Annotated in this window: 105 protein-coding genes, 1 tRNA gene and 1 pseudogene (2 of these 107 only partly in view); 42 read left to right on the top strand and 65 right to left on the bottom strand. The window is 60.4% G+C overall.

The features are described from left to right. Positions 1-102, bottom strand: partial view of a hypothetical protein gene (locus KD146_RS16400; protein ID WP_212659909.1) — the start only. It extends 702 nt beyond the left edge of the window; the window shows 102 of its 804 coding nt (coding positions 1-102); its start codon is at positions 100-102; the stop codon falls past the left edge of the window. A 250-nt stretch (positions 103-352) separates the two neighbouring features. Between KD146_RS16400 and KD146_RS16395 the strand changes: the two genes are divergently transcribed. Further along, entirely contained in the window at positions 353-790 is a 438-nt protein-coding gene (locus tag KD146_RS16395; RefSeq protein WP_212659908.1) for a tellurite resistance TerB family protein, read from the top strand. Between the two features lie 72 nt (positions 791-862). On the opposite strand, the gene KD146_RS16390 is transcribed toward KD146_RS16395, so the two are convergent. Genes KD146_RS16390 through sdhC form a run of 6 tightly spaced genes read right to left on the bottom strand, consistent with a single transcriptional unit; the run spans position 863 to position 5003 of the window. Next, entirely contained in the window at positions 863-1645 is a 783-nt protein-coding gene (locus KD146_RS16390) for a succinate dehydrogenase iron-sulfur subunit (RefSeq protein ID WP_212659907.1), read from the bottom strand. A gap of 48 nt (positions 1646-1693) precedes the next feature. After that, a complete protein-coding gene (locus tag KD146_RS16385) occupies positions 1694-1981 on the bottom strand; it encodes a hypothetical protein (protein ID WP_212659906.1) in 288 nt (95 codons plus the stop codon). Further along, positions 1978-2409: a DUF3052 domain-containing protein gene (locus KD146_RS16380; RefSeq protein WP_212659905.1), complete on the bottom strand. Its 432-nt coding sequence runs from the start codon at positions 2407-2409 to the stop codon at positions 1978-1980. The genes KD146_RS16385 and KD146_RS16380 overlap by 4 nt, the downstream gene beginning before the upstream one ends. Next, positions 2409-4220, bottom strand: coding sequence for a succinate dehydrogenase flavoprotein subunit (sdhA, locus tag KD146_RS16375; RefSeq protein WP_212659904.1), 1812 nt, complete (start codon positions 4218-4220; stop codon positions 2409-2411). Before sdhA ends, KD146_RS16380 begins: the two co-directional genes overlap by 1 nt. 5 nt (positions 4221-4225) lie before the next feature. After that, positions 4226-4615 carry a succinate dehydrogenase, hydrophobic membrane anchor protein gene (sdhD, locus tag KD146_RS16370; protein WP_212659903.1) on the bottom strand — a complete coding sequence of 130 codons (390 nt, stop codon included), beginning with the start codon at positions 4613-4615 and terminating at the stop codon, positions 4226-4228. A 1-nt stretch (position 4616) separates the two neighbouring features. Further along, the gene (sdhC, locus tag KD146_RS16365) at positions 4617-5003 is read right to left on the bottom strand and encodes a succinate dehydrogenase, cytochrome b556 subunit (RefSeq protein ID WP_212659902.1); all 387 of its coding nucleotides are present in this window, start codon (positions 5001-5003) and stop codon (positions 4617-4619) included. A gap of 397 nt (positions 5004-5400) precedes the next feature. Here sdhC and KD146_RS16360 point away from each other — a divergent pair, with 397 nt between their 5' ends. Beyond that, the gene (locus tag KD146_RS16360; RefSeq protein ID WP_345790843.1) at positions 5401-7680 is read left to right on the top strand and encodes a methyl-accepting chemotaxis protein; all 2280 of its coding nucleotides are present in this window, start codon (positions 5401-5403) and stop codon (positions 7678-7680) included. A gap of 182 nt (positions 7681-7862) precedes the next feature. Then, the gene (locus KD146_RS16355; RefSeq protein ID WP_212659901.1) at positions 7863-8450 is read left to right on the top strand and encodes an NUDIX domain-containing protein; all 588 of its coding nucleotides are present in this window, start codon (positions 7863-7865) and stop codon (positions 8448-8450) included. A gap of 6 nt (positions 8451-8456) precedes the next feature. On the opposite strand, the gene KD146_RS16350 is transcribed toward KD146_RS16355, so the two are convergent. Next, positions 8457-8663 (bottom strand): DUF1737 domain-containing protein, encoded by a 207-nt coding sequence (locus tag KD146_RS16350; protein WP_212659900.1) that lies wholly within the window; start codon positions 8661-8663, stop codon positions 8457-8459. Between the two features lie 72 nt (positions 8664-8735). Here KD146_RS16350 and KD146_RS16345 point away from each other — a divergent pair, with 72 nt between their 5' ends. Then, positions 8736-9377, top strand: a complete 642-nt coding sequence (locus KD146_RS16345) for a carbonic anhydrase (RefSeq protein ID WP_212659899.1) — start codon at positions 8736-8738, stop codon at positions 9375-9377. A gap of 405 nt (positions 9378-9782) precedes the next feature. Continuing rightward, positions 9783-10028, top strand: a complete 246-nt coding sequence (locus KD146_RS16340) for an EF-hand domain-containing protein (protein WP_212659898.1) — start codon at positions 9783-9785, stop codon at positions 10026-10028. Between the two features lie 68 nt (positions 10029-10096). Here KD146_RS16340 and KD146_RS16335 read toward each other — a convergent pair whose 3' ends face one another. The 3 genes from KD146_RS16335 to KD146_RS16325 all read right to left on the bottom strand — a co-directional run bounded on the left by KD146_RS16335 (position 10097) and on the right by KD146_RS16325 (position 13012). Next, a complete protein-coding gene (locus KD146_RS16335; protein WP_212659897.1) occupies positions 10097-10966 on the bottom strand; it encodes an EamA family transporter in 870 nt (289 codons plus the stop codon). Continuing rightward, positions 10966-11841, bottom strand: a complete 876-nt coding sequence (locus tag KD146_RS16330) for an EamA family transporter (protein WP_212659896.1) — start codon at positions 11839-11841, stop codon at positions 10966-10968. Before KD146_RS16330 ends, KD146_RS16335 begins: the two co-directional genes overlap by 1 nt. A 130-nt stretch (positions 11842-11971) precedes the next feature. Then, positions 11972-13012, bottom strand: coding sequence for an aspartate-semialdehyde dehydrogenase (locus tag KD146_RS16325; protein ID WP_212659895.1), 1041 nt, complete (start codon positions 13010-13012; stop codon positions 11972-11974). A 343-nt stretch (positions 13013-13355) separates the two neighbouring features. Between KD146_RS16325 and alaE the strand changes: the two genes are divergently transcribed. Together alaE and KD146_RS16315 are read left to right on the top strand one after the other, a co-directional pair. Then, positions 13356-13772 (top strand): L-alanine exporter AlaE, encoded by a 417-nt coding sequence (alaE, locus tag KD146_RS16320; protein ID WP_212659894.1) that lies wholly within the window; start codon positions 13356-13358, stop codon positions 13770-13772. A 150-nt stretch (positions 13773-13922) separates the two neighbouring features. Further along, positions 13923-15113 carry a BaiN/RdsA family NAD(P)/FAD-dependent oxidoreductase gene (locus KD146_RS16315; protein WP_212659893.1) on the top strand — a complete coding sequence of 397 codons (1191 nt, stop codon included), beginning with the start codon at positions 13923-13925 and terminating at the stop codon, positions 15111-15113. Between the two features lie 101 nt (positions 15114-15214). Here the strand turns inward: KD146_RS16315 and KD146_RS16310 are convergent, their stop codons facing one another. Together KD146_RS16310 and KD146_RS16305 are read right to left on the bottom strand one after the other, a co-directional pair. Beyond that, complete coding sequence (locus KD146_RS16310) at positions 15215-15778, bottom strand: hypothetical protein (protein WP_212659892.1); 564 nt, start codon at positions 15776-15778, stop codon at positions 15215-15217. 104 nt (positions 15779-15882) lie between these two features. Continuing rightward, positions 15883-16479: an acyloxyacyl hydrolase gene (locus tag KD146_RS16305; RefSeq protein WP_212659891.1), complete on the bottom strand. Its 597-nt coding sequence runs from the start codon at positions 16477-16479 to the stop codon at positions 15883-15885. 167 nt (positions 16480-16646) lie between these two features. On the opposite strand from KD146_RS16305, the gene KD146_RS16300 reads away from it, so the two are divergent. Next, on the top strand, positions 16647-17657 hold the full coding sequence (locus KD146_RS16300) for an LLM class flavin-dependent oxidoreductase (RefSeq protein ID WP_212659890.1): 1011 nt from the start codon (positions 16647-16649) through the stop codon (positions 17655-17657). Between the two features lie 92 nt (positions 17658-17749). Next, positions 17750-18982 (top strand): GGDEF domain-containing protein, encoded by a 1233-nt coding sequence (locus tag KD146_RS16295; protein WP_212659889.1) that lies wholly within the window; start codon positions 17750-17752, stop codon positions 18980-18982. On the opposite strand, the gene KD146_RS16290 is transcribed toward KD146_RS16295, so the two are convergent. The 6 genes from KD146_RS16290 to deoD form a co-directional block, all read right to left on the bottom strand. After that, positions 18979-19281, bottom strand: a complete 303-nt coding sequence (locus KD146_RS16290; RefSeq protein WP_212659888.1) for a hypothetical protein — start codon at positions 19279-19281, stop codon at positions 18979-18981. The two genes, KD146_RS16295 and KD146_RS16290, sit on opposite strands and share 4 nt — an antisense overlap. A gap of 77 nt (positions 19282-19358) precedes the next feature. Beyond that, positions 19359-20174 carry a COG3904 family protein gene (locus tag KD146_RS16285; protein ID WP_212659887.1) on the bottom strand — a complete coding sequence of 272 codons (816 nt, stop codon included), beginning with the start codon at positions 20172-20174 and terminating at the stop codon, positions 19359-19361. After that, positions 20171-21520 carry a hypothetical protein gene (locus KD146_RS16280; RefSeq protein ID WP_212659886.1) on the bottom strand — a complete coding sequence of 450 codons (1350 nt, stop codon included), beginning with the start codon at positions 21518-21520 and terminating at the stop codon, positions 20171-20173. Before KD146_RS16280 ends, KD146_RS16285 begins: the two co-directional genes overlap by 4 nt. 545 nt (positions 21521-22065) lie before the next feature. Next, positions 22066-23331 carry a DUF262 domain-containing protein gene (locus tag KD146_RS16275; protein WP_212659885.1) on the bottom strand — a complete coding sequence of 422 codons (1266 nt, stop codon included), beginning with the start codon at positions 23329-23331 and terminating at the stop codon, positions 22066-22068. Between the two features lie 15 nt (positions 23332-23346). After that, entirely contained in the window at positions 23347-23889 is a 543-nt protein-coding gene (locus KD146_RS16270; protein WP_212659884.1) for a DUF262 domain-containing protein, read from the bottom strand. 143 nt (positions 23890-24032) lie between these two features. Beyond that, complete coding sequence (gene deoD / locus KD146_RS16265; protein WP_212659883.1) at positions 24033-24743, bottom strand: purine-nucleoside phosphorylase; 711 nt, start codon at positions 24741-24743, stop codon at positions 24033-24035. A gap of 353 nt (positions 24744-25096) precedes the next feature. Between deoD and argC the strand changes: the two genes are divergently transcribed. The 4 genes from argC (at position 25097) to KD146_RS16245 (ending at position 29342) form a co-directional block, all read left to right on the top strand. Continuing rightward, positions 25097-26044, top strand: coding sequence for an N-acetyl-gamma-glutamyl-phosphate reductase (gene argC, locus KD146_RS16260; RefSeq protein ID WP_212659882.1), 948 nt, complete (start codon positions 25097-25099; stop codon positions 26042-26044). A gap of 299 nt (positions 26045-26343) precedes the next feature. Beyond that, positions 26344-26634 carry a YggT family protein gene (locus KD146_RS16255; RefSeq protein ID WP_212659881.1) on the top strand — a complete coding sequence of 97 codons (291 nt, stop codon included), beginning with the start codon at positions 26344-26346 and terminating at the stop codon, positions 26632-26634. A gap of 12 nt (positions 26635-26646) precedes the next feature. Beyond that, positions 26647-26964, top strand: a complete 318-nt coding sequence (locus KD146_RS16250; RefSeq protein WP_212659880.1) for a DUF167 family protein — start codon at positions 26647-26649, stop codon at positions 26962-26964. A 233-nt stretch (positions 26965-27197) separates the two neighbouring features. Beyond that, positions 27198-29342 carry a sodium-translocating pyrophosphatase gene (locus tag KD146_RS16245; RefSeq protein ID WP_212659879.1) on the top strand — a complete coding sequence of 715 codons (2145 nt, stop codon included), beginning with the start codon at positions 27198-27200 and terminating at the stop codon, positions 29340-29342. Between the two features lie 139 nt (positions 29343-29481). Here the strand turns inward: KD146_RS16245 and KD146_RS16240 are convergent, their stop codons facing one another. Continuing rightward, positions 29482-29826: a DUF6968 family protein gene (locus KD146_RS16240; RefSeq protein ID WP_212659878.1), complete on the bottom strand. Its 345-nt coding sequence runs from the start codon at positions 29824-29826 to the stop codon at positions 29482-29484. Positions 29827-30349: 523 nt separating this feature from the next. Between KD146_RS16240 and KD146_RS16235 the strand changes: the two genes are divergently transcribed. Further along, positions 30350-31144: an ion transporter gene (locus KD146_RS16235; protein WP_212659877.1), complete on the top strand. Its 795-nt coding sequence runs from the start codon at positions 30350-30352 to the stop codon at positions 31142-31144. A gap of 56 nt (positions 31145-31200) precedes the next feature. Here KD146_RS16235 and ppa read toward each other — a convergent pair whose 3' ends face one another. After that, positions 31201-31734: an inorganic diphosphatase gene (gene ppa / locus KD146_RS16230; RefSeq protein ID WP_212659876.1), complete on the bottom strand. Its 534-nt coding sequence runs from the start codon at positions 31732-31734 to the stop codon at positions 31201-31203. Positions 31735-31871: 137 nt separating this feature from the next. On the opposite strand from ppa, the gene KD146_RS16225 reads away from it, so the two are divergent. Further along, the gene (locus KD146_RS16225; RefSeq protein ID WP_212659875.1) at positions 31872-32417 is read left to right on the top strand and encodes a hypothetical protein; all 546 of its coding nucleotides are present in this window, start codon (positions 31872-31874) and stop codon (positions 32415-32417) included. 60 nt (positions 32418-32477) lie between these two features. On the opposite strand, the gene KD146_RS16220 is transcribed toward KD146_RS16225, so the two are convergent. The 3 genes from KD146_RS16220 to KD146_RS16210 form a co-directional block, all read right to left on the bottom strand. Next, a complete protein-coding gene (locus tag KD146_RS16220; protein WP_212659874.1) occupies positions 32478-33836 on the bottom strand; it encodes a hypothetical protein in 1359 nt (452 codons plus the stop codon). A gap of 85 nt (positions 33837-33921) precedes the next feature. Further along, positions 33922-34860 (bottom strand): DMT family transporter, encoded by a 939-nt coding sequence (locus tag KD146_RS16215; RefSeq protein ID WP_212659873.1) that lies wholly within the window; start codon positions 34858-34860, stop codon positions 33922-33924. Positions 34861-35105: 245 nt separating this feature from the next. After that, entirely contained in the window at positions 35106-36035 is a 930-nt protein-coding gene (locus KD146_RS16210; protein WP_212659872.1) for a tyrosine recombinase XerC, read from the bottom strand. A gap of 79 nt (positions 36036-36114) precedes the next feature. On the opposite strand from KD146_RS16210, the gene KD146_RS16205 reads away from it, so the two are divergent. From KD146_RS16205 to KD146_RS16190, 4 genes are all read left to right on the top strand, one after another. Further along, positions 36115-37068 carry an omptin family outer membrane protease gene (locus tag KD146_RS16205; RefSeq protein WP_212659871.1) on the top strand — a complete coding sequence of 318 codons (954 nt, stop codon included), beginning with the start codon at positions 36115-36117 and terminating at the stop codon, positions 37066-37068. Positions 37069-37148: 80 nt separating this feature from the next. After that, complete coding sequence (locus tag KD146_RS16200; RefSeq protein ID WP_212659870.1) at positions 37149-37472, top strand: hypothetical protein; 324 nt, start codon at positions 37149-37151, stop codon at positions 37470-37472. Positions 37473-37537: 65 nt separating this feature from the next. Further along, on the top strand, positions 37538-38215 hold the full coding sequence (locus tag KD146_RS16195) for a L,D-transpeptidase (protein WP_212659869.1): 678 nt from the start codon (positions 37538-37540) through the stop codon (positions 38213-38215). 78 nt (positions 38216-38293) lie between these two features. Then, positions 38294-40462, top strand: coding sequence for a primosomal protein N' (locus KD146_RS16190; RefSeq protein WP_212659868.1), 2169 nt, complete (start codon positions 38294-38296; stop codon positions 40460-40462). Positions 40463-40515: 53 nt separating this feature from the next. Here the strand turns inward: KD146_RS16190 and KD146_RS16185 are convergent, their stop codons facing one another. Further along, positions 40516-44175, bottom strand: coding sequence for a calcium-binding protein (locus tag KD146_RS16185; protein ID WP_212659867.1), 3660 nt, complete (start codon positions 44173-44175; stop codon positions 40516-40518). A 316-nt stretch (positions 44176-44491) separates the two neighbouring features. Here KD146_RS16185 and KD146_RS16180 point away from each other — a divergent pair, with 316 nt between their 5' ends. The 8 genes and pseudogenes from KD146_RS16180 to KD146_RS16145 all read left to right on the top strand — a co-directional run bounded on the left by KD146_RS16180 (position 44492) and on the right by KD146_RS16145 (position 54590). Next, positions 44492-45052 (top strand): F0F1 ATP synthase subunit delta, encoded by a 561-nt coding sequence (locus KD146_RS16180; RefSeq protein ID WP_212659866.1) that lies wholly within the window; start codon positions 44492-44494, stop codon positions 45050-45052. Next, entirely contained in the window at positions 45052-46587 is a 1536-nt protein-coding gene (gene atpA / locus KD146_RS16175) for a F0F1 ATP synthase subunit alpha (protein WP_212659865.1), read from the top strand. Before KD146_RS16180 ends, atpA begins: the two co-directional genes overlap by 1 nt. A gap of 24 nt (positions 46588-46611) precedes the next feature. Continuing rightward, on the top strand, positions 46612-47496 hold the full coding sequence (locus KD146_RS16170) for a F0F1 ATP synthase subunit gamma (RefSeq protein ID WP_212659864.1): 885 nt from the start codon (positions 46612-46614) through the stop codon (positions 47494-47496). A gap of 37 nt (positions 47497-47533) precedes the next feature. Then, positions 47534-48961, top strand: a pseudogene (gene atpD / locus KD146_RS16165) (F0F1 ATP synthase subunit beta); the annotation flags it as partial. A 59-nt stretch (positions 48962-49020) separates the two neighbouring features. Then, positions 49021-49446 (top strand): F0F1 ATP synthase subunit epsilon, encoded by a 426-nt coding sequence (locus KD146_RS16160; RefSeq protein ID WP_212659862.1) that lies wholly within the window; start codon positions 49021-49023, stop codon positions 49444-49446. A 252-nt stretch (positions 49447-49698) separates the two neighbouring features. Next, positions 49699-51870 carry a methyl-accepting chemotaxis protein gene (locus tag KD146_RS16155; protein ID WP_212659861.1) on the top strand — a complete coding sequence of 724 codons (2172 nt, stop codon included), beginning with the start codon at positions 49699-49701 and terminating at the stop codon, positions 51868-51870. A gap of 102 nt (positions 51871-51972) precedes the next feature. Then, positions 51973-52569 carry a hypothetical protein gene (locus KD146_RS16150; protein WP_212659860.1) on the top strand — a complete coding sequence of 199 codons (597 nt, stop codon included), beginning with the start codon at positions 51973-51975 and terminating at the stop codon, positions 52567-52569. A gap of 47 nt (positions 52570-52616) precedes the next feature. Next, complete coding sequence (locus tag KD146_RS16145; RefSeq protein ID WP_249327931.1) at positions 52617-54590, top strand: methyl-accepting chemotaxis protein; 1974 nt, start codon at positions 52617-52619, stop codon at positions 54588-54590. A gap of 53 nt (positions 54591-54643) precedes the next feature. Here the strand turns inward: KD146_RS16145 and KD146_RS16140 are convergent, their stop codons facing one another. The 16 genes from KD146_RS16140 to KD146_RS16065 form a co-directional block, all read right to left on the bottom strand. After that, positions 54644-55330 (bottom strand): aspartate/glutamate racemase family protein, encoded by a 687-nt coding sequence (locus KD146_RS16140; RefSeq protein ID WP_212659859.1) that lies wholly within the window; start codon positions 55328-55330, stop codon positions 54644-54646. Between the two features lie 3 nt (positions 55331-55333). Further along, positions 55334-55873 (bottom strand): RNA pyrophosphohydrolase, encoded by a 540-nt coding sequence (locus tag KD146_RS16135; protein ID WP_212659858.1) that lies wholly within the window; start codon positions 55871-55873, stop codon positions 55334-55336. Between the two features lie 9 nt (positions 55874-55882). After that, on the bottom strand, positions 55883-57007 hold the full coding sequence (locus tag KD146_RS16130) for a divergent polysaccharide deacetylase family protein (RefSeq protein WP_212659857.1): 1125 nt from the start codon (positions 57005-57007) through the stop codon (positions 55883-55885). A gap of 80 nt (positions 57008-57087) precedes the next feature. Next, positions 57088-58464, bottom strand: a complete 1377-nt coding sequence (locus KD146_RS16125; RefSeq protein ID WP_212659856.1) for a S41 family peptidase — start codon at positions 58462-58464, stop codon at positions 57088-57090. A 7-nt stretch (positions 58465-58471) separates the two neighbouring features. Then, positions 58472-59848, bottom strand: coding sequence for a murein hydrolase activator EnvC family protein (locus KD146_RS16120; protein ID WP_212659855.1), 1377 nt, complete (start codon positions 59846-59848; stop codon positions 58472-58474). A gap of 113 nt (positions 59849-59961) precedes the next feature. Next, complete coding sequence (gene rlmH, locus KD146_RS16115; protein ID WP_212659854.1) at positions 59962-60444, bottom strand: 23S rRNA (pseudouridine(1915)-N(3))-methyltransferase RlmH; 483 nt, start codon at positions 60442-60444, stop codon at positions 59962-59964. Positions 60445-60453: 9 nt separating this feature from the next. Then, the gene (rsfS, locus tag KD146_RS16110; protein WP_427857117.1) at positions 60454-60846 is read right to left on the bottom strand and encodes a ribosome silencing factor; all 393 of its coding nucleotides are present in this window, start codon (positions 60844-60846) and stop codon (positions 60454-60456) included. A 178-nt stretch (positions 60847-61024) separates the two neighbouring features. After that, positions 61025-61666, bottom strand: coding sequence for a nicotinate-nucleotide adenylyltransferase (locus KD146_RS16105; RefSeq protein WP_212659853.1), 642 nt, complete (start codon positions 61664-61666; stop codon positions 61025-61027). Positions 61667-61672: 6 nt separating this feature from the next. Then, positions 61673-62953 (bottom strand): glutamate-5-semialdehyde dehydrogenase, encoded by a 1281-nt coding sequence (locus KD146_RS16100; protein ID WP_212659852.1) that lies wholly within the window; start codon positions 62951-62953, stop codon positions 61673-61675. Further along, positions 62940-64085: a glutamate 5-kinase gene (gene proB, locus KD146_RS16095; protein ID WP_427857116.1), complete on the bottom strand. Its 1146-nt coding sequence runs from the start codon at positions 64083-64085 to the stop codon at positions 62940-62942. Before proB ends, KD146_RS16100 begins: the two co-directional genes overlap by 14 nt. Further along, positions 64085-65128 (bottom strand): GTPase ObgE, encoded by a 1044-nt coding sequence (gene obgE / locus KD146_RS16090; RefSeq protein ID WP_212659851.1) that lies wholly within the window; start codon positions 65126-65128, stop codon positions 64085-64087. The genes proB and obgE overlap by 1 nt, the downstream gene beginning before the upstream one ends. Next, entirely contained in the window at positions 65125-65661 is a 537-nt protein-coding gene (locus tag KD146_RS16085; protein WP_212659850.1) for a GNAT family N-acetyltransferase, read from the bottom strand. Before KD146_RS16085 ends, obgE begins: the two co-directional genes overlap by 4 nt. Continuing rightward, positions 65658-66197, bottom strand: a complete 540-nt coding sequence (locus KD146_RS16080; RefSeq protein WP_212659849.1) for a GNAT family N-acetyltransferase — start codon at positions 66195-66197, stop codon at positions 65658-65660. Before KD146_RS16080 ends, KD146_RS16085 begins: the two co-directional genes overlap by 4 nt. Positions 66198-66321: 124 nt before the next feature. Next, complete coding sequence (gene rpmA / locus KD146_RS16075) at positions 66322-66588, bottom strand: 50S ribosomal protein L27 (protein ID WP_212659848.1); 267 nt, start codon at positions 66586-66588, stop codon at positions 66322-66324. A 15-nt stretch (positions 66589-66603) separates the two neighbouring features. Next, a complete protein-coding gene (locus tag KD146_RS16070) occupies positions 66604-67326 on the bottom strand; it encodes a 50S ribosomal protein L21 (protein ID WP_212659847.1) in 723 nt (240 codons plus the stop codon). 225 nt (positions 67327-67551) lie between these two features. Then, the gene (locus tag KD146_RS16065) at positions 67552-68325 is read right to left on the bottom strand and encodes an MBL fold metallo-hydrolase (protein ID WP_212659846.1); all 774 of its coding nucleotides are present in this window, start codon (positions 68323-68325) and stop codon (positions 67552-67554) included. Positions 68326-68545: 220 nt separating this feature from the next. Here KD146_RS16065 and KD146_RS16060 point away from each other — a divergent pair. The 4 genes from KD146_RS16060 (at position 68546) to KD146_RS16045 (ending at position 77775) form a co-directional block, all read left to right on the top strand. Then, positions 68546-68635: transfer RNA gene (locus KD146_RS16060), tRNA-Ser, on the top strand. Positions 68636-69134: 499 nt separating this feature from the next. Continuing rightward, on the top strand, positions 69135-76598 hold the full coding sequence (locus tag KD146_RS16055; RefSeq protein ID WP_212659845.1) for a CHC2 zinc finger domain-containing protein: 7464 nt from the start codon (positions 69135-69137) through the stop codon (positions 76596-76598). A gap of 13 nt (positions 76599-76611) precedes the next feature. Then, positions 76612-77511 carry a 3'-5' exonuclease gene (locus KD146_RS16050; protein WP_212659844.1) on the top strand — a complete coding sequence of 300 codons (900 nt, stop codon included), beginning with the start codon at positions 76612-76614 and terminating at the stop codon, positions 77509-77511. Between the two features lie 63 nt (positions 77512-77574). Further along, entirely contained in the window at positions 77575-77775 is a 201-nt protein-coding gene (locus KD146_RS16045; protein WP_212659843.1) for a hypothetical protein, read from the top strand. An 82-nt stretch (positions 77776-77857) separates the two neighbouring features. On the opposite strand, the gene hsdR is transcribed toward KD146_RS16045, so the two are convergent. From hsdR to KD146_RS15980, 14 genes are all read right to left on the bottom strand, one after another. Beyond that, positions 77858-80176, bottom strand: coding sequence for an EcoAI/FtnUII family type I restriction enzme subunit R (gene hsdR / locus KD146_RS16040; RefSeq protein ID WP_212659842.1), 2319 nt, complete (start codon positions 80174-80176; stop codon positions 77858-77860). Continuing rightward, positions 80173-80994 carry an 8-oxoguanine DNA glycosylase OGG fold protein gene (locus tag KD146_RS18535; RefSeq protein WP_345790842.1) on the bottom strand — a complete coding sequence of 274 codons (822 nt, stop codon included), beginning with the start codon at positions 80992-80994 and terminating at the stop codon, positions 80173-80175. The genes hsdR and KD146_RS18535 overlap by 4 nt, the downstream gene beginning before the upstream one ends. Next, positions 80940-81182 (bottom strand): hypothetical protein, encoded by a 243-nt coding sequence (locus KD146_RS16030; protein WP_212659840.1) that lies wholly within the window; start codon positions 81180-81182, stop codon positions 80940-80942. The genes KD146_RS18535 and KD146_RS16030 overlap by 55 nt, the downstream gene beginning before the upstream one ends. A 31-nt stretch (positions 81183-81213) precedes the next feature. Beyond that, on the bottom strand, positions 81214-82449 hold the full coding sequence (locus KD146_RS18530; protein WP_345790841.1) for a restriction endonuclease subunit S: 1236 nt from the start codon (positions 82447-82449) through the stop codon (positions 81214-81216). Continuing rightward, entirely contained in the window at positions 82446-83894 is a 1449-nt protein-coding gene (locus KD146_RS16020) for a class I SAM-dependent DNA methyltransferase (RefSeq protein ID WP_212659838.1), read from the bottom strand. The genes KD146_RS18530 and KD146_RS16020 overlap by 4 nt, the downstream gene beginning before the upstream one ends. 263 nt (positions 83895-84157) lie before the next feature. Then, positions 84158-84394, bottom strand: coding sequence for an HGGxSTG domain-containing protein (locus KD146_RS18560; RefSeq protein ID WP_427857120.1), 237 nt, complete (start codon positions 84392-84394; stop codon positions 84158-84160). A gap of 295 nt (positions 84395-84689) precedes the next feature. Beyond that, complete coding sequence (locus KD146_RS16015; protein WP_212659837.1) at positions 84690-85172, bottom strand: hypothetical protein; 483 nt, start codon at positions 85170-85172, stop codon at positions 84690-84692. Beyond that, positions 85169-85852: a helix-turn-helix domain-containing protein gene (locus tag KD146_RS16010; RefSeq protein WP_212659836.1), complete on the bottom strand. Its 684-nt coding sequence runs from the start codon at positions 85850-85852 to the stop codon at positions 85169-85171. The genes KD146_RS16015 and KD146_RS16010 overlap by 4 nt, the downstream gene beginning before the upstream one ends. 315 nt (positions 85853-86167) lie before the next feature. Beyond that, on the bottom strand, positions 86168-86371 hold the full coding sequence (locus KD146_RS16005; RefSeq protein ID WP_212659835.1) for a helix-turn-helix domain-containing protein: 204 nt from the start codon (positions 86369-86371) through the stop codon (positions 86168-86170). An 81-nt stretch (positions 86372-86452) separates the two neighbouring features. After that, a complete protein-coding gene (locus KD146_RS16000; protein WP_212659834.1) occupies positions 86453-87064 on the bottom strand; it encodes a hypothetical protein in 612 nt (203 codons plus the stop codon). After that, entirely contained in the window at positions 87061-88317 is a 1257-nt protein-coding gene (locus KD146_RS15995; RefSeq protein ID WP_345790840.1) for a tyrosine-type recombinase/integrase, read from the bottom strand. Before KD146_RS15995 ends, KD146_RS16000 begins: the two co-directional genes overlap by 4 nt. Before the next feature lie 166 nt (positions 88318-88483). Next, the gene (locus KD146_RS15990) at positions 88484-89503 is read right to left on the bottom strand and encodes a LacI family DNA-binding transcriptional regulator (RefSeq protein ID WP_212659833.1); all 1020 of its coding nucleotides are present in this window, start codon (positions 89501-89503) and stop codon (positions 88484-88486) included. Between the two features lie 65 nt (positions 89504-89568). Further along, positions 89569-90009 carry a VOC family protein gene (locus KD146_RS15985; RefSeq protein ID WP_212659832.1) on the bottom strand — a complete coding sequence of 147 codons (441 nt, stop codon included), beginning with the start codon at positions 90007-90009 and terminating at the stop codon, positions 89569-89571. A 121-nt stretch (positions 90010-90130) separates the two neighbouring features. Continuing rightward, complete coding sequence (locus KD146_RS15980) at positions 90131-90940, bottom strand: aldo/keto reductase (RefSeq protein WP_345790839.1); 810 nt, start codon at positions 90938-90940, stop codon at positions 90131-90133. 189 nt (positions 90941-91129) lie between these two features. Here KD146_RS15980 and KD146_RS15975 point away from each other — a divergent pair, with 189 nt between their 5' ends. The 9 genes from KD146_RS15975 (at position 91130) to hisD (ending at position 99527) form a co-directional block, all read left to right on the top strand. Next, the gene (locus KD146_RS15975; protein WP_249327930.1) at positions 91130-92020 is read left to right on the top strand and encodes a carbohydrate ABC transporter permease; all 891 of its coding nucleotides are present in this window, start codon (positions 91130-91132) and stop codon (positions 92018-92020) included. Further along, entirely contained in the window at positions 92017-92952 is a 936-nt protein-coding gene (locus KD146_RS15970; RefSeq protein ID WP_212659831.1) for a carbohydrate ABC transporter permease, read from the top strand. Before KD146_RS15975 ends, KD146_RS15970 begins: the two co-directional genes overlap by 4 nt. Positions 92953-92956: 4 nt before the next feature. Then, complete coding sequence (locus KD146_RS15965) at positions 92957-94057, top strand: ABC transporter ATP-binding protein (protein WP_212659830.1); 1101 nt, start codon at positions 92957-92959, stop codon at positions 94055-94057. Between the two features lie 28 nt (positions 94058-94085). Beyond that, a complete protein-coding gene (locus tag KD146_RS15960) occupies positions 94086-95324 on the top strand; it encodes an ABC transporter substrate-binding protein (RefSeq protein ID WP_212659829.1) in 1239 nt (412 codons plus the stop codon). Positions 95325-95411: 87 nt separating this feature from the next. After that, positions 95412-95891 carry a VOC family protein gene (locus KD146_RS15955; RefSeq protein WP_212659828.1) on the top strand — a complete coding sequence of 160 codons (480 nt, stop codon included), beginning with the start codon at positions 95412-95414 and terminating at the stop codon, positions 95889-95891. A gap of 48 nt (positions 95892-95939) precedes the next feature. Further along, the gene (locus tag KD146_RS15950; RefSeq protein ID WP_212659827.1) at positions 95940-96698 is read left to right on the top strand and encodes a sugar phosphate isomerase/epimerase family protein; all 759 of its coding nucleotides are present in this window, start codon (positions 95940-95942) and stop codon (positions 96696-96698) included. A gap of 29 nt (positions 96699-96727) precedes the next feature. Next, positions 96728-97576, top strand: coding sequence for an aldo/keto reductase (locus tag KD146_RS15945; protein ID WP_249327929.1), 849 nt, complete (start codon positions 96728-96730; stop codon positions 97574-97576). Positions 97577-97588: 12 nt separating this feature from the next. Next, entirely contained in the window at positions 97589-98152 is a 564-nt protein-coding gene (locus KD146_RS15940) for a cupin domain-containing protein (RefSeq protein WP_212659826.1), read from the top strand. A gap of 46 nt (positions 98153-98198) precedes the next feature. Then, positions 98199-99527, top strand: a complete 1329-nt coding sequence (gene hisD / locus KD146_RS15935) for a histidinol dehydrogenase (RefSeq protein WP_212659825.1) — start codon at positions 98199-98201, stop codon at positions 99525-99527. A 166-nt stretch (positions 99528-99693) separates the two neighbouring features. Here hisD and KD146_RS15930 read toward each other — a convergent pair whose 3' ends face one another. The 6 genes from KD146_RS15930 to KD146_RS15905 all read right to left on the bottom strand — a co-directional run bounded on the left by KD146_RS15930 (position 99694) and on the right by KD146_RS15905 (position 106143). Further along, positions 99694-100767 carry an ABC transporter ATP-binding protein gene (locus tag KD146_RS15930; RefSeq protein WP_212659824.1) on the bottom strand — a complete coding sequence of 358 codons (1074 nt, stop codon included), beginning with the start codon at positions 100765-100767 and terminating at the stop codon, positions 99694-99696. 4 nt (positions 100768-100771) lie between these two features. Beyond that, entirely contained in the window at positions 100772-101764 is a 993-nt protein-coding gene (locus tag KD146_RS15925) for a glycoside hydrolase family protein (RefSeq protein WP_212659823.1), read from the bottom strand. Between the two features lie 12 nt (positions 101765-101776). Beyond that, positions 101777-102655, bottom strand: coding sequence for a carbohydrate ABC transporter permease (locus KD146_RS15920; protein ID WP_212659822.1), 879 nt, complete (start codon positions 102653-102655; stop codon positions 101777-101779). Continuing rightward, positions 102655-103728, bottom strand: coding sequence for a carbohydrate ABC transporter permease (locus tag KD146_RS15915; RefSeq protein ID WP_212659821.1), 1074 nt, complete (start codon positions 103726-103728; stop codon positions 102655-102657). The genes KD146_RS15920 and KD146_RS15915 overlap by 1 nt, the downstream gene beginning before the upstream one ends. Positions 103729-103801: 73 nt before the next feature. Next, complete coding sequence (locus tag KD146_RS15910) at positions 103802-105058, bottom strand: sugar ABC transporter substrate-binding protein (protein WP_212659820.1); 1257 nt, start codon at positions 105056-105058, stop codon at positions 103802-103804. A 2-nt stretch (positions 105059-105060) separates the two neighbouring features. Then, positions 105061-106143, bottom strand: coding sequence for a LacI family DNA-binding transcriptional regulator (locus KD146_RS15905; RefSeq protein ID WP_212659819.1), 1083 nt, complete (start codon positions 106141-106143; stop codon positions 105061-105063). A 209-nt stretch (positions 106144-106352) separates the two neighbouring features. Between KD146_RS15905 and KD146_RS15900 the strand changes: the two genes are divergently transcribed. Together KD146_RS15900 and rnk are read left to right on the top strand one after the other, a co-directional pair. Next, the gene (locus tag KD146_RS15900) at positions 106353-107627 is read left to right on the top strand and encodes an O-acetylhomoserine aminocarboxypropyltransferase/cysteine synthase family protein (protein ID WP_212659818.1); all 1275 of its coding nucleotides are present in this window, start codon (positions 106353-106355) and stop codon (positions 107625-107627) included. A 319-nt stretch (positions 107628-107946) separates the two neighbouring features. After that, entirely contained in the window at positions 107947-108348 is a 402-nt protein-coding gene (rnk, locus tag KD146_RS15895; protein ID WP_212659817.1) for a nucleoside diphosphate kinase regulator, read from the top strand. A gap of 60 nt (positions 108349-108408) precedes the next feature. Here the strand turns inward: rnk and KD146_RS15890 are convergent, their stop codons facing one another. The 4 genes from KD146_RS15890 to KD146_RS15875 all read right to left on the bottom strand — a co-directional run. Continuing rightward, a complete protein-coding gene (locus KD146_RS15890) occupies positions 108409-110208 on the bottom strand; it encodes a methyl-accepting chemotaxis protein (protein WP_249327928.1) in 1800 nt (599 codons plus the stop codon). After that, complete coding sequence (locus tag KD146_RS15885) at positions 110205-110522, bottom strand: hypothetical protein (RefSeq protein ID WP_212659816.1); 318 nt, start codon at positions 110520-110522, stop codon at positions 110205-110207. Before KD146_RS15885 ends, KD146_RS15890 begins: the two co-directional genes overlap by 4 nt. Positions 110523-110665: 143 nt before the next feature. After that, entirely contained in the window at positions 110666-112795 is a 2130-nt protein-coding gene (gene pbpC, locus KD146_RS15880) for a penicillin-binding protein 1C (protein ID WP_212659815.1), read from the bottom strand. Then, positions 112792-115343, bottom strand: partial view of an alpha-2-macroglobulin family protein gene (locus tag KD146_RS15875; RefSeq protein ID WP_212659814.1) — the end only. It continues 2938 nt past the right edge of the window; only the last 2552 of its 5490 coding nucleotides appear in the window; the start codon falls outside the window, past its right edge; the stop codon is at positions 112792-112794. Before KD146_RS15875 ends, pbpC begins: the two co-directional genes overlap by 4 nt.

Below are 115343 nucleotides of genomic sequence, written 5' to 3'. Positions count from 1 at the left end.
GCGCAGCAGCGGACGGGCCTCGGCCAGTGCCGGCTTGCGCTCGATATCGGCAATGGTATCCCGCAGCGCGGCAAGGCGCTGTTGGCGATCCGGCAGGGCCATGGATCGTGACCTCGTATGTGAACAAACAGGGAACAATTAGACTCCGAATCTGATCAGAGTCGAGTCCTTTTTCCGCCAGACAGGTCAGGTGCGGGTGTGGCCATTGCGCATCAAACCCGGTCAAGAGCGCGTGAGGCAGGCAACTGACCATTGAGGAAATGACTTTGATCGCTAAGTCTGGGCGTGCGCGCTTCTCCCGGCGCGCCAAACCCATCGCTGATCCGTCGTTCCCCGAAAGAGGCCTGCCGCCATGTTCGAGGCCATTACCCGCCTGTTCAACAAACCCGAAGCACGCGACAGCCATGATCCCAAGCTGTCGGTGGCGGCGCTTTTGGTACATCTGGCGGCTGTTGATGGGCAGATGAGTGACGCCGAGCGTGTCATCATCAAAGGCGCCCTGATGGACCACTATGATCTCGACGAGGGCAATGTCGAACAATTGGTCAAGGAAGCGGCGCTGCGCGATGCCGAGGCGGTGGATTTCTACAAGTTCACCTCGACGCTATCGTCGCTGGAGCTGGAAGATCGCCTCGAAATCATCCGCATGATGTGGACCGTGGTGTTTGCCGACAGCAAGAACCACGAGTTGGAAGACAATATGGTCTGGCGCGTGGCCGAGCTGATCGGCGTCTCCAGCCGCGACCGCACCATTCTGCGCCAGCAGATCGGCAAGGCCGAACAGGCCTGATCGTCTGCCCCCAAAACAAAACAGCCCCCGGATCGCTCCGGAGGCTGCATAAACTCAGCGCTGAACTGCCAATCAGGCGGCTTTGCGCTCGACCATCATCTTTTTGATTTCGGCGATGGCCTTGGCCGGGTTGAGCCCCTTGGGGCAGACCTTGGCGCAGTTCATGATGGTGTGGCAGCGATAGAGCTTGAAGGGGTCTTCAAGATCATCGAGACGCTCCTGGGTGGTCTCGTCGCGGCTGTCGATCAGCCAGCGATAGGCCTGCAGCAGGGCGGCGGGGCCGAGATATTTGTCGCCATTCCACCAGTAGGACGGGCACGAGGTCGAGCAGCAGGCGCACAGAATGCACTCGTAAAGCCCGTCCAGCTTGGCGCGTTCGGGCACGGACTGGGTCCATTCCTTGTCCGGGGTGGGCGAGGTGGTCTTGAGCCAGGGTTCGATGGCGCGGTGCTGGGCGTAGAATGTGCTCAGGTCGGGCACCAGATCCTTGACCACCGGCATGTGCGGCAGCGGATAGATCTTGATGGGGCCCGAGCTGTCATCCATGCCCTTGGTGCAGGCCAGGGTGTTGAGCCCGTTAATGTTCATCGAGCACGAGCCGCAAATGCCCTCGCGGCAGGAGCGGCGCAGGGTCAGCGTGGCGTCGACCTTGTTCTTGATCCAGAGCAGGCCATCGAGAATCATCGGGCCGCAATCGTCGAGATCGACGAAATAGGTGTCGATGCGCGGATTGGCGCCGCTGTCGGGGTCATAGCGATAGATATGGTACTCGCGCAGCCGCTTGGCATTGGCTGGCTTGGGCCAAGTCTTGCCTTTGGTGGGCCGGTCGGCCTTGGGGAGCATCAGTTCGACCATGGTGCGGTCTTCCTTCTTAACGCACGCTGTTCAACACAGCGGGAAACTCTAGTAGTCCGGCTTGCAGACCTGATTGGATTTGGCGACGTAGGTATTGTAGGCCACGAAGTCGCTCGAGGCCGGGGTGCCGCCCTTCATCGAGGCGATCACCACCCCCATGAAGCGTTCGTCGATCAGCGTCATGGCCGCCTCGGCCTTGCAGCTGCACAATGCTTGATTCTGCGCGATGCCCATGCAGACCGAATAGAACTCGTCCTGCTGGGCCTTGGTTGGTGATGCGGCCAAAGCGGGTGCGCTCAGCAGGCCCAGCAGGGCCAGAACGGCTATCGGTTTCATCGCAATTCCTTCCGGATCATCATCTTGAGGCCCGACCAGGTCTGGTCGACAGCGCAAACCTTGACGTCCACCAGCCCGAGCGGCAGCAGCACGTCGCGGATCACGTCTTCGGTGATGTCAGTGGCGACCTTGGCGGCCTTTTTGGGCCAGCTCACCCAGAGCATGCCATTGCGGGCCATCAGGTCCATCAGACGCTGGGCCAGATCCTCGAGCACGGCGCGGGCGGTGGTGAACAGGTGAATGACATCATAGCCGGGGGTGGCCCCGTCCAGATCGCTGGCAGCACGCTGGCTGACCTCGCCGAAGTCACGCACCGTCAGCAGGTTGGTGGCGGCATCAGGCAGGTCGATGAACAGCACGCGCTGCCCATCTTTCAGCCCCAGCTTCTGCGCCAGGGGTGTGCCCGAATATCCGGCCGCGTGGGTCATCAGTAAACGCGTGCCTTTGGTGCGATCTTCTTGAGGTCGATGCCGCCTTCGCTTTCGGGGGTCAGCGGATCGAGATGGACCGGCCGGTAGTCGAGCTTGACGGCGCCGGTCTCGATATCGATGCGGGCCAGCGTGTGCTTGCGCCAGTTGACGTCATCGCGGCTGGGGAAGTCCTCATGGGCGTGGGCGCCACGGCTTTCCTGGCGGGCTTCAGCCGAGACAACGGTGGTCATGGCGTTGGCCATCAGGTTCTCAAGTTCGAGAGTCTCGACCAGGTCCGAATTCCAGACCAGCGAGCGGTCGGTGACGGCGATGTCCTTGAGTTGACCGTAGATTTCGCTCATCGCCTTGACGCCGGAGGCCAGGGTATCGGCGGTGCGGAACACGGCAGCGTCGCGCTGCATGGTGTTCTGCATGGCGTCGCGAATGGCGGCGGTCGGCTTGGATCCCGAAGCGTTGCGCAGGCGATCAAAGCGGGCCAGGATCTTGTCGTCCTGGGCCTTGTTGATGGCCGGGATCGGTGAGGCGCGATCAATCACCTTGCCGGCGCGGATGGCGGCGGCACGGCCGAACACTACAAGGTCGGTCAGCGAGTTCGAGCCGAGGCGATTGGCGCCATGTACCGAGGCGCAGGCGGCTTCGCCCACGGCCATCAGGCCGGGCACGACGGCATCGGGATTGTCCGCAGTGGGGTTGAGCACTTCGCCATGATAATTGGCGGGGATGCCGCCCATATTGTAGTGCACCGTGGGAATGACCGGGATCGGCTCGCGGGTCAGATCGACACCGGCAAAGATCTTGGCGCTTTCGGTAATGCCGGGCAGGCGCACGGCCAGCACCTTGGGATCGAGGTGATCAAGGTGCAGATAGATATGGTCCTTCTTGGGACCAACGCCGCGGCCTTCGCGGATTTCGAGCGTCATGCAGCGCGATACCACGTCGCGCGATGCCAGATCCTTGGCATTGGGCGCATAGCGCTCCATGAACCGTTCGCCTTCGGAATTGGTCAAATAACCGCCTTCGCCGCGGGCGCCTTCGGTGATCAGCACACCCGCGCCATAAATGCCGGTGGGGTGGAACTGCACGAATTCCATGTCCTGCAGCGGCAGGCCGGCGCGCGCGACCATGCCATTGCCGTCGCCGGTGCAGGTATGGGCCGAGGTGGCCGAGAAATAGGAGCGACCATAACCGCCCGTGGCCAGCACGGTGGTCTTGGCGCGGAAGCGATGCAGGGTGCCGTCATCGAGCTTCCAGGCAATCACGCCTTCGCAGGCGCCATTGTCACCCATGATCAGGTCGAGCGCGAAATATTCGATATAGAATTCGGCATTGTGGCGCAGGCTCTGGCCATAAAGCGTGTGCAGAATGGCGTGGCCGGTGCGGTCGGCAGCGGCGCAGGTGCGCTGCACTGGTGGACCATCACCGAATTCGGTCATGTGACCGCCAAAGGGGCGCTGATAGATCTTGCCGTCATCGGTGCGCGAAAACGGCACGCCGTAATGCTCAAGCTCATAAATGGCCGCAGGAGCCTCGCGCGCCAGATATTCCATGGCGTCATTGTCGCCCAGCCAGTCCGACCCCTTGACGGTGTCGTACATGTGCCATTTCCAGCTGTCGGGGCCCATGTTCTGCAGCGAGGCGGCAATGCCGCCCTGGGCTGCCACGGTGTGGCTGCGGGTGGGGAAGACCTTGGTGATGCAGGCGGTGCGCAGGCCCTGTTCGGCCATGCCCAGCGTTGCGCGGAGGCCCGCGCCGCCGGCGCCCACCACCACCACGTCGAATTCGTGGTCGATGAGTTCGTATTGCGCCATGGTCACTAACCCCAGAAGACGAGCTTGAGAATGGCGGCCAGTCCGGCCACCGCGATAAGAAGAGAAAAGGCCGTGTTCAGGCTCATCAGCAGACGGTAGGTGGCGCCGTGGAAATAGTCTTCCAGCGTGTCACGCATGCCGTTGCGCATGTGGATGGCCACAATCACCAGCAGGGCCGCCAGCGGCAAGCCGATCCAGGCATTGCCGATGGTGGCGACCATGTCGGGGCGATCCTGCCCGGCCAGCCGCAGCACGATAAAGGCCAGAAAGCCGACGAACACGATATTGATCGCGCCGCTTACCCGCTGGGTGATGAAGTGGCGGGTCGAGGCTTTGGCATTGCCGTATTTGGTCTTGGGATCGGCGATGACGGCGTCAGAAATACGGTCGGTCATATCAGGCCACCCACACAAAAACGGTCCAGACCAGCAGGGTCAGGACAATCGAGCCAACCAGATTGGCCCAGGCCAGGGTTTCGCGCTGGCCCGGTTCCATGCCGATGATGAAATCCCAGATGAAGTGGCGGATGCCGCCCAGCATGTGGTGCAGAATGGCCCAGGTGTAGCCGAAAAGCACAAGCTGGCCGAACCAGCTGCCAAACAGCTCATTGACCGGGTTGAGCGCTTCCTGGCTGATCGCGGCAGCGCCGAGCCAGAGCACCAGCAGCGCGGTGCCGGCATAAAGGGCAATGCCGGTGGCGCGGTGGGCGATCGACATCGCCATGGTGATGGTCCAGCGATAGATCTGGAGATGGGGAGAAAGTGGGCGGGATCGAACCGTCATGGGGCCTCGCTGGCGGTTAGGAAACACCGCTGCAGTTTGGAATGGTTCGAGACTTCTAGCGCCCAAAGGTTACAAAATCAAAGCGGTTAACCCAAAACGGCCTGCAACTTTTGGCGGTAAGCGCACTTTGTTCGTATAGCGCACGTGATGTGCGCGGTGTGGACAGGCAATGGGTTCAATTGGTGGGGTGCCAAATAGCCTTGGTTGTCCATCGACTACTATCGCCATCATCAATCCAGACGAGAACGAGGCCCCGCCAAGAGTAAGCTCTGCGTTGGAACTTAACATAGATTTTTTACCAGTTTGTGGGAGATTTTCATCTAGGAGCGCGAGCTCAATTCAATCGGAATCACACAAAATGGCCCTCCCTTTCTCCACGCAGGCAATACGATCAAGCGTGGCCACCAAGATCCTGTTGTCGACGGCTGCGGTGGTCGTTGTCTGCTTTGCCGTCCTGTCGGTTTATAATGATACCCGCAATAGCGCGGCTACCGAGGCCAATGTCCTGGCTGATATGACCGGCACCGGTGCATTGACGGCTCAGGCCGTGGGCAACTGGTTTGAGGGCCGGACGCTGCTGGTGGAATCTGCCAATGAATCGGTGGCCAGTGTGCCAAGCGGGGGCGCGGTGGCCCAGGCGTTCAATCGACAGGCGCTGGTCAGCAACTTCATCAACACCTATTTCGGCGCCGAGGCGGATGGATCGTTCAGCGCCTATCCGCCGATTGAACTGCCCGCGGGCTACGATCCACGCTCCCGCCCCTGGTACCAGAATGCGGTTGCCGCCAAGGGCACTATTCTGACCGATCCCTATGCCGATGCTTCCTCGGGCGAGTTGACTGTGTCGCTGGCCACCCCACTAATCAATGGTGGCACAGTGGTGGGCGTCACCGGCGCAGATTTCGGCATTACTGCACTGGTCGAAATGCTGGCCAAGGCTCAACTGGCTGGCAATGGCCATGCCTTCCTGGTCAATGAGGCGGGCACTATTCTTGTGCATCGTGACGGCACGCTGGTCGGTCAATCCCTCACCGACGCTTTCGGTACCGCCCCTGCCATGACCAGTGCGGTGACCGAAGCGACTGAGGCCGACAGTACCCGTCTGGTCAATTTTACCGCGATTCCGGGTCTGCCCAACGTCAAATGGTATGTCGGCCTGTCGCTGGACAAGGCGGTTGTCTATGCCGATCTGTGGTCGGCACGCTGGGTGGCCGTTATCGCCACTGTCCTGGTGGCAGTCTTTGCCGTGGTGCTGATTGGCCTGGTACTCAGCCGCGTGGTGTCCACGCCGCTGACCCGCATGACCGGCAGCATGAAGCGCATTGCCGAAGGCGATTATGATGTCGAGGTCGACTATGCCGAACGCGCCGACGAAATCGGTGCGATGGCCCGCGCCGTGGAGGTATTCCGCGAGAATGGTCGTCGCATCGCCCATATGACCGAGGCCGAGGCCGCGCGCATTCTGGCCGATCAGGAAAACCGTACTGCGATGATGCAGGATCTGCAGAAATCCTTTGGCACCGTGGTGGACGCTGCGATCGATGGCGATTTCAGCCGTCGCGTCGATACCCAGTTCCCCGATGCCGAGCTGAACGGGCTGGCCAGCAGCGTCAACGCGCTGGTCAATTCGGTCGATTATGGCCTCAAGGAAATCGGCGTGGTTCTGGCCGCCATGGCCCAGGCCGATCTTACCAAGCGCATGACCGGCGAGCATCGCGGGGCGTTTGCCAAGCTGATGACCGACACCAATGCCGTGGGCGACAAGCTGGCCGGTGTGATCGGGCAGTTGCGCGGTACTTCGGGCGCACTCAAGACCGCCACCGCCGAAATCCTCAGCGGTGCCAACGATCTGAGCGAGCGGACCACCAAGCAGGCGGCCACGATTGAGGAAACCTCGGCGACCATGGAGCAGCTCGCGTCCACGGTGCTCGACAATGCCAAGAAGGCCGAAACCGCCAGTACCAAGGCGCTGGAAGTCTCGCGTGCCGCCGAGGACGGTGGCGCGGTGATGACCCAGGCCAATGGCGCCATGGAGAAGATCACCAGCTCCTCGGCCAAGATCTCCAATATTATCGGCATGATCGACGACATCGCCTTTCAGACCAATCTGCTGGCGCTGAACGCGTCGGTGGAAGCGGCCCGGGCGGGCGAAGCCGGCAAGGGCTTTGCCGTGGTGGCGGTGGAAGTTCGCCGTCTGGCGCAGTCCGCCGCTCAGGCGTCCGCAGACGTCAAATTGCTGATCGAACAGAGCGCTGGCGAGGTCTCGGGGGGCTCCAAGCTGGTGGCAGAGGCAGCCAACAAGCTGACCGCAATGCTGGCAGCAGTGCGCGAAAACAACGCGTTGCTGGGGGGAATTGCCCAGTCCAGCCGCGAGCAGGCTTCCGCCATCGAGGAGGTCAATATCGCCGTGCGCACCATGGACGAGATGACCCAACACAATGCAGCACTGGTCGAAGAGATCAACGCAGCCATCGAGCAGACTGAATCGCGCGCCAGCGAACTCGACCAGGTGGTGGAGGTCTTCACACTGGCCGATCGTCCGGCCGCTCGCGCTGCCCGTACAGCGCCGGCTGCCCCAGCACCGTCGCGCTCTGGCAATCCGGCGACAGCCAGGGCCTCGCGTGCCTATCTCAGCCAGGGCAATGCTGCGATCGCCACCGAGTGGTCGGAGTTCTAGGCGTCCTTCTGGTTGGCAGAATACGAAAGCCCGCTTCAGCCGAAGCGGGCTTTTTGCTGCCTTGGAAAGCCGGTCACGTCTCGCGGGTATCCCCAAGCTGACGAAGCGGTGTTTCAGCCTGCTCAAGGCTAGCCCTATGCCGTGGAGTGCGGCATAGCTGGGCCAACACAGTCGGAGCCCGCATGTCCAATCACGTCAAGATCAACTCCGTCACCAAGCTGAGCCACAATTGGGGGAAATTCGATAATTACGAGGTGACCCATGGGCGGCGTGATGGTGGCAGCCAGACGGTGATCCGCGAGGTCTATGATCATGGCAGCGCGGCAGCCGTGCTGGCCTATGCGCCGGTCCAAAAGACTGTGCTGCTGACGCGCCAGTTCCGCCTGCCGCCCCATCTCAATGGCGATCCGGCCTGGCTGATCGAGGCGCCGGCCGGTCTGCTGGATGGCGAAGAACCCGAGATCGCCGCGCAGCGCGAGGCACTGGAGGAAACCGGGTATGCGATCGACAGGCTGGAATTCCTGTTTAACGCCTATATGAGCCCCGGTTCACTGACCGAAAAATGCGCCTGCTTTATCGGCCACTACACGCCCGGTCAGCAAAGCCATGCCGGCGGCGGTCTGGACGATGAGGGCGAGGACATCGAAGTGCTCGAACTGGACTTTGAAAAAGCCATCGCCATGATCGGCAGCGGCGAGATTGCCGATGCCAAGACCATCCTGATGCTGCAGGGCCTGGCCCTGCGCCTGGCCAGGGGCGACAGCGCCTAGACGCACCTAGTACTCGCTGAGTTTCTTGTCGGGGTCATAGGGCTGATCCTTGGCGGGGCGGGTGACCGCCTGACCGGCGCGCATCTTTTTGTTGTGCGCATCAAAGGCATAGGTGGGGCCGCCATGCAGCTGCCAGCCTTCGGAAAGCGCCTTGGTGACCTTGTGGCAGAAGCTGGCATCGTCCTCGCCAGTCAGAAACCGATAGATAAGCATGCATGCCCCCAATGCACGGGCGTTGCACGCGCCCGATTGATCTTGTCGCCTCTTAGCGCTAATCGAGATTTCATGCACCGTTTTCCTGACTACCTGCTCAAAGGCCACGCCAACTTCATAGCGGGCCGTTATACGCGCGAAAAAGAGCGCTATCGGGATCTGGCAACCATCGGCCAAAGTCCCACCACCATGATCATCGCGTGCTGCGACAGTCGCGCGGCACCTGAAATGATCTTTGACAGTGCGCCGGGCGAATTGTTCGTGCTGCGCAATGTGGCCAATCTCGTGCCGACATATCAGCCCGATGGCGGCCAGCACGGTACCTCGGCTGGCATCGAATTTGCCGTCAAGGGGCTGGGTATCTCCAATATCGTGATCATGGGGCATGGTCGCTGCGGCGGTATTTCGGCAGCGCTCAATCCCGCGCCCAGCCCGCTGCATAGCGGCGACTTCATCGGCAAGTGGATGAGCATGCTGGGCGGGCTGCCTGATCAGGTCGGTCAGAACGATCTGATGACGGCCAGTGAGCGGCAGACGGCGCTTGAGCGCATCTCGATCCGCAATTCGATCAATAATCTGCGCACCTTCCCCTATGTGGCCGAACTTGAAGCCGAGGGCAAAATGGCGGTGCATGGCGCCTGGTTCGATATCTCGTCCGGCGAATTGTGGATCATGGATAGCGAGAGTGGCGACTTCGTGCGTCCCGAGCTGTGATCCCGACCAGTCGATAGACAACACAAACGTGCACAAGGCAGTGCTGTGGCGCGCGCAAAGTTGCGTGCCCAGTGGCTTCACGCGCGCGTGATAGGCGGTGACTTGCCCAATAGTACGTGTTTCCCGGGTGTGTTGCTGCGCGTTGCACTTTGACTTCAAAATACGATTGCGTGATCTTAAGACCAGTCGAGATGTACGGGCAAAATTCACAAGAATAAAGCCGCGCCTTATTATTGCTCGAACTGCCCGAAACTTGCCCGATATTTTTCCTGCGGCTGTCTCAATTCCAACTTTTGCCAGCCACAATGGGTGAGCATTGTCTGTGGCACGGGCTGCTTGAGGGCAGCGCGTCGGGGGCCGGATAACCGGTCACCGTTTTTGCCTCAATATTCGGAGCCACCTGCAATGAAAAAGATCGTTCTCTCCACCCTCGTCGTCCTTGGCCTGACCGGCGCTGCCTTTGCCCAGGAAGCCACCGACTTCGTCGCCGTTGATACCGATGCGAGCAACGCAGTGTCGTTCGAAGAAGCACAGGTCGCCTGGCCCGACCTGACCGTGGAAGCCTTTGCTGCTGCCGATACCGACGGCAATGGCGAGCTTTCGGCCGAAGAATACGGCTTGCTGGCCTCGGCTGCCCCCGCCGCCATGTAAGCCGAGCGCCCTTTTTGGGCGTTGCGAAGCCACTCCGAGCGATCGGGGTGGCTTTGTCGTTTCCGGGGTCAGAGCAACGGCGTCGCGCGGGCTCTTAGGAGCGTCACCAGCAAGCCGGCGATCACCAGTACCGCCCCGGCGATTTCGATCGGGGTGATGGTTTCGCCCAGCACCAGATAGCCCGAGGCCAGCCCGGTAATGGGCACCAGCAGGGTAAAGGGGGCGACGACAGAGGCGGGGTGCTGGCCCAGCAGCCAACTCCAGATCGCCATGCCCAGCAGGGTTGCCGGATAGGCCAAAAAGGCGATCAGTCCGGCATCGCCCCAGCTGAAACCGAGCAGGGCGGCTGAAACGGCGCCGGGGCCTTCATTGAGCAGCGATAGCGCCAGCAGCGGCAATGGGGCGACCAGCGCGCCCCAGACCGTCAGCGAGACCGGATCAACCTTGCCGGCCTTCTTGATCAGGATATTGGCACAGCCCCAGCAAAGCGCCGCCATAAGAGTCATGCCCAGCGGCAGCAGGGCGGTGGCACCGAGCCGTTCGGTGCCGATTACCGCGATGCCGGCAAAGGCGATGGCGGCGCCGATGATCTGCACGCGACGCGGCCGTTCCCCGAGCAGGAAAAAGGCTAGCGCCATGGTGAAAAAGGCCTGGGTCTGCAGCACCAGCGAGCTGAGCCCGGCCGACATGCCCCAGGCCATGGACAGGTTCAAAAAGCCATAGAGCCCGACGCCAAAGGCAAAGCCATAGGCGATCACCAGATACCAGGCCACCTTGGGCGGCTTGATGAAGAATACCAGCGGCACGGCAGCAAAGGCAAAGCGCAGCGCGGCGGCCAGCAGCGGTGGCAACGCGGCAACGCTGAGCTTGATGACCACGAAATTGAAGCCCCAGATGGCGACCACCAGCAGGGCCAGGGCGATATGGCGAATGGGCATCAGGCCACCCGCAGCCGCGCCCACAGGCGCGGTCCGAAGACGTTGAGCATCAGGCCGGCAAAGATCAGCAGGCTGCCCAGCATTTCCAGCGGGGTCACCGCTTCACCCAGAAACACAAAGGCCGCCGCAAAGCCGACCACGGGCACCAGCAGGGCAAAGGGCGCCACCATGCCTGCGGGATACTTGCCCAGCAGGATGGCCCAGCCACCATAGCCGAGCAGGGTCGAGCCATAGGCGATGAACAGCACCGAGAAAATTGCCTGCGGGCTGATGAAGGGCAGCGCCAGCAGCGGGCCGGGGCCCTCCAGAATCAGCGAGATGGCCAGCATGGGCAGCGGCGGAATGAGGCTGCCCCAGATCACGAAGGCAAACATGTCGACCTTGCCGGCGCGCTTGGTGACGATATTGGACATGGACCAGAACAGCGAGGCAACCAGCGTCATCAGGAACGGGATCAGCACGGCGCTGCCGATATGCTCGCTGCCAATGGTGGCCAGCCCAATCAGCGCCAGACCGGCGCCGGCAATGCGCAGCGGGGTAGGGCGTTCACCCAGCAGCAGGGCAGCCAGCGCCATGGTGAAGAACACCTGCATCTGCATGACCAGGCTGGCCAGCCCGGCGGGCATGCCCAGACCCACCGCAGAAAACAGGAAGCTGAACTGCAGCACGCCCACGGTCATGCCATAGGCCAGCAGCAGACCCCAGCTGACATTGGGACGGCGGATGAAAAACACGGCGGGCAGGGCGCAGCCGATATAGCGCAAGGCGGTCAGCAGATAGGGGGAAACTTCGTCGACGCCCCATTTGATGGTGACGAAGTTCAGGCCCCACAGCGTGACGACGCCCAGGGCGAGCAGCAGATCGCGAAGCGGCATGAAAACCTGCGCACAAGGAGAATTGGCGTGGCCTTAACATGCTGGTGTTCCCGACGAAACCAGAAAGCGGCGAGACCGGTGCCTGTTGGTGTGGTCACCCCGGCCGGACCGGGGTGACCAAGCGTATGGCCTAGGCGGCGTCGCGGGGCTTGAGGCCCAGCTCGATCAGCGTTTCAGCAATCTGGATGGTATTGAGCGCGGCGCCCTTGCGCAGATTGTCCGAAACAACCCAGATATTGAGGCCGTTTTCGATAGTGGCATCTTCGCGGATGCGGCTGACGAAGGTCTCGTATTCACCCACGCATTCAACCGGGGTGGTGTAGCCACCGGCTTCGCGCTTGTCGACCACGGCAACGCCGGGTGCTTCGCGCAGAATGTCACGCGCTTCATCGGCGCTGATGGGGTTTTCGAATTCGAGATTGATGGCTTCGGAATGGCCGACAAACACGGGCACGCGCACGGCGGTGCAGGTCACCTTGATCTTGGGATCAAGGATCTTCTTGGTCTCGGCCATCACCTTCCACTCTTCCTTGGTCGAGCCGTCTTCCATGAAGACATCGATGTGGGGAATGACGTTGAAAGCGATCTGCTTGGGGAACTTGCCGGGGGTCGCCGTATCGTTGACGAAAATGCCCTTGGTCTGGTTCCAGAGCTCGTCGACGCCTTCCTTGCCCGAGCCGGAAACCGACTGGTAGGTCGAGACGACGACGCGCTTGATCTTGGCAAAGTCGTGCAGGGGCTTGAGCGCCACCACCAGCTGAGCGGTCGAGCAATTGGGGTTGGCAATGATGTTCTTGCGATTGGCATTGGCCAGCCAGGCCTCAAGCGAGGGGCCGTTCACCTCGGGCACGATCAGCGGCACATTGGAATCGTAACGCCAGAAGCTGGAATTATCGATCACGATGCAGCCACTGGCGGCGATGCGCGGGCCCCAGTTCTTGGAAATGTCCGAACCGGCCGACATGATGGCGAAATCGACGCCCTTGAAGTCAAAGTCATCAAGGTTCTTGGCCTTGAGGATCTTGTCACCATAGGAGATTTCGCGACCAGTCGAACGCGAGGAGGCGAGTGCGATCACCTCGGATGCGGGGAACTTGCGCTCCGCCAGAATATTGAGAACTTCACGGCCCACATTGCCTGTGGCACCGACGACAGCGACGCGATAGCCCATTTTTGGAACTCCAGTCCCTTACCATTTTCGCCCCCGCGCAACCCGGTGGGTTGCGGCCATTCGGATCAGCCTCTCCCCGTCGGGAGACGACCCGGGGAAAAGCGTCAGGCGGTTTTGGTGGTTTTGGTCATGAGCGCAGCGACACCCAAGGCGGTGAGCCGGGTGGTTGCCAGATCAGCAATTTGAAAAACGCTGCGCATCAAGTGACTGCTTGTTTGGAAAAAGCAGGCGAAGTCATACTCCACTGTAGGAATTAGTCAATGGCTGGGCCCCGACAGCGACAGGGGGTCACTGAAGTCACTGGCCATTGCGCGTACCCGCCATCAGGGCGTACTGGGGCGCCATGCGCCTGTTTATTGTCGACACCCTCGCAACCATCATCTTTTTCACCATCATAGCGACCTTCACAGAGCTGGTCATTGCGGGCATGGCGCCGGGTCAGGTGCTGATCACCCGCGCCATCATGGTGGTGATGATGGCGTTGACAGGGCGGCTGTACGCCGCCTGGCGCGACTGGGTGTTTGCCAGGATGCTGCCACGCCGGCGGATCGGCCGGGCCGTTGTCGATGTCGTGGCCTTCATGGCTTTTCAGGTGCCGCTCTACGCGGCAACGCTGGCGCTGGCCGGGGCGGATCCGGGCAAGATCATAACCGCGCTGGGCTCGGCCACGCTGTTCATGCTGACCCTGAGCCGGCCCTTTGGGCTGTTTCTGGAGTGGGTGCGTCGCCTGACCCATGTGGTGATGCCCGCCCAGCGCTGATCATGCCCCCCTCGGCGCAGCACCAGCCTGGTTTGGCCGCTCACGGTTTGCCCCGGCGCAGCCGCAACAGCGCTGTGATCACGCTTGGTGTTGGCAGGGGCGCTGGCTTGCACTAGACCGGGCGCCACCACAGCGCACAGGACTGCCCCCATGCCCCATTATGATGTCGTCATTCTTGGCGCCGGCGCTGCCGGCATGATGGCCGCCATCGAAGCGGGACGACGCGGTCGTTCGGTTCTGGTGGTGGATCACGCCAAATATGCCGGTGAGAAAATCCGCATATCGGGCGGTGGGCGCTGCAATTTCACCAATATCAACGCCACTATCGACAAGGGACGTGACCGTTTTGTCAGCGCCAATCCGCGCTTTGCGCTGTCGGCGCTGAGCCGCTACACACCCGAGATGTTCATTGCGATGGTCAAGGATCACGGCATCAGCTTCCATGAAAAGACGCTGGGGCAATTGTTCTGCGATGGCCCAGCCACCCAGATCAACACCATGCTGCTGCACGAAATGCGCAAGGCCGGCGTCACTCTGGTGCTTGAGACCAGCGTGGAGGCGGTGGATCGGGGCACTGACGGGTTCTCCCTGCAGTTGAGTACCTCCTCGATCACTGCCGAAAGCCTGATTGTGGCCACGGGTGGCAAGTCCATTCCCAAGATGGGGGCCAGCGGTCTGGGCTATCAGCTGGCCAGCCAGTTCGGCTTGCGGCTGACTGAAACCCGACCGGGTCTGGTGCCGCTGACCTTCGAGACCGGGGCGCTGGAAAAGCTCAAGGAACTCTCGGGCATCGCCACCGATGCCATTGTCAGCCATGGCAAGACGGCGTTCGAAGAGGCTTTGCTGTTCACCCATCGCGGCTTGTCGGGGCCGGCGATCCTGCAGATTTCGTCCTATTGGCGCGAAGGCGATACCATCACGGTTGATCTGCTGCCGCATGAGGATGCAGGCGAAAAGCTGCGCGCGGCACGCAAGGCCACACCCAAGCTGCAGGTGCAGACCGTGCTGGGCAGTTTCATGCCTAAAAAGCTGGCGCAATTGCTGGGTGAGGCGCTCGATATGCCCGGCATGATCGGAGATTTTTCCGACAAGAAGCTGGCCGTGGTCGAAGCGATTCTCAAGGCATGGACGCTCAAGCCCGTCGGCTCGGAAGGCTACCGCACCGCAGAAGTCACGCTGGGCGGTATCGATACGCGCGATCTCGATGCCAAGACCATGGGCGCCCGCGATGTGCCGGGATTGTATTTCGTGGGTGAAGTGGTCGATGTCACCGGCTGGCTGGGTGGTTATAACTTCCAGTGGGCCTGGGCCTCGGGCTGGGCCGCCGGGCAGGTCGCCTAGAAGCGTTTCCAGCAAAACTGGCCACGGTTTTGCGGTTGGGAAACGCGGCAAAACAAGAACGAGGGCATTTTCATCGTTTCGATGAAACGGTGAAAATGCCGCTAGAAGCGGAAGCCCAGACGTACGCCGATATTGGTATTGGCGCGGTCCGGGGTGCCACAAGCGCCGAAATCGGGCAGGTGTTCCACTGTGCCGATCAGCGATGTGCCCGCGGGCAGGTTGACGCCCACACTGGCGGCGACACGCCCGCCCACACTGCAGCCGAAATTGCGCGCGGGGTCGCCTTGGGGCGCGCTGAGCAGGCTGGTATTGGCAACGCCACCCAGGCTGGCTTCAACAAAGACGGGAGTGACCGGGGCCTGCAGGGTCCAGCTCAAACCGGCATAGCCATAGGATGGCTGGCCGCGAAAACTCAGCGTGGCACCCAGATGCGGGCGCAACTCGCCCAGCGGCATCCAGGCGTTCAGGTCGGGCGCGGTAAACAGCAATTCGACATTGGCATCGCTGATGGAACTGGGGTCGAGCAGATCGGCGCTGTCGCCGATACCGCGGGCGGTCAGACCACCGCGGATTTCGGGCAGGATATTGACCTGGGCCATGGCCGGCAGGGTCACCGCGCCCAGGGTCAGCGCGACCAGCAGGAACTGGGTGGCAGTGCGGATCATGGCGAATTCCCCCGGTTAAAGGGTAATAGGGCCGGTCATGGCCGAGATAGGCAAGATTTGAGTAAAATTGTCGCTAAGGGTTCGTTAACGCCGCGAACCGGTTGCTAGAACTTCCAGCCGACGCGAACACCAACATTGGACAGGCCCTGATTCATGTCGCACCAGCCATTATTGGACGTGTGCTCATAGGTCAGTGTGGCCGTCACGCTGTCGCTGAGATGGGCGCCCACGCCGTAGCGTTCGTAGAAATTGAGGCGACAGCCAAAATTGGCATAGCGCGTGGGGTCGGGCGAATTGGTCAGATAGCCATTGTGCACGGCACCACCAAAAGCACCCTCGAGATAGAACGGGGTATCGAAGATGGGCAACTGCCAGGTCAGGCTGAGATGGAGCAGGCTGTCCTGACCATCCAGGTTGAGCGTGACGCCCAGATCGGGTCGTGGGGAGCCGATCCAGCGGAACGCTTCGATATCGGGCGATTTGAACAGGACGTCAAAGCTGATGTCTTCGATCTGGTCGAGCTTGTATTCCCACGGCTTGGCAAACAGGATATAGCTGACATCATGGGCGTGGATGCCGAAGCGCAATTCGTCGACAATATCGGCAAAGGGTTGCGGCGTGGTCAGGCTCTGGGCCTGCGCAACTGCACTGCACAGGGTCGAGGCGGCAATGGCAAAAGCGGCGATATGCAGTTTCGTCACGGCGTCTTCCTCGTTGATGGACACAGTAAAAGACGCAGTCTGGCTATCGAGTCAACGCAAGGGGATGAAATCGCCCCATAAAGTGACCATGTGTCGGACAGGTGACTCGCTTTCATCGTAATTTGACGATAGAAGACGCGCACATCCTCCAAACCCATGTGATTGCCATGACTGCACCCTTTGCCCTGTCGCTGCAGGATCTCGCTCCCATTGCCGAAGGCACCTCCACTTCTCAGGCGATGGCTGAAACCATCGCCCTGGCGCAGACGGCCGATGAACTGGGCTATGAGCGGCTCTGGTATGCCGAGCATCACGGCATGCCCTCGATCGCTTCTTCGGTCCCCGAAATCCTGATTGGCAGCGCCGCGGCCCACACCAAATCCATTCGCGTGGGGTCCGGGGGCGTCATGCTGCTCAACCATGCGCCGCTGCGCATCGCCGAGGCTTATCGCACGCTTGAGGGATTGCATCCGGGGCGTATCGATCTGGGGCTAGGCCGTGCGCCCGGCGGCGATGGTTATGCGATGCGGGCGCTGCGCAGTGGTGGGGGCGAGGAATTCTCCAACTATCTGGCCGAGCTGATGGCCTTTGATGAGGACAGCTTTCCGGCCGATCATCCCTATTCCCGGGTGCCGGTATCGCCCGGCGGAATCAGCCTGCCGCCGAAGTGGCTGCTGGGCTCGTCGGGCAATAGTGCGCAGGCGGCCGGCCAATTGGGTTTTGGCTATGCCTTTGCCGCCCATTTCAGCCATACCCCGCCCGCCCCGGCGTTCGAGACCTATTGCAACGCCTTCAAGCCCAGTGCCGCTTTTCCCAAGCCCCGGACCATTATGTGCGTTTCGGTGATCTGCGCGCCGACAGATGAGGAAGCGCAATATCTCTCGCGCTCGCAGGCGGTGAGCTGGGCGCTGTTCACCTCGGGCGAGCAGCGCAAGCTGATGAGCCCCGAAGAGGCCCATGCCCGCGTTTTGACGCCCCAGCAGCAGGCGGTGATCGATCACCAGTCGAGCCTGTGGATCATCGGCTCGCCCCAGACGGTGGCTGACACCATCGCCGAAAAGGCCAGGGGCAGTGCTGCCGATGAGGTGATGATGACAACCACCATCCACGATTACGGGCTGCGCCGGCGCTCCTATGAGCTGGTGGCCAAGGCCTTCGATGTGGCGCCACGGGTCTAACTATCCAGCACCGGACAGGCGCGGCGGTCGTTAACGTCTCGTTGCCCGGTGCGGATTAGCATGGCGCCCAACATGTCTGCCCAGGTTGGTCAATGAGCGCTGCAGTTTTCGTTCTGGCAATTAATCTCTGTGTTGCCGGAATTTTCGTCACCGCTTTCCTGCTGGTGGCCGTCTATACGCGCGCGGTCAGCGCCCGCTGGCTGGCGCTCGCCTATGGCGCCGGGGTGGTCAATGTCGGGCTTGAGCTGATCCTGCCGTTTCAGGCCGAGCCGAGGCTGTTCAGCATCGGTATCTTTGCCGCCTTCCTGCTGGCGCAGGCGTTTGCCGTGGTGGGGCTGGCACGCAATTATCGGCTTGAGCCGCCATGGCGATTGCTGGCCGGGCTGGTGCTGGTGTCGATGATTGCCATTGTGCTGATCATCGACATGGACCGGCGCTCGCTACTGCGCGGGCTTGGCTATCAGGGGCCCTATGCGCTGATGCAGCTGCTGGGCATGCTGGTGGTGCTGCGCTCGGGTCGGCGGCATGTGCTCGATCTGGTGCTGCTGGCGATCTATGCGCTGGGGGCGCTGAATTTTCTGGGTAAGCCGTTTCTGGCCGTGGCGCTGGGGCCCGGGATCAATGCGCAGGCCTATATCGGCACCACCTATGCGGCCATTTCCCAGGCGGTGGGGGCTGTGCTGCTGATTGCCAATGGCATTTTGATGCTGGTGATCCTGTTGCGCGATGCAATGGTTACCATGACCACCCAGACCGAGACCGATCCGCTGTCGGGGCTGCTGAACCGGCGCGGTTTTGAGGATCACGCCGAAAAACTGCTGGCCAGCGCGCGCCGCACGGGCGTGCCGGTGAGCATTGTGGTGGCGGATCTGGATCATTTCAAATCGATCAATGACCAATATGGCCATCCGGTGGGCGATGTGGTGATCAGCCGCTTCTCCAAAACCCTGATGGCGGCGGCGGACATGGGAGCGATGACGGTTTCGGGCGCCATTCTGGGGCGGCTGGGGGGCGAGGAATTCGCCGCGCTGGCGCCGGGCAGCGGGCTCAATACCGCGCAGCTGTTCGCCGAGCGCGTGCGCATGCAATTCGCCGCCGAGCCGGTGATTGCCCAGGCGCCGGACAAGCGTCCGACGGCCAGCTATGGGGTGGCCCAGCTGCGGCCCGATGAAGGGCTGTTTGATCTGTTGCGTCGCGCCGATGCGGCCCTGTACGAAGCCAAGAAGACCGGGCGGGACCGTATTTGCGTGGCCGAGGCCGAACACCCATTGCCGCCGCCCGTCCCAGCGGGAGCCGACCGGCGGCAGGGGTCGCGCCGACCCTAATTGTCGCCGCGCCGCTCGACGAACTCGAAGCCATCGGCATCAGGGTCGACCTTGAGCGCCAGCTGCTGGCGATCCAGTTCGGCCAGCCAGGCGGTCCAGGAGCATGGGCTCATGCCATTATCCTGATCGACCGGGCGGGATTTGTCGGCCCGGGCAAACCGCAGCTTGAGCTGGGCGCGTTCTTCGCCGAAGCGATTGCGCACCCGGGCAATGGCGGGGATGCCATTGCGGTCGGCCACCCAGTTGCGAATATCGCGGTGGCCGGTGAGCATATGATTGGTGGTCTGATCCTTGCGCATTCGGGCTTCCCTCCTCAAAGAGCCGTCATCGTCCAGCGCAACGGCGCGAGCCCTCCACCCGTTCCGTCACGAACGCATCAATCCTGCACAAATTCGGTGACAAGATTGAGTCGCTGCATCTCGTCCGCCGAAAAATAGTAGAGCCGTTCGGGCGGTGTTTCCAGTGCGTGCAGCCACAACGCGGAATCGACGCCACTGCGGGTCAGTCCGGCGATGATCCTGGCGGTGGTGGTCTGGGCGCTGCTCATGGCCACCCCGGCGGCGCGCATGGCGTTTTGCGGATCGCCGCTCATGGCGGTGGCATAGATCTGGTGCACGCCGATGGCCGCTTCGGGACTGGCCAGCCGCGCGGCGCCGGCGGCAAAGATGATGGGGCAGGAGGAAGCGCACAGCGCCCCTGCTTCCACCCGGGTGGTCAGGCCCTGCTCGTGGATCAGCTCGGCCATGGCCAAGGCGTCCTCGACCGAACCGCCGGGTGAATCGAGCACGATGGACTGCACATATTCGCCACGCGCCTCGATCTCGCTGGCAAAGCGGGTGGCGCTGCCGGGGTCGATGGTGCCGGTCAGGGTCAGCCGACCGGCGCTGCCCAGGGCGATTTCGAGGGGCTGCTGCAGGATATCGGGCGCAGTGGTGATGTCGGGCATCGGGCCGGTATCGGGGCCGTCACTGGCTGGCGGCGGGATGGGCTGGAAGGTGGCCGGTTCGGTGGTGGTCTGATTGTCGGTGAGTTCGCGGAAATCGACAAACAGCACCGCGGCAGTGCCCGCCAGCATGATGAAAAAAGCCACGCGCAGAATAGCGCCGTCCTCGATGGCGGCGAGGCGGTCGATCAGGCGGCGGTAGAACGGCCCCTGGGCGTGGTCGGCGCGGGCATTGGCATCGGATTTCATGCCGGGCGCGGCCCATCAGTGCGCTTGCGCTGGGCCGCGTCGATGGGGGTCACCGTGCCCTCGTCCGCTGGCGCTTCGGCGACCTCGGGGGCCGGTTCTTCCGGCGTGGGGACAGGCTCGGCAATCGGCTTGGGCTGGCCGGTGGCCACATCAATACCGGCGGTTTCCATCTGACGGAACAAGGCCATGGCGCGCAGCATTTCGGCGGCGGTGATGGTTTCGGCCTCGGCCAGGGATTCGGAATCCTTACGCATGGCGTCATTGACGATCATCAGCACCAGAACCAGCACCACGGGCAGCAGGTCAATCGAGATGGCGCCCGCCCAGCTGGGGATGAAATCGCTCCAATAGGCCAGCACGGCCTCGGCGCTCGATAGCGGCACAAAGCGGCGCTGCTCGACGCTGGGGGTGGCCAGGATTTCGTCGGCGGCAGCGCTCAGCGCGGCCGATTGGGCGGCCACCGAAACGCGCACGGTTTCCATCACCTGATCCTGCCGATTGGCCAGATCGGCGCTCTGGCCATTGGCGACCGGGGCAATGAAGCCGGCCGACAGATCGGCGGCGGCGCGTTTGACCGAGGCGGCAATGTCGGTCTGCTGCAGCGCGGCAATCACCGCCGAGAGCTGCACGGCTTCGGACTGGAAACTGTCCGAACGCGGCTCGATGGCGCCGGGGGTGGAGACCAGTTCGCGCATATTGGCCAGACGGGTCGAGCCTTCCTCGAACAGGCCGGCGACCTCGTCGCGACTGGCGGAAATCGACGCGCCCAGCTGGCTCATCTGCGCGCTCATCTGGGTGAGCAATTGCACCACGCTGCCCGAGCCCTGGGTACCGGTCAGGGCCCCGTTTTCGCGCTCATCAGCGGCCAGACCGGCAAAGCGTTCGGCAGCGCGCTGCACATCGGGCAGCAGGCTCTGGCTGGCCAGCGCGTTGGCATGGGCATTGTCGAGGTCCTCGGCATAACCCTGCAGGGTCACGGCCATATGCTGTTCGAGCGCGGCCGAACCGGCCAGCGCAGCGGCATTGAGCCAGCTACTCATGGCGATGATCATCACGCAGCCAATCGCCATGGTCAGAAACAGCGCGATGCGCTGCACGCCCAGGGTCACCAGCGGCACAAAGCGCAGCATGAAACTCCAGAAGGCGTAGATGGCCACCGAGACGGCGGCCGAATAGATGATGGCGGCAAAGAACACGAAATTGGCCGATCCATCGAGCAGGCCACGCACGCCCAGATAGGTATAGACCCCCGATGCCAGCGCCAGCACGGCCAGAGCAAACCGCGTCATGGTCTCAATGCCCTTGACGGTTTCGTTGAGACGATAGGCGTTTGGCTTGAGTTGCATGTGGCGCGGCCCCGATTGATTAAGCAGAGCTTAACACAGCGATGGCGGCGAGAAGGGGGCAGAGGGGGGCAGGGTTAATGACAGTGGCGTGAGGGGGGGCGGGATCTCTGCCACCCACCAAACGGCACCTCCCCCTTGCCGGGAGGGGGGGCGGCACCGGCTTCCAACTCGTGGCACCACCGACTACGTCCCCGGACCCACCTGCGTCATCCTCGGCCCCACCAGCCGTCATCCTCGGGCTTGACCCGAGGAGACTTCACTTCACCTTGTTATAGCTGAGTGTAGAGCCCTCGGCTCAAGGCCGAGGGTGACGATCTGGTGTTTGATGACAATGGGTAGCGGCCAGGACGGACCGGCGGCTTGCGACCCCAATTCGGTCATTCGGGAGCGTACGTTGCGTCCCGAAAGCTGCCGCTTGTTCAAACGTCGCCAGACGGCAAAGTCCGGGCCGGCTTGGTAGTTTCCAAGGGTCGGATATCGAAAGCGTTCCGAATCCTGAGAAAACCGTCGTTTCAGGCCCAAACCAGGCCTTGGCACCGACCTTCTTATGCCGCCTTTCTCAGCAAGCGGTCTGGTGACCAGATCAGAGCCGCGATAGCGCAGTAGAGTTGGGAACGCTGCTCGATTTCCTCCCACCCGAATTCCTTATAGGGTTTAAACGCCAAATTGTGGGTTTTGAGCGCTTTCAGCACACCCGGGTTGTTCGCATAGAAACTCGGATGCAGCGATTGGGTGAGCGCGTTCGCCTTTAGGTAGTGCGGCAGCTTCTTCTTGTAAGGGGCATCCCCTAGGCTGGCATTCACCTTCTTGGGCAACAATAGCAGCCCGCCAATGTAGTTGCGCCATTCCTCAAAGGCGCCGGCATCCTCGAATTCTTTGACAAACATGTCGAACTTGTCGGCAAGGATGTGTTCGACCTCATAGGCGTTCTTGCCTGAGCGCACGATGTAATCCTCGTATCGCCCCGGCTCTCCCGCTTGTTGCTCCAGCCAGTCGGTGAAGCGGGCCAACTGACGGTGGATCGCCTTAGAGGTGAACTGATTTAACCCTACCCACTTCTGGAAGTCGTTTTCGTCGAATTCTTCCTTCAGCCGCTTATGCAGTATCGCCCGCACCTCGGTCAGTGTTTTGCTCCTGACACTGCGAATCACGGTGAAAGCGGCATATTGCATCTGAGAATAGCTGTTGGATTTATAGTTCCAGAAGCGAACGTTCAGCCAACTGTCGATGAAGTCGGCGACGACGCCCATTTTGGCCTTTGCCGTGTCTTTGTCATCATCCGCATTCACCGAGGAGAGGATGATATGGTGTTGGAGCGTAAAGCCCGCATCGGCGTTGTATTTGACACTCTCTAGCCCCGTCTTACGAGTGGCGGACGCCTTGAGGAGCAGCAGGTACCGGTCCGCGAAGATGCGCATGTTCTTGACGACGAACAGGTAGAAATCCTCGCTGGCGTTCAGCCCCACCTCTTTTGCGTTGTTGCGTATCCAGCGGTGATACTCCGTGCCGATCAGTTCGAAGTCTTCGTTCTTGGCTTCTTTCTTCCGCTCCCTAATCCGCTTGGCATATTGCGACCGCAGCCAAGCTTTGAAGAAGTCAGGCTCGGTGTTGTCGCCGAACTCGGCGAATTTGGTCAGGAAGGATTTGATCAGCTTGTCCGCTTCAAGCCGTTTGTTCGGGTCTTCGATATTGGCCAGCAGATAACCCTTGAGCATGTCTGTAGGGGTGAGGGAGAGGCCCCTATCGTTCATCGTCTCGAAGATCGTATAAGCGTCGCCATCATCGTTCGCGGTGATTTCGATCAGCTTCACGTTTCGAATGACCCATCAGATGAACATGTTGAGTTCGTCAGACGACATGGTTTTCGGGAAGACTTCATCGAGATCGTCGTAACGGTCCACCAGATTGCGCACAGAGTCTGATTTACCCTCGGGGTTGTAGCGTTCGCCATTAAGTAAGGCCGACATGCAGTCGTTGCGTTCCGGGATATCGAGCTTGAACTTGGGGCCGCCTGGGTCCTCGTCAAAGACCAACTGCTCGATCTTGTTGACCTTCTTCGCGTGGTCCCGTTGCAGATGATTCAGATAGATTAGAAGCAGCGTTAAAGTCGTTATGCGCTGCTGCCCATCAACGATGTTGCGCACATCGCCAGCCTTGCTGATGACAATGGAGCCGAGGAAATATTTAGACTGCTTTTCCAGTGGCGTGCCAGGGCTCCAGGTTTGAGAAAACTGAGTGTAGAGATCATCAACGAGTTCCTGAAGCTGCTTTCGCTTCCATCGGTATTCACGCTGGTAGTAGTCGATGCCGAATGCTGATCCAGAAAGTAGCACTTCGAGAGTTTTGTCGTCACCTTGGATATCTTGCAATACAGCGCCTCTGCTTTGGCTGAAATTTCTAACTGGACGCTAGGTAATGGTGGCAGCATCCGCAAGCCTGTTTCCCAAAACCCGACATTCCGCAATCCACCCCATTTCGGCCATCTCAAGCCACTGGCGGCATCGTACCAACGCTACCCCTCGATCGCGACCTCAAGCGCGATGGTCACCATGTCGCTCAAGGAGGTCTGGCGCTGTTCGGCGTCGATTTCTTCCTTGGTGATCAGGCAGTCGGTCATGGTGCAGATGGTCAGCGCCTTGACGCCAAAGCGGGCGGCCAAAGTATAGAGCGCGGCGGCTTCCATCTCGACGCCGATGACGCCGTGCTCGGGCAGCTTGTCGTAACCGGCCATGCCGTCGGCATGGTAGAAAATGTCGGAGCTGAGCATATTGCCGGCATGGTAGCGCATGTTTTTCGCTTCGGCCTTTTCGGCGGCGGACCGCAGCAGACCGAAATCGGCGATTGGGGCGAAGTTATAGGCGCCAAAACGGTCGCGCACGATGGCGCTATCGGTTGAGGCGGCCTGGGCCAGGATCAGGTCGCGCACCTTGACCTTGGCATTGAGCCCGCCACACGTGCCGACGCGGATCAGGGTTTTCAGCCCATAGGTGTTGACCAGTTCATTGACATAGATGGCCAGCGAGGGCTGGCCCATGCCGGTGGCCTGCACGGAAACGCGCTTGCCCTTATAGCTGCCGGTATAGCCCAGACAGTTGCGGACCGAATTGACCAGTTTTGGCTCATCGAGAAAGGTCTCGGCAATCCATTTGGCGCGCAGCGGGTCGCCGGGCAGCAGGACGGCATCAGCATAGTCACCGGGCTTGGCGTGGTTATGAGGGGTCATGACGGTCTCCGGTTTTGGTTCTTGCTCCAGCAATGCCATTGGGGACCGGGATGGGCAAGTCCGGGCGATCTGCCTCCCTCCCCCTTGTGGGGAGGGATTAAGGGTGGGGGGCTTCAGGGACTATCGCCAGAAGTCCCCCACCAGACCCCTTGCGGGGCCTCCCTCCCCACGGCGCGCGCCTTCACCTCTACCCTGGGGGAGGCGTCGACCCGTTCGGGTCGGGTGAGGGGGCCTTGCCGACCCCATGCGCAGAACAGGTCTGCCGCATCCATCGCGACCGTCCCCAAGGAGCTGGCAGTCTTGACCTTGCCACTGTGGGGGTCCATCTACGCAAACGCATCTGGAGAACGCCAATGACTGCCAAGATTTTCATCGACGGGGAAGCGGGAACCACGGGTCTGCAGATCCGCGAGCGCCTGGCCGGCCGCACCGATCTTGAGGTCATCTCCATCGCCAATGACAAGCGCAAGGATCTCGATGAACGCGCGCGGCTGCTCAACGCGGCCGATATCGCCATTTTGTGCCTGCCCGATGATGCGGCCAAGGAAAGCGTTTCGCTGATCACCAATGGCACGACGCGGGTGATCGACGCCTCCTCGGCCTTCCGGGTGCATCCGGACTGGGCCTATGGCTTTGCCGAGATGGACAAGGTGCAGGGCGCCACCATCGCCAAGGCGCGGTTTGTTACCAATCCGGGCTGTTATCCGCAGGGGGTGATCGCCAGTGTGCGGCCGCTGATTGAGGCGGGCCTGCTGCCCTCGGGTTATCCCATTACCGTCAATGCCATTTCGGGCTATTCCGGCGGCGGCAAGCAGATGATTGCCGAATATGAAGCCGCCGGCGAAGCCGCGCCGCATTACATGCCCTATGCGCTGACCTTCGCGCACAAGCACATGCCCGAAATGACCGCCTATACCAAGCTGGCCAATGCGCCGCTGTTTGTGCCTTCGGTGGGTGATTATGCCCAGGGCATGGTGACCTGCGTGCCGCTGCAACTGGGTCATCTGGGCGTGGTGCCACGGGGCGCAGAGCTCCATGCCGCCATTGCCGATCACTTTGCGGGGATCCCCGACAGTTTTGTCGAGGTGGCCCCTTTTGCCGAGATGGCCAAATCGGCCGAGCTCAACCCCGAGATCTACAACAATACCAACACCATGAAGCTGCATGTGTTCGCCAATGACGAACGGGCGCAGGCGGTGCTGGTGGCGGTCTATGACAATCTGGGCAAGGGCGCTTCGGGTGCGGCGGTGCAGAATCTGAACCTGATGCTGGGCGTTGATCCGCGCACCGGGCTGGTCTAGTCCGCCTCGCATTATGCGAGGCCGTTGCCGTTTGCCTCGCATTTTGCATCGGGTTATGGTGACTGAAAAGTTAATGTTTACAGCGATTTAACCTATCAGGCCTGTTTTGTGGGCGCGCGCTGTTTGGCACGGTTCGTGCAAGAGAGAGCCTGTCCGGGTTTTATTTGTTTTGCGTACCGGATGTCAGTCATTGAGACCCCGTTCTGTGCGACCAGAGCGGGGTCTTCATGCTTTTGGGCCTGCCCTTGTCGCGCGGCGTCGTTGCGACTAAATAAGGCAATGAAAACAGGGAGACTGCAATGAAGGCCGTACTCGATGTGATCATGGTGATCCTCCAGCTTTATTGGTGGGTGCTGCTGATCATGATCATCATGAGCTGGCTGATCTCGTTCAACGTGATCAACACGCGCAATCAGTTCGTCGCCAGCGTCTGGCGCGTGGTCAATCAGCTGACCGAGCCTCTGCTCAATCCCATCCGGCGCGTCATGCCCAATTTTTCGGGCCTGGATATTTCGCCGATCATTCTGTTCCTGGGCATCTTCTTCCTGCAGCAGTTGATCCTGCGCTATGGCTATCCCTACGTCCCGTAAGGGGCACACCTGATGGCAGATTGCTACCGGCTCAGCCCCCAGGGGCTGAGCCTTTTTGTTCGGGTAACCCCCAATGCCGGGCGCGACGCCATTGAGGGCGTCGAGCGGCGCGATGACGGCAGCGCCGTGTTGCGGGTTCGGGTCAAGGCCGTACCCGACAAGGGAAAGGCCAATGCAGCGGTGATCGCGCTGCTGGCCAAGCCGCTGGGTGTGGCCAAATCGGCCATCAGCGTCAGCCATGGCGAGACCGCCCGGCTCAAGACGCTGGCGGTGGCAGGAGATGGGCCAGCGCTCGTGGCGGCACTGGCGGCGCTCGATGGTCCCCGATGAATTGAGACAAACCTCCCCCTCGAGGAGGGGGTGAGGCTGCACGCGCGAAGTCGCACCCCCGTCGCCCGTCCACACCCCGCGACAAAACATCGCAATTACCATTGCTTAACCGAACAATCCCGCTAATCTCGACGATTGGAGGGGGCCCATTTGGAGGGCTGTCTGGCGCGGGTTGGAGGACCCCTGTCAGGCCAGCGTCGGGTCCCTGGAGGAAAATCGAGAGGGACTTTTCTATGACTTTGGCACTCTGGCTGATCGTCGTGTGCGGCGCTCTGTCCATCGTTTATGGCGTGATTACCACCCAGCAATTGCTGGCCGCCGATTCCGGGACGGCCCGCATGCAGGAAATTTCGGCGGCCGTTCGCGAAGGCGCGTCGGCTTATCTCAAGCGGCAATACACCACCATCGCCATTGTGGGCGTGGTGATCCTGATTGCGGCGTATCTGCTGCTGGGCATTTATGCGGCCATCGGCTTTCTGCTGGGCGCGGTGCTGAGCGGCGCGGCCGGCTTTATCGGCATGAATGTGTCGGTGCGCGCCAATGTGCGCGTGGCGCAGGCCGCCGTCAGTTCGCTGGGCCGCGGCCTCGACCTGGCGTTCAAATCGGGCGCGGTCACCGGCATGCTGGTGGCAGGGCTGGGCCTGCTGGGCGTCACGCTCTACTTCATGATGCTCACCCAGATGCTGGGGTTTGATCCCACCAGCCGTACGGTGATCGATGCGCTGGTTGCCCTCTCGTTCGGCGCGTCGCTGATTTCCATCTTTGCCCGTCTGGGCGGCGGCATCTTCACCAAGGGGGCCGATGTGGGGGGCGACATGGTGGGCAAGGTCGAGGCGGGCATCCCCGAGGATGATCCGCGCAACCCGGCCACCATTGCCGACAATGTGGGTGACAATGTTGGCGACTGCGCCGGCATGGCAGCCGATCTGTTCGAAACCTATGTGGTGACCATTGTTGCCACCATGGTGCTGGCCGCCATCATCCTGCCCGACGCGTTCAAGCTGATCGGCATGGTGCTGCCCCTGGCCATTGGCGGGGCCTGCGTGGTCACCTCGATCATCGGCACCTATTTCGTCAAGCTGGGCGCGGACAACAACATCATGGGCGCGCTCTACAAGGGCATCATCGCCACCGGTGTGCTGTCGCTGATCGCGCTGCTGCCCGTGCTGTGGCTGATGTTTGGCGATATGAACATCGCCATCGAGGCCAGCGACAAGACCTTCACCCCATGGGCGCTGTTCTGGTGTGGCGTGGCCGGGCTGGTGATTACCGGGCTGATCATCGTGATCACCGAATACTACACCGGCACGGGTCGCCGTCCTGTCAATTCGATTGCCGAAGCCTCGGTCACCGGTCACGGCACCAATGTGATCCAGGGTCTGGCCGTGTCGCTGGAATCAACGGCGCTGCCGGCGTTGGTGATCATTGGCGGCATCATCATCACCTATAATCTGGCGGGCCTGTTCGGCATCGCTTTTGCGGTGGCAACCATGCTGGCGCTGGCCGGTATCGTGGTGGCGCTCGATGCGTTTGGTCCGGTCACCGACAATGCCGGCGGTATTGCCGAAATGGCCGGGCTCGACGACTCCGTGCGGCACAATACCGATGCGCTCGATGCGGTGGGTAACACCACCAAGGCCGTCACCAAGGGCTATGCCATTGGTTCGGCCGGTCTGGGCGCGCTGGTGCTGTTTGCGGCCTATACGCAGGATCTGATCTACTTCTCGAACCTGCCTGATGCCCCGGCGATCTTCCAGGGCGTGGGTCAGCTGACCTTCTCGCTGGCCGATCCCTACGTTGTGGTGGGCCTGCTGTTTGGCGGTCTGCTGCCCTTCCTGTTCTCCGGCATGAGCATGACGGCAGTGGGGCGCGCGGCCCAGTCCGTGGTGGTCGAGGTGCGCCGCCAGTTCAAGGAAAAGCCGGGCATCATGGCCGGCACCGAAAAGCCCGACTATGGCCGGGCCGTGGACATGCTGACCAAGGCGGCGATCAAGGAAATGATCGTGCCCAGCCTGCTCCCCGTGCTCAGCCCGATTCTTGTGTTCTTCCTGATCAACTGGATCGCCGGACCCGCTGCGGGCTTCTCGGCGCTGGGTGCCATGCTGATGGGCGTGATCGTCACGGGTCTGTTCGTGGCCATTTCCATGACCGCCGGTGGCGGCGCCTGGGACAATGCCAAAAAGAGCTTTGAAGACGGCTTCACCGACAGCCATGGCGTCAAACACCTCAAGGGCAGTGAGGCGCACAAGGCCTCGGTCACCGGCGACACCGTCGGCGACCCCTACAAGGACACGGCCGGTCCGGCTGTGAACCCGATGATCAAGATCACCAATATCGTGGCGCTCTTGTTGCTCGCGGTGCTGGCCCATCTTGGCTGACCACCAGACGTTGTCTGGACTGGAATGAAGACGGCCCGGGGTGAACGCTCCGGGCTATTTTTTGTCCACTGGTGGTGCAGCAATCTTAAGCCAAACGTTGGACCCGCCTGGCTGTTAAGGCGAAAGGACCGGATTGCACTTAACTGTCCACGCCATAGTATTTCTGATCGTCGCCAATCAGCAGGTCACGGGCGCCTTTGGGCATGGGAAAGCCGTAGCCGACCCAGGGTTTGATCCACCACATGGTCCGTTCATGGTGATAGCGGCTCATCTGCAGATCAGTGCCGATCTTTTGCTGAGCCATGTCGATGGCATGCAGGGCATCATTGCCCATCGCGCGGCTCTTGACGCGTCCTTCAGGCCAGTCGATCTCATAATGGCAGTCCCAGCTCGGTCCATTCTGCACGGGTTGAAACACCCGAATGACAACGGGTTGTTCGCCGCTCGGCGTCAGTACGGTCAGGGTTCGCGTGCCGATGATCATCACGCACCTCAATAGTTGAACGGCGGAAGGGGATCATCCTTCATACAGGCGGTGCGCCGCAACATTGCCTGATTGCTGCAGGCGGGGGACCACACCGTCATTCTGCACTGGAAGATGTCGCTCTCATATTGAGCCTCGCACTTTGCATAATTGCCATCATTCCAGCGTCCGGCAACTCTAGTCCGCGTCCACTGACCGCCAGTGGGACGTCCCGCTGGCACACGGGGTTGAGCTGGGTTATATTTGCGCAGCAGCCGCTCGAGGCCAAGCCCGATGATTGTTAGTCGACGCGACGCTATCACGTACTCGGCTCTTGCAAGCAGTCTATTGGCCCTCAATATGGTTGCTCCGATCACGTGTTGACTGGCGCAAATTATCGGTGCGTTGCTCTGACCGGGGATAAGTTCAGGACCCCAAAGACACAAAGTCCAGGATTGATCACCGCCCACTGCGACCCAACACACCCTTGACGAATCCTGCGCTCTGGCCTTTGCCTCATGGGGTTCTTGTGGAGCCCTTGATCATGCGCCAGCGCCTTGTGCAATTGTTGACCTCCCGCCGCTGGGAGCAGGCCATTGTGGCCGTGATCCTGCTCAATTCGCTGGTGTTGGGGCTCGAAACCGATGCCGGTCTGGTCGCCCGTTTCGGGCCGGTGCTCCATGCGCTCGACATGATCATCCTGGCCATCTTCGTGGTCGAGATCGCCTTGCGCATCTATGCCTTCGGGCCGGGCTTTTTCCGCGATCCCTGGAGCCTGTTTGATTTCTTTGTGGTGGCCATTGCCCTGGTGCCGGCCAGCGGCCCGTTCCAGGTGCTGCGCGCCCTGCGCATCCTGCGGGCCTTGCGGCTGGTCTCGACCCTGCCGGCGCTGCGCCGTGTGGTTGGCGGGCTGGTCGCGGCCCTGCCGGGGATGAGTTCGATCGTGGCGCTAATGGCCATGCTGTTTTATGTGGCCGCGGTGATGGCGACAAATCTGTTCGGCGCGGCCTTTCCGGACTGGTTCGGCAGTCTGGGCGCCTCGCTCTATACGCTGTTTCAGGTGATGACGCTGGAGAGCTGGTCGATGGGCATTGTGCGCCCGGTGATGACGGCCTTCCCGCTGGCCTGGCTGTTCTTCGTGCCCTTCATTCTGCTCTCCACCTATGCGGTGCTGAACCTGTTCATCGGTGTCATCGTCTCGGCCATGCAGGAAGAAACCGAGGCGGCGGCCAGCACTGACCGGCAGGCGCTGCATGATGATACAGCCAGCATTTTGGCCGAGGTGCGGGCCCTGCGCGCAGAGGTGGCTGCGCTGCGGCAGGCGGACGGGCCGAAATAGCAAAGGGGCGCCAAGCGCCCCTTCAAAGTCTCGAAAAGATCAGGCTGACCAGAGGGTCAGGCCGATTTGTTATGCAGGTCGATGGAATCCAGGATCACCTTCTTGGCGTCTTCATAGCCACCGACATGGGAAATCTTGGCCCATTTGCCAGGCTCGAGATCCTTGTAGTGGGTGAAGAAGTGCTTGACGCGCTCGACCTGGATTTCCTGCATGTCGGTGACATCCTTGATGGCGTCATACATGCGGGTCAGCTTCTGCACGGGGACCGCGAGGATCTTTTCGTCCTGGCCACCATCATCTTCCATGAACAGCACGCCGATCGGGCGGCAGCGCACCACGGCGCCGGGCACCAGCGGGCGCGAGTTCATCACGATGACGTCGAGCGGGTCGCCGTCGCCACACAGGGTATGAGGCACAAAGCCGTAATTGCCGGGGTAGCGCATGGGCGTATAGAGGAAACGGTCAACAAACAGCGCGCCGCTGGCCTTGTCGATCTCGTACTTGATCGGCTCGCCGCCCATGGGGACTTCGATGATGACATTGAGGTCGTCGGGTGGGTTCTTCCCGGTGGGGATTGCGTCGATGTTCATTTGGCTTGGTGTCTCGTTGATCAAGGGGGCCACAAAGTGGTTGCGTTGTGCCCATAATGGCGGTGCAAAGGCAAGCCAGTTTGGTGCAAGGCTGCTGCCGCATATTGTCCCTGTTTCCTACGCGCCCCGGAGCCAAGATGAAACCCATTGTCTATGCCGCCCTGGCCGTATTGGCGCTGGCAAGCCCGGCCCAGGCCGGTTTCAACAGTGCCTATACCGATATCAATCTCGATGACTGCCTGGTTCTGGATGCCGATGATTTCGGCGTCAGCTGGGCCTGTCCGGGCTATAAGGGCTACCCGCTGATGATCCGCGAGGGCGATCTGCGCTTTTCGCTCAATTACGGTTTCGGCATTGATCAGCGCGCCCCGTTCTACACCATGCCCCCGTTCAATACGCTGGGCGCCAAGCTGGAATGGCGGCTGAGCAATGATCTGGGCCGCTGGATGCCGATTGCCACCATTGTGCGCTATTACACCGCCGATCCCGAAACCGGCGAGGATAACGGGCAGGTGCTGATGGTGACCCAGCTGGTCGAGGGCAATAGCTGCCCCATCGCCTATGTCGATGCGCGCGCCAACAAGAATGCTAATGAGCTGGCGCGGCAGGCCGCCGACAAGGCGGGCAGTTTTGATTGCGCCAGCGATGAAGTGGCCATTATCGGCAGCTTCAAGGCCTGGTAGCGGACACAAGAATGGCGGGGACCGGCCCCGCCATTGCTGATTTTCGGGCTGGCCTGAAGGCTAGCTCTGCCCCGCGCGCAGCATGATGGTGCCCGCCTCGTAGCCGGTGCGGCAATCGCTGGCATCGCGCTTGAGATCGTCTTCAAGCACATAGCTGGCCGCGCCCGGTCCCTCAAAGCGCGGGTCATCGCACTGGCCATCATTGGCATAGCTGGAGCTGTCATCGCCAAACTCGATGGCCTGGCTGTCATAGGGGGCAGCGGCGGCATATTGCGGGGTGTAGACGGTGCGGATCGAGACCTGTCCCTGGGCTTCAAGGGCCTTGCAGTCGCTGGCATCGCCCTGCAGGTCGTCGGTCAGCAGCTTCTTGTCGGTGCCGGGGCCTTCAAAGCGCAGATCATCGCATTCGCCATCATTGGCCCATTTGCTCCAGTCGCCGCCATAGTCAAAGGCGCCAACGGGGCTGGTGGTGTCGCCGCCCAGAAAGCTGGCATTGCCCGCTTCAACGGCGGCCTGGCAATCGGTGGCGTCGTGGCCGCGATCGGCTTCAAGCAGTTCGTCGGCGACGCCCGATCCGGCAAAGCGGGGGTCATCGCATTCGCCGTCATTGGCCCATTCGCTGGTATCGTCGCCATAATCGATGAATGACTGGCTGGGGTCATCCAGAGCCGGGCTGTCGCCGATAAAGGTTGCCATGCCTGCGTCATAGGCGGTGCGGCAATCGGTGGCATCGTGGCCCAGATCGGCCTGCAGCAATTCGCTGGCCACGCCTGTACCGGCAAAGCGGGGGTCGTCACACTCGCCATCATTGGCCCAGTGGCTGGTATCGTCGCCAAAATCGATCGCCTCGATCGTTGATGGGGTGGCGGTGTCACTGGCGCTGTCGGCGGCGCTGTCCGCGCGCAGGGTCACTGTACCGGCTTCAAAAGCGGCCTGACAGTCGGTGGCGTCGCGGGCAATATCGGCATCGAGCAGTTCGGCAGCACTGGCCGGGCCCTCAAAGCGGGGGTCGTCGCATTCGCCATCCCTGGCCCAGTCGCTGCTGTCATCGCCGAAATCAATGGCGGGGGCAGGGGCCTCGATGATGGCGGTGGTGTCGACCAGGGTCAGCGCGCCCGCCTCATAGGCCGTGCGGCAATCGGTGGCGTCGTGCCCTTTGTCGGCCTCAAGCAGTTCGTCGGCGGCGGCGGGGCCGGCAAAACGCGGATCATCGCACTCGCCGTCATTGGCCCATTCGCTGGTGTCGTCACCATAATCGATCATGCCGGCGCTGATGGCGGGCGCGCTGGTCTTGGGCGTGTGGGTGATCTTGTCGGCGTGGGCGGGCATGGTCAGGCCCAGCGCCAGAGCTGCCGCCAGCGTGGCGGCAGAGACAAGGCCCAGCCCGGCGCTGTTCAGAAGCGTCTTCAATCGGATCATCTGGTGTCCCTTTCGAGATGGCTGGGCGTCAACTGGCGCCATCCTAGTGCGAAGTTGCCGGGCTCAAAAGCCTTGCGTGGCAGAATCATGGTGTCGCCTTGCGGGCGGCCCGCTCGGCGCGGGTAAACAGCACTGAGCCGGCCAGCACAAGGGCGGTGCCAATGGCATGGAACAGGGTGAAGGGTTCGCCCAGCACCAGCACGGCAATGATGATGGTCACGACCGGGCCGAAAGCGCCGGTCGATGCGGTGGCGCGGGCGCCGATCCGGGCCATGCCCATATTCATCAGAAACGAGGGCAACACCGTGCCCAGCAGACCCAGTGCCAGACCATAGGCCCAGATTTGCGGGGTCAGGCCGAGATAGCTGGCCGGGCCCGCCAGCACCAGATTCTGCCCGATGGCGACCAGTGCGGCGGTGGACATGCCGATACAGGTGAACAGCCCCGCGCCAATGGTCAGCATCTGACGCTTGGCCAGGTGCTGATAGAGCGCAAAAGTGATGGCGGCGGCCAGGACCAGCAGCGTGCCGGTGACCAGCCCGTCCGGATTGATTGCCAGGTTCCAGCCAAAGATCACCAGCAGACCGGCATAGGACACAAGCATGGCGGGCACGACGCGCCAGAGCATGCGATCACCGAAGAACCACACGCCAAACAGCAGCACGAAAAACGGATAGGTGAACAGCACCAGCCGCTCATATTGGGCGGTGACGAAGTTCAGCCCCAGGAAATCGAGATAGCTCGAGAGATAATAGCCCAGAATGCCCACGGCCATGCTGGCCAGCACCACGGGTACGCTCAGGGCACGGCGCAGACTATCCTCGCGGCGCAAAATGGTGACTAGAATGAGCAGATAGACCGGCAGCGCGACCAGCATGCGCAGGCTGAGCAGCATTTCGGTCGACACGCCCTGGCCATAGGCAAGCTTGATGAAAATGCCCTTGGTTGAAAACAGCACGGCGCCGGCCACGGCAAAGGCATAGCCGATCGGGTCGCTGACGGTGAGGGGAGGCTGGCGGGTCATCTGGCAGGTCCTGATAAGGTCCACCTTGCCAGTCACCGGAGCGCCAGAAGGCGGACCGGGGTAACGAATGGCTGGACGTCAGCGCTCGTTCCGGTCCCGCGGGGAGCCAGAAAGGAGCAGTGTAAGGCAAGAGGTTGCGACGATGATGTCCATGGTATGGTTTTACCGGGCCAGAAGCGGTGCACGCAAGTCCATCTCAACGCGAACCGTTCGGTCGTCCGGACAGGCTCGATGCTAACAGTGTGTTAACCTCTGGGGTGCGCCTTGCGGTAGCTGTCGAGCAGGCGGTCGGTGTCCACCGCGGTGTAGATCTGCGTCGAGGACAGGCTGGCATGGCCCAGCAATTCCTGGATGGCGCGCAGATCGCCGCCCTTGCCCAGCAGATGGGTAGCAAAGGAATGGCGCAGCGCATGCGGTGTTGCCGAGGGCGGCAGGCCCAGCGCGCCGCGCAATTGCGCCACGCGCAGTTGGATCAGACGCGGGGACAACACCCCGCCCTTGACCCCGCGAAACAGCGGCTCGCCGGGCTGGGGGGCGAAGGGGCAGAGCTTGAGATAGAGGTCAATACTGCGGCGAACAGCAGCGATCAGCGGCACCATGCGGGTCTTGCCACCCTTGCCAGTCACCCGCAAAACCTCGGTTTCGAGGTCCGCACGGGTCAGCGCCAGCGCTTCGGCAATACGCAGGCCAGCGCCATAGCACAGCGAGAGCACGGCCATGTCGCGGGCCGCGACCCAGGGCCGTTCTTCCATGTCCTGGGTGGTGGAAATCGTATCGCGCGCCTCGAGCACGGTCAGCGCCTTGGGCAGGGATTTGGGTAGTTTGGGGGTGCGGATGACATTGAGCGCTTCGGTGCTCATCACCCCTTCGCGTTCCAGGAAACGGAAAAAGCTCTTGAGCGCTGACAGGACCCGGGCCAGCGAGCGTGACCCCAGACTTTCATTGCGCCGCTGCGCCATGAAGGCGCGCACATCGGCACCGCGTAAATCCTTGAGCGTATTTAGAGAAACCGGGCCGCCGGTGTGGCCGGCGAGAAACTGCAGGAACTGGTCGAGGTCCCGCCCATAGGCTTCGAGCGTATTGTCGGCGAGCCGACGCACTGATCCCAGCTCACGCTGCCAATCGCTGATGCGGGCGCGGACAAGCTCGTCGGTGGCAAAGGCAGAGTCGACCATAGGTGCAATCTGGTCCTTCATGGTAAACCGATGTTTAACCAGCGCCTGCCATTGTGCGAATCCTCAAAGAGGCCGATCGATGTCCAGACGTATCAATACTTTAGCGGGTGTGTTGGCCATGGGCTTGCTGGCTGTATCAGTCGGCCAGGCAGCGGCGCAAAGCTATGCCTATACCAGCTCTGACGACACCGTCCGGGTTACTGGTGGCATTGGCGCAATGTATCTTGAGGGCAATGAATATGTCTTCAATGGCGAGCGCACGCTGAGCCAGCTGATCTGGCAGACCCGCGTCCCGATGCTGCGCGGCAGCATTGCAGTTGATGTGGGCAATGGCTTCTCCATTCGTGCCGAAGGCAGCGTTGCTGGCTTTGGCTCAAGCTATATGGAGGACTATGACTGGCTGGTCTCGACCGATAGCTTTGACAACTGGACGCACCGCTCGCAGCACCCTGACACCAATCTTGATCACTATCTGACGGGCGCGGCGATGATTGGCTATGAGCTGGTCAATGATCCCGAGGCCGTCATCCGTTTCCACACGGGCCTGAAATACACTGATGTGAAATGGTCGGCCTATGGCGGTTCCTACATCTATAGCGATGGCGGCTTCCGCAACAAAACCGGCAATTTTGCCGATGGCGAGCCTGCAATTACCTATCAGCAGAAACTGCCCGAATTGTTTGTCGGTTTTGATGGCGATCAGTATTACGACAATGTGCGGATTGGTGGTTTGCTGCGCGGTGGCCTGACCGTGATGGCGCAGACGCGCGACAACCACTGGATGCGCAATCTTCTGGTGGTCGATAATTTCAATCCAGCACCCACCATTGCACTGGGCGCCGATGTCGGCTTCGCGCTGGGTCCGCTGGCCGAGTTCTACGTGGCCGCCCGCTACGACCAGATGTTCTTGATGCGCGGGAAGTCCGAGTATTTCAACACCACTACCGGCGCGCGCACCATTGTGGGCAACGATCTGGGGGGCGCGGATCTGCGTAGCGCCGAAATCACGGCAGGCCTGCGCGGTGCGTTTTAGGCAATCAGTCAGGCCGAGAACATAAACACGCTGCCGTGAGCGGTCTTCCGCCGCAAAGGCAGGCGCGCTAAGGCGATTGCATGAAACGTCTATTGGGCATTGCTGTACTGATTTTGGCACTGGTCGGCCTGAGCGCCCCCAGCCTGTCGGTGGCTGCCGGTGTTTCGGGACCGGTGTGGTCGATTGAACAAACCAGCGTTTCGGCTCCCACACCAACCAAGCTGGTGCACTGCAAATCACTGGGTGGCAAGCGCGTGCTGCCCTGCCATCCCGATCAGGGTGTGATTACCAGCACGCTGCCCGCCATAGGCCCCACCATCCGTCCTGCCCTGCAGCAGACGGTGTTGCTGCCCCCTGCCACGATTGGGCCTGAGGCCGAATTGCCGCCGCCCAGACGGGCCTGACGCCGGATATCGTTTCATCCTCAGGTTTCAGCGGCCAAATGGCCTCCCGTTTTCGAGTTTTCGACATGACCCGTCTTTCCATCGGTCGCCGCCAGTTCATGGTCGGCGCCACCAGTCTTTCTGCCCTGGCTCTGGCCGGCTGCACCACAACCACACCTCGCCGTGTCGTTGCTGCGGCCGCGCCCGTCCGCCAGCCCGTTCCTGCCGATGTGCAGGCCATGTATGGCGCGATCTATGACGAGCCCTTTGTTGTGCGCGCCGCCGACATGTCGCTGATAGACCCGATCTATTGGCGTCAGGAAGTGACCGACCCCACCGGTGAGGCGCCCGGTACTGTGGTGGTCGATACTGCGCAGCGCCATCTCTACCATGTCGGCGAAAATGGCATGGCGACCCGCTATGGCGTGGGCATTGGCCGGGCCGGTTTTGCCTGGGCCGGGCGGGCGCATATTGCCTACAAGAAAGCCTGGCCAACCTGGACGCCGCCCGCCGAAATGATCGAGCGGCAACCCGAGCTCGAGGAATATCGCCACGGTATGCCTGCCGGGGTGGATAATCCGCTGGGTGCGCGTGCTCTCTATATCCATCAGGGCAATGTGGACACGCTTTACCGCCTGCATGGCAATTCGGATGAGCGCAGTATCGGCAAGGCCGTTTCGAGCGGTTGTGTGCGATTGCTGCAGCAGGATGTGATCCATCTCGCCAGCGCGGTGAAGGCCGGTGCACCATTGGTGGTGCTCTAGTCTGGTGCGGTTGATGGTCTGAGCGGTCGCAGAATCACTGGACGCTGCCTATGTTCGTGGCGAACAGAACAGGCACAGATGCAGTCACGTCCAGATATTGTTGCGGTTATGGTGGGGGTCGCCGTGGAGGGACCCTATACCTATCACGTGCCCGACGGCATGACGGTGGCGCGCGGCTCCATCGTCTCTGTGCCGTTGGGACCACGCCTGGTGCTGGGCGTGGTGTGGGGGCCGCCCAAGGATATGGTGGCGCATAATCGGCTGCGCGATATCGCCATGGCCTATGATGTGCCGCCGCTCAGCGAGGAACTGCTCAAGCTGGTCGAATGGGTGGCACGCTACACGCTGGCAGCGCCCGGGCAGGTGTTGCGGGCCGTCTTGCGTTCAAGCGAAGCACTGGACGCGCCCAAGCCGGTGGTGGCGTTTCGCCGGACCGGCAAGGATCCCGACAGGATGACTCCGGCCCGATTGCGGGTGCTGGACGTGTTGATGGACGATATGGCGTGGCCCAAGGCCGCGTTGATCGGCTCGGCTGGCGTCTCGGCTTCGGTCGTTGAGGGACTGGAACGCGCTGGCGCCGTTGAACGGCTGGAAACGCCCGCGCCGCCGATAGTCGAGCAACCCGATCCGGAGGCTGCCATCGCCACGTTGTCTGAGGGGCAGCAAAAGGCGCTCGATGACATTCTCGCACTGGATCCGCATCAATTCGGCGTTGCCCTGCTCGATGGGGTGACGGGGGGCGGCAAGACCGAAGTGTTCTTTGAGGCAGTCGCCGACACGCTGCGGGCCGGACGTCAGGCCCTGATCCTGCTGCCCGAAATTGCACTGACCAATACCTTTATCAATCGCTTCACCAAGCGCTTTGGCACCCGGCCTGCCGAATGGCATTCCGACATGACGCCGCTGCAGCGTGCCAAGGTGTGGCGTGGGGTGCTGGATGGCACGGTGCGGGCAGTTGTCGGGGCGCGCTCGGCGCTGTTTCTGCCGTTTCGCGAGCTGGGCATTCTGGTGCTCGATGAAGAGCATGATGGCGCCTACAAGCAGGCCGATGGCATCACCTATCATGCGCGTGACATGGCGGTGGTGCGCGCCCATCTGAGCCATGCGCGCGTAATCCTGTCCTCGGCGACGCCGTCGGTGGAAACGCGCAACAACGCCAATACCGGCCGCTATGCCCATGTGCTGCTGACCTCGCGCTATGCCGAGGCGGCCATGCCCAATATCACTACTATCGACATGCGGATAGACGGGCCGGAAAAAGGTGCCTGGATCGCGCCAACGCTGGCGCGGGAGGTCTTCGCCGCGCTTGATCGGGGCGAGCAGGCTCTGCTGTTTCTCAATCGCCGCGGCTATGCGCCACTGACCCTGTGCCGCTCGTGCGGGCACCAATATCAATGTCCGGACTGCTCCGCCTGGATGGTGGAACATCGCTTTCGCGGGGTGTTGATGTGTCACCATTGCGGGCATGAGGTACGGACGCCCACCGCATGCAGTGAATGCGGGGAAGCGGATGCACTGATCGCGGTGGGGCCCGGGATCGAACGGGTGGCCGAAGAGGCCGCGGCGCGGTTCCCCGATGCACGTCGGGTGATCCTGTCCTCTGACATGGGCAGCAATGCGCAATTGCGCGAACGGCTCGGCGAGATTGAGCGTGGCGAGTTCGATCTGATCATCGGCACGCAACTGGTGTCCAAGGGGCATCACTTCGAGAAGCTGACGGTGGTGGGTGTACTGGATGCCGATCTTGGACTGGCGCATGGCGATCCGCGTGCCGCGGAAAAAACCTTCCAGATTCTGACACAGGTCGCGGGGCGGGCCGGGCGGGCCTCCAAAACCGGCAAGGCATTTCTGCAGACTTACCACCCCGACCATGCGGTTATGAAAGCCATGGTGACCGGTGATCGCGAGGCATTTTATGCCCATGAACTGGCGGCACGCGAATCGGGTGGCTTGCCCCCGTTCGGGCGGCTGGCGGCGCTGATCATTTCGGCCAATGAGCACGATGTTGCGATGGCCTATGCCAAGCGCCTGCTTTCAGCGGCACCAATGGCCGAAGGCGTGCGTCTGTTCGGACCGGCCGATGCCCCCATCTCCATGGTCCGCGGCCGCTACCGCGTCCGGCTTCTGGCGCAGTCGGGCAAGGATTTCGATCTGTCGGGCTATGTGCGGTTCTGGCTCGGATCAGCCGAAAAACCCACAGGCAATCTGCGGGTGCAGGTGGATATAGACCCGATGAGTTTCATGTGACAAACCGGCCCCGTGCACGCACAGGGGGCCGGTCAGGAGTGCGTCCGGCTCCACTAGAGCAGGAAATCATCGGTGGTCAGCGTAATGAGCCCCGTCAGCTCAATGTGGAAGTCGGCTGAGCCGTCGCCATCTACGTCACCCATGATCAGCGTGCGGTTCTGCGCAACTTGCTGTGTCCAGGTCAACGAGCCTGCGCCGGAGAAGCCCGCACCCTTGATGGCGTTGAAACTGAACGCATCGTTGCCCGCTACCAAGGTACTGGCATCGATGCCCTCCAGATCAAAGAGGTCGCGATTGCCCAGAACCTGTGAGAAGTCCGTAATAACGTCACGCTGACCGTAAACGCCTGCATCCTCGATCAGAGCGAATGCAAAGGTGTCGTCACCGCCTTCGCCGCTCAGGACATCACGGCGGAGGCCGCCGCTGATCCAATCATCCCCTCCACCCCCGAGTATCGTATCGGCGCCGTCCAGGCCGAATAGCGTGTCATTGCCATCAGCACCCCAAATGGTGTTGGCCTTGTCGTTGCCGGTTATGACGTTGTCGAGATAGTTGCCAGTTGCGTCCGCGACGCCCGTGCCAAGAAGTGTCAGGTTTTCGATTTGCTGCAGGTTGGCGATGCTGCGGCTAATCGTGGATGTGACCAGATCGATGCCACCTTCATCCCAGATCGTGTCCATCCCTTCGGCTTCGGACCCCAGAACGAAAATGTCATTGCCCAGACCGCCACCTAGAAAGTCCTGGCCGGCACCGCCTTCCAAAATATCATCACCATTACCTCCGTATAGGTCGTCATTACCAGCGCCGCCAAACAAGGTGTCGTTGCCTTCACCGCCTTGAACAGCGTCGTCGCTCATTCCCCCGTCTATCCGGTCGTCACCGCTCCCACCGAAAAGCTGGTCCTCCCCGTTCTCGCCGTAGATAGTGTCGTGGTCGTATCCCCCATTGATCTCGTCGTGGCCGAAGCCGCCATAGACTATGTCATCGCCGTCATCGCCCTCAATTCGATCGTGACCAAAACCGCCGTAAATGAGGTCATTTCCGTGCCCGCCAAAGAGGGTATCGTTGCCGCCGGCTGTGTCTTGCGATGCATCGTCGTCACCGTGGATGTTGTCATCGCCATCGTCGCCGTCAATGCGGTCATGGCCGCGGTCACCGATCAGTGTGTCATTGTCGCCTTGCCCGCGCACGCGATCATTACCGAGCCCGCCGAAAATGGTATCTTTGCCATTGCCCCCATTAAGGTCGTCGTCGCCAACTCCACCATCAATCAGGTCATCACCGTCGTCACCATATAGATAGTCGTTGCCTGAATCGCCGTAGAGCTGATCGTTGCCGCTTCCGCCATTCACGTCGTCGTGGCCGTTGCCGCCATGTAGCCTGTCGTCGCCATCATCACCGTTTAGATTGTCATTGCCGTCGTCGCCACTGAGCACGTCATTGCCGCTTTGCCCGCTGAGGTGATCGCGCCCGGCTCCGCCGCTGAGGACGTCATTACCGTCGTCCCCATTAAGATCGTCATTTCCGCTGCCGCCGGTTGCGATGTCATCGCCATCCCCGCCGCTGAACTGGTCGGCCCCGTCGCCCCCCGTGAAGGAATCATTTCCACCACGTCCGCGAACTGCAACGCCATCTTGGCCGGCGAGCAGCAAGTCATCAGCCTCGGTTAGCTGGAAGGCAGTAATGCCGTTAATGACGTCGTAGTCACCCCAAGTGTCCAGTGCACGTCCGGCACCCACAAACCCGAAACCTGCGATGTTGCGGTTGTCGGCGCTCAAGTTGACGACGACGCCCATCTCTCCATGGTCACCCCAATCACCGTTGTTCTCATCAAATTCAGGATGGGCCCATTTCTCTTCATCGTAGTTGATCATTGCCAAGCCGGTGAGATTGGCATCAGCAAATGTGTCGATGCCTTTGCCGCCAACGAACTCGAAGACACCGGCCCCAGAGCGTATGGGGTCGTCGAAGCTATCATTGGTATCTGCGGTGTTAGAAAATCCGGTGCCCACAATGAATGTATCTCGACCCTCTGTGCCGCGGATACGTTCAAGATTTGAGAAGGTCTGGTTTAGCGCCAGCTTGCGCGGGGCAGCAAAGGCGGGATTAACGCCGAAATAGCCTGTGATTGAACCGGAGCCGACACCGTTCTCCAGCGTCACTGTAATTTTGTCGCCTCCATGTTCAATCGAATTGCCATCCCCATTGGCGTCTCGATTGCGGTCATAATTGTCAAAAGCATACATGTCATAGCCGGCATCGCCATCAATCGTGTCGTTGCCAGCCGAGCCTGCGATGAAGTCGAAATTGCCGCTGCCAGCATTGATGAAATCGTGGCCTTCGCCTGCCGCAATGAAATCATCGCCAGCCTCGCCGTAAATGGTGTCATTGCGCAGCCCACCGAACAGATCGTCGTCGCCATCGCCGCCATAAAGGAAGTCATTGCCGTCGCCGCCGTACAGGCGGTCATGGCCTTCGTGGCCGTAGAGGCGGTCATTGCCGTCTTCACCCCAAAACCGGTTGTCGGTGCTATCGCCGATGATGCGGTCGTTGAGATCGGTGCCGACGATGCGTTCAATGCTGATCAGGCTGTCGGTATTGCCGTAGCTGTCCAGTGCGGCATGCGCCGCAACGGTCACGCCGCCGCTGCCGGTCACGGCGCCGTTGGCTGAACTGTCTGAGAGATTGACGAAGACCCCGCGGGAACCCAGTTCGGCCGAGTAATTGACGCGATCATAGCCGCCACTGCCGTTAATGGTGTCGGCGCCGTCCATGCCCTCAAATTCGTTGTTGAAGACACTGCCATAGAAAACATCATCATAATTGGTACCCTGAAGAGTATCGATACCAAAGAGGCGATCGGTCCCACCAGCGCCGGGCTTGATCACGATACCCGTGCCCAGATTGGCATCAATGCCGCCAGCAATGCCCGTCTGCTCAAAGAAGAATCGATAGCTCACCCGCACATAGCTATCGCCATGCATATAGTAGTTATCATTGCCCAGTGACGCTTCGATGAAATAGCCATCGCCCTCGATATCGGCGCCGTAAAACTCGTCATCGAACTGGCTGCCTCGACCCGATTCAAAGCTGGTGAAATTGGCCAGCAGGTTCAGGGTAGCGCGCTCAATGACTTCACCAGTGCCAAAGTCGATCACGACGCCATTGGTGCGCTGAAAGCCCATTTGCAGGAAATCATTGCCGCTACCGCCATCAAGCGTAACGGCGGCGGCAGGGGTATCCAGGATATAGGCATCATTGCCCTCATTGAGCGCGACGGTGTCCCCGCCGACAATGGAGCTACCAAAGACGTCTCGGTCGGCCGAACCGGCAACATCGATCGGCTCCATCAAAAGCAGGTTGGCCAGCGCGAAGCCGATGACGCCTTCATTGGGAGCAGGGTTGTCAAACTCGGTCAGAATGGTCTGCAAGTCGGTATAGCTACCGGCCGTGACAAAGTTTTCGATGCGGGCTACTTCCTGCCCGTCGCTGAAAACAACAAGACCGGTAATGTCACCAGAAGTCATGTTGCGCGCGGCATCAGCACGCAGATCAATACCGCTAATAACCAGAACGGTTGTGCCAGTTGTCAGGCTAATCGATGTCTGAGGTGAGTTGTCTGTGACGTTGAACACGCCAGATTGCAGTGCAGAACGATACAGCGCATTCCAGTCGTATGTTGGCATACCAACTGTAAACATTACGTTTGACATCTTGTCGTTCTCCCCTCGGATCCGATGTTGGGGAGCTTAATACTTAAATTAACAATTGGTAAACATTTCTATTTTGGTGGATGCAGCGGGGCAGGTGCGCCCCCGGCTGCCTGAGGTGCCCTGCGACACTTTCGCCGCCAGTGAATCACACCTGCAAGCCTTGCAAGGCCCGCGAGCCTTGTGCTAGAGCGAGCGCGACTTTGAAGGGGGCTCCGGACGTCCTCTTTTCCAGACAAGAACAAGCGTCAGCGACCGCCCGGGTTTCCAAACCAAATCAGGCGGCAAGCAGGCAAGCAACCAAGAGGGTGATGCGGCATTGGCAGCGCAGAATTCAGTGCTTACCCAGATCGCTCGGCCATATGCGTCGGCGCTGTTTGATCTCGCTAGCAGCGAGAACCAGTTGGCATCGGTCGAGACGTCTCTATCTGACGTCTCCCGTTTGATCGGAGAAAGCGCGGACTTTTCGCGCTTCCTGCGGTCGCCTGTCATTTCCGCGGACAACAAGGCCAGCGCGCTCGATGCATTGCTGGGCAAGGCCAAGACCAATCCACTGGTCGGCAACTTCCTGCGCCTGGTGGCCCAGAATGGTCGCCTGTTCGCGCTTGATGCCATTATTGCCGGCTTTCGCGAACTGGCCGCGCAGGCGCGTGGCGAGGTGACGGCTGACGTCACCTCCTCGGCGCCGCTGAACGCAGATCAGGTTGCCGCGCTCGGCGAGACGCTCAAGGCCAAGATTGGCAAGACCGTCACGCTCAATCAATTTGTCGATCCATCCTTGATTGGCGGCCTTCAGGTGAAGGTCGGCAGCCAGATGATCGATAGCTCGCTCAAGACAAAACTCGCTGCGATGAAGATCGCCATGAAAGAGGTCGGATAATGGACATCAAAGCCGCGGAAATTTCTGCGATCCTCAAGGACCAGATCAAGAATTTCGGCCAGGAAGCCCAGGTTTCCGAAGTCGGTCAGGTGCTTTCCGTCGGTGACGGTATCGCCCGCGTCTACGGTCTGGACAAGGTGCAGGCTGGTGAACTCGTCGAGTTCCCGGGTGGCATTAAGGGCATGGCCCTGAACCTTGAAACCGACAATGTCGGTGTCGTGATCTTCGGCAATGACCGTTCCATCAAGGAAGGCGATGTCGTCAAGCGCACCGGTTCGATCGTGGATACCCCGGTCGGCATGGGTCTGCTGGGTCGCGTTGTTGACGGTCTGGGTAACCCGATCGACGGCAAGGGTCCGATCGAGCACACTGAACGCAGTCGCGTTGACGTCAAGGCGCCCGGCATTCTGCCCCGCAAGTCGGTGCATGAGCCAATGTCGACAGGCCTGAAGGCCATCGATGCGCTGATCCCCATTGGCCGTGGCCAGCGCGAGCTGATCATTGGCGATCGCCAGACCGGCAAGTCGGCCATCATTCTTGATACTTTCCTGAACCAGAAGCCGGCGCATGACGCCAATGCTTCGGACACTGACAAGCTGTATTGCATCTATGTTGCAGTCGGGCAGAAGCGTTCGACCGTTGCGCAGTTCGTGCGTCAGCTCGAAGAATCGGGCGCGCTGCCTTATTCGGTGGTGATCGCGGCAACCGCTTCGGATCCCGCTCCACTGCAGTACATCGCGCCATTCACTGGCTGCGCCATTGGCGAGTTCTTCCGCGACAACGGCAAGCATGCCGTGATCGCCTATGACGATCTGACCAAGCAGGCCGTTGCCTACCGTCAGATGTCGCTGCTGCTGCGTCGTCCACCAGGCCGTGAAGCCTATCCCGGCGACGTGTTCTATCTGCATTCGCGTCTGCTCGAGCGCGCGGCCAAGCTCAATGAAAAGCATGGCCTGGGTTCGCTGACCGCTCTGCCCGTGATTGAAACGCAGGCCAACGACGTGTCGGCCTATATCCCGACCAACGTGATTTCGATCACCGATGGTCAGATCTTCCTGGAAACCAATTTGTTCTTCCAGGGTATCCGTCCTGCTGTGAACGTTGGTCTGTCGGTGTCCCGCGTGGGTTCGTCGGCTCAGGTCAAGGCGATGAAGCAGGTTGCCGGTTCGCTCAAGGGTGAGCTGAGCCAGTATCGCGAAATGGCGGCCTTCGCCCAGTTCGGTTCCGATCTGGATGCGGCCACCCAGCGTCTGCTCAATCGTGGTGCGCGTCTGACCGAGCTGCTCAAGCAGCCGCAGTTCAGCCCGCTCAAGATGGAAGAGCAGGTTGCGGTGATCTTTGCTGGCGCCAATGGCTATCTCGATAGCGTGCCCGTCAACAAGGTTGGCGATTTTGAACAGACCGTGCTTTCCGCCCTGCGTGGCAAGTATGCTGATCTGCTCAAGACCATCGCCACCGACAAGGCCCTGAGCGACGACACCCGTGCCGCGCTCAAGTCCGCACTCGATGAGATCAAGAAGACCTACGCGGCCTAAGGCCAGCAGGGAGATCGAAGGCCAATGGCTTCGCTAAAGGACCTCAAGAACCGGATCGACTCGGTCAGATCGACCCAGAAGATCACCAAGGCCATGCAGATGGTTGCGGCGGCAAAGCTCCGCCGTGCCCAGGAAGCTGCCGAGGCTGCGCGCCCCTATGCCGAACGCATGGGCAAGGTGCTGGCTTCGCTTGGTGCCGTCTATGACGGTCAGGAAAACGCGCCTGTGCTGCTCGGTGGTACAGGCAAGGATCAGGTGCATTTGCTGGTGGTTGCCACCGGCGAGCGTGGCCTGGCTGGCGGTTTCAACTCCTCGATCGCGCGTCTGGCCCGCGAGCATGCCGCAAAGCTGCTCAGCGAAGGCAAGACCGTCAAGATGCTGACCGTGGGCCGGAAGGGCCACGATATCCTGCGTCGTCAGTATGCCGACAACATCGTGGACACCTTCAATTTCCGTGAGATCAAGCAGGTCGGGTTCACCCAGGCCCAGCAGGTCACGGACAAGGTTCTCGAGATGTTCAACGCCGGCGAGTTCGACGTTGCGACGCTGTATTTTGCCAAGTTCGGCAGCGTGATCAGTCAGGTGCCGACGGCGCATCAGCTGATCCCCGCCAAGCTGCCGGCTCAGGCAGAAGGCGAGGTCGAGAATTCGGCCGTGCCTTACGAATATGAGCCAAGCGAAGAGGCGATCGTGGAAGATCTGCTGCCGCGCAATATTGCGGTTCAGGTGTTGCGCGCTCTGCTGGAAAACAGTGCCTCGTTCTATGGTGCGCAGATGTCCGCAATGGACAATGCGACCCGGAATGCCGGCGAAATGATCGGGCAGTTGCAGCTGAGCTACAACCGTCAGCGTCAGGCCCAGATCACCAAAGAACTCATCGAAATCATTTCGGGCGCGGAAGCGCTCTAAGCAATCGAAGCGAAGGACGAAACAAATGGCAGAGAAAAAGGCCGGTCGCGTATCGCAGGTCATCGGTGCCGTCGTGGACGTCGTGTTCGACGGCCACCTGCCCGCGATCCTGAACGCACTTGAGACAACCAATAACGGCCAGCGTCTGGTCCTGGAAGTGGCACAGCACCTGGGCGAAAACGCCGTGCGTACCATCGCCATGGACACCACTGAAGGTCTCGTGCGCGGCGCTGAAGTGATCGATCTGGGGACCGCCATCACGGTTCCCGTCGGCGAAGAAACGCTGGGTCGCATCATGAACGTGATCGGCGAGCCAATCGACGAAGCCGGCCCCGTGGGCTCCAGCGTCAAGCGCGAAATCCATCAGGAAGCACCGGCCTTTGCCGAGCAGAACCCTGAGAGCACCGTGCTGGTTACCGGCATCAAGGTGGTTGATCTGATCGCGCCATATGCGCGCGGTGGCAAGATCGGTCTGATGGGCGGCGCCGGTGTGGGCAAGACCGTGCTGATCCAGGAACTGATCAACAACGTCGCCAAGGCGCATGGTGGTTATTCGGTTTTCGCTGGTGTGGGTGAACGCACCCGCGAAGGCAACGATCTGTACTACGAAATGATCGAATCGGGCGTGAACAAGAACCCGGCCGAAAACGGCGGTTCTGCCGCCGGTTCCAAGTGCGCTCTGGTGTTCGGTCAGATGAACGAGCCTCCTGGTGCCCGTGCCCGTGTGGCACTGACCGGTCTGACCATTGCGGAAGACTTCCGCGACAAGGGTCAGGACGTGCTTTTCTTCGTGGACAACATCTTCCGCTTTACTCAGGCTGGCGCTGAAATGTCGGCACTGCTGGGTCGTATTCCTTCGGCTGTGGGCTATCAGCCTACACTGGCCACCGACATGGGTCAGATGCAGGAGCGCATCACGACCACCAACAAGGGTTCGATCACCTCGGTTCAGGCCGTGTACGTGCCCGCCGACGATTTGACCGATCCGGCGCCAGCAACCTCGTTTGCCCATTTTGACGCTGTGACCGTGCTGAACCGTGCGATCTCGGAAAAGGGTATCTACCCTGCCGTGGATCCACTGGCATCGAACTCGCGTATTCTCGATCCTCTGGTGGTTGGTGACGAGCACTATCAGGTTGCCCGTCGCGTTCAGGAAGTGCTGCAGAAGTACAAGGCGCTGCAGGACATCATCGCGATTCTGGGCATGGACGAGCTGTCGGAAGAAGACAAGCTGGTCGTGGCCCGCGCCCGCAAGGTTGAGCGCTTCATGAGCCAGCCCTTCGACGTGGCTGAAGTGTTCACCGGTACGCCAGGCGTGTTCGTGTCGCTTGAAGACACCATCAAGGGCTTCAAGGGCTTGGTAGCTGGCGAGTACGATCACTTGCCAGAAGGCGCTTTCTACATGGTCGGCACCATCGAAGATGCCGTCAAGAAGGCCCAGAAGCTGGCTGCCCAGGCAGCCTAGTGAATTCTTCGGGCTTGCCGCACGCGGCGAGCCTGACCTTCCGTTAAGGGACCAAAACAATGGCTGAAGGCCTCAAGATCGAGATCGTGTCGCCCGAGCGTCTGGTGCTGTCGGAAGTGGTGACTTCGGTCACCGTGCCGGGCAGCGAAGGCTACCTCACCGTGATGAACGACCATGCGCCGTTCATGACGACGCTGCGTCGTGGTTTCATCACCGTGAATGGCCTGAACGGTCGCGACGAGATCTTTTTCGTCAAGGGCGGCTTTGCCGACGTGTCGGCAGATGGCCTGACCATCCTGGCAGAGCAGTCGTCCCCTATTGTCGAGTTTGATCACGCCGAACTGGCTGAGCAGATCAAGGCTGCCGAGGCGGAACTGGCAACAGCCAAGACGCCTGAAGAGCAGTCGTATGCCCAGGAAGTGGTGAGCGCGCTGGCCAATCTGGCCATCGAGGCAGGCCAGATCAATGGTGGCCACGTCCACTAGGATCGCCTCGGCTCCAAGATTTCAAAGACGCCCACGGATCCGTTCTGTGGGCGTTTTTCTTTGCGCATTTATTGGGCGATACCAGGCATTACCCGAGAATTCTGCCTAATTGTGCGGCATCCGGCCAAATTGCCCATGATGTTCGCATGACATCAACGGTCCATTAAGTTTCCCGCGCCAGTGTCGCGATCATTGCGGTCGACACATTGTTAGAGGCTGGCGCTGCTGCGCCCCGTTCTCGGAGAAATCATAATGGCTATCCTGCTGGGCAATATCCGCCTGACCTTCGCGATTGCGGCCATGGCAATCGGCTCAATCACCATAGCCATCGCGGCTGTGGTGGCGGGGCTGTTTGTCAGCCTGTCGGGCACGGCCAGTACTGATGTGGCCAATGCGCTGTCCAGCGCCACGCGGATCACCTCGGAAATCCTGCGGGTCAACCTGCCCAGTCTGGAAGTGGTCCCCGATGAGCAGGGCAATGTGGCCGGGCTGACCATGCGATCGATGCCGCGTTTCCGCAATCATGGGGTGATCGACACCATCTCGGACGTTACCGCGCAGCAGGCTGCGATCTATGTCTTTGATGCCGAGGTCGGCCCCGATTTTCTGGTCGGTACAACCAGCCTGATGGCAGGTACCGAAGAACGGCTGCTGGAACGCCCCATCATGGCGGGCACCGAGCTGTTCAAATCGATGATGGCCAACCAGACCGTGCGGGTCAACGAGACCATTAACGGGGTTCAGTACGCTACACGCTACCAGCCCATCGCGATGGCGGACGGGACGGTGATCGGCGCGTTGTTTGTTGCTGTCGAGCGCGCACCGATCGAAGCGGTCGTTGGACAGAGCATGACGATGCTGGCCATTGTGGGTGGCCTGGCACTGCTGGTCATCGGTATTGTGGCGCTGCTGCTGTCACGGGCACTGACACGGCCTATTCCGCAATTGTCGATGGCCATGACCGCCATTGCAGACGGTGCGCTTGAAACCGAGGTGCCCTATACCCGCAATGGCAATGAGATCGGCACCATGGCGCGGGCCGTGGAAGTGTTTCGCACCAATTCCCAGCGCATCGCGCAGCTGGGCGCCGAGACCAATCGTCATCTCGAAGAGGCGGCGGATCACACCGGCCAGCTCAACGCCATTTCCATGTCGCAACTGGTTGCAGAGTTTACCCTGGGGGGCGAACTGATCACGGCCAATGACCGGTTTCTCCAGCTATTGGGGTATTCCGCCGAGCAGATCGTGGGCAAGCCCAATGCGCAATTGCTGTTTGATGCCAGCGCATCTGATCCCGGCTATCGCCAGTTCTGGGCCGACCTTGCCGGGGGTACATTCAAATCAGGCGAATATCGCCGCCGCACGCGCGATGGACGCGAAGTGTGGATACAAAGCACATTCACACCCATTTTGGGGCTGGATGGAGCGCCATACAAGGTGGTTCAGTTCGCTACCGACGTGACAGCACGCAAACAGGCTGTTGCTGCTGTGGGGGCCGCGCTGCTGGCTCTGGCGGATGGTGACCTGACGCAGCGCATTGATACCGCCTTCGAGGCCGAGTTCGAGGAATTGCGCCACGCGCTCAACAGCACCGTGACCCGGTTTGCCGACATTGTCGGACAGCTGCGCGAAACCTCGCGTTCCATTCGCGTTGCCACCGGCGAAATTCTGGGTGGGGCCAATGATCTGAGCGAGCGCACGACCAAGCAGGCTGCCACCATCGAGGAAACCTCGGCGGCCATGGAGCAGCTTGCCAGCACCGTCTTGCGCAATGCCCAGAATGCTGAGGCGGCCAGTATGAAATCGCGGGGTGTGTCGCGCACCGCCCAGGAAGGCGGCGATGTGATGAGCCAGGCAACCGGCGCGATGGAAAAGATCACCAGTTCGTCGGGCAAGATTTCCAACATTATCGGCATGATCGACGACATTGCCTTCCAGACCAACCTGCTGGCGCTCAACGCCTCGGTTGAAGCGGCGCGGGCTGGTGATGCGGGCAAGGGCTTTGCCGTGGTGGCCGTGGAAGTGCGCCGTCTGGCGCAGTCTGCGGCCTCGGCGTCGGCTGATGTGAAGTTGCTGGTCGAACAGAGCGCCAGCGAGGTCTCTGGGGGAACCAAGCTGGTGGCCGATGCCGCTGGCAAGCTCGAGGCGATCCTTGAAGGCATTCGTGAGAACAGTCTGGTGATGGAAGGTATTGCCCGAGACAGCAAGGAGCAGGCGTCTTCGATTGAAGAGGTCAGTGTTGCCGTGCGGCAGATGGATGAGATGACCCAGCACAATGCGGCGCTGGTCGAACAGACCAATGCGGCCATTGAACAGACCGAAGGGCAGGCCAGCGAGTTGGACCGCATCGTCGACATTTTCGTGCTCGATGCGGACGAATTTGGGCGCTCTCAACTGGTTACGTCAACGTCAAGAGCGGCCTGACCAAATTTAAATTCCTCAGGAATTTGAATTCATGGAATTTTTACCAGGCTAGCGGATGCTTGTCTCAGGCCGCCCCTTTGCGCGGCAGAGGAGAACAAGCTGATGTCCACACCTGTAATGATGCGACCAACCCTGGCCGCTCTCGCTTTTGCAACCCTGCTGTCGGTGAGCGCTGCTCCCCAGGCGCAGGATGAATTCACTGCGCCGCTCACGGCGCTCGCGGCCAGCGATATTGCCGCTTTTGCAACTGACCCCGTATTGATCGATGCGATCAACGCGCAGAATGCCATGTCGAGCAGCTATGATCAGGCCAAGATCGATGAACTCGATGCCCAATGGCGCGCTGAAGTGGGCGCCGCGAGCAAGCCCCTGATCGATGCGACGCTGGCCAATGCTGCTTCGCAGTATCTGGTTGGGGTCCAGGAAGAATCGCTGGGCAAGTATACCGAAATCTTCGCCATGGATGCCAAGGGCCTCAACGTGGCTCAGAGCACGCTGACCTCCGATTACTGGCAGGGCGATGAAGACAAGTTCACCGCCAGCTATGGTGCGGGCGCAGGTTCTGTCCATATCGGCGAAATCGAGCAGGACGAAAGCACTCAGGCATTCCAGAGCCAGGTATCGATCCCGATTTCGGATCCAGCGACCGGTGAACTGATCGGTGCCATCACCGTCGGTGTCGACGTCTCGATGCTCTAGCGGCATCTGCCCCTTTCAATCCTACCTAAACAGCGTCGAGGCCAAGGATGATCAAACTTTCACTTACTCAGAAAATCGTTGGCCTCGTCGTGCTGGCCCTGGTGATAGGGTCCGCGACAATCAGCTATGTCGGTGCCACGCAGAATGCTGCGTTGCTGCGTGCCGAGTTGGAGCATGCCAACTCCACGCTTTCGGCCGCCAGCACCGAACAACTGGCAGGCGGCATTCGCTTCGGCAAGGCAGACGCCCTGCTCACAGTCTATGCAAAGCTGGACGCCACATTGGGCAAACAGTTCTCGAATGGCGCCAGCTTCAATATGGACGGCGCGGCGATCGTATCGACCTCTGAAGATGCCGCGACCAATGCCGCTCTGGGTGACGTGGCCAAGCTGGCACTGGCCAGCGAAGACATTGAAATGGCTTCCTCGGGGAATATTGCCTATGTGGCGGTACCGGCCCATTTCGGACCTGAAGGCGCCACGGTTGGCATTTCGGCCTTCGCATGGGACATGAGCGAAGCGCTGGAAATGCAGAGCCAGACCGTGATCACCTCGGCAATAGTTGGCGCTGTTGTAACGATCGTCCTGGTGCTGGCGGTCTACTTCTTCATTCGCATCAGTGTGACCGGTCCGCTGGTCAACCTGGTGCGCATCGCGACCGAGATCGCCGACGACCCGTCATCGGTGGATGAAGTGCCCGCAACCGATCGCAGCGATGAGCTGGGCGCCATGGCCCGGGCCGTCGAGGTGTTCCGCGAAAACGGGCAGAAGGTGGCGCAGATGACCGAGGCGGAGGCCGCCCAGGTGCTCCGGAACCAGGCTGAACGCGCGACCATGATGCAGGAATTGCAGCGTGCCTTTGGCAATGTGGTTGATGCCGCCATTGCTGGTGACTTCTCCAAGCGGGTGGAAGCAGAATTTCCCGACGCCGAACTCAACACGCTGGCCGGCTCGGTCAACACGCTGGTCGAAACGGTTAATCGGGGTCTTGATGAGACCGGTCAGGTGCTGGCCTCGCTGGCCGACACCAATCTGACCAAGCGGGTCAATGGCGAGTACAAGGGTGCCTTTGCCAAGCTCAAGGACGACACCAATGCGGTTGCCGACAAGCTGACCGATATTGTTGGCCAGCTGCGCAGCACATCGCGCGGTGTCCGCTCGGCGACCGGAGAAATTCTGGCCGGTGCCAATGATCTGAGCGAGCGCACCACCAAGCAGGCGGCCACCATCGAGGAAACCTCGGCGACCATGGAACAGCTGGCTTCAACCGTGCTCGAAAGCGCCAAGAAGGCCGAAGAGGCCAGCGTCAAGTCCAAGACGGTGTCGCAGACTGCCGCCGAAGGTGGCGAGGTGATGAACCAGGCCACAGGCGCGATGGAAAAGATCACCAGCTCATCGGCCAAGATCTCCAACATTATCGGCATGATCGACGATATCGCCTTCCAGACCAATCTGCTGGCGCTGAACGCCTCGGTGGAAGCGGCGCGGGCCGGTGATGCGGGCAAGGGCTTTGCCGTGGTGGCCGTGGAAGTGCGCCGCCTGGCGCAGTCGGCAGCATCGGCTTCGGCTGATGTGAAGGTGCTGATCGAGCAGAGTGCCGAGGAGGTGGCTGGTGGCTCCAAGCTGGTGGCCGATGCCGCCGGCAAGCTCGAAGCCATCCTTGAAGGCATTCGCGAGAACAGTCTGGTGATGGAAGGGATTGCCCGCGACAGCAAGGAACAGGCGTCTTCGATCGAAGAGGTCAATGTCGCGGTGCGGCTGATGGACGAGATGACCCAGCACAATGCGGCACTGGTTGAAGAAACCAATGCGGCCATTGAACAGACTGAAGGTCAGGCGTCCGAACTGGACCGGATCGTGGATATCTTCGTGCTCGAGGATGGCCCGGTTGCTGCCAAGGCGCCGCTGGTCGAAGAACCCCGCGGCGGCATCAAGGGGCTGCAGGACAAGGTCAAGCAGGCTGCCAAGGCCTATATCAGCCACGGCAATGCCGCTGTGGCGCAGGACTGGAACGAGTTCTAGATAAACCGTCGACGACCGTCCGATACGTCAAGAATGCCTGATCGCGGTGTGCCCTATGACAGGGCCGCCGCGATCAGTGCTTTGGCGTGCAGGTCGGTGGTGTCATAGACCGGGATAGGGCTGACATCGTCATCAATGAGCATGGTGATTTCGGTGCACCCCAGGATCACCGCTTCGGCGCCCCGCGCGGCCAGACGTTCAATCGCGCTGACATAGGTACGCCGCGATTGTTCGCGCACAATGCCGCGGCACAATTCTTCATAGATGATGGCGTTGAGATTGGTGCGATCAACCTCGGGGATCAGTGCCTGCAGACCACGGCTCGCCAGACGGTCCCTGTAGAACCCCATCTCCATGGTGAAGCGGGTGCCCAGCAGGCCAATCGTTGTGAAGCCGTCCGCCAGCAGGGCGTCGCTGGTCGGGTCGGCGATATGGACGAAGGGCACCTGCAAATCGCGGGTAATGGTGTCGGCCACGATGTGCATGGTGTTGGTGGCCAGCCCAATGACTTCGGCGCCGGCCGTTTGCAGACCCTTGGCAATTGTCGCCAGCTGTTCGCCGGCAGCGTCCCAGTTGCCGTCCGCCTGCAACTGCGCAATGGGTGCAAAATCTACCGAATGCACGATCAGCGGCGCTGAATGCAGTCCGCCACGTTGTCGCGCGGTTTCCTGATTGAGCACACGATAATAGTGCGCCGTGGATTCCCAGCTCATACCGCCGATCAGGCCGATGGTTTTCATGGCTCAGATATGGGTGAAACGTTGCGGAATATCGGCAAAGGCTGCCACGACCTGATCATAGGCATCCTTTTTGAAAGGCACGATCAGGGCCGGTGTGCGGCTGAGCCGTTCCCAGCGCCAGGCATCGAATTCGGCGGTGAACTTGCCGGCACCGGGGTTGTGCACGTCGATCTCGGTTTCCTTGCCGGTAAAGGCGAAGGCGAACCAGCGCTGGCGCTGACCGCGATATTTGCCCTTGAGGGCGATGCCGAGGGCTTCATCGGGCAGATCGTAATGGATCCACTCGGGCGCCTCGGCGAGCAGGCTGACGGAGGTGATATTGGTTTCCTCGTGCAGCTCACGCAGCGCGGCACGCAAGGGGTCCTCGCCCTTGTCGATACCGCCCTGGGGCATTTGCCAGGGTGCCTCGACTTCCGTCTTGTCTTCGGAGTCGTGGTCGGCAATCCGGCGGCCAATGAAAACATTGCCCTGCTGATTGAAAATGGTCACCCCCACGCAGTCGCGATAGGGCAGGGATTGGCGGTCGGGACGGGGCGCAGTCATGGCAAAGCTCTATTTCATCAATGCGCTGGCGGGCACCAGCAATATGCCCCTTGCCTCAAGGTCTCGTGACCATTCGGCTATCGTGGAGATCGATATGGGCAGCGCGCTGACAATACCAATTGCCTGACCATTCTCCACCGCTTTGGCTTCAAGGCTGGCAAGCGCTGCGAGAATGGATGTGCGCGATGGATTGGCATCGATCATCGTATCGGCGCGGGCAAAGGGTACGCCATTGCCCTGGGCCAGCTGCGGCGCCAGTGATCGGTTGGACGAGCCATCATCAAGATAGCCCAGGCCGCGCGCACCCAGCTCTTCCATCATGGGCGAGAAGTCTGCCGCCGATGCGGTAAAGCGGGCGCCCATATTGTTGATCAGGCCGGTATAGCCGCCAAAGCGCGACATCAGCCAGAACAGCTTGTCGAGATTGGCGCGGGGCGGCTCGCCGGTCAGCAGGGTTTCGGGGCCAGGGTCATTCTGGGGATAATCAAAGGGCTCCAGGGGCACTTCAAGCAGCACTTCATGGCCAGCACTGCGCGCGGCGGCCACTGTGGTGGAGAGCGCCTTGCCATAGGGGGCAAAGCCCAGCGTCATAAAGCTGGGCAGCTTGTCGATGGCGTTGAGTGATCCCTGTTCGTTGATGCCCAGTCCGGTCACCACAATGGCGACCAGCGGCATGCCGCTGTCCAGCGCATTGCCGGGTGGATGCGCATAGGCCTGGAACGGGGTCAGCCCGGTCGCCGAAATGCGGGGAATGGGACCGTCGGCGGTCTCTTCGCTCAGATCGGGCAAGGCGCCGAAAATATCGGGCAGGCCCACAACCGAGCTGGGGCCACCGGCGCCTGTGGTCACACCGGTAATCGAGCCGCCAGCGGGATATTGCTGGGGATCGGCCTCGATCACCACTGGGCCATCAGCAACCGAATTGGCCACCTCGTTGGCGTTGCGGGTGGAGGTGATGGCCACTTCCTGGCTGGGTCGCCCCCCATTGGGGTCATCAACCATGAGCACGCGCGCCACAAAGCCAATGGCCAGCAGTGCCAGCAGGCCGAACAGGACACGGGCGATAGGCAGACCGCGGCGGGAGCCGGGCTTGCGCTTGCGACCGGTGAGTGGCGTGGTCAGGTCATCGGTCATTCAGCAGGGTCCCGAAAACAGCTGGGGCGAGGCGGCGAATCAGCAGCCTCGCCCCAGCAATTTCATAGCACAATGAAGGCCTATTCCGCCTTGGGCGGGAACGCCTCATTGGTCTCAAGGCCTTCAATCAGGCGGATGGCGTATTGCAGCTGGTTGTCGTCGGCCTTTTCAGCCGGGACATAGACGGACGAGCCAACAGTGGTTTCCTCCTGGCCCTCAATGGTGATGTGACCGGCAAGGCCCGCTTCACCAATGATCTCGTCACGGCCCTGGAACTCCTCAGGCACGTCCTGGAGAATTTCGATGTCAGGGGTGATCCCAAGCGCCTGAATGGAACGGTTGTTGGGCGTGTAGTAGCGGGCGGTCGTCAGGCGCATGGCCCCGTCGGGGCCCAGCGAGATGATCGACTGCACCGATCCCTTGCCGAAAGAGCGGGTGCCCACCAGGGTGGCCCGCTTGTGATCCTGCAGGGCGCCGGCGACGATTTCGGAGGCAGAGGCCGAGCCGCCATTGATCAGCACGATCAGCGGCACGTCGGCGATCTGGGCGTCGAGGGCGTCAGGCTGGGCGTCATAGCGGGCGCTTTCCTCTGGCACGCGACCGCGTGTCAGCACGACAGCACCCTGCTTGAGGAAGGCGTCGGCGACATAGACCGACTGATCGACCAGACCACCGGGATTGTTGCGCAGATCGAGAATGATGCCCTTGGGCGCCACGCCGTCACGATCGGCAAAGATGTCCTTGATGGCGCCTTCAATGCCGACAAAGGCCTGCTCGGAGAAGCGCGACAGGCGTACAACGGCGACGTCGCCTTCCAGCGAATAGCGCACGGCGCGCATGGCAATGGTGGCGCGGGTAAGTTCAAAATCGAGCGGCTTGTCGAGGCCTTCGCGAATGACGGTGACCTTGATGTCGGTGCCGATCGGGCCGCGCATCTTGCCCACTGCTTCATCCAGGGTCAGCCCCTGAACCTGCACGCCATCGAGTTCGACAATCAGGTCATTGGCCATGATGCCCGCATTGGCAGCAGGTGTGTCATCGATGGGGGAGACCACCTTGATGACGCCTTCTTCCATGGTGACTTCGATGCCCAGGCCGCCAAATTCGCCAGAAGTGTCCTGGCGCATGTCGTTATAGTCTGCCGGGGGCAGGTAGCCCGAATGGGGATCAAGCGAGGTCAGCATGCCCTGAATGGCGGCGCGGACCAGTTCCTGCTCATCAGGTGGATCGACATATTCAGCGCGGATGCGATCGAAGATTTCGCCGAACAGATTGAGATCGGCATAGATCTCGAGCGGGTCGCGCGGGGTCGGCGCGTCCATTTCCATATTGGGGTCGAGCTGCTCAGCACCCGGTACGGGATCGACCGGCGCAGGCGCCTGCTGGGCAAAAGAATGACCAACCGGCAGCAGCAGCGCCAGGGCGAGAGCTGAGGCGCGAAGGGGAGAAAGGCGCATGAGGGTTCTATCCACTCTGTGTCGGGGTCGCCCACCAGCCGGTGGGATCGACGGGCTCATTGTTCTGTCGAAGTTCAATATAGAGGGTCGGCTGGGCAGCGCCAGCATTGGTGGTCACCGTGCGCCCAATTGTGCGTGAACCCATCGTGCCCAGGGGCATGCCCATATGCACGAATTGACCGATTTCGACGGTCACGGTGTCCAGCCCGGCCAGGAGCGCGGTGTAGCTTTGACCCGTATTGAGAATGATGATTTGGCCGTAATTGAGGTAAGGACCCTTATAGAGCACCCAGCCATCGGCCGGGGCAATCACCTGGGCCTCGGCCCGGGTGACCAGCGAGATGCCGTGGCTGATGCCACCAAAGCCGTCGCTGGCCCCAAAATCGAGGACATTGACCCCATTGGCGGGCATGGCCAGAAAGCCCTTGGCCAGGCCAAAAGGGATGGCGGGCTCGGTACGGGCGGTGTTGGCCAGCGCCAGTTCGATGTCCGCCTGGCTCATGACCGGCAGGCTTGGATCGATCGATGCGTCAGCGGCAGCGGCGGCAGTGGAAACCGAGGTAACCTGAGCGGAAAGGCTGTTGACCAGTTCCTTGAGCGAGGTGGCCCGGGCGGCCAGTGCTTCGGCGTCGCGCTGCTCTTCCTCGAGCTGGGCGGTGCGCATGCCAATGCCCTGCTTGCGGGCGGCAATCAGGGTGGCGATGCGCAATTGCTCTTCCTCGAGCACGGCATGGTTGGCGCGCAGCGTGGCTTCTTCGGCCAGTGCTGCAAGCTTGATGTCGGTCAGCGCCTTGAGATCGGCGGTGACAGAATCGGCCTTGGCACGCAATTGCGGCACGATGGCCGCGATCAGAATGGCGCTGCGGGCCGAACCCAGCGCGTCATCGGGATCGACAATCAGTGCGGGGGGCGGATTTAGTGAGATGCGTTCAAGTGCTGCGAGCACATTGGCAATTTCTGCATTGGAGCCATCAAGACGGCCACGCACTTCGAGTTCGGCAATGATGAGGTCCGAAAGGCGGGATTCGACATCGGCGACTTCGATCTCGGCCAGCTTGACGCGCTGGGCCGCGGCAATCAGTGCTGCGTTCTGCTTGGTACGATCGCCTTCCATTGCCGCGATCTCGGCCTTGAGCTCGTCAATTCGCTGCTGGCTGAGCGAGATCGAGTCCTCGACAGCTTCAAGATCGGACTGGGTGGCCTGGGGTTCGGGTTGTGTGTCTGCGGCAGGCTCGGCCGTTGCTGGCGTATCGGCTGACGGGGCAGCCTCTGTCGGCGCCGGCGTGGCGGTATCGCTCTGAGCCAGCAATGGCAGGGGCGATAGCCCCACCAGCACGATGCTGGCGAGCAGCAATCCCAGTCTGTTGCCCGGCCACAGCGCCATGACGTCTCCAGCGAGGGCGGCACGCGCCCGAATCAATGCTCGCACCATAGCAAGCACGCAGAAAACTGCAGGTTAATGCGGCTTAACCTTGATGGAATTGGAATTGGAATTGGCTAGTCGCCCCGGTGATAGGGATGGCCGGCCAGGATGGTGGTGGTGCGATAAAGCTGCTCGGCGAGCATGATGCGGACCAGCTGGTGCGGCCAGGTCAGGGGCGAAAAGCTCAGCACCAAATCGGCCTTGGTCACGAAATCGGGATCAAGCCCGTCGGCACCGCCGATTACGAAGCTGACCGCGGGGCGGCCATCATCGCGCCAGCGGCCAATCTGGTTGGCAAAGGGTTCCGAAGCGATGGATTTGCCGCGCTCGTCGAGCGCCACAACAATGCCGTCGGGCAGGGCGGCCCGCAGCGCCTTGGCTTCGTCAGCCTTGCGGCTGGCCGAAGAGGAGGCGCGCGATTCGGTCAGCTCGATCACGTCGAAACCGGTCAGGGCGAGCGGCTTGCCGCCGCCGACTGCGCGATCGAGATAGCGCGCCACCATTTCGCGTTCCGGCCCGGCCTTCATTCGGCCGACAGCCGCAATCGTTAGGCGCACTGGATCGCTCTAGTGCGCGTCAGCAGCGAAATCGGCCTGCCACATCTTTTCGATGTTGTAGAATTCGCGCACTTCGGGACGGAAGATGTGGACGATCACATCGCCAGCATCGACCAGAACCCAATCGCAATGGGGCAGGCCTTCAATGCGGGGCTTGCCGTAACCGGCTTCGCGCAGGGCGTTGACCATCTGATCGGCCACGGCGCCGACATGGCGCTGCGAGCGACCCGAGGCAACGACCATGTGGTCGGCCAGCGAGGACTTGCCGACGATATCGACAGCAACGATTTCCTCGGCCTTGGCGTCGTCAAGGCAGTCAAGGATCACATCGATCATAGGGCGTTCCGGTGCCACAGCGGGCGTTTCGGCGGATGGGGTGGTGTTTTCGGGCAGAGCGGCCATCAGCAATGGCCTTCCGCCCATGCGAGTGCATGGGTCATGCGGGGGATCAGCATCCTTGGTTGTTGATCGGAATGTGCAGGCGTCTTTGCAAACGGCAAGCAGTCAGTTCCTGTTCCGGTGACTAGTATCACACGTCCAGAATATGCGCTCTTGATGACGGTTTCGCAAGATTGGCGATTCATTTTGGCTTAACGTGTTGCCGCCGTGCCCTTATGGCCGACGAAGACAGGGGTGACTGGCGACCATGCAGATACACCCAGGCGGGTGCTTCAAGCGTTGCCAGACGGGTGGCGTCGTCCTCATCAATGCGCCATTGGGCCAGCGCACTGGCGGCCATGGAGACCGGGGCGCGTCGACCCGAACCGGGGCGGACATAGACCGCCATGGGGACCATGGCGGCGATATCGCGCCAGCGTTCCCAGCGGCTGAAATGGACCAGATTGTCGGCGCCCATGATCCAGACAAAATTGCGGTCGGGCATGGCCTGGGTGAGATAGGCGATGGTCTGCCACGAATAGGTGAAGCCATGGGCGGCCTCAAAGCCGGTCACCCGCACCTTGGGGTGATTGAGCAAGTCGCGTGCTGCCGTTACCCGGTCGGCCAGTGGTGCCAGATCATCGTGGTTTTTCAACGGATTGCCGGGCGTCACCAGAACCCATAAAGCGTCGAGATAAAGCCGGCGCAGGGTCTCTTCGACCACCAGTCGATGGCCCTGATGGATCGGATTGAAGCTGCCGCCGAACAGACCGATCCGCATGCCGGCGCCGGAGGTTGGCAGCTCGGTGATGCCGGGGATACGAAGGGGTTGGCGATAGGTCAAAAGGGATCAGGGTCTCGTCTGGCCAGTGCCGCGAACGCGGTACTTGAAGCTGGTAAGCTGTTCGACCCCGACGGGGCCGCGCGCATGCATCTTGCCGGTGGCAATGCCGATCTCGCCGCCAAAACCGAACTCGCCGCCATCGGCAAACTGGGTGGAGGCATTGTGGACCAGAATTGCGCTGTCGATCTGGTTGAAGAATTTTTCGACCGCCTCGGCATCCTCGGCGATGATCGCCTCGGTGTGGTGGCTGGAATATTTTTCGATATGGGCGATCGCATCGTCCAGACTGTCGACGACTTTGACAGCGATGATGGCGTCTTCGTATTCGGTGCGCCAATCCTGCTCGGTCGCTGGCTTGGCGTTGGGAATGGCATCCATGACGGTCTGGTCACCACGGATTTCGCAGCCCTTGGCGATCAGCGCATCAATAATGGGGCCAAGATGGGTGGCAAGCACATCGCGGTGCACCAGCAGGGTCTCGGCCGCCCCGCAAATACCGGTGCGGCGCATCTTGGCGTTCAGGGTGATGGCCACGGCTTTGTCGAGATCGGCTGACTTGTCGATGTACACATGCACCAGGCCTTCAAGATGGGCAAAGACCGGCACCCGGGCCTCGTCCTGCACGCGCGCGACAAGCGTCTTGCCACCACGCGGCACGATGACATCGATATTGCCATCAAGCCCCTTGAGCATTTCGCCCACGGCAGCGCGATCGGTGGTGGGCACCAGTTGCACGCATTCGACGGGCAGACCGGCCAGATGCAAGCCATCAAGCATGCATTCGACAATGGCGTGGCTGGAATGGAAACTGTCGCTGCCGCCGCGCAAAATCACTGCATTGCCCGATTTGATGCATAGAGCACCGGCGTCGGCTGTCACATTGGGGCGCGATTCAAAGATCACGCCGATCACCCCGAGCGGGGTGCGGACGCGTTCGATGTGCAGTCCGTTGGGGCGGTCCCATTCGGCGATGACGCTGCCGACGGGGTCGGGCAGTTCGGCAATGGTCTTGACCGCTTCGATGATGCCGTCAATGCGGGCGTCGGTCAGCTCGAGACGATCAAGAAATGCGGCGGATATCCCCTTGGCCTGCGCTGTTGCCATATCCTTGGCATTGGCAGCCAGGATCTTCTTGCGATGGGCATTGATGGCGCCGGCAGCGGTCATCAGGGCCGTGCGTTTCTGCTCGGGGGTGGCGATAGCCAGTGCCCTGGCGCCGAGGCGGGCATTGCGGCCGAGCTCGGCCATGGTGTCGGTTAGCGCTGTTGCGGTTTCAGCGTGGCTCATGGCTGTCCTCCTGCGTGCCCACCAGCACCATATTGTCACGATGTATCAAGGCGGCGCGATTGCTGGCGCCCAGCAGTTCAAGCACCGTGTCGCTGTGCTTGCCCATCACCAGCAGGGCTTCCTGGCTATCCAGTCCCGCCAGTCCGCGCGCAATTTCAACGCCATCGGGATTGAGCACGCCAATGGCGTCGCCACGTTCAAACTGGCCCGATACTTTGGTGACGCCGACGGGCAGTAGCGACTTGCCGGTCTGCAGCGCACGGGCGGCGCCGGCATCGACCTGCAGGGTGCCCGAAACGGCGAGGGTCCCCATGATCCAGCGCTTGCGCGCCTGTGCCCGCGAACTGGCGGGGTGGAACAGGGTGTGCCGCGCGCCTTCGGCCAAGGCGGCCAGTGGATGGTTCTGGGTGCCCTTGGCAATGATCATGGCGGTGCCGGCCTGGGTGGCAATCTTGCCGGCTTCCACCTTGGTGGTCATGCCGCCGCGCGACAGGTGGCTGGCGGCGCCGCCGGCCATCGCCTCGATCGCGGGGGTGATGGCATGCACGTCCGGCAAATGGGTGGCATCGGGGTTGGCGGCAGGCGGGGCGGTATAGAGCCCATCAATATCGCTGAGCAGGACGAGGCAATCGGCCTCGATCATGGTGGCGACACGGGCGGAGAGACGGTCATTGTCGCCATAGCGGATTTCGGCGGTGGCAACGCTGTCATTCTCATTGATGATGGGCACCGCACCCAGCCCCAGCAGCGTGGCGATGGTGGTGCGGGCATTGAGATAGTAGCGGCGCTCTTCGGTAATATTGGGCGTGATCAGGATCTGCCCGGTCACGATGTCATGGGCGCCCAATGCCTGCGCCCAGGCCTGGCTCAAGGCGATCTGGCCAGCGCTGGCGGCCGCCTGGCTCTGTTCGAGCGTCAGCGCGGTGGCCGACAGACCCAGCAGGCCACGCCCCAGTGCGATGGCGCCCGAGGAAACGATGACCACCTCGATAGCCTGCGCCTTGAGGGCGGCAATATCGGCTGCCAGATCGGCCAGCCAGGCAGCCCGCAGCGCCCCCTGCTTGTCGACAAGCAGGGCCGAACCGATCTTGATGGTCAGGCGCCGATAAGACGCGAGGGCATTGGCGCGCATCAGGGAGCCCAGTTCGGCTCGATCTTGCGGCGTTCCAGTTCGGCCTTGGCGGCCTTTTCGGCATCAAGGGTCTCGATAACCCCATAGAGCACCATGTCGGTACCCTTGCCGGTAACGGCCGAAACCTGCAGCACGTTCTGCTTGCTGACCTGCTTGAGGATTTTGACCTTTTCCTTGAGCTCGTCGGCAGGGATGGAATCGACCTTGTTGAGCACCACGATCTCGGGCTTTTCGCCCAGACGCTCGTCATAGGCGGCCAGTTCGAAACGGATCGATTCATAGGCGCGCTTGACGTCGGCCTGGGTGCCATCGATCAGGTGGATCAGAACGCCGCAACGCTCGATATGGCCCAGGAAGCGGTCGCCAATACCCACGCCTTCGCTGGCGCCTTCAATCAGGCCGGGAATATCGGCCAGCACGAAATCGCGCTCGCCGATCGAGACCACGCCCAGATTGGGGTGCAGGGTGGTGAAGGGATAGTCGGCGATCTTGGGCTTGGCCGCCGAGACGGCGGCCAGAAAGGTCGACTTGCCTGCATTGGGCTGACCGACCAGACCGGCGTCGGCGATCAGTTTGAGGCGCAACCATACCCACTTTTCGATGCCTTCCTGGCCCGGATTGGCGCGGCGCGGCGCCTGATTGGCGCTGGTCTTGAAGTGGGCATTGCCGAAGCCGCCATTGCCGCCCGAGAGCAGGACCACGCGCTGACCCACTTCGGTCATGTCGGCGATCAGGGTCTCGTTGTCGTCTTCAAAGACCTGGGTGCCCACTGGCACACGCAGTACGGTATCCTGCCCATCGGCACCGGTGCGGTTCTTGCCCATACCATGGGTGCCGGTATTGGCCTTGAAGTGCTGCTGGTAGCGATAGTCGATCAGGGTGTTGAGCCCGTCGACGCATTCGAGCACGACGTCACCGCCGCGGCCGCCATTGCCACCATTGGGACCGCCGAATTCGACGAATTTTTCACGCAGGAAGGACACGGCCCCACCCCCGCCATCGCCGGAACGGATAAAGACCTTGGCTTGATCGAGAAATTTCATTTCGGTCTGGCCTTCCAGACGCTACGCGTCATTTGTGTGTCGATATGCTCTACCTCGGCGTCGCGCGCAAGGCAGAGGAGGGTGGAGCGTCCAGTTTCGGTAAATCCGAGCTTGGTCTGAATGGCCAAGGATGCGGTATTGAAGTGGAACACCCCGGAAACAATTGTGTCGACCGCGACAGTGTCAAAGAACCAGTCAAGGCTGGCGACCACCGCCTCGGTCATGATGCCACGGTTCCAGAATGGCCGCCCCAGCCAATAGCCCAGAATGGGCCCTTTCGGGCTGGCGTGAAACCCGATATGGCCAACAAAGCCGTGGTCAGGAATTTCAATCGAGAACGTGGTTTCCTGCGCTGGCAGGTGCGCGCGCCGGGTGGCCAGCCAGGCTCGTGCATCAGAGACATGGTAGGGAAAGGGCACGCGCGCAAGATTGCCGGCCACCTCAAAGTCATTGAGATAGCGCGCGATGGGTTCGGCATCGCCGATCTGGGGTTGGCGCAGAATGAGCCGGGCTGTGTGCAGGGTGACGTTCATGTTGTCTCCCCATTGGCAAAGTCGAGCCGCATAAATGTGGTCGGCGCGCCGGCATTGGTGCCTTGTGGGCCCGGACCCTGGTGGGTTTGTGAGAAACCAATCCTGCGCAGCAGGTTTAGTGAGGCGGTGTTTGTAGTCAGTGCGCAGGCGCTCAGCGTGACAAATCCGGCATTGCGCGCAGCGGCGACAACAGCACTGGCTGCTTCTGAACCATAGCCCATGCCCCAATGGGGTTCTCCCAGCCAATAGCCGAGTTCGGCGGGTTTGTCGGCGAACAGATGCAGGCCGACGACGCCGATGAATTTGTCCTGCAACAGGATCGACCAGGCGAATTCGCTATCGCCGCGCGCGATGGACTCGACAAAGAACTTCCCGTCGCTCTGGGCATAGGGATGAGGCAGGCGCGAAAGCACGCTGTAAATCGCCTCGCTATTGGCCAGCACGGCCATCTCGGGCACGTGCGCCAGCGTAGGCGTGGTCAGCACCAGTCGATCCGTTTCAATCGAAGCGGGCAGGTTTTTGGTGATGCTGTCCATGGTGCGCTCTAGCTGTAGAATGCGAAAAGGGGAACCGGCAGACCGGTTCCCCTTGTCAATTTCGCGTGGTTGCGAACACGAGCCGGGGAACGGGTCACCGGCCAGGTTCACAGGACCTGCCGGGTTACTCGGCGGCCTCTGCCGGGTCGACAGACACGAAGACTTTGGACTTCGCACGGGTGCGGAACGAGACGTTGCCGTCGACCAGTGCGTAGATGGTGTGATCCTTGCCCAGACCAACGCCGGTACCGGGGTGCCACTTGGTGCCGCGCTGACGGATGATGATGTTGCCGGCTACGACAACTTCGCCACCGAACTTCTTGACGCCGAGACGACGGCCAGCGGTATCACGACCGTTGCGGGATGAACCGCCTGCTTTTTTATGTGCCATGGTGCTTGTCGATCCTTACTTCGTCTTGTCTTCGGCCTTGTCGGCCGCAGCGTCCTGGTCAACCTTGGAGCGAGGGGGCTTGCCGGCCACCAGATCCTGGGCCTGGGTAATCCACTCGTCGCGCTCGATGCGGCCCTTGAAGCTGAGCAGGTCGTCAAACTTGACGACGTCGTCAGCCGTCCAGGCAGCGATCTGGGTCAGGCTGGTCACGCCAGCGGCGTTCAGCTTCTTTTCCAGGGCGGGGCCAACGCCACCAATGAGCTTGATGTCGTCGTTGAAATCGGCGTCCGCCTTGGCGGCAGCCTTCTTTGGTGCAGCAGCCTTGGCGTCAGCGGCCGGTGCCTTGGCAGCGGTCTTGGCCTTGGCAGGCTTGGCTTCGCTGACTGCGTCAGTCTTGGCCGCAACGCCGGCAGCCTTGATCGTTGGCTTGGCGCCGCCGGTCAGGATTTCGGTGATGCGCACGGTCGAGAGCAACTGGCGGTGGCCGTTGCGACGACGATAATTGTGGCGACGGTTCTTCTTGAAAATGATGACCGTCTTCTGCTTGCGAGTCTCGAGCAGCTCAGCAGCGACAGTGGCGCCTTCGATGAGCGGCGCGCCGACTTCGTCGCCAACCATCAGCACCTGGTCGAAGGTGACGATCGTGCCGGCTTCGGCATCGAGCTTTTCAATCTTGAGAACGTCGTTGGCGGCAACCTTGTACTGCTTGCCACCGGTTTTGATCACGGCAAAAGTCATAGCATAACCGGGAGCGTTAAACGCCCGGTCCCATTGTGTCGCGTCCTGTGGCGCCGCAGGGCAAGCCCTGATCCTGCGGTCTTCGTGAATGCTGCTGGCGATCAAACCAGCGGGGCAACCTCGAACAGCGTTTTCAAACAAAGGAAGCGCGCAAGACCAGCCTGCGCGCAATTCCGAGGGCGCTTATCAGGGCAAATGCCCCAAGAGTCAAGCGTGCGAGCCTGTCTAGCCGCCGTTGGGATACCAGTTGCGCAGACGCAGTTCGGTATCGGCCCCAATGGCGGTTTCGAGCACGCTCAGATCACTCTCGCCATAGTGATAGGGATAAACAATGGCGGGCTTGAAGGTGTTGATGGCTTCTGCTGCCTGCTCAGGTGTCATTGTATAGGGCAGGTTCATGGGCAGGAAAGCCACGGCGATCCCGGTCATGGCGAGCATTTCGGGAGTCGGTTCGGTATCGCCGGCCACATAGACCACCTTGTCGCCCAGGGTCAGCAGATAACCATTGCCGACACCGACGGGATGATAGCGCATGCGGCCTTCGGTAGTGTTGTGCGCCGGCACGGCGCTCAGCGCGATGCCATTGATGTCACCATCATCGCCATTGGCCATGGCGGTAGCCTGGGCTCTGAGGGCCTCGGGCAGCTTGTCGAACACGTCCTGATTGGTGATGATCGGTGCGTCCCCGGCAATCGCCTCAAGGGTGGGCACATCAAAATGGTCGCCATGGCCGTGGGTGATCAGGATGGCGGTGGCGGCTGGCAGGCCGGCATAGCGCTCGGCGCCGCCAACAGGGTCGATGTAGATGGTCTGATCGCCATAGCCGAGCAGCAGGCTGGCATGGTCAACAGGGTGGACGGTGATGTCGCCCTGTGCGGTCGGAATCGTGTCGCCGTCCAATGTGGCCTCCTGTGCCAGGGCTGTAGTTGCAAATCCGCCGCCCAGAGACAGCAGGGACAGTGTCGCCATTCCGGCAACCATTTCACGACGTCTAACCATTGGTTTCTCCCATTATCAGCAAATCTTGCGTTCCTTGAACGCAAGGACAGACGGCATGGTTTGCTCAAGCACGGAAACGTGAGGTCGAGGTGATCGTCGGCCAATGGCGGCCAAAGCGCAATGAAAGCTTACAAGAAGTGTTGCGGCCCGATGGCTGCTATGCCATAAGCCCGCCCGTGTTGACCACACGCGCCCCCACAAGGGGTAGCATCGATCTTGCGGAGAGATGGCAGAGTGGTCGAATGCACCGCACTCGAAATGCGGCATGGGGGCAACTCCATCGGGGGTTCGAATCCCTCTCTCTCCGCCATCGAACTGTCGTAACTGTTTGATATTGCAGAATCGGTTCGGTGAAATGAGCGTTCGTGTGCACCTTTGTGTGCACTTGCGCCGGACCCGCTCATGGCATGCCCAATAATAGATCTCGTGGCTGCGGATCCCCTGTTACCTTGCAAAACCGAACTAGCGCGATGCGGTCACCAGCAAAAAGTGGCCGCGCGGGCTAGGATTCAGCGCGTCGCCCCTATCGCGCTCAAAGCCCGATAGGGAGCAATCTAAGGCAGTCTGCGAGCATGCCTAAGTTCTAAGTCTGCATGCTCGAGATGCGCCGCTGACTAATCAAGAGCAATGTACCGACTTCGTGCCCCGCGCACTCCGCCTGAGAAGCTGCCTCCATGAAGCTGCATTTCCCGACTCAAGAGCGACCAACCAAAGTCCTGCATTGCTTCAGGATTTACGATTCAACGGAGCGCATGATAGCAAAGTGACTGGGGTTCGAGTTGATAAATGGATCTCAAAAGGGGGATCATTTGGCTCGCAGACCTAGCAACGGATCTACAGACGTCGCAAAGCTTGTTGAACAGGCCAATATAGTCACGGTCGCCGAGCGGCTTGGACTGCATGTAGACAAGCGGATACGCCAGCCGCGGCGCGCCCTTTGCCCATTTCATGATGACAAGGATCCATCACTTAACCTGTATCGTGGTGGTGGGGGGCGAACTGAACGCGATCATTATCATTGCTTCGTGTGCGGCGCCCACGGCGATGCGGTCGCCCTCATTCAGAATTATGAGAAAGTTACGTTTTGGGAGGCGATCCAACGGCTCGCTGCGATTGAGGGGGTCGAGCTCGATTCAAGGCGGCGCCCTGTGGTCGACCGTTCTACTGGAGCTAGCGTTCTCACGCATCGTCTTAGCGAGTTGTCTAAGACCGACGAAAAATTCGTCGCCTTTTCGAAAGAGCGAGGATTTGATCCGACCTTTCTTCGTGGTGCAGGCGCGGGTAATACAAGCCTTGCGGGTTTGATCGAGCGGGCGAGAGCTGATCGGACAATTGAAGAGCAGCTTGTTGAAGCTGGTGTGCTTCGCCGAGACGACGCCGCCGAGCCGGTCGCTGACCTCTACGGCCCCAAATTGCGTGGTTTTTTTGGCGGCAATCGCATCGTTTTTCCCATCGACGGTCCGCACGACGAGACCGTCGGCTTCGCCGCACGCGCACTTGACCAGCAAAAGCCGAAGTATCTCTACTCCTACAATTTTCCTCGTAGCACCTCCCTCTATGGTCAAAGTCGACTGATCAAGGCTGTCGAGGAGTTGGGCAGGAACGGCCGTGGCGGTGCCATCGACATCTACCTTGTCGAGGGCATCTTTGATGTTCTCCGTCTTGAGCAGTTGGGATTTCATGCGCTAGGCGTGCTCGGCGCTCAGATCACACCCGGCCAGATCGAACGAATTGCTCGAATTCAAGAATTGGTCGGAGAGTTCGACGGCGAGCTCAGAATCCACATTTTTTTCGACTGGGACGATGCAGGCAAACGCGGGGCATACGATGCCACGTTGCAGCTTTTAGGACTGCTTCAGCACGGTCATCCATTCGAACTGACTATCATTGCCTCGTCAGCGACCGACACGACAAAAGTTGATCCGGACACTTTCTTGCGCGGCCTTTCTTTCGAGGATGCTCAGGATCGGATCAGGTCTGCGAGCGCCGGCCCCCTAGAGTTTCTAGCAGCTTATAGACTGGGAACGGATCCTTCACGCCTGGATTGGTCATCGATCAATCGCCTTCGGCTAGCGTCTATCGCCAGAAGCGTCGCGATCTCTCTTCACCATGCAGATTGGTCGCGCATTATCGCGCCCTTGCCAATAGATGACCAGAATCTCGGCTTGGCTCAGTTCGCGGCCTTGGTGCGTAGTTATGGTGGCGCGCCAGCAAGTCCTGCTGAGGTGCAGCGTGTTCTTCAGCCTTTGCGCGACCCGGCAGATGATAGGTCAGACCTCCTGACCGCACTGACGCTCGGACGCTCGTCAACATCGCGACGAGAATACCCTCTCGATGACGATGCATGGGAACGGCTTGCGATCGCTGCGTCTCCACTTTTTCATATTCATAGTGAAAGATTGGCAGCCATCGATGGTCCTTCGAGCCCGCTACTTGCACGGCATGTGCCTAAGGGAGGCGGAAAATACCGGCTTAAGTCGGGACCCGTGGCACACGATGCCATTCTGCTGCAATATGCACTTGTTGAGCTACTGAGAGATCGCGACGATTGTCCTAGTTTTGCGGACAGTATCCCGGCAATTCGGTACTCGCGCGACGGTGGACTTGATGGGGGCATCTACAAGACCGGCCGTGGATTCAAACAACCCGCTTTGAGCTTTGCTTATCAGATCGACATGGCAATAGTGAACGGGCTTTCTCCGCCGCGGCGTGAAGGGATATTCCGTCCATATTTCGAATGCTGGCGAGCTTTCGTTGATTGTCTTGATGATCGGATCAAGCATTTTCGCCATGACGAGATGCAGATCGTGCGTCTCGATATCACCGGATTTTACGACCACATCCGATCAGATGTCTTTACCGACGCGCTTACACAGCCTCTCGAACGTGCGTTACACAGCCTAAATTTCGTCGACGGCGATATCGGATCTTTTGCGCCTTTGCTTGCTCCTTCGGAGACAGATGATGCAGCGGGAAGGTCAGAGATTTTCACCCGTTTTCTGCTACAGCATAGTTTCGGACTTCGTTACTTTGATCCGCTTTCTGGCAAGGTAGTTTCAGGTGACGCGAAGAGTGGGATTCCGCAAGGACCCGATCTTTCAGCGTACCTAGCAAATATCTCGCTGTTCGATCTTGACGACATGATGGGCGCCGAAGTTTCTAAGCTAAATGAACAAGATACTTTGCCCGAGGAAGTCGGCACTAGTGACAGATGCTCGGCTGCCTACGCCCGATATGTAGACGACGTAGTCATCATCTGCAGAGATTTTGAAACAGCTGCTCAACTCCGCCGCAAAATCGAGACATTCATTTCCCATAAGGGTTTGTCGCTCAATCGCAAGAACGTGACTCCACCGCCAATGTCACGCGCTGAAGCCCGCGGCTGGATTACTGATAATCGCGCTGGCTTCGGCTTTTCTGGTCCTCTTGCAGACTTGCCGACCACAGAGGCCATGGACCCACTTGCTGACGCTGGCGAAATCGATCGCCGCACCGCGCTTGGGCTGCTTTTTGACCGCGAACTCGATAACCCAGCAAATGCCGAAGGTGGATTGGCCAAGATTGGGATAGCGCTAGGCGCTGCTGATATCCGGTTCAACGACCGGGCTAATGCATATCGTCGACTATGGTGTTTTGCTGCCGACAAGCTAGCTGAACCGTCAGGCGATGATCTAGCAGCGAGCTTCATAAGGTTCTTGACCGACGCCGAACCTCGAGCGTTACACCTAATTTCTGACAGTGATCTCCTTGATATCGCGATGGCGGCAATGGAGGGGCTCGATAGGGCGTTGCGATTTGCGGTTCTGCCCGGAACATTCGGTCAAGAGTTGTGCGACCGGATCGACCGAAACCTTAAGGCTCTTTCAGCGTCTGTCCTAGATGACCCGTTTACTTCACTCCAAACACTGCTCCTTGGGAGTGACAAAGGTGAGCTGCTTTCGCGCTTCGACACGCGCTGCCAGATTGGGATCATCGCATGCCTTGCCTCGGAGAATTTGGGAGTCAGGAACAATGATTTCCAATTCAGCTTCCTACACAAATTCCTTCTCCCAGGCACGAGCAGCGGCGAGGCTCTTCCGGAGGGTTTGCTACACGCTTTACTAAAGCATGATGCCGCATTTGCGCGCCCATTGCCTAGCCTTATCGTTGCGAGCGGACAGTCTTCGAAGGCCGTTTTCTCACGGCTCAACCAGACGCTAGTCGAACTCCAACGCGCGCAAGCATATGGTGCCGAAGAGGGCCCTAGCGTTTTCTCCTTTTCCGACTTGGAGGAACCAAACAAGGTCGTTAGCGTATCCCAGACAATCATGAGCATCTGGGCACCGAGTATTGATACTGAGGGTGGAACCACACTTCCAACTGATGTCGAATTCGATGCTGCAGCAACGCTCGTAAATCTCACGTACTCAGTGTTCGCAGAGATCGCATTGCGCAGGCCACGCTTGACGCGGTTGATTGCTGGCGTACCTGACGCCATCCCCTTGCCCTCGCCCCCGGGCCTTAGGGCCTCCGGCATTCTCTTGTGGTGCCCAGATGGTAGATTGCTGCTCGCTTCAGCCGGTACCGCGGAGGGATCGCCGCTGGGAGTGAAATGGAGAGATTCGAGCGAGCAGTTGGTGCCTGGGATTGCTATGCAGGAGGCCACGCTTCCAGCAGGAAGCAGGTTGCTGGTCGAAAAGACCCGGAAGTGGTCGCCCTCAGAAATTGCAGGTCTTTATCGAGCAGGTTTTAACCGCTTCGATGAACAGATTAATCTAGACGCTGAGCGGGTGCCCGTGCCCACGGCATTTTCGTTCTTTGGCAAAATCGAAGACGGTGTCATTGATTTCTCAAGTGTCCTGCTCATTTCTTGGCCGGCATTGAGGTCGAGCGTGGATGGCCATGCTTTCGTACGTGTGGGGCCCTCGCTGGAAGCGCGGAGCGTCTACGCTGAGGGTGCTGATCTCTGGCGCTATGGGTGGGCGGTGCGTGACGCGTGCAATCGCGCTGAGCCATCCCAAGATGATGACGCCGGGATGGATGCCCAAGCCGCAACCGCACTTGATGAGGAATTTCATCGGCGAGAGGCAATTGTTGCGCGCGTACTTCCGCGGCTTTCTGGAGCCGACCAGTGGGGACCGGGCGAGGGTACGCCTGGCAATCCAATTCCGACACGAATCCGCCGTGCGCTCTCGCTGCTCGAGAACTTTGAGCTAGCAAGCACTGCGGCACAGGCTGCATCTTATCTGGTCGCGGCTGTTTCCGAGGGAATGTTCATGAGCGAGCGCGTGAATGCGCTCCACGACCTTAAGTCGAACGGCAACCCTGCAGAGCTTCTAGCTCGGGCGACCAAAAGAGTGGGCCGCGCGCTTCCCGAGGCTTCTAAGCACTGGGACATAACTGTCCCCCCTTCGCTTCCTTACCGACGCAGTGCTTCAGCCTGGCAGACGCTGTCAGTGGCGATCGGGCAGGCGAATGGAAATCTTCCTGGCGAGTCTGCGGCCCCGCTCAACGCGCTTGAGGCTGGTGCTGAAACATTGGCGGCCATTGCTGATCTTCGAGCGCTGGCCTTTGAAATCGCAGCGAGTTTACCGGAGGCTTCGCTGGAACGTCTGATTGGCGCCGACTTTGATCTGGCCTGGGTGTCGGACGCCGTTGGCCTCGATTTGATTATGATCAATGACAGGTTTGCGACCCTCGATCCTAGCCTGATAGTGCAGACTTCGAAGGTCGTTCACGCGTTCTGCCAAGTAGTACTTGGAAAGCGAGGAGGCCTCAATTTTGTCCGCGATCAGATTACGCCAGCAGGTTGGGTCGTACTAATCGCAATTCTGATTCAAGTCGTTCCTGTGCGCCAGCGAAGCGACTTTGGCCGGCCGTCTCTATGGCAAACACATGCTGGAATGATTGAGGCAGAAGCCGCCCTCCAAGGCCTCCTAAGATATTTCGCGAGCAGTTCGACGACGACAGAAAATGCTCCAAATTGGCCATGGGACGTATTCGATCAACTGCTTGAACGACGTCCCGCCGATTTACCACTGCTTCTTCGGCAGCTCACCGACGCAACTGCAATAGAGGTGAGCAACGAAGTATCGTGGTCTGCCCCTCGAACCGCTGACAGCCAGGGTGGCCGTCCAATCATGCGGCTGGCTGACGGAAGTTCCATAAGCCTTGCCGATTGGCAAATTGATGTGTCGTATGTGGTCGGCGAGCGCGGCGCGGCCATGGAGACTTATCCATCAGGGAACCGTCTGCGTTTCCCTTATTCCATATCGCGTCGCGGCGATCAGGTGCTCGGCTTTCATCTCGTTTCGCGCAAACTGGGCGAAGCTGCATTCGGGCGGTCGTTCCAGATTGTCTCGATACCGACTAAGAACCACGATGATCAGGTCGTGAAATCCGATCCGCCCGCTGAAGTTTCCATAGAACAAGCCAAGCCCGATAGCGTCGTTGAGACCTTGTCAGAAGAAGCAACAGTTTCGTCAGCGGCTTCGAATTCGACGGTGCTGGATGAAGCGCTGGCGCTGATCGACAAGAAGCGATTGAGCTCTTGGGAAGCACGTTCTTCTGCAAAGAACCCCGGTACGCATCGGGTTGCTCTAGTGCAATGGGATGTCGTGGACAGCTACTATAGCCCGGGACATAAGGGCGGACAGTATGAAGGTCTGGTATCTCCAGAAGGTGACAAGCCTGCAGGTCAGACGAAGGTCAAAGACGGTGGTGTGTTCCTTTCAACCTCTGAATACCGCCGGCGGACCCTAATTCGGGAAGTTCTTAAAGCCTGCGCGGATTTAAAGGTCGATGGTCTTGTTTTTCCGGAATACAGTTTGCGACCGGAGACCATCAACTGGCTTGCACGCCAGCTTAAAACCCAGCCGCAGAAAATCACTGTGTGGTGCGGCACGTTTAGGGTCCCCAGTGGCACGCAGCTTGACCAGGATTTCAGCGCCAAGGCTGCAGTCCCCTTCGTCAGTAGTTCGGGACCGCTGCCAACACTGATGAACCGGTGGGACGCGCATACGGCGGTTCTGACCTGCCTGCGCGCCATAGTAGAGAAGCAACTCATAAAGGTTGAGCATTTCGCACGACCGAAACGCTACCCATCAGCCGCAGCTGGAGAATTGATCAGGCCACCATTTAAAGAACCATGGATTCCATTATTGGTTGATGAAAACGATGCGTTCACACTTGGGACGTTCTCGTTGGAGCTCGTCTGCTCGGAAATGTTCCCGCACGCCAGCAGTGCAAATTTTGTCGGTATCATTGAGGAAGCCAAGGAACTCGCTGATCGATACGGTATGGGTAAGGGTGGCGAGACCATCTTCTCTCATATCAGCAGAGACATCTATGAGTTTGCCCGTTGGACTGCGTTTCGCAACGCTGCGAAGGTCGACGGGGACACGGACGGCGCGCTAGTGAGAGGAGAAAAACACCAGCGGACTCTTATTGTCCTGCCCGCAATGACGACACGCTCAGCCGACTATCATATCTTCGGGCAGAACCAGTATCTGGCTGCTGGCCTTGTAACTGCATTCTGCAATGCCGTCCTTCCTCACGCGAGTTGTGGCCAAAGCGGTTTCATTGGTCTTGACGGGTGGAAGCGAACGGAAGGGATCAAAACCCCGTATGGATCAAAAGCGCCGGGTATATTCCAGCTCGGGGATTCGCACAGTGGTCCGCTAGGAGAAACTGAGTCAGCAATGGTTATTGCTGATCTGGACCTGCTAAGAACCACCGATCAGCGTCCCCGACCGCATTATCAGCATCGCTCTCTGCGGCTTGTTGCACACCTTCCTATTCTGTTCGCCACGGAGAAAGGGGGCCACGCTGGTCCTGGCTCGTATCCAAACAAACAGCGTCAACCACGGACTCGAACAGTCGAAGGAAAGGCACTTACTTTTGGGGAAGCCCGCATCAAGGTCGCCAAGGCGTTGGAGCTAGAATCCGTCTGGCGGTCAAAAGTTAACGTCGGATCCCCCGATGAGGATCTGCCGCCCGACTATCAGGCCGCGATTGCGGAAACACTTGCGGCGCTCCGTGTACTGGAAGACTTCGCGGACGACCCAAGTTGGCTTCGCAAGCGGACCGACTCTTTCAAGACTGAACTCTATGATATGCCACCGATGAACCCGCTACCGGCCTTGGTCGACTGGCTCTACGTGGACGACCGATGGCTACCCGAAAAATATGCCGCGGAAGTGGTCCTGGACGGAGATGATCCGCTAAACAGCGATAAGTCATTGCTTAACGTTCCGCGCTCAATGCAGGATGAGCCGCCGCGGACAATCGATTGACGCGGAGCGAGATATGAAAAACGCCGACGACGATCTTGAGGAGCTTGCCCGCCGACTTGATGCATCGGGCGATTTTAGGGTGCTGCGACGACTAAGGCTTGGTGATCGAATCGAGCCGAGTGACGGCTCCCGAGTTCGGACTGGCATGTTTTTGGATGTTGAGACCACAGGTTTGGATTTTCAAACTAGTGAAATTCTCGAACTTGCCATAGTGCCGTTCGAATATGCTGTAGATGGCCGAATTGTTTCGGTTGGACAATCTCTTCATCAGTTCAATGAGCCGGCGAAGCCGATACCTTCAGAAATAACAGCTATCACGGGGCTTACGGACGAGCTCGTGGAAGGTCACCAGCTCGATATTACCGAGATCGAAAAACTTGTGTCATCTGCGGACATTCTTATTGCCCACAATGCTGGATTCGACCGGCCTTTCGTTGAGCGTATCTCACCTATATTCGAGGCTAAGCCTTGGGCCTGCACGATGTTCGACGTACCTTGGAAGCAGGAAGGTGTCGAAGGGCGGCGGCTTTCCGACCTGTTGTCCGGATTTCAATGCTTCTTCGATGCACACCGAGCGGTCGATGATTGCGAGGCGGGCATCGCACTGTTGACGATGAAGCTTCCAAAAAGCAGCGAACGGGTGCTTAGCAAGGTCTTGAAATCAGCTCGCCAGCCGATGTGGCGGATCTTCGCCGAAGCGGCGCCGTTCGAGAGCAAGGATATTTTGAAACATCGCGGCTACAAATGGAACTCAGATGATAAGCTTGGCCCTCGGGCTTGGTGGACGGATCTGACTGCAGACAGGGTAGACGCCGAGGTCGAATTCCTTCGTTCGGAGATCTTTCGATCGCCCGTGCAGCTTCCTATGTTCGAGATTACAGCTTTTCAGCGTTATTCTATGCGCCTTCGATAAGCGTTAGATTTTTACACGCTCTACTTTCGCTGCGCCAAAATTCGTTCAAATAGAGGATTATAAATGTCGTTCATTGAATTTATTGAAGTCGACTCTGAAAACGCGGTGTACATCAATTCCGAGCAGGTCGTCTGTGTGCGTCTCGGCAATGTCTTAGGCACCGCAGATATTGTCACGACGGCGAATGCGAACGGACTTCACGTTATTACCGTTGAAGAGGAGCTGTCTCTCGTCGTTTCCCGTCTTGAAGGCATCGACAACTAGGCGGCCTGCGCTAGGAGGATGATGCCTAACCAGCTTTCCCGGCAATTGTGCTAATTGCATCCATCTGGGAATGTTGGGACCCCTACTGGCGATACAGCTCGCGCTGAACGCCCACGAAGGCAGCCTTGATCGCCGCGGTGTCTCCTAGCTTAGCCTTGGCGTCGGCGAGGGTGCCGTAGCGGGCTGTCAGGAAGGACGAGAGCTTGGAGAGGGAGAGTTCACTCTCGCCATGGGCGGCATAGGCCTGCAGGACGCCGATGAGAAATTCGTGCATCTCGCCGTCGCTGGCGGCAAAATTGCCGTTGGCGGTGGTCTCAGCGCGCTCCGCACGGGTCTTGGCGGGGATGGTGAAGCGGATATAGGCCAGCACGTCGAACAGGTCGCTATTGGGCGCGTCAATAAGCTGGCGCATATCGTTCAGCTTGTCGCCGTCATAGCCACGGTCGGCCAGCACGGCGATCAGTTTTTCGCGACGGTCCGGATCGCTCCATTCAGCGCGCAGGGCGTCTTCGTCGAGGATCAGACCGCTGAGGTCGCCGAACAGCCTTTCCAGAAACTGCTGCGCTGACATTGGCCTCCCGTCTGGCCCCCAATAGGTGGTGGTGGCGATGAATTGGATGGACCGTGCCTTGCCGTCGGCCAGCTTGATGACCAGCTTTTGCGCCGGCTGTTCGGGGTCGTATTCATCCCCCTCTTCGTCAATTTCGGGGCCGTCACCATCTTCGACAACGGCGGGGCGGTTTACCGGCGGCTCTGGATCCAGTGGTTCGCCGTCCCATTCAGGATCTTCAAAGTTTTCGTGGGCCCGCACGAAATCCCAGATCGTGAAATGATCCTTGCCGTCATAGGTGCGGGTGCCGCGGCCGATGATCTGCTTGAACTCGATCATCGAGCGGACCGGGCGCATCAGCACGATATGGCGGACGTTGCGGGCGTCAACGCCCGTGGAAAGCTTTTGCGAGGTGGTGAGGATGGTCGGGATGGTCTTGTCGTTGTCCTGAAACGCCCGAAGGTGCGCATTGCCGATTTCGCCGTCTTCAGCGGTCACGCGGTGGCAATAATCGGGATTGGAGCTGGTCTTGACCTGGTTAATCAGGTCGCGCACCAGCGCGGCGTGCTCCTGGGTGGCGCAGAACACCAGGGTCTTCTGGCGCTGGTCGATCTGGCTCATGAATTCGCGGACGCGAGCCAGTTCGCGGTCTTCAATGATGATGCGATTGTTGAAATCGCCCTCGTCAAAGCTGTCGCCGATTTCCACGTCGCCGGATATCACCTCGTCTTCGGGGTGATAGACATATTCGTCGATGGTGCTGGCCATCTGGCGCACCTTGAAGGGCGTCAGGAAGCCGTCTTCAATGCCTTCGCGCAGCGAGTAGGTGTAAACCGGCTCGCCAAAATAGGCATAGGTATCGGCATTGTTCTTGCGCTTGGGAGTAGCTGTCATTCCTAGCTGGACTGATGGCTCAAAATATTCGAGCAGCTTGCGCCATTCGCTTTCGTCCTTGGCGCCGCCGCGATGGCATTCGTCGATGACGATGAAATCGAAGAAGTCAGGCGGGTATTGCAGATAGATCGGCTTGGTTTCGCCGGTCATGAAGGTCTGGAAGATGGTGAAGAACAGGCTAGCGTTTTTCGGTGGCTTCCCGTGGTTCTTGCGGATCGTATCGGGGTCGATGCGGGTGATGGCATCGTTGGGGAAGGCCGAGAAGGCGTTGTAGGCCTGATCGTCCAGAATATTGCGATCGGCGAGAAACAGGACGCGCGGGCGGCGGGTCGGCTCGTTGGTCAGGTTCCACTTGGCCTGGAACAGCTTCCAGGCGATCTGGAAGGCGATAGAGGTCTTGCCGGTGCCTGTCGCCAAGGTCAGCAGGATGCGCCTGTCACGCCTGGAAATTGCGTCCAGCACAGCCGTGATCGCATTGTGCTGGTAATAGCGCGGCTCCCACTTGCCGCCATCGGTTTCGAATTCAACCGCGCCGAAGGCCTCGCGCCAGGCATTGTGGTCGGCAAAGGTGCGGTCCCACAATTCGCTCGGCGTCGGGAACGGCAAAGCGATGTCGCCTTCCTTGCTGGTCGCCATGTCGATGCCGTACCAATTGAGCCCGTTGGACGCATAGGCAAAGCGGGCCTTGAGGCGCTGCGCATAGTCCTTAGCCTGGCCGACCCCACTGCGGTGGCTGACGCCGGCTTTCTTGGCTTCCAGTACGGCCAGCTTGTGGCCCTTGTGGATCAACACATAGTCGCAGGACAGGGGCTTGCCGCGATTGCCACCGGTCTGAATGCGCCCGGGACAAATCACCTCTCGCCGGACTCGTGAGCCCTCAACCTTGCCCCAGCCAGCAGCGGCCAGCACCGGGTCGATCCGTTCGGCGCGTGTGTCGGCTTCAGTTTCTTCCATCATGCCAGATGCACACGACTAGTCTTGAGGTACTCTCGCCAAGAGATATCAGAACCTTCGCTCATGAGTGCGCAGTCAATCTCATCAACTGACCTGCTGAATATTGAGACCAGAGCATCCATTTTGATGCAAAATGCCTCGTAGTGCAAAGCGGTATTGTGGTCCGAAACATTGTGGGCCGTATCTATGGTTCTGCTCCCGTCTTGCTTCCAGAGGCAGGTCGTGACGATGTCCATCCGCACGACATCAGAGCCGGATAGTAGGTTCACCGAACTTCCTGTCCACTGATCCAATATATGAGCTGGCGGCGCAGCGCCTCCTCGCGGCGATAGGAAGTAGATCAACTTTGTGAAGAACGCCGGGCCCATGCCTTTGAGCCTCTTATCTCGCCTGAGATCCTGGAACTGGTGGAATGCTTCTGCACGGCTGATCGCCCCTCTCCGAATATTGTCCGCAAAAGAAAGCCAGTCATGGTCTGCAGACAACCGGTTGCGATTGTCCATCCGCATCCCGCCCCAAGCCAATATCGCAGCGCATACGGTGGGAGTATCCAGATCTGGATCTCCGTTGAATCCGAGGACATCGCTGCGACTGAGTTGACCGTCTGGCAGCCTGTCAGATTGGGCTCGCGCAATTCCTGTTGCGAAGGACCGTGCGTGCTTGCCACCTGGTTTGTCTAGATCGAGGAAACCAGCCAGTGACTTCTCAAAGCGCGAAAGATGGTCTGAGGCAAAATTGCTCGCAAGGTCCCCGCGTCCGGCACCGGTCACAATAGACCCTCGATATCCAGCCCAGCCGCACCGCGTTGGCAGGAGGGGCATTTGCGGATGTGGAAATCGGAGCCGTTGGCGCCATAGCGATGGCCACAGATCGCGCCACCGGGATTGCGGCGCGCGCAGACGAGGACCCAGACATACTGCAGATAATCGGTGCCGGGCCGATCAGTGCGCGCAATCAGGATCTGGTCATTCGGGTTAATGTCACCCGGCTTGCGCTGCGATACGGCCAAAAGAAACTCTCCAATCAGTGCTGACTATGGCTCAGGTCAATTCGCCTGCGAATGCCTTCTGCAAGAGGGATCGGCGGAGATCCCCAAGCCCTTGAAGCTTGGTTTCATAGTCATCAATGAGCTCTGCAGCTGCATTCTGCAGTTTGGAGACGTTTGCGATAATCGTTTCTTGCCGACCAATGCTGGGTAATTGGACCGGCATGTCCTTGATGATACCCATGTTCAAACCGTCCATCACAGAACCTGAGGCCTGCGCAGATAGATAGGACCGCGCCGCAGGACTGAACAGAAAGTAATGATGCAGGTATTCTGGCAGACACTTTGTCCGGTCAAGGGAAATACAGCATAGGTGCTTTGTGTTGATGGCGAGTGGTATGTTGTCAGGAACAACTGCACACCGGCCACATGTACCCATGATCGTTATTATCACGTCGCCCGGTCTAACCGTATAACGCTTCAGCTGCGCGTATTTTTCTTCAGTGATGAATCTGCTCTTCCCCCAGCGAAATTTATTGGCCACCGCATTGTCGATGCCGAGTACGGCAATGCCCTCATCAACGAATTCGTTGTGCAGCAACTGACTACCAAATGGCCCGGTGCGGATGGCTCCCTTGTCCGGAAGTGCGACGCCTGTGACGCTAGACAGCACTACGCAGCTATCACTGGTCAGGGCATCAAACTGTGCGGCTGCGTATGTCTCAAACAATTCCCGTGCGTTCTGCAGATTGGCTTCGGCATTGGCGCGGGCGAGGGTCAGACCCTCAAAGGCCTCGTCCAGAATCGCAACAATCCGCTGTTGTTCTTCGAGAGGGGGAACGGGAATGGAGAGCATTTTTATGTGGGTGGGGCCGACATTTTGTATTGCTGCTCCACTCGACAACCGCTTGAGGGGCAATTGAAATCCGTCGGACTGCAAAAACAGATACAAAAATTTGGTGTCCAGCCTCGGATCGATTGAGCGAAAACGGACTACGCTGGTGTTCATCAGGAGGGGCAGGTCATGCTTCGTAACGATCGCGCAACGGCCGATAGTGCCGGAGATAGTGAACAGGATGTCACCCTCATCGACCTGGAAGTGCCTCCATTTGCCCAGTGCAAGGTCAGTGTTTGCCGCCCTGGCACTCGACATGTCGAGAAAACCATCCTGAACGCATCGGACGTTTATCATCGGGAAGCCATCCTCCTGATATTCGTACTTTCGGATTCCTGGCCCTTCTTGGATGAAGGCCATTTCCTCAATTTGCTTTATTTCCCACCCCGGCTTCACAGCATCCCCCGGATGCTCTCCAGAATATCCGCCGTCTCGACATCGCGCGCCAGCATGTCGGCGATGATCTCTTCCGGGCTGCGTAGCGCCATCGCTTGTGGCGCATTGGGGTTTTTCACCGGGAGATCAAACGTCTCCTGGTCCAGGTCAGCGCGGTTGATGATCCAGCTCTTGTGCCCATTGGGGCGGGTGCGCTGCAGCGCCACGAACTCCGCCAGATCATCATCGTTGAGCGGATTGGTCTTGCCCATGTTGCGACCCGGATCGAGCTGGTAAAACCAGATGTCGCGGGTCGGCGCGCCCTTTTCGAAGAACAGGACTACCGTCTTCACCCCTGCCCCTTGGAAGGTGCCGCCGGGCAGATCCAAGATTGTGTGCAGAGTGCAGGCCTCCAGCAATTCCTTGCGCAAGGCCACGCTGGCATTGTCGGTATTGCTCAGAAAGGTGTTCTTGATCACCACCGCTGCGCGGCCGCCGGCGCGCAGCTTGCGGATGAAATGCTGCAGGAACAGATAGGCCGTCTCGCCGGTGCGAATGGGGAAGTTCTGCTGTACCTCGCGCCGCTCGCCACCGCCAAAGGGCGGATTGGCGAGGATGATGTCGTGGCGGTCCTTTTCCTGGATATCCATCACGTTCTCATTCAGCGAGTTGGTGTGGACGATATTGGGCGCCTCGATGCCGTGCAGGACCATGTTCATGATCCCGATAATGTAGGCGAGCGACTTCTTTTCCTGGCCATAGAAGGTGCGCTTCTGCAGCGTCTCGTAGTCGGAGGCGCTGAGATCGTCGCTTCGCATATGATCATAGGCTTCGCAGAGGAAGCCGGCCGAGCCGACAGCGCCGTCATAGACGGTCTCGCCCACCTTGGGGTCGGTTACTGCGATCATGGCGCGGATCAGCGGGCGGGGCGTATAATACTCGCCGCCATTGCGGCCGGCATTGCCCATGCGACGGATGCGGGTTTCGTAGAGCTGGGAGAGTTCGTGGCGTTCGGCCTGGGTGTTGAAGCTCAGACCGTCAACCAGCTCCAGCACATCGCGCAGGATATAGCCCGAGCGGAATTTGTTGCGCAGCTCGGTGAACACCTCGCCGATCTTGTAATTGATCGTCTGCGGCCCGGTGGCCGACTGGCGGAAGCTACCGAGATAGGGGAACAGCTTCTGGTCAACAAAGGTAATCAGATCGTCGCCGATCAGCGCCGCATTGTGGTCGAAGGCCCCATCCTGTTTCGGCGCCGCCCACTGGTCCCAGGTGTACTCACCCTCGATGATCGGCGAGTAGCTCTTGCCTTCCAGCGCCGCCTGGTCGCGGCGATCCGATTCCAGATCGTGCAAATATTTGAGAAACAGTACCCACGAGATCTGCTCGACATAATCAAGCTCATTGCCAATGCCTTCTTCGGCGCGAAGGTCTTTTTCAATGCTGTTGAAGGCGTTCTCGTACATGCTCACTCAAATCAGTTGGCAGCTATGGCGCGCACTATGATGCGGGTCGAAGGCGATAGGCAAGCAGGTGGAGGACGGCTATCGCATAGCTGTCCAGGACATACGAGAAATGGCTGTTGCCGATCCGTTGGACAGGCGGCCATGGAGTCTCGTTCACATTGCAGATGGGGAACATAGGGCACTGGCTTTTTCGACGTTGTGCCGACCCGATAGTGGGTCGTCTGCTATGTGGCGGTTTCACCCCCCCCAGCTGCAGCCATTAGTCATTTCTTCTTTTCTGCACGGTACAGCGCCCACCGCTGCGTTTGGGCGTCCGCGATCCTTTTTCGGCCAGCATGTGTTTTGGGACCTGTCGAAAGCCCGCCGTGAAACCGGCAGCGCCGCTTGCCTGGTACGACCCTATTCCTACACTGGGCACCGGCACGTGTCCGGGCACAACAGACAGATCTTTGCAAGAAGGGAACAGGGCGTCCATCCTCGCCCAAGCCCAACTCCTCCATGAGTTTGCAGCGCATGGCTATACACTCGCCGCACATCAGCCGTTTGCTGGGGTGCCGTGACGCCAAAAATGGGCATTGCCGAAAGCCGGATATGGCGTGATGGGTCACCGGTAATTGGGCTCCTTTTGTGGGCTGCGATCTGCAATTATATTTTTCAGAGTGGGGTTTTGTCACGTTGTCTCTAATACCCCATGGATGTGGTTGGAGGGCCGTTGCCCAAAACACGTTTCAAAGGCCCGCCGACAAATCTGTATCTAGTCATTCACGGTCGAAGAAAACTCGCGCTGGCCGAGGTCTATGCTGATCGTTGACTGATGGAAGAAATTCCGGCGCCAATCTTCAGACCAATGCTTGAGCAGTAGCGAATAACGTCCATTGGATCGAGGCATGGCACTGTCCACGATCCTTTGTTGAGCATCTCTTGTAGGCAGAATTTGAGCCCAGTTCTTTTGAAGAACTCTATCCACCAATCCCATTCTGGCAGCCCGCGTAGAATGGTTATGGGTTCACCTGGAAAGTTGGACAATACGTCCGAAAACGTTTGAGCCGCACGCCGGGCGCGCTCCTTTTCGGCCTCCCTCTTGCAAGCCACAACGCAGTCAACAAAGGTTGGCTTTGGAATGAGAAGTACAGAGCCTGCAGCGGCATGGAGCGATGGAACCTCCAGGTTACCGTGCTCGTCCGCCAGCGACCGTTTCACAGCGTCTGGAAAATCATTGCCAGACGCAGCGTAGACTGGACCGAAGAAGCACAGTTGCATGCGTTCGAGCTTCGTCATTGCTGGCTCTCCCACTTGCAGTCTCGCAACCAGGTGGAGAGGTGGCTTACGAACTTCAACGCGCCGTTAGTTCCCGACGAAAACGGTTGCCGACCGTCGACACTGAGCGCGTGGTTTGCTGCCCCGATCAAACAGCGGTCACGCTGCACCGGGGTCAGCTTCTTCCACTCGAGGAGTGCAGCCCGCTTATTGCTTGCAGGATTGCGTGGGAAGGTAATCCACAGCACCTCAAACGCATCTTCCACCGAATGGTCGGCCTCCACTCCGTTGTTCATTGGAGTGTTATTTGGAGTGTTAGTCGGAATCTGGTTCCGCACGACCGTGCTGCCAGTTGCCTCCCCATCGCGCATCAGATTCCCGTCCGCGACCACGGCGTTGTCTTCAGGTGCCTCACGCTTCAGCGTCGAGGGAATGGTCGCCTGATAGGTGTTGTTGGTCCATTTCTTGCCACGGCGCTGGGTCTGCTTGACTAAAATCCAGCCTGCCTTGGCCGCGCGCCGAAGGTGCGTGCCAACGCTACGCGGGCTCAGTCCGCTCGCCTTTGCCAGTTCTTCCTGACCGGGAAACGCGTACCCCTTACCGTCCATGTAGGTTGCCAGGGTGAACAAGACGAAGCGCGTCGTGCTTTCGAGGCTAGACTCCCGGATGCACTGGTTCCAGTTGAACGTGAAACTAGCCATTGTCAGTACCTCCCGTCGCGTCAGCGAGCCCTTCGCTGACAAGAGCGGCCCGGTTCCAACAGAGATGCCCACGGCTCCACGTTTTCTTGCAGAGGCGCTTAAGGCGGACTATCATGGCGGGTAGGCGTGTGCTGTCACAAGCTGTGCTGATCCGGGCTCCGTAGGTGCAAACTACGGAGCCCTTCTTTTTCGTTTTCATCTAAGTCGTTGCCTCCCGAACAGTGTGAAGCAACCGAGTACGGCCATAGCTTTGGAGCACCATAAACTTGAGAATTTGCGGGCTCTGAGCTGCGGAGATATTTTTGATCTGGCTCATCATGGCTTGTGAACCTCCTTGATCGATTCAAGGTAGGCGTCGAGGTCGGCACGAAGGATCAGAACACGCTTACCCGCCTTCAAACGCGGCAGCAGGCCCGCATTAAAGAGCTTGTAGAAATATGATCGTGACAGGCCCGAGTACCGTGCAGCTTGCATGATGGTAAGTGAGCTGGGTGCCCATGGAACGTTCAGTGCGCTCATGACTATCCCTTTCCTTGAAGGTTTCAGACAGTCCTTGATTAACGCCGCTGCTCGTTCCGGTATGTACCGCTCTAATTCGGACTAGAACGGTATGCGAGCAATGTCAGGGTAAGCCTTCCGCAGTCCAAGAATTCTTTCGTAGATGCGGCGCCTGTTGTCTGCAAATTCTTGGGAGGTCGTATCAATTTCGTTGAACTTCTTTCCACCTGCCAAATTCTCTAGAATTGTAATTTTTGCCGCGAGCTCACGGATACTGATCGTTTTCCTCAAATCCAGTTCCACTGCGGCCTTTTCCCGAAAAACAAACCTTAACCAGTTGCGATCGTCAGCTACCTCAAAAGGGTGGCCGTGCTGGTAGCCACGGTTCCTCTCTGTGATGCCTAGGATCGGGTTTTCAATGGCTAAATGGAATAGTGTCTCCGCTATCCAATGGGTGCTGCTGGTATCGACGCCATAGGCAATCGCAACGGTTCGAAGCGCTGTCGGCAGCTTTTTTCTAACGGTCTGAGATATGGGTTCAGGAAGTACCCGATCGAGAAGTCGAAGATCCCTCTTATATTCAGGATGCATAATGCCTGGCGCCATCGGATTATCGGCTGGATCGACCATTGGAAGAGGGGGTGTTGGCCTGTTCTTTCGATTCTGCGGTGAGAATTTGATGGGTTTCTTTTCTGTGTCTTGCTTTCGGGTCATTTCTTGACCCCATCGCCCAGGTATTCGGCCCATTCCTGCATCAAGAGTCGTCTTTTCTCCAGTGCGTCCGCACGCCGATAGGCTCGCTCGGTCGCATCACCAACGACGTGGGCAAGTGCGGCTTCAGCGGTCTCGCGAGCGTGTGCCGTTTCCTCGCCGGCCCAATCGCGGAATGAGGACCGGAACCCGTGCACGGTGACGTTGGAGACCCGAAGCCGGCGCAGCAACATCTCCATCGCCATCGCCGACAAGGGACGGCCTGCCTTTTGGCCGGCAAAAACGAACTCCGATGTCTTCGTACGGACAAGACCCTCTATGAGATTTCGTGCCTGCTGCGATAGAGGGACCCGATGCGGCCTGCCGGCCTTCATCCGCTCTGCGGGAATTTTCCAGGTGCTTGCCTCAAGGTCGAACTCCTCCCACCGCGCCCCAAGGACCTCTCCTGATCGAGCAGCGCAGTAGATCAAGAATTCCAATGCTCTTGCAGCCATCGCGTCCGAATGCTGCAGCCGTTCGACGAGCGCAGGGACCTCCCTGTAGTCCATCGCTGCGTGGTGCCCTCGGCTAAGCTTTTGTCGCGGTGGCAGAATGCTCTTCAAATGACCACGCCAGAGGGCAGGGTTCTCTCCAGTTCGCCAACCTCGCGCTTTGGCGAAGTCGAGCACGCGTTCGATGCGTCCTCTGATGCGCGAGGCCGTCTCTGGCTTTGTCATCCATATGGGCTTGAGCACCGTGAGAACGTCCTCGGTTTTTATATGCGAAACGCGCTTACCTAGGATGGCCGCGCAGTAGGCATCGCCGAGTGTCATTCGCCATTGTGCGCGATGCTTGGCGTTGCGCCATTGGGGCTCCATTGACGCCAAAAATTCGTCCGCGCATTCAGAAAAATTGAGTTCCCTCTGCGGCGTCCGCAATGCCTTTGGATCAGACCCTTCAGCAATAGCCGAGCGCAGGTCGACAGCTTTGATGCGCGCCGATGCCAGACGAACCGCTGGGTAGGGGCCCAGCCCTACCGCCTGCCTCTTTCCGCCTCTAGCGAACATGAAGATCCAGCTCTTCGCACCGCCAGGCTTGACGTTGAGATACAGCCCACCGCCGTCACTATAACGCCCTGGCTCCAGTGCAGATTTTGCAAAGGTATCCGAGATTTTGTTGAGAGCTCTTGCCATGGTGTGCACTTCCGTGTGCACTTCAGGTTGGAGATAGCCGGAGATTATGAAGTACAACTGAGAACAATACAGCTTCTGGAACACACAAAAGTCAAGGGAATGCGGCATTAACGCGCATAATTATAGACATTCAAGAACATCAGTATGGCGGACTCTCTCTCCGCCACTTCTTCCCTATGGCCATCGATCGTTCGCCAGGCCCGGTTTGCCTGGTTGGGACGGTTTGCGCTGAATGATCCGTCCCGCAGGGTCAGCCCTTGGTGAGGGTGCTGTCGCGGACGATGACTTCGGGGTCGATCTGGGTGACGCGGGGCGTGGGAAGCTCGTCGCCGGCGGTGATCAGCGACATCAGGCGCTCGACGGCCAGTTCGGTGACAATATCGACCGGATAATTGACGCTGGAGAGCGGCACCACGGCGTGTTCGGCAAATTCGATATTGTCAAAGCCGATAATGGCCATGTCGTCGGGCACGGTGAGCTTGTGCTTGATGCACCAGCGCAGGGCGCCCAGCGCCAGTGAGTCATTGGCGGAGAATACGGCGGTGGGCTGGGCGGGCGTGGCCATCAGCGCTTCCATGGCCAGATAGCCGCGGATCACCGAATGGCCGCGCGGATCAACGGCCAGCGCGGGATCAAATTCCAGGCCCGCTTCATTGAGCGCTTCGACATAGCCCTGGCGCTTTTCGCGGTTGCCCAGCGGGTTGGCACCATCAATCAGCCCGATCCGCTTGTGACCAATATCGATCAGATGCTTGGTGGCCTTATAGGCGCCGCGCGATTCATCAACGCAGACCGCATCGAGCCCTGAATCGGGATCGCCGACCAGCATCACCACGGGGTAATTGGCCAGACGCAGGGCGCGGATATGGTCGATCTGGCGATGGCTGGTGGGATAGATCAATATGCCGTCGACCTGGCGCGAGCGCACCAGTTCGAGCACCTTTTTTTCCTCCGACAGTTTGTTGTTGGAGGTGGCAAACAGGGTGGCATAGCCCCGCTCGGCCAGGGCCAGTTCGATCGCCTGGGCAGTATGGGTCAGGGTGGGATTGGTGATATCGGTGAGCACCAGACCGATGGTCTTGGTTTCGCGGCTGACCAGTGATTTGGCGATGAAATTGGGCAGGTAGTTCAGGCTGGCGGCAGCCTGCCGGATCAGCTCACGTGTCTCGGCCGGGATGCGCGGGCTGTCGCGCAGCGCCAGGGACACCGTGTTCGTTGAAAAACCGGTTCGGTCGGCAATGTCCTTTAGCCGAACTGTGCCCTTGCCCATCTTGTCCCGTTCACCGCTGGGGTGATGCCGGCGCGAGGGCGGCACCACCTGGTTTCGTTTGACCGTTATCGGCCTTCGGCATGGAGCCGCGCAATGGCCTGAAGTTGCAGGCAATCGGGGTTCATTTCCATAAGCTCGATCCGATTACCATCGGGATCTTCAATCCAGGCCTGCCGATTGCCGTCTAGTCCCATCTGAATCTGGGACGTCAGCGCGATGCCGGCATCCTGAATGCGCGCCACCGTGGCATCAAGATCGTCGATGGTCAGGCACAGATGGTTGGCGCCATTGGCGTTCCAGCCCGGTGCCCGATCATTTTCAGCGCCCGGAAACACTTCGAGAAACACATCATCGGTGATGCGCAGATACACCAGCCAGGTTTCGCCATTATCGTGCTTGAGACGCAGCATTTCGGGAAAACCCAGGCGCTTCTCCCAGAAGTCGAGTGACTTATCGAGGTCCTTCACCTTGATCGCCAGATGGCCAAAGCCCGTAATACCCTTCATTGAATCCTCCTTGGTCTCTTCTTGTGTCTCTGACGCCAGCAATTTTGGGTCAGAATGGATGACCTATCTCATCGTTAATACGATTTTTTGCTGTATTGCAAGTTTTGGCGGGGTTGTCGGCTTAGTCCCATTTGGGTCCCCATTCGGGATCGATGCGGCGCTTGCCCTGATCCAGCGTGGCAATGCTGGCGATCTGCTGGGGCGTCAGGACGATCTTGCTGGCGGCGTAGTTTTCGCGAATGCGTTCCGGCTTGCCCGAGGTCGGAATGGCCGCGTAGCCCTTGGCCAGCTCGAACGCGATGGCGATCTGCGCCACCGTCGCGTCATGGGTCCGGGCAATGTCCTGCAAGATGGGATCGTCCCCCAGGGTGCCGTGGGCAATGGGCAGATAGCAGGTCACAAGGATGCCCTTGGACTGAGAGAAATCGGCCAGCCGCTTGTTCTGCATATGGGGGTTGAGCTCGAACTGATTGTTGGCAATGGCATCCTTGCCCAGCATAGCGATGGTTTGCTCGAGCAGGTCGATCGTGAAATTGGAGACGCCGATTAGCCGGGAAAGCCCGGAACTCCGGGCTTCCGCCAATTGTTCGACATAATGGGCCAGTGGCACTTCGTCATTGGGGGAGGGCCAGTGCAGCAGGGTCAGGTCAACCTGGTCCAGGCTCAGCTTGTCCAGGCTTTCGCGCAGTGAGGGCAGCAATGACCCCCTGGGATAATGGCGCGGCGCAATCTTGGTGGTGACGAAAATCGACTCGCGCGGCAAGCCCGAGCGGGCAACCGCCTGCCCGACCTCGGTCTCGTTTTCATAGTCCTGTGCGGTGTCCAGGTGGCGGTATCCGGTTTCAAGCGCGGTGAGCATGGCGTCCACGCCTTCGGGCCCTCTACGGCCATAAGTGCCGAAGCCGAGCATGGGGATTGGGTTTGATGTCACGACGCCTCTCCTGTTTGTGTTCGGGCCTTTGACCCTGTTTTTCAATGATGCCAACAAAGACGGTTGACGATCTGCATTTCATCAACCTAGATTAACGCTAATACGAACACAAGCCGGACCAGAAACGGGCTGTGTTTTCGAGCGGGGCGACCCGACGACTGCGCGCAAGACGCAGGTGAGGAGGACTAAATGAAGACCATGCGATGGAGTCGCATATCGCCACAGGCTGCGCTGATGCCAGCGGTCGCTGTCACGCTGGTGGCCTTTGTGGGCTCGATCCTGTGGACCGTCTATCTCAGCTTTACCCGCAGCCGCCGTCTGCCCGAATATGGCATCGACTGGTCTGAATGGGGACGGCAGTACAACCGCCTGTTCCGCGATGCCGGCTGGGAAATCTCGCTGCGCAATCTGATCGTCCTGGGTCTGGGCAGCGCGCTGGCCATCGTCTTCGGGTTCATTCTGGCTGCAATGATCGACAAGGAAAAGCGCGGCGAAAGCCTGTTCCGCACGGTGTTTCTGTATCCGCTGGCGGTGTCGCTGATTGTTACCGGCGCTGCCTGGCGCTGGATCCTCAATCCGACCCTGGGCGCCCAGAGCTTTCTGCGGGGGCTGGGCTGGCAGGTCGATTTCAACTGGTTGGCGCAGCCCGATACGGCAATGTACGCCATCATTCTGGCCTCGGTCTGGCAGAGCGCGGGCTTTTACATGGCCCTGATGCTGGCCGGGCTCAAAGGCATCAATTCTGAAATCTGGAGCGCGGCCAAGCTGGACGGCGTGCCGTTATGGCGGCTCTATGTCGAGATCGTCATTCCGATGATGAAGTTCACCTTCATCACCTGTGCCATCCTGCTCTCTCTGGGTGTGATCAAGGCCTATGACGTGGTGGTCGCCATGACCAATGGCGGGCCGGGCCAGTCCACCTGGGTGCCTGCCTATTTCACCATCAATGCGCTCTCGGCCAAATCCAATCTTGGCTACGCCTCGGCTGCGGCGGTGATGATGCTGATCATTACGCTGGTCGTATTCGTGCCGCTGGTGGCTCTGACCGCCTGGCAGCAGCGCAAGGGAGTTGCCCGATGAGCCAGATATCGGTGACCCAACGCGCCGCCGGCGCTGCAGAAGTGCCTGTGAGCCGAGCGCCCTATTTCCCGCGCAAGAAGAAGGGGATCTCGCCGCAGTCGATAGCCATCATCGTGTTTTTGAGCATGTGCGCGCTGTTCTTCTGCATCCCGCTCTATGTGGTGGTGGTGACCTCGTTCAAGACCATGGATCAAATCCGCGAAGGGGCGATCTTCGCGCTGCCCCAGGTCTGGACGCTCGATGCGTGGGACCATGCCTGGAACAAGGCCTGCTCGGGTATCAACTGTAATGGGCTCAAGGTCGGGTTCTGGAACTCGGTCATGATCCTGTTCCCCTCGCTGGCCCTGTCCATCGGGCTATCAATGGTGACGGGCTATGCGCTGGCGCTGTGGAATGTGCGCTGGGCGGGCGGGTTTTTGTTCCTGCTGTTCATCTGCGCTTTCGTGCCGTTCCAGATCATCATGTATCCGCTGATCGTGATGACCTCGACGGCCAAGGTCTACGGCACCCTATGGGGCGTGGCGATCATCCATGCCGTGCTGGCCATGCCGGTGTTGACGCTGATTTTCCGGAATTACTACAAAGACATACCGCAGGAGATCATGAGCGCAGCGGTCATGGATTCAGGCTCGTTCTGGAAGATATTCATCGAGATCATCCTGCCCATGAGCGGCAATATCCTGATCGTGGTGCTGATCCTGCAGATCACCAATATCTGGAATGACTATCTGATCGGGGTGACTTTTGGGGGCCTGAACGGGCAGCCCATGACGGTCAATCTGGCCAATCTGGTCACCATCTCCACCGGTACAACCAATTACGCACACAACATGGCGGCCGCCCTGCTGACCGCTATCCCTCCGCTCGTCGTCTATTTCGTGGTGGGAAAGCTGTTCGTGCAGGGCGTCACTTCCGGCGCGATCAAGGGATAATCTCATGCCAACTGTCAGCTTCGAACACATCGTCAAAAGCTACGGGTCCCTAACGGTCCTCAATGACCTCAACCTTGCGGTGGAGGACGGCGACTTTCTGGTGCTGCTGGGGCCAAGTGGCTGCGGCAAGACCACGCTGCTCAACCTGCTGGCCGGGCTGCTCGAGGTGACCGACGGGCGCATCATGATCGGGGATCGCGATGTCACTGATCTGGACCCCAAGGATCGTGGGCTGGCCATGGTGTTTCAGTCCTATGCGCTCTATCCGACCAAGACCGTGCACGGGAACCTCAAATTCGGCCTTTCGGCCAGCAAGCTGCCGCGCGAGGAGATCGAGCAACGCATCGCCTGGGCGGCCAAGCTGCTGCAGATCGAGCCGCTGCTGCATCGCAAGCCGGGGCAGCTCTCGGGTGGGCAGCGCCAGCGCGTCGCCATTGGCCGGGCGCTGGTCAAGAATGTCGGGGTGTTCCTTTTTGATGAGCCGTTGAGCAATCTCGATGCCAAGCTGCGCACCGAAATGCGGCTTGAGATCAAGAAGCTGCACGACGAGCTGAAGTCCACCATCGTGTATGTCACCCACGACCAGATCGAGGCCATGACCATGGCCACCAAGATCGCGGTGATGGATGGCGGGGTGATCCAGCAGTTTGGCACACCCGACGAAATCTATGAGCGGCCCGCCAATCTGTTCGTGGCCGGGTTTATCGGTTCACCCGCGATGAATTTGCGTGAAGCCACGCTGCGCGTGAATGGATCAAAAGTCACCGCCGATCTGGCGGCGGGCATGGCGCTCGATCTGACCGGTTATGATTTCGAGACTGCGCCGCAGGACGGCACCCGCATCATTGTGGGGTTGCGGCCCGAGCATTTTGGCGTGCCCGACATGGCCGAGCCCAATGCGGCGGCCAGCTTCACCCTGCCGGTGCAATACACCGAACGCACCGGCTCGGATGCCACCGTCTACCTCAGTCTCGACAACCAATTGCTTGCCCTGCGGGTCGCTCCCGACGCTGCAAGCCGGCTCAAGCCCGGCACCAGCGTCTCGGTCGATTTCATGCCGGGCAAAGCCAATATCTTCGACGCCCAGACCGGGCGGCGGATGTGAACGACGCATCGTAAGGGAGGAAACAACGATGATGAAGAAGACCCTAGCCGGACTTGCTACAGCCATCCTGCTCAGCTCTACCGCCTATGCCAGCGAAATCGTGGTGTACCACTCCTGGTCTTCGGGCCCGGAAGTGGCAGCGCTCAATATCATCAAGGATGGCATTGAAGCCAAAGGCCACACCTGGACCGATATCGCCATTCCGCATGATACCGGCTCCAATGTGAATTTGATGAACCTGGTCACCGGCGGTAGCCCACCAAATGTGTTCATGGAATCCAATCCCGGTGTGTTCCGCGATCTGGCCGCACTTGGCTTTGGTCGTCCGGTCACCGCGTTCTTCAATGAACAGGGTATCACCGAGCACCTGCCGCTGGCGGTTGCCAAGTCGATCACGGTGGACGGCGAGATCGTCAAGATCCCGACTGCACTGCATATCGATGGCATGGCGTATTACAATATGGAGGTGGCCAAGGCTGCCGGGGTCGATCCCTCCAGTTGGGGTTCGCTCGACGCCATGTTCGCTGATTTCCAGAAGGTGAGCGATGCGGGCTATGTACCGCTGGCCATTGGTGGGCAGCAGTGGCAGGTCGGCTATCTGTTCCATGCGCTGGCGGCCGCCACGGGCGGCGTCGACTTCTACAATGGCGTTTATGGCGCAGAGCCTGATCCGGCGGTGCTCGACAGTGCCGAAATGCGCAATCTGCTCGATACGCTGCGGCGCTTCCAGGAAGCGGCCGACGAAGGCTCGGCCAATCGCGAATGGAACGTGACCACCAATATGGTGATCACCGGCAAGGCGCTGATGCAGATCCATGGCGACTGGATGAAGGGCGAATGGACCGCTGCGGGCAAGACTGCCGGCACCGACTTTGGCTGCATGCAGATCCCGGGTGCCAAGGCCGTTGTGGCCACGGTCGATAGCTGGGGCCTGCTGGGCGGCCAGTCGCCTGAAATGGACCAGGCCGAACTCGACTTTGCCTCGGTGGTGGTTGATCCGCAGGTGCAGGCCGATTTCGCCATGGCCAAGGGCTCGACCCCGGTCCGGCTTGATGCGCCTGAATCTGCGCTGGATGCCTGTTCCGAAGAAGTGCTGCACATCCTGTCTGATCCGGCCCACCAAGTGCAGAACCCGCATTCGATGAGCGATGCCGACTGGCAGAACTCGATCTGGGATGTGGTGTTCAACTTCTGGAGCGATCCGAGCATGAGCGTGGATGATGCCATCGCGCAGATGCAGGACAATTACGAGACCATCCTGGGCTAAGCGCCCACACCCTGTCCCCCCAGCGGTTGGCGACCCGGCGTTCTGCGCCGGGCCGCCGCCCCTCAACCCAATGAATGGACGAGCAGAATGGACAAGCGCCTGCTTGATGAAGACGAAGTGATGCAGATCTGCTTTGTCACCGATGATGTGGTGAAGTCTGCGCAGTGGTTTGCCGATCTGACGGGCAAGCCGATGCCAAGCGAGGGCCGCGCCGCTCCGGCAGAGGAAGCCAAGGCCATCTATCGCGGCAAGCCCAGCGATGTCGGTTGCCGGATCATGATGTTCAAATTCGGCAATATCGATGTCGAATTTCTCGAACCCGGTCCTGAAAAGAGCGCCTGGCGCGACCTGCTCGAGGAGAAGGGCCCGGGTTGTCACCACATCGCTTTCCGCACGCGCAATCTGACCAAGCGCGATGCCTATCTTGAATCCAAGGGTCATCCGTTGCTGCAGCGCGGCGAGTTCGACGGCAGCCATGGGCGCTACGCCTATTACGACACGGTCAAGGATCTGGGCGTGATGATCGAACTGCTCGAGTTCGACAAGGACAAGGAAGCCCAGCCCTGAGGCTGGCGCTGTTCCCCACTGCAAACACCTGACACCGAGACCTGCCGCATGACCTATCGCAAAGCCTATCAGCTCTATTCGTCGCGCAATTTCCCGCCACTGGCGGCGCAATTGCCGATCCTCAAGGCGATGGGATACGACGCCATCGAGCCCTGGTTGCCCGCCTATGAGGAAGATCCGGGGTTGTTCCGCCAGCAACTCGATGATGCGGGGCTGGCCTGTTATGGCTTTCACATGCCGCTGGCCGGGCTTGTCGAGGCGCCGCAGCGTTATATCGAGATTGCCCAGACGCTGGGGGCCACCTATCTGATCCCGCCCTATGTCACCGCCGAAGAGCGCGAGCCGACGGTTTCCTACTGGCGCGGGCTGGGCGAAAAACTGGCCCGCGGCGCCGAACTGGCAAATGCTGCGGGGCTCGAGGTCGCCTGGCACAATCATGATTTCGAGTTCGTGCCGCTGGCCGATGGCAGCCGGCCGATCGACCATATCTTTGCGGCGGGCGGGTCGGGCGTGAAGTTCGAGATCGACTGTGGCTGGATCGTGCGTGCCGGGGCCGACCCGGCGGCAGAACTGCGCCGTTTCGCGGACCGCATCGTGATCATCCAGACCAAGGACACCGCGCCTCTGGGCACCAAGCTGGACGATGGCTGGACGGCCACGGGCGATGGCATCATCGACTGGCAGGCGCTCGCGCCGCTGTTTGAGAAAACCAAGGCTGACCACCTCGTCACCGAACACGATAATCCAAGCGACTGGCAGGCTTTTGCCAGCCGGTCGATCAATCACCTCAATGCGCTGGGCCTTTAGGGCCGCGCAGCGACAGGAAAGGCAAGGCAATGCACAGCGAACCAATGGTCAGCGGCATTCCGCAAATGGGCTATGGCACCTGGAACCGTCCCGGCGCGGAAGCCAGCAATGGTGTGCGCTGGGCGCTGGAGGCCGGGTGCCGCCACATCGATACCGCGCAGGGTTATGACAATGAGGCGGACGTAGCGCGCGGCATCGCCGAGGCTGGCGTGCCGCGGCAGGACATCTTTATCACCACCAAGGTGAAGCCGGACAATTTCGGGCCTGGCAAGCTGGTGGATTCCGTGCGGGAAAGCCTCGACAAGCTGCAGACCGATCAGGTCGATCTGCTGCTGTTGCACTGGCCATCGCCGCACAATGAATTTCCGCTAGAAGTCTATATGAGCCAGTTCGCCGAGGCGTTCGACGCCGGATTGGCCAAGCGCATCGGGGTATCCAACTTCACCAAGGCGCTGCTGGATGAAACCAGAATGCTGCTTGGCGATCGGCCGATCACCACCAACCAGGTGGAGTGTCACGTCTATATGCAGAACCGGCCAATCATTGATTATTGCGAGGGGCTGGGCATGCCCGTCACCGCCTATGCGCCGCTGGCGCGGGGGGCCGTGGTTGGTGATGCCGTGCTGGAACGGATCGGCAAGGCCCATGAGGCTACCGGCGAGCAGGTGGCGCTGGCCTTCCTGATGGCCAGGGGGCACATCGTCATTCCCTCTTCGGGCAAGAAGGAGCGGATCATCGCCAATTTGCGGCACGTCTTCTCAAGCTCGATGCGCAGGACATCAAGGCTATCGAGGCGCTCGACAAGGGAATGCGGCTGGTCAACGGCCCCTGGTGTCCCGTCTGGGACGTCTAGTACCGCAACGCCATTTGAGAACTGAAGGGAGAGAGCAATGTCCAGGATCGAGGTCGAGCAGCATTGGTCGCGGCCCAATGGCATGCTGCCAAACAGCCGGTTTCCGCTGCTGGTGCATCGCAATGGTATTCCGGGCGGCGGCGCGGACGCCGTTCAGGCACGTTTTCGCGGCAATGGCTGGCTGAACAACTGGCGCTATCCGGGGGTCTATACCTATCCCCATTTCCATTCGACCACGCATGAATGCCTGGGCGTGGCCGCAGGCTGGATGGAGGTCGAGCTGTTCGGCAAGGGCGGGCTGCGCATGCGCGTGAATGCGGGCGATGTGATCGTGATGCCCGCCGGGGTGTCGCACAGCATGGTCGGTCAGTCCGATGATGTGCTCATGGTTGGCGGTTATCCCGATGGTCGCGACTGGGACAATATGCAGGAAGAGCATCTGACCGAAGAGCTGCGGCGTGCCGCAGCCAAGCGCATTATGATGCTGCCCATTCCCCCGCGCGATCCGGTCACCGGAGAAGCCATGATCGAGTGGATCGAGGCGCCATCAACGGTCGAGGCTGATCTCAACGATTTCCGCGATGGTCTGGACGCGCTCTAGCGCGCGTTTTCTGCACACAGGCGCAACAATTTGAGGAGAAGCAGGCATGCCGGTATGGCTCAAGCGCGGCAAGGATGCTGCGGCGCGCGCGCAGGCGGATCAACAGGTCCGCACTACGGTGGAAGCCATTCTGGCCGATATCGATGCGCGCGGTGACACGGCGGTGCGTGAGCTGTCGGCAAAGTTCGACAATTGGCATGCCCCTGAATTCCGCCTCAGCCAGCGGGACATCGATGCCTGCCTGGCACAGTTGAGCGCGCAGGATCTGCACGATATCGAGTTCGCCCAGACGCAGGTGCGCAATTTCGCACGACTGCAAAAAGACACCATGCTTGAACTCGAAGTGGAGACGCTGCCCGGCGTGACGCTGGGTCACAAGCATGTGCCGATCAGTGCGGTGGGGTGCTATGTGCCGGGGGGGAAATACCCCTTGCTGGCATCGGCCCATATGTCGGTGATCACCGCCAAGGTCGCCGGTTGCGAGCGGGTAATTACCTGTGCGCCGCCTTTTGGCGGCAAGCCCGCCCCAGCGGTGGTGGCAGCGCAGGCCATGGCGGGCGCTGACGAAATCTACGTGCTGGGTGGCATTCAGGCCATTGGCGCCATGGCGATCGGTACCGAGACAATCGCGCCCATCGATATGCTGGTGGGCCCCGGCAATGCCTTTGTTGCCGAGGCCAAGCGGCAGCTGTTTGGCCGGGTCGGTATCGACCTGTTCGCCGGTCCGACCGAAACGCTGATCATCGCCGATGAGAGCGTTGACGGGGAAATCTGCGCTACTGACCTATTGGGGCAGGCCGAGCATGGTCCGACCTCACCGGCTATCTTGCTGACGACGTCGGAAAAGCTGGCACGCGATACCATGGCGGAAATCGAGCGGCTGCTGGCCATTCTGCCGACGGGTGAAATTGCACGGACCTCCTGGACCGATTTTGGCGAAATCATTGTCTGCGACAGCCATGCCGAGATGCTGGTCGAAGCGGATCGGATCGCTTCGGAACATGTGCAGGTGATGACCGACCGCGATCTGTGGTTCCGGGATAATCTGCGCAATTACGGAGCACTGTTTCTCGGGCCGCGCACCAATGTTGCCTATGGCGACAAGGTCATCGGCACCAACCATACGCTGCCCACCATGCGCGCAGCGCGCTATACTGGAGGGCTGTGGGTGGGCAAGTTCCTCAAGACCTGCACCTGGCAGACAGTCACGACCGATGCAGCATCAAGCATGATCGGCGAATATGGCTCGCGCCTCTCCATGCTGGAGGGCTTTGTCGGCCATGCCGAGCAGGCCAATATACGCGTGCGCCGCTATGGCGGGCGCAATGTGCCCTATGGCACGGGGGCGAGTGTTCCTGCGGCGTCTGTCGAGTAAACTTCGCCGTCTGGATACGCTCCCGCATCAGCCAATCTTGGCAACGGCGGCGTAGCTGGCCGTTCTTGGCCTCATGGTGGGCTGGTTCTGGGACAAAGCCCAGAGACCGGGTTGAAGACGCGGTTTGCAGAAGCCCGGACAATCTGCGCGGGTCGCGGCTTTTGCCTCAGGCGGCATCGCCTGACGGCAGGAACAGGCTGGCCTTGTCGGCCTGGGTAGCCAGGCTCAGGGTTTCGCCAGCAGCCACGGCAACATCGCCGGGCAGGGCAGCAATGATCTGCTGACCCGATTTGAGTTGCATGGCGGCCAGTGTTTCATTGCCGAGCCGTTCCACCAGCACAATGCGCCCTTCAATGCGGTGATCGCCCGTTTCCCCCAGATGGTGCGGACGCAGGCCCACGGTGACATCATCACCCAGCTTGAGCTCGGGATTGGTGCGGGGCAGCACCATGCTGCCCAGATCCTGCGAGGTCACGGTGACGCTGTCGGGGCCGATTGCCTCGATCCTTGCCTTGAGCAGGTTCATCTTTGGCGAGCCCATAAAGCCTGCCACAAACAGGTTTGCCGGGGTGTGATAGAGCTCGAGCGGGGTGCCGATCTGCTGCACCACGCCGCCATTGAGCACCACGATCTTGTCGGCCAGCGTCATGGCTTCGACCTGATCATGGGTGACATAGACCATGGTCGCGCCCAGATCGGCATGCAGTTTGGAGAGCTCCATGCGCATGTCGACGCGCAGCGCGGCATCGAGATTGCTCAGCGGTTCATCGAACAGAAACACGGCCGGCTTGCGCACAATGGCGCGGCCGATGGCAACGCGCTGGCGCTGCCCGCCCGAGAGCTGGCTGGGGCGGCGATCGAGCAGATGCTCCATTTGCAGGATGCGGGCGGCCTCGGCGACCTTGGCGTCCTTTTCGGCCTGCGGGGCATTGGCGATGGTCAGCCCGAAGGCGAGGTTTTCGCGCACGGTCATGTGCGGGAAAATCGCATAGCTCTGGAACACCATGGCAATGCGGCGATCCTTGGGGGGCAGGTCGTTGACCACGGTGTCGCCAATGGTCAGCGTGCCCCCCGAGATGTCTTCAAGCCCGGCGATCATGCGCAGCAGGGTGGATTTCCCGCATCCCGATGGGCCAACAAACACCACGAATTCGCCATCGCCGATCTCGATATCGACGCCCTTGATCACCTGGGTGGCGCCGTAGTTCTTCTTGATGGCCTTGAGGGAAACCTGCGCCATGGGGCTACTCCGCCGCTTGAACTGTGGGGATGACTGAAAGCAGACCGTCCTGGCCCACCACGACGGGTTCTGGATCCATGACATAGCCGCCAAAATTGTCCTTGCCGCCATCGGCAAAGCCCAGAATGCGCAGGCCGTCATCGGTCTCGACAATGCGTGCGGCGTAGCGGCGGCAGGGCTTGGCGCCATCGAGGAAGGGACCGGGAGCGATCTGCCAGGGGCCGCGTGGATCATCGGCGATCAGGTAGTGATTGCCCGCGACCGGCGATTGCGGATTGACCGCCTTATAGGCCTCGGACCAATGGGAAGAATCGGTGCAGAACAGGCAGTACCATTTGTCCTCGACGCGGAAGACCTGTGGCACTTCAAGCTGGCCAAAGCCGCCGGAAAAGACGGGTGGCTGCAGCGTCCAGGTCATCAGGTCGGGCGATTTGGCGAAACCGACGGCGCCACCGGCATTGGGTTCTTCAACGCCGGGCACGCGAGCGGTGAAATACATCAGCCAGCCATCGCCGGCGGGGTCACGCATCACCCAGGGATCGCGCATGGCCCGGTCGTGCCAGTGGCCCACCATATGCTCGGCCTCGTAGAATTTTGCCGCCGGGCCCGTCAGGTCCAGGCAAGGCTGGTCGCCGACGCGGACCCAGTTGTGCATATCGCTCGAAGTGGCGTGGCCGATGCGCTGATACATGCCCTGCTCGGACTGACGCGAGCCGGTGTAGAACAGATGCCAGACGCCATCATCGCCCTGAACAACCGAACCGGTCCAGGTGGTCATGTCGTCCCAGGCCGGCCCGGGCGCCGGGCGCAGGCAGGTACCCAGATGGGTCCAGTTGACCAGATCGGTGGAGACGGCATGCCCCTGCGAGACATTGAAATGGCGCAAATCGGGATCGCCCAGGCTGCGGTCCGCCTGCAGGAAATAGCCGTGGTAGTGGTCGCCATCGCGAACATACCAGCTGTCCCAGATCCATTTGGTGTCGAGTGCGAGAACCATCAGTAAACTCCGTCAGCCCTTGACGCCGGTCGAGGCGATCGAGGCAATAAATGCGCGTTGCAGGAAAAGGTAGAAGGCCAGCACAGGCACGGTGATCATGGAAAGATAGGCCATGATCTCGCCCCAGGCCCGGTTGAGCTGGAAGAAATACTGCAGCCCCACCATGACGGGCCGATAGGCCTCCTGCTGCACCACCATGAGTGGCCACAGATACTGGTTATACATGGCAAGGAATTTCAGAATCGCCGCGGTTGCCAGCACCGGGCCAGCCAGCGGCATGACCACGCGACGATAGACCTGCCACCAGCTGGCACCCTCGACGCGTGCCGCCTCGATCAGTTCGCCCGGCAAATCCTTGAAATACTGCACGAACAGGAAAATGGTCAGACCATCGGTGATGAAGGGGACAATCTGTACCTGATAGGAATTGAGCCAGCCATAGGTCAGCCCGTCCAGCCCGATCCAGGGCAGTTTGGAGGAGATCAGCAGCAGCGGAATGGCGATGGTTTCGAACGGCACGATCAGCGTGGCCAGAATGATGGTCAGGATCAGTTCGCGACCGCGCCAGTCGATGAAGACAAAGGCAAAGGCAGCGGCTGAACACACGATCAGCGAGAGCAGGACGGTCACCCCGGTGATCAGCACCGAGTTGAACACGAACAGGCCTACCGGCGCCCGGCGGAAGGCGGCCGCATAATTGTCCAGCGAGATGTCGCCCACCGGCAGGAAGGCGGCCAGGCTTTTGGTATCGATCAGCAATTGCTGGTCGGGTTTCAGGCTCGACATGAGCATGAAGACCAGCGGAAAGATGAAGATCACCGCTATTAGCACCAGCACCGCATAGCGGACGAACAGGCGCAGGCCGTGATTGTCGGAGGCGATATTGGCCATCATGCCTTCTCCCGCGTGAGCCAGCGTTGCAGCAGAGAAATGGACAGCACCAGCACGAACAGAATGACCGAGATGGCCGAGCCGCCGGAAATGTCCTGCTTGCCATAGCCGCGCTCGACGGCCTGGAAGACAATGGTCTGGGTGGAATCGAGCGGTCCGCCGCCGGTCATCACGTCGATCTGGGCGAACAGGGCAAAGGCCTGCATGGTGATCACGATCAGCACCAGAATGGCGGTGTTGCGCAGCCCCGGCCAGGTGACATAGCGAAAGGTCTGCCACGGGCTGGCGCCTTCAATGGCGGCCGCTTCATAGAGCGTTGGACTGATGGTCTGCAGGCCCGAAAGCCAGATCACCATGTGAAAGCCAACCGCCTGCCAGATTGACATGGCCATGATGGCGCCCAGGGCGGTGGAGGGATTGCCCAGCCAGTCGATTTTGGGGATGGCGCCAAAACTGATCGCCCCCAGCAGATTGTTAAGCAGCCCGCTATTGCCGTCATAGATGAAGCGCCAGAGCAGGGAGACCACCACGATGGAAACCACCACGGGCATGAAATAGATGGCGCGGAACAGATTGATGCCGCGCAGGCGCTGATTGATCAGCAGTGCCAATCCAAGCGCCAGAGCGCCCTGTACGGGGGCGACGATCAACACGAACAGGAAGGTGTTGACCAGAGCCTTCATGAACACCACGTCGCGCACCAGCACGAAGCTGCGCGCCTCGCCAAAGGGCACGCTGAACCATTCGCGCATGCCGGCATATTGCGGATAGTCGGGATTGTTGCGAACCAGGCGCCGGACCGAGGGGTATTCAACCGCGCCGTCATCGTCACGCATGACGGTGCCGGCGTCGTCGCGCAGCGGGTCCAGCGTCAGCACGCCCACGCCGAGCAATTGCTCGTAATTGGACAGGCCGACAAATTCTGTGGGGTTGGGTGAGATCAGCCGCTGATTGGTGAAGCTGAGCACAATGGCAAAGATGAAGGGCAGGATGATAAACCCGGCCATCAGCGCGGTTGCCGGGCCTGCCATGAGCCAACCGGCGCGATTGGATCGGGTAAATTTGGATGCCATGGTCAATTCACCTTGCTGAAATACGGGACCCCGGCCTTAACCGGGGTCCCACCAGGACCGGGAGGGGACCGACCTAGAAGCCGTAATTGCCGTTCTTGGCGATGTCGGCGTCGATCTCGTCGACGGCGGCATCAAGGGTGTCGGCAACATCTGCACCATTGGCGATATCGGCCAGCGCCTTTTCGAACACCTTGGCGGCGACCACGTAACCGGGGGTCACGGGGCGCAGCAGAGCCTGCTGGGCGGAGAGTTCATAGAAGTCAGCCATCGGGCCGCCGTCCTTGTAATTGATCGAGGCCGCAGCAGAGCCGGGGGTTGGCGGGATCAGGCCAATGCCATCGGAGAAGGCTGTCAGGTACTTGTCCTGCAGGGCAAACTCGATGAAGGCAGAGGCGCCATCGGGATGCTCGGAGGCAGCCGAGATGCCAAACTGCCAGGAAGCAGCACCGATCTTGGGGCCATTGCCGAAATCTGGCGCTGGCAGGAACAGGGCGTCATCAAAGGCGCCCAGTGCCCCCAGGGCTGCCCAGTTGCCGTTCCAGGAGAAGGCATATTTGCCGTCAGCGAAACCGGCATCGCGGTCAGCGGGGTCCTGGGTGGCCTGCGAATAGCCCTCGGTGAACAGGCTCTGCCACCATTCGCCAAAAGCAATGGCTTCATCGCCGTTCAGCACGCCTTCGGCGGTGGTGTATGTGGAGCGGTCGATGATGTCGCCACCAAAGCTCTGCAGGAAGGGCGAGAACGCATAGGGGTACCATTCGCCGGTCCAGGCCATGCCGGGATCAAAGGCAGCCTGATACTTGCCCGACGCCTTGGCGGCTTCCAGCGCGGCCATGAATTCGTCACGGGTCCAGGGCTCATCCAGGGTCGGTGTGCGCAGACCCAGATCATCGAGAATGGACTGGCGTGTCACCAGCGCGACCGCGGCATCCCATAGGCCGATGGAGTAGAGCTTGCCATCCCACATGCCCTTGGTGCCGGGCAGGAAATTGGCGATCTTGGATTCGTCGATCTGCAGCGGCTGCATGTAACCCGACCAGGCCCAGTTGGGCATGACGGGGCCATCGACGTCCAGAATGTCGGGCAGATTGCCCGCCAAGGCGCCCGCGACCACGCTGTCGTTATAGGCGGCCTGGGGGAAGCTCTCGAGCTCAACCACCCAATCGGACTGGCTGGCGTTAAAATCGCTGACCAGATCATTGATGATGCCGGCTTCCACTTCATTGCCGGCGCCGTGATACCACATGGACAGCGTGGTCTGGGCCATGGCCGAACCACTGAACAGCGTGGCGCCCATGAGCAGGCCGGTGACGGCTGCGAACTTGTTCATTCTCAATCCTCCCTGAGTATTTTTAGCTGCGTGACGTTGGAGCGGCGCTGCTCGGTGACAGAGCCACGCCAATGCACCGGCCCGGCCACAATGGCGGGGTTGGCGCTGTCCCGGCTTTCGCCGGAAATCATGCCAAGCAGGCGCTGCGCTGCGCGCACGCCGATGGCGGTGTAGGGCAGTTCCACCGTGGTGAGCGGGGGATAAAGGGTCTCGGCGATGACACGGTAATTGTCGTAGCCGGCGACCGAAATCTCATCAGGCACCTTCATGCCGCGCGAGCGCAGAATGCCGTAGACCTTGAGCGCCAGCCGGTCATTGCCGCAGCAGATCACGGTGGGCGGCTGGTCAAAGCGCAGCATGGTGTCGATGGCATCCCAGAGCACCTGGGTTTCACCTTCGGGATTGTCGATTTCGCAGGCCTGAACCAGTGCTGGATCATAGGGCAGGCCAGCCGCCTCAAGGGCATCGCGATAGCCCTGCTTGCGCAGGGGCGTGGCAATGATGTTTTCGCGCAGGGTGAGATAGGCGATGCGATCGTGGCCGGCCTGGATCAGGCGGCTGACCAGTTCGCGCTGGCCGCGCCGATCATCGGGAATGACGGCAGGCGTGTTGTTCTCGTCAAAGCAGTTAACCAGCACCATGGGGGTGTTGGCCGGCACCTTGGGCAGGTGCACCTGCTGGTGGTATTCGGCGACGTAGAGCAGGCCTTCGACGCGGTGCTGGATGAAGGTATCGATCAGGCCAGGGACGCGGCTGGAATCGCCACCGGTATCGGCGATCATCAGCGTGTTGCCGCTGGGAGCGATGACGGTCTGAATGCCCTGGACGATCTGCAGTTCGGGCAGGCCCGAAATCTGCGTGTCCTGCGCGGTGGTGGAAATGGCGCCGGTAATCAGGCCGATCAGCCCGGAGCGATTGGAGCGCATCATGCGCGCGGCGCTGGAGGGCACATAACCCAGAGCGGCCATGGCTGCCTCGACGGCATCGCGCGTCTTCTTGCCGACCGGTGCATCGCTGTTGAGCACGCGGCTGACCGTTTTGGGGGATACATTGGCCGCTTTCGCGACGTCGTAAATCGTAGCCATTTGGCCTCCCTGACGTCATGCATGATTTATGACACCGATGTCATGACACCGATGTCATACGAAATCGTGCCGGATCGAGTCAAGACGTTTTGGAAGGCTCAGGCGGTGGGGCAGAACGCAGAAAGCCTGCGCTGGCGACTGCCCAATCGGGTCAAGGAATGCTAACTGTGCGCCCGGACAACAGAATCCAACTTGCGAGAGAGAAAATCATGAAGCTGGAATCAATCGCCCTGCACCATGGCTATAAGTCGGAGGAGACCACCAAGGCGGCCGCGGTGCCGATCTACCAGACCACCTCCTATACGTTTGACGACACCCAGCATGGTGCCGACCTGTTCAACCTGGCCGTGCCGGGCAATATCTATACCCGCATCATGAACCCCACGACCGCCGTGCTGGAACAGCGCGTCGCGGAAATGGAGGGCGGCATTGCCGGTCTGTGCGTGGCCTCGGGCATGGCCGCCATCACTTATGCCATTCAGGCGATTGCCGGCGTCGGTGACAATATCGTTTCGGTCAGCCAGCTCTATGGCGGCACCTATAACCTGTTCATGCACTCGTTTCCGCGTCAGGGCATTGATGTGCGTCTGGCCGATCAAGGCGATTTTGACGGTATCGACGCGCTGATCGACGAGAACACCAAGGCCGTGTTCTGCGAGTCGATCGGCAATCCGGCCGGCAATGTGGTGGATATCCAGCGTCTGGCCGATATCGCGCACAAGCATGGCGTGCCGCTGATCGTCGATAACACCGTGGCGACACCCTATCTGTGCAAGCCGTTCGAATTTGGTGCCGATATCGTGGTGCATGCGCTGACCAAATATATTGGCGGCCATGGCAATTCGATCGGCGGCATCATCGTCGACAGCGGCAAGTTCGACTGGGTCAAGAACAAGGACCGGTTCAAGATCCTGAACGAACCCGATCCTTCCTATCACGGTGTGGTCTATACCGAGGCGCTGGGCGCTGCGGCCTATATCGGTCGCTGCCGCGTGGTGCCGCTGCGCAATACCGGCGCGGCGCTGTCGCCGCATAATGCGTTCCTGTTCCTGATGGGTCTGGAAACGCTGGGCCTGCGCATGGATCGACACTGCGAAAACGCCATGGCTCTGGCGCAGTATCTCAAGGCGCACCCCAAGGTGAGCTGGGTGAACTATGCCGCGCTGGAAGACAGCAAGTATCACGAGACTGCCAAAAAGATCACCAAGGGCAAAGCCTCGGGCATTGTCAGCTTCGGCATCAAGGGCGGCTCGGTTGCGGGCGGCCAGTTCATCGATGCGCTCGAAATGATCCTGCGTCTGGTCAATATCGGCGATGCCAAGTCACTGGCCTGCCATCCAGCTTCGACCACCCATCGCCAGCTTGGTCCCCAAGAGCTGGCCACGGCCGGCGTTTCGGAAGATCTGGTGCGCATCTCGGTGGGTATTGAGCATATCGACGATATTATCGCCGACGTTGAGCAGGCGCTGGCCAAGGTCAGCTAATTGTCGGGCCGGCGGCACGACTGCCGGCTGATCTGACTGCGCTGTCTTGCCGCCCCGGGGTCAACCCTGTGGGCGGCTTGACTTGGCATGGCGAAGGCCTACCTTGGCTCCCATGAACGCTTCATTGCACAACGCCAACACTGCGCCGCGACGGGATTATCCCGTCGAAGGATTGTTGCCCTAAATCCAAGGCGGTGCCCGCCGGCACGGATTTAGGGGTTCATATATCTCCACAGCACAGGCCCTGATGGCTCCCTCGCAGCGCGGTTCACCGTGGTCTGGCGCGGGGGCGCAAGGCCGTTTTCAATTGGATCAAGCCATGCGTAACCGTACCCTTCGCCCTCAGATTACCGTTTGTGAACGGGACCACCGCCAGTTGATGGGCCTGGCCGAGGCCGGCAGTGCCGCGCTGGCCAGTGCGGCTGAAAGCCTGCTGGTCGAGATGGAACGTGCCCGCGTGGTGCCCGATGCCAAATTGCCGGCTGACAGCGTGCGCATGGGCTCGCGGGTGCGTTACGTTACCGAGCGCGACGAGGAGCGGTCGGTGACGCTGGTCTATCCGGTGGATGCCGATATTGCGGCGGGCAAGGTTTCTGTGCTGACCCCGGTCGGGGCAGCGCTGATCGGGATGCGCGCAGGCAAGTCGATCAGCTGGACGGCGCGTGACGGGCGCACCAATGTGCTCACCGTGACCGCAGTGGAACAACCCCAAACCATCTAGCCAGATACAAGAAGGGCCGGTCTGCTGACCGGCCCTGACAGGACGTGCGTAAAGCGCGGGCTAGAATTCGGCCCAGTCCTTGGCAATGGCGGCATTGCCCTGGCTGGCAAACCCGGTCGCGGCCTTGCGCAATTGCTGGACGTCCCGGACGGGCAGCGCCTTGCCGGCGGATTTGGCCGCGGGCCTGCCGGCTGGTGCGCCGTCGAGCTTGAACACTTCAACGATGCGATCGATTTCGCTCGCCTGATGTTCGGTCTGGGTGATGGCCGCATTGGTTTGTTCCACCAGTGCCGCATTGTGCTGGGTCATCTGATCGACCTGCCGCACGGCGCCGGAGACTTCTTCAATGGCCGAGGCCTGCTCGCGGCTGTTGCGGGCAATGCCCTCCATCAGCTCATTATTGGCGCGGGCGGCGTCCATCATGGTTTCGAGCTTGGTTGCCGCTTCGGCCACCAGCTTGGTGCCTTCGCCCACTTCGCCGGCCGAGGCGTCGACCAGTGTCTTGACGTCCGATGATGCCTTGGCGGCCGACTGGGCCAGGCGGCGCACTTCGACCGCCACCACAGCAAAGCCCTGACCGGCATCGCCGGCGCGGGCAGCTTCAACCGAGGCATTGAGCGCCAACAGATTGGTCTGGAAGGCAATGTCGTCGATCAGGCCGATGATGTTGGAGATCTTGGCGGAGGACTGGGTGATGCGTGACATCGCCTCATTGGCGCGCGCCATCACATCGCCGCCCTCTTCGCCGACCGAGCGCACCTTCTGGGCGTTGGCATTGGCGTCGCGGGCGCGATCGGCGTTTTCAAGCACGGTGGCGGCCAGCTGTTCGATGGCTGCGGTAGTCTCTTCAATGGTCGCGGCCTGTTTGGTGGTGCGCTCGCTCAGATCATTGGTGCCCACCACGATCTCGCTGGTGGCAGCGCGCATGCTGGTAATGGCGGTGCGCAGCGAATGCATGATGGTGGTCAGCGTATCGGCCAGGGCGTTGGTGTCGTTTTGCAGCTGGGCGAAGGCACCTTCATACTTTCCCGTCATGCGGGCGCGCAGATCGGTATTGGCCAGGCTCGACAGCACGCGGGCGGTTTCGCCCAGGCTGTCGCCGACCGTGCCGATCAGGCCGTTGATCGAGCTGGCCAGATTGGCCAGTTCGGGGTCGGCATAGCTGGTTTCGATACGGGCCGAAAAGTCGCCCTTGCTGGCCGCATCAACGACACGGTTAAAGTCGGTGGAGAGCTGCTCCATCATCGACTGACGTTCCTGACGACGGGCCGCGGTTGCCTCCTCGACCTCGGTGGCCAGCAGTTCGGCTTCCTGAGCGCTGGTTTCGGCCTGTTCGGAGCGCTCTTGGGAAATATTGAGCAGGTGATGGGTGTTGATGGTCATCCAGACCAGACCAACCGTCTCGACGATCAGGATGACCGCATGCAGCAGCACACGACCAAAGCCGCCGCCGCCGTAAAAGATCAGATTGTCCAGCGTCATGCCCAGCACCAGATGATGCACGGCCACCAGGGCGGCGCCCAGAATGATCGCCTTGGCATCATAGAGCAGGGCGCAAACGGCCAGACCGGCAAAGAACGCCATGTGGATGTCCGTCTGCAGCGGCTGTCCGCGCGCCGAGATCAGCATGGCCATCACTTCGGCCATCATCACGGCTACCGCCATATAGCGGAAAGCCGCTGACTGGCGACTGGCCAGATAGGTTACGGCCAGGCCCGCAAAGCCCAGCCCGCCCAGCAGGCTGCCCAGTCCCAGGCCACCCTGAAACAGCAATTCGATGATCACCGCGATAGCGGCCATGGAGGCTGACAGGCCCGCGACCAGGATCGTGGCGCGACTGCGAATGGTATCAAGTGTCATGTTGTCTCGCGATCAAGTTGCGGAGCACACAGCCCGGTAGCATTGAGGAAAAACAGCGCGCCCAGGTCTCTGGCGCGGCGCTGGAAATCAGCATCGCCGGCATAGGCCACAACGATGTTGGGAAGCTGGGTCGGACCGACGGCGTAGCCACCGGCCTGCCGGACAATCGACCAGGCGGTTTCTTCGCTGGTGAAGGGCGGGAAGGCCACGGCCATCTCTCCCTTGGCCTGCGGCGCCAGCATGAAGGCGGCGATCAGCACGAACGAGACGGTCGAAAAGATCAGGGCAGGCGCAAACTGGCGCATATGGCTCATCCTCCCCCTCCCCTGCTGGCGGCTAATTGATTGATTTCTTTAGCCAACAATGAACGAGATTGGTTACCAATTTGATTAAGTTCCGTCTTCGATTTATTGGCCGAAGGCGCACTCGCGCACTTGTGATCGAGCGGTGAGCGGCTTCAGTTGAGCAGGACGTTGACGCTGTCGCCGCGCCCCTCGGCATCGACCACCGACAGGGTGACATAGCCGGGGCCATCGGGGGGCCAACTGGCCTGACGGGCAAAATCGGGCCGGCCAAACGGGGTGCCGTTGGCAAAGAAGGTGAAGGGCGGCACGCCGTTGCGAACCTTGACCATGAGCGGGTCCAAAGCGTCACCGCCGGCTCTGAGGTCCACCGTGATGCCGTCGCCGGGAAAGGCGATTTCGGGCGCCGCATCGCGGGCCACCAGACCCGCATCGGGGTGGCGGAAGCGCTGCAGCGGGCTGGGCAGTTCGGTGGTACTGGCCAGAATGGCGCCCTGAGGCGCGCGTGGCAGTGGCGCACGGCGACTGCCCAGTCGATCAAAGGCCTCAAACAGGATTGGGGCGGCGCCGGTAATGCCCGACAAGCCCGGCACGGGCGCGCCATCGGGGCGACCAGCCCAGACCCCGATCACGGTCTTGCCGTCAAAGCCGATGGCCCAGGCATCGCGATAGCCATAGGAGGTACCGGTCTTGTAGGCGATGCGGCCGGGCGATCCGTTGAGCGGTGGCGGCACATCGGCCAGAATATCGGCGACATACCATGCGCTGACCGGGTCCAGAATGGGCGCGCTGAGCCCCTCGGCGGTTGGGTGCGTAATACCATCGTTCAAGGCGACGGCGTCGCCGCCATGGGCGATGGCGGCATAGACTGACACCAGATCGCGCAGGGTGATCCCCACGCCACCCAGGCCGACGGCAAGACTGGGCGCTGTATCGCTGGGCAGGCGCGGATCGGCATAGGCGCGGCGCAGACGCGAGACCAGTCGCGCCGGGCCGACCGCATCGAGCACCACCACGGCGGGGATATTGAGCGATTGGGTCAGCGCGTCGTGAATGGTGACGGTGCCCCGGTTAAAGCCATCGAAATTGACCGGCACATAGCCGCCAAAGGTGGTGGGGCGATCCTCGATCAGGCTTTGTGGGTGAGCCAGTCCCTGTTCAAATGCCAGCCCGTAAATCAATGGTTTGAGGGTGGAACCGGGTGAGCGGATGGCGGTGGTCATGTCGACATAGCCATCGCTGAGTGTGTCGAACAGGCCGGCCGAGCCGATCGAGGCGAGGATTTCGCCACTCTCGATATCGGCGGCAATAATGGCGACCGAGACATTGGGGTCGATCAGCCTGGCGCGGGCCGCAGCCAGACGTTCAAGGGCATCCTGCAGGCGTTTGTCGACGGTCAGGGTAATGGTGCGGGCATCAGGCTGGGCGCTGACGGCCTGCTGGGCCAGATGGGCGGCCAGCATGGGAAATTCGCGGCGGGCGTCGGGAACAGGTTCGTGTTTGGCAGCGCGGGCTTCCTCGGCAGGCAGGGCGCCCAAAGCCACCAGCCGGTCGAGCACCTTGTCGCGTCCAGCGCGGGCGGCATCGCGATTGCGGTCGGGGCGCCGGGCTTCGGGTGATTGTGGCAGAGCCACCAACAGGGCTGCCTGCGCGGTGGTCAGCCGGCTCGGTTCCTTGCCGAAATAGGCCAGGCTGGCGGCCCGGATGCCTTCGATATTGCCGCCATAGGGCGCCAGCGTCAGGTAGAGATCAAGGATCTGGTCCTTGCTCAGATCGTGCTCAAGCTGGCGCGCATGCACCATCTGGCGTAGCTTGCCCCAGGCATTGCGTGTGGGTTCGCCCTCGATCAGCCGGGCGACCTGCATGGTCAGGGTGGAGCCACCCGACACCACGCGCCCACCGGCGCTGACAAACTGGGTCGCCGCGCGCAGCATGGAGGACCAGGCGATGCCGTCATGGTCGGCAAAGCTGCGATCCTCATAGGCAATGAGCATGTCGAGAAACCGTGGATCGACCGCGTCGCGACCGGTCGGCAGGCGCCAGCGACCATCTCCAGTGGTGAAGGGGCGCAGCAGCAGCCCGTCGCGATCGGTCACCTCAGCCGACACCGTCAGTGTCGCGGGGTCGGGCGTTGCCGGCAGGGTCCGGGTGATTTCGGCAATGCTGGCGCTCAGCTGGATCGTGGCGGCGCAGCCAAGCACAAACAGGCCGAAGCCGATGGCCGTGACCCACCGCACCCAGGGGGGCGGTGGCGCTGGTTCAGCTATTGGCGCGGGCGCTTTCATGGGCCTGTGGCAGTGACCTCAATGGTGCCCGCATCCGTATTGGCCCGGAACTGCGGGCGGTACATATCCTCGACCGTCGCGCCAGGCTGGGTGAAACTGCCGGGGGAGACTGCGCGCACCAGATAGGCAGTGGCGAAGCTGCCGGGGTCCGAATAATAGCGGAAGGCGGCAACATACTGATCGGTCCTTGCCTCGATATGGACGGGATTGTCGAGCTGCAACCAGTTGAAGTCGGCGACACCACCGGCCGACAGATTGGCATTCTCGATTTCGAACCCGGCGGGCAGTGGATCGGCCAGTACATATTGTCCCGAGCCCAGATTGTCGGGCCAGGCGGTCAGCACCACGACCAGCCGTTCATTCTGGGCGATGGGTTCTGCCTGCGGATCGATGGGGGTGCCATCGGGCAGGAAATATTCGCGCTGCAGGATAAAGCCATTGCTGGCAGCGTCGGGCTGGTTGGCCGGATAGCCGGTAACGCTGACCTTGGCCTGGGTTGGTGTGTCGGCCTGATTGGCGATCTCGAGCGGGGTGAACCCCAATTGCTCGAAGCGGCGATAGACCGATCCGGTCAGGGTTTGGCCATTGATGGTGATGGTGCCATCGGTGGTGGCTTCGCCCAGCGCCGCTGCAGCCAGCAGTGTCCAGCTATCGTCCTGGGTTGAGGTGTACTGGGCGCGATCGCGCAGCTTGGCGAGCTGATTGGCCAGCGTGTCGAGGTCAAAACCGGCTGGTTTGAACTCGGCGGCAAGCGCCAATACGCCCGCAGTATCGCGTAGGCGGCTGCCATAGTCAGCGCGATAGCCGGTGCTCGACCCGCTGGCGTTCAGGCTGTCGAGGGCTGCGGCGAAGGCGGTTGCAGCACGGGTCTGATCACCATAAAGCGCCAGAGCAGCACCGAGCTGGGCCTGTGCCAGTGGCGAGCCAAAGGCATCCAGGCGCGCTTCGAGATAATAGCGCAGATCGCCCATGCTGACGCGTCCCGCACGGGCCAGATTATACAACGCATAGGCCACGTCTTCGCCGCCATTGTCGAAATCGCTGGCATAGGCGAGCTGGTTGGAGAGGTTGTCCAACGCCCGGCTCATGGCCTGTTCGGGCACGGCATAGCCCGCCGCCTGCGCGCGCAGCAGGAAGTCGGTGACAAAGGCATCAAGCCAGCCATCACCGCCATCAAACGGACCCCACAGGCCAAAGCCGCCGCCTGAATTCTGCTTGGAGAGCAGATTGGCAATGGCGACGGTGACCGTGTTGTTGAGGTCTTCGTTACCGGCTGTGCCGATCAACCTGGCGACATCGTTGAGATAGAGCAGCGGCAAAGCGCGGCTGGTGACCTGTTCAGCGCAGCCATACGGGTAGCGGTCCAGCGCGAGCAGCAGGCCGGGCACGTCGAGCCGGGCCAGCGGGCCAATAGCCAGAGTCATGGCGCCGGTATTGGCCATGTAGCTGGCAAAGAAACTGTCATCGACGGTGACGCTGGCATTGGCGTCGATGGGCAGCAGTGTACTGCTGGTCTGCGGCGCGCTGATCGGACGCACGCCCAGCGTCAGCTCCTTGGTCTGGGTACTGCCATCGGGTTCGGTGATGGTCAGCGCGAGTGGCCAGTCGCCAATGGCGGCGCCGGTCAGCCCAAGCTCCAGGGTGGTGCGCGCGCCTTTATCGAGGGTGACTTCGGTGTCTTGCGCCGTGGTGTTGATGCCGGTGCCGGTCGACAGGCTGACGCCATAGGCACCGGCGGCGCCATCGATATTGTTGATCTCGACCAGAAGCCGCGAGGCGTCATCGACGCGCAGGAAGCGCGGTGGGCTCAGGGTGACAACGACAGGATCACGCACGATCACATCGGCCTGGGCATGGCCCACGGCGGTGTCGGTCCAGGCCATGGCCATGACGCGGACCGTGCCGGAAAAGTCCGGCATGTCGAAGGTGACGCTGGCCTTGCCATCGCTATCGAGCTCGACAATGCCCGAATGCAGCGCAACGAGCACCGAGATGGGGGGCGGGTTGCCAAGGCGCGCCGCGCCACCATCGCCGCCTGAGCGCATGGCGCCGGCCATGCCCTGGGTCGGATCGATCAGTGAGCCATAAAGATCGCGAATATCCATGCCCAGCTGACGCTGGCCAAAATACCAATCGTCGGGGCTTGGGGTCTTGAAATTGGTCAGGTTCAAAATGCCCAGATCGACGGCGGCGACAGCGACATAGGCGGTCTGGCCAGCGGCCAGATTGCCCAGGGCAATCCCGGTGGTAAAACTCTGGCGGGGCAGGGTGGTCTGCGGGGCGTCCAGTGACACGTCCAGCTTGCGGTCGCCCGGCTCGACATCGGCAAAGGCCAGACCCAGCGCGCGCGATGGCATGCGCTTTTCGCCCGTATCGGCAGGGCGATAGAGAATGGCGGTCACATAGGCGCCGGGGCCCCAATCGTCGGTGACCTCGAGGTCAACCGTGGTGCCCTTTTTGGGCACGTTGACGGCCTGCATGGCGATGACGCGGTTGTCGACCACCATGACCAGTGCGGTGCCGGCAAACTGCGGATCAAGCTTGAGCC

The organism is Devosia litorisediminis, from assembly GCF_018334155.1.
Taxonomy (GTDB): Bacteria; Pseudomonadota; Alphaproteobacteria; order Rhizobiales; family Devosiaceae; genus Devosia; species Devosia litorisediminis.
The sequence above is the reverse complement of the archived record's forward strand: the minus strand, read 5'-3'. Positions and strand labels throughout refer to the sequence as shown.

Excerpts from the sequence above, each read along its gene's own strand:
- KD146_RS16395 (WP_212659908.1), top strand. The coding sequence starts at position 353 with ATGTTCGAGGCCATTACCCGCCTGTTCAACAAACCCGAAGCACGCGAC.
- KD146_RS16390 (WP_212659907.1), bottom strand. The coding sequence starts at position 1,645 with ATGGTCGAACTGATGCTCCCCAAGGCCGACCGGCCCACCAAAGGCAAG.
- KD146_RS16385 (WP_212659906.1), bottom strand. The coding sequence starts at position 1,981 with ATGAAACCGATAGCCGTTCTGGCCCTGCTGGGCCTGCTGAGCGCACCC.
- KD146_RS16380 (WP_212659905.1), bottom strand. The coding sequence starts at position 2,409 with ATGACCCACGCGGCCGGATATTCGGGCACACCCCTGGCGCAGAAGCTG.
- sdhA (WP_212659904.1), bottom strand. The coding sequence starts at position 4,220 with ATGGCGCAATACGAACTCATCGACCACGAATTCGACGTGGTGGTGGTG.
- sdhD (WP_212659903.1), bottom strand. The coding sequence starts at position 4,615 with ATGACCGACCGTATTTCTGACGCCGTCATCGCCGATCCCAAGACCAAA.
- sdhC (WP_212659902.1), bottom strand. The coding sequence starts at position 5,003 with ATGACGGTTCGATCCCGCCCACTTTCTCCCCATCTCCAGATCTATCGC.
- KD146_RS16355 (WP_212659901.1), top strand. The coding sequence starts at position 7,863 with ATGTCCAATCACGTCAAGATCAACTCCGTCACCAAGCTGAGCCACAAT.
- KD146_RS16350 (WP_212659900.1), bottom strand. The coding sequence starts at position 8,663 with ATGCTTATCTATCGGTTTCTGACTGGCGAGGACGATGCCAGCTTCTGC.
- KD146_RS16345 (WP_212659899.1), top strand. The coding sequence starts at position 8,736 with ATGCACCGTTTTCCTGACTACCTGCTCAAAGGCCACGCCAACTTCATA.
- KD146_RS16340 (WP_212659898.1), top strand. The coding sequence starts at position 9,783 with ATGAAAAAGATCGTTCTCTCCACCCTCGTCGTCCTTGGCCTGACCGGC.
- KD146_RS16335 (WP_212659897.1), bottom strand. The coding sequence starts at position 10,966 with ATGCCCATTCGCCATATCGCCCTGGCCCTGCTGGTGGTCGCCATCTGG.
- KD146_RS16330 (WP_212659896.1), bottom strand. The coding sequence starts at position 11,841 with ATGCCGCTTCGCGATCTGCTGCTCGCCCTGGGCGTCGTCACGCTGTGG.
- KD146_RS16325 (WP_212659895.1), bottom strand. The coding sequence starts at position 13,012 with ATGGGCTATCGCGTCGCTGTCGTCGGTGCCACAGGCAATGTGGGCCGT.
- alaE (WP_212659894.1), top strand. The coding sequence starts at position 13,356 with ATGCGCCTGTTTATTGTCGACACCCTCGCAACCATCATCTTTTTCACC.
- KD146_RS16315 (WP_212659893.1), top strand. The coding sequence starts at position 13,923 with ATGCCCCATTATGATGTCGTCATTCTTGGCGCCGGCGCTGCCGGCATG.
- KD146_RS16310 (WP_212659892.1), bottom strand. The coding sequence starts at position 15,778 with ATGATCCGCACTGCCACCCAGTTCCTGCTGGTCGCGCTGACCCTGGGC.
- KD146_RS16300 (WP_212659890.1), top strand. The coding sequence starts at position 16,647 with ATGACTGCACCCTTTGCCCTGTCGCTGCAGGATCTCGCTCCCATTGCC.
- KD146_RS16295 (WP_212659889.1), top strand. The coding sequence starts at position 17,750 with ATGAGCGCTGCAGTTTTCGTTCTGGCAATTAATCTCTGTGTTGCCGGA.
- KD146_RS16290 (WP_212659888.1), bottom strand. The coding sequence starts at position 19,281 with ATGCGCAAGGATCAGACCACCAATCATATGCTCACCGGCCACCGCGAT.
- KD146_RS16285 (WP_212659887.1), bottom strand. The coding sequence starts at position 20,174 with ATGAAATCCGATGCCAATGCCCGCGCCGACCACGCCCAGGGGCCGTTC.
- KD146_RS16280 (WP_212659886.1), bottom strand. The coding sequence starts at position 21,520 with ATGCAACTCAAGCCAAACGCCTATCGTCTCAACGAAACCGTCAAGGGC.
- deoD (WP_212659883.1), bottom strand. The coding sequence starts at position 24,743 with ATGACCCCTCATAACCACGCCAAGCCCGGTGACTATGCTGATGCCGTC.
- argC (WP_212659882.1), top strand. The coding sequence starts at position 25,097 with ATGACTGCCAAGATTTTCATCGACGGGGAAGCGGGAACCACGGGTCTG.
- KD146_RS16255 (WP_212659881.1), top strand. The coding sequence starts at position 26,344 with ATGAAGGCCGTACTCGATGTGATCATGGTGATCCTCCAGCTTTATTGG.
- KD146_RS16250 (WP_212659880.1), top strand. The coding sequence starts at position 26,647 with ATGGCAGATTGCTACCGGCTCAGCCCCCAGGGGCTGAGCCTTTTTGTT.
- KD146_RS16245 (WP_212659879.1), top strand. The coding sequence starts at position 27,198 with ATGACTTTGGCACTCTGGCTGATCGTCGTGTGCGGCGCTCTGTCCATC.
- KD146_RS16240 (WP_212659878.1), bottom strand. The coding sequence starts at position 29,826 with ATGATCATCGGCACGCGAACCCTGACCGTACTGACGCCGAGCGGCGAA.
- KD146_RS16235 (WP_212659877.1), top strand. The coding sequence starts at position 30,350 with ATGCGCCAGCGCCTTGTGCAATTGTTGACCTCCCGCCGCTGGGAGCAG.
- ppa (WP_212659876.1), bottom strand. The coding sequence starts at position 31,734 with ATGAACATCGACGCAATCCCCACCGGGAAGAACCCACCCGACGACCTC.
- KD146_RS16225 (WP_212659875.1), top strand. The coding sequence starts at position 31,872 with ATGAAACCCATTGTCTATGCCGCCCTGGCCGTATTGGCGCTGGCAAGC.
- KD146_RS16220 (WP_212659874.1), bottom strand. The coding sequence starts at position 33,836 with ATGATCCGATTGAAGACGCTTCTGAACAGCGCCGGGCTGGGCCTTGTC.
- KD146_RS16215 (WP_212659873.1), bottom strand. The coding sequence starts at position 34,860 with ATGACCCGCCAGCCTCCCCTCACCGTCAGCGACCCGATCGGCTATGCC.
- KD146_RS16210 (WP_212659872.1), bottom strand. The coding sequence starts at position 36,035 with ATGGTCGACTCTGCCTTTGCCACCGACGAGCTTGTCCGCGCCCGCATC.
- KD146_RS16205 (WP_212659871.1), top strand. The coding sequence starts at position 36,115 with ATGTCCAGACGTATCAATACTTTAGCGGGTGTGTTGGCCATGGGCTTG.
- KD146_RS16200 (WP_212659870.1), top strand. The coding sequence starts at position 37,149 with ATGAAACGTCTATTGGGCATTGCTGTACTGATTTTGGCACTGGTCGGC.
- KD146_RS16195 (WP_212659869.1), top strand. The coding sequence starts at position 37,538 with ATGACCCGTCTTTCCATCGGTCGCCGCCAGTTCATGGTCGGCGCCACC.
- KD146_RS16190 (WP_212659868.1), top strand. The coding sequence starts at position 38,294 with ATGCAGTCACGTCCAGATATTGTTGCGGTTATGGTGGGGGTCGCCGTG.
- KD146_RS16185 (WP_212659867.1), bottom strand. The coding sequence starts at position 44,175 with ATGTCAAACGTAATGTTTACAGTTGGTATGCCAACATACGACTGGAAT.
- atpA (WP_212659865.1), top strand. The coding sequence starts at position 45,052 with ATGGACATCAAAGCCGCGGAAATTTCTGCGATCCTCAAGGACCAGATC.
- KD146_RS16170 (WP_212659864.1), top strand. The coding sequence starts at position 46,612 with ATGGCTTCGCTAAAGGACCTCAAGAACCGGATCGACTCGGTCAGATCG.
- KD146_RS16160 (WP_212659862.1), top strand. The coding sequence starts at position 49,021 with ATGGCTGAAGGCCTCAAGATCGAGATCGTGTCGCCCGAGCGTCTGGTG.
- KD146_RS16155 (WP_212659861.1), top strand. The coding sequence starts at position 49,699 with ATGGCTATCCTGCTGGGCAATATCCGCCTGACCTTCGCGATTGCGGCC.
- KD146_RS16150 (WP_212659860.1), top strand. The coding sequence starts at position 51,973 with ATGTCCACACCTGTAATGATGCGACCAACCCTGGCCGCTCTCGCTTTT.
- KD146_RS16145 (WP_249327931.1), top strand. The coding sequence starts at position 52,617 with ATGATCAAACTTTCACTTACTCAGAAAATCGTTGGCCTCGTCGTGCTG.
- KD146_RS16140 (WP_212659859.1), bottom strand. The coding sequence starts at position 55,330 with ATGAAAACCATCGGCCTGATCGGCGGTATGAGCTGGGAATCCACGGCG.
- KD146_RS16135 (WP_212659858.1), bottom strand. The coding sequence starts at position 55,873 with ATGACTGCGCCCCGTCCCGACCGCCAATCCCTGCCCTATCGCGACTGC.
- KD146_RS16130 (WP_212659857.1), bottom strand. The coding sequence starts at position 57,007 with ATGACCGATGACCTGACCACGCCACTCACCGGTCGCAAGCGCAAGCCC.
- KD146_RS16125 (WP_212659856.1), bottom strand. The coding sequence starts at position 58,464 with ATGCGCCTTTCTCCCCTTCGCGCCTCAGCTCTCGCCCTGGCGCTGCTG.
- KD146_RS16120 (WP_212659855.1), bottom strand. The coding sequence starts at position 59,848 with ATGGCGCTGTGGCCGGGCAACAGACTGGGATTGCTGCTCGCCAGCATC.
- rsfS (WP_427857117.1), bottom strand. The coding sequence starts at position 60,846 with ATGGCCGCTCTGCCCGAAAACACCACCCCATCCGCCGAAACGCCCGCT.
- KD146_RS16100 (WP_212659852.1), bottom strand. The coding sequence starts at position 62,953 with ATGAGCCACGCTGAAACCGCAACAGCGCTAACCGACACCATGGCCGAG.
- proB (WP_427857116.1), bottom strand. The coding sequence starts at position 64,085 with ATGCGCGCCAATGCCCTCGCGTCTTATCGGCGCCTGACCATCAAGATC.
- obgE (WP_212659851.1), bottom strand. The coding sequence starts at position 65,128 with ATGAAATTTCTCGATCAAGCCAAGGTCTTTATCCGTTCCGGCGATGGC.
- KD146_RS16085 (WP_212659850.1), bottom strand. The coding sequence starts at position 65,661 with ATGAACGTCACCCTGCACACAGCCCGGCTCATTCTGCGCCAACCCCAG.
- KD146_RS16080 (WP_212659849.1), bottom strand. The coding sequence starts at position 66,197 with ATGGACAGCATCACCAAAAACCTGCCCGCTTCGATTGAAACGGATCGA.
- rpmA (WP_212659848.1), bottom strand. The coding sequence starts at position 66,588 with ATGGCACATAAAAAAGCAGGCGGTTCATCCCGCAACGGTCGTGATACC.
- KD146_RS16070 (WP_212659847.1), bottom strand. The coding sequence starts at position 67,326 with ATGACTTTTGCCGTGATCAAAACCGGTGGCAAGCAGTACAAGGTTGCC.
- KD146_RS16065 (WP_212659846.1), bottom strand. The coding sequence starts at position 68,325 with ATGGTTAGACGTCGTGAAATGGTTGCCGGAATGGCGACACTGTCCCTG.
- KD146_RS16050 (WP_212659844.1), top strand. The coding sequence starts at position 76,612 with ATGAAAAACGCCGACGACGATCTTGAGGAGCTTGCCCGCCGACTTGAT.
- KD146_RS16045 (WP_212659843.1), top strand. The coding sequence starts at position 77,575 with ATGTCGTTCATTGAATTTATTGAAGTCGACTCTGAAAACGCGGTGTAC.
- hsdR (WP_212659842.1), bottom strand. The coding sequence starts at position 80,176 with ATGATGGAAGAAACTGAAGCCGACACACGCGCCGAACGGATCGACCCG.
- KD146_RS18535 (WP_345790842.1), bottom strand. The coding sequence starts at position 80,994 with ATGCCCCTCCTGCCAACGCGGTGCGGCTGGGCTGGATATCGAGGGTCT.
- KD146_RS16020 (WP_212659838.1), bottom strand. The coding sequence starts at position 83,894 with ATGTACGAGAACGCCTTCAACAGCATTGAAAAAGACCTTCGCGCCGAA.
- KD146_RS18560 (WP_427857120.1), bottom strand. The coding sequence starts at position 84,394 with ATGGAGGAGTTGGGCTTGGGCGAGGATGGACGCCCTGTTCCCTTCTTG.
- KD146_RS16015 (WP_212659837.1), bottom strand. The coding sequence starts at position 85,172 with ATGACGAAGCTCGAACGCATGCAACTGTGCTTCTTCGGTCCAGTCTAC.
- KD146_RS16010 (WP_212659836.1), bottom strand. The coding sequence starts at position 85,852 with ATGGCTAGTTTCACGTTCAACTGGAACCAGTGCATCCGGGAGTCTAGC.
- KD146_RS16005 (WP_212659835.1), bottom strand. The coding sequence starts at position 86,371 with ATGAGCGCACTGAACGTTCCATGGGCACCCAGCTCACTTACCATCATG.
- KD146_RS16000 (WP_212659834.1), bottom strand. The coding sequence starts at position 87,064 with ATGACCCGAAAGCAAGACACAGAAAAGAAACCCATCAAATTCTCACCG.
- KD146_RS15990 (WP_212659833.1), bottom strand. The coding sequence starts at position 89,503 with ATGGGCAAGGGCACAGTTCGGCTAAAGGACATTGCCGACCGAACCGGT.
- KD146_RS15985 (WP_212659832.1), bottom strand. The coding sequence starts at position 90,009 with ATGAAGGGTATTACGGGCTTTGGCCATCTGGCGATCAAGGTGAAGGAC.
- KD146_RS15975 (WP_249327930.1), top strand. The coding sequence starts at position 91,130 with ATGAAGACCATGCGATGGAGTCGCATATCGCCACAGGCTGCGCTGATG.
- KD146_RS15970 (WP_212659831.1), top strand. The coding sequence starts at position 92,017 with ATGAGCCAGATATCGGTGACCCAACGCGCCGCCGGCGCTGCAGAAGTG.
- KD146_RS15965 (WP_212659830.1), top strand. The coding sequence starts at position 92,957 with ATGCCAACTGTCAGCTTCGAACACATCGTCAAAAGCTACGGGTCCCTA.
- KD146_RS15960 (WP_212659829.1), top strand. The coding sequence starts at position 94,086 with ATGATGAAGAAGACCCTAGCCGGACTTGCTACAGCCATCCTGCTCAGC.
- KD146_RS15955 (WP_212659828.1), top strand. The coding sequence starts at position 95,412 with ATGGACAAGCGCCTGCTTGATGAAGACGAAGTGATGCAGATCTGCTTT.
- KD146_RS15950 (WP_212659827.1), top strand. The coding sequence starts at position 95,940 with ATGACCTATCGCAAAGCCTATCAGCTCTATTCGTCGCGCAATTTCCCG.
- KD146_RS15945 (WP_249327929.1), top strand. The coding sequence starts at position 96,728 with ATGCACAGCGAACCAATGGTCAGCGGCATTCCGCAAATGGGCTATGGC.
- KD146_RS15940 (WP_212659826.1), top strand. The coding sequence starts at position 97,589 with ATGTCCAGGATCGAGGTCGAGCAGCATTGGTCGCGGCCCAATGGCATG.
- hisD (WP_212659825.1), top strand. The coding sequence starts at position 98,199 with ATGCCGGTATGGCTCAAGCGCGGCAAGGATGCTGCGGCGCGCGCGCAG.
- KD146_RS15930 (WP_212659824.1), bottom strand. The coding sequence starts at position 100,767 with ATGGCGCAGGTTTCCCTCAAGGCCATCAAGAAGAACTACGGCGCCACC.
- KD146_RS15925 (WP_212659823.1), bottom strand. The coding sequence starts at position 101,764 with ATGGTTCTCGCACTCGACACCAAATGGATCTGGGACAGCTGGTATGTT.
- KD146_RS15920 (WP_212659822.1), bottom strand. The coding sequence starts at position 102,655 with ATGGCCAATATCGCCTCCGACAATCACGGCCTGCGCCTGTTCGTCCGC.
- KD146_RS15915 (WP_212659821.1), bottom strand. The coding sequence starts at position 103,728 with ATGGCATCCAAATTTACCCGATCCAATCGCGCCGGTTGGCTCATGGCA.
- KD146_RS15910 (WP_212659820.1), bottom strand. The coding sequence starts at position 105,058 with ATGAACAAGTTCGCAGCCGTCACCGGCCTGCTCATGGGCGCCACGCTG.
- KD146_RS15905 (WP_212659819.1), bottom strand. The coding sequence starts at position 106,143 with ATGGCTACGATTTACGACGTCGCGAAAGCGGCCAATGTATCCCCCAAA.
- KD146_RS15900 (WP_212659818.1), top strand. The coding sequence starts at position 106,353 with ATGAAGCTGGAATCAATCGCCCTGCACCATGGCTATAAGTCGGAGGAG.
- rnk (WP_212659817.1), top strand. The coding sequence starts at position 107,947 with ATGCGTAACCGTACCCTTCGCCCTCAGATTACCGTTTGTGAACGGGAC.
- KD146_RS15890 (WP_249327928.1), bottom strand. The coding sequence starts at position 110,208 with ATGACACTTGATACCATTCGCAGTCGCGCCACGATCCTGGTCGCGGGC.
- KD146_RS15885 (WP_212659816.1), bottom strand. The coding sequence starts at position 110,522 with ATGAGCCATATGCGCCAGTTTGCGCCTGCCCTGATCTTTTCGACCGTC.
- pbpC (WP_212659815.1), bottom strand. The coding sequence starts at position 112,795 with ATGAAAGCGCCCGCGCCAATAGCTGAACCAGCGCCACCGCCCCCCTGG.